The sequence below is a fragment of the Lelliottia jeotgali genome (assembly GCF_016771845.1).
Classification (GTDB): Bacteria; Pseudomonadota; Gammaproteobacteria; order Enterobacterales; family Enterobacteriaceae; genus Enterobacter; species Enterobacter jeotgali.
The window spans coordinates 1-113,912 of the sequence record NZ_JAENMQ010000003.1 but is presented as its reverse complement, the minus strand read 5'-3'; the positions used below and the strand labels follow the sequence as shown (position 1 = coordinate 113,912).

Below are 113,912 nucleotides of genomic sequence, written 5' to 3'. Positions count from 1 at the left end.
TGCCGTGATTCGCTGGATGCCAGTCCTGGCTTGCGACCACCGCTTCGCCGCGCGCTTTACACCAGGCGATGAGCGTATTGGCGACATCCACGGTGCTATCGCCACCGGCGACGGCCAAAGCACCACCGGCGCAGAAATCATTTTGCAGATCGACCAGCAGCAGGGCTCGTTGCTTCATAGAAACTCCTTATTCGTCCGGCGTCAGCTCACCGCGCAGGTTTTGCATCATCGCGGCACGCATGGATTGCACGTCCAGATTCTGGCTGAGTAAGTAGTGAAGTTTAGTCAGCGTGGCTTCGACCGTCATATCATACCCGCTAATGACGCCCGCATGTGCCAGCGCGTTGCCGGTGGCGTAACCACCCATATTGACTTTGCCGGACATGCACTGGGTCAGGTTAATCACCAGGATGCCGCGATCGCTCGCTTCCTGTAGCTCTTTCAGGAACTCGCCGTTCTGCGGGGCATTGCCCACGCCATAAGAGCGCAGGATCAGTGCTTTCACCGGCTGGCGCAGGAAGTTACGCACCACGTCGGCAGAAATGCCCGGATAGATGGTCACCACGCCAATTGGCTGCGGGGTGATCGGATGAACAATCAGTTCGCCCGCCGTGTGCGGGGCAGGTGGTGTACCCAAACGGCGGATATGGATGCCTGCTTCCAGCAGCGGCTGCAAATTTGGCGACGCAAAGGCGTCGAAACCGTCGGCGTGGGCTTTGGTGGTGCGGTTCCCGCGATAGAGGCGATTATTGAAGAACAACGACACTTCGTTGATCGGATAATTGGCCGCCACGTACAGGGAGTTCAGCAGGTTAATCTGCCCGTCGGAACGCAGTTCGGCCAGCGGGATTTGCGACCCGGTAACGATCACCGGTTTGCCCAGATTCTCCAGCATGAACGACAGCGCCGAGGCGGTAAATGCCATCGTGTCGGTGCCGTGCAGGATCACAAAGCCGTCGTACTCGTCGTAATGGGCTTTGATATCTTCGGCGATATGCTGCCAGTCTTCCGGCGTCATATCTGACGAATCCATCAGCGGATCGTACTCGTGAATGGTGAAGTCCGGCATCTCCTGGCGATGAAACTCAGGCATCAGCGCCAGCTGGCGCTGCAGATGACCGGAAACCGGGATATAGCCATTTTCAGAGCGCTGCATACCGATAGTACCGCCGGTATACGCCACATAAATCGATTTCTTCTGCATGGTTTTCAATTCTTGTGCTTCAAAGAAAAATCCCCCCTTCGCGAGAAGAGGGGACGGGGTTTAGCGTACGTTAGCGCAGGTGAGGCAGAACGCGTAACGGTTTTGCGGATCGTTAAAGGCGGCGAGCTTATCGCTTTCGGCTTTCACTATGTTTGCCGCAGTTGCCACCGGCGCAGGCAGATACGCCTGAATGGCAGCAGGCAACATCGCGCGTACTGAGCCGGACATGCTGTTCATCACCATATCGACGAACGTCGGCTCATCCTGGTAATACGACACATGCCACTGTTTCAGTTTCGCCAGCTCAGCGGCTTTGGCGACGGCGTCGTCGAAGTCACCCAGGCTATCGACCAGACCGTTGCTCTTCGCGTCCTGACCGGTCCAGACATGGCCCTGCGCAATTTTATCGACCTGTTCCGGCGTGGATTTACGGGATTCCGCCACTAGGTTGATAAAGCGCTTGTAGCCGTTTTCGATGCTCAGCTGCATCATCTGCGACACTTCCGGCGGCAACGATTTGGTCACCGCCACGTCCGCCAGCGGCGATGTTGCCACGCCATCCGTGTGAACGCCCAGATAGTCGAGGCTGTTTTCGACGGTGTTAATCACGCCAAAGATGCCGATAGAACCGGTTAAGGTGCTTGGGTTAGCCACGATGTAGTTCGCTGGCGTAGAAATCCAGTAACCTCCGGATGCTGCCATCCCGCCCATCGACACCACCACCGGTTTGCCCGCCGCACGCGCCGCCGCCAGTTCGGCACGGATCACTTCCGACGCGCTGACGCTGCCGCCAGGGCTGTTCACTCGCAGGACAATGGCTTTCACTTTCGGGTCCAGACGCGCATCGCGGATCTGCGACGCAGTCGTATCTCCGCCCACGTTCCCCGGCGTCTCTTCCCCGTCCATGATCGCGCCGTTAGCGAAGACCACGGCCACGCTGTCGCCCGATTCATCCGGTTTTTTCGGCGTGTAATCATAAAGGCTAATGGCGCTGTAGTTCTTGTCTTCTTTGCTCCAGCCAAACTGTTTGGTCAGCGCTTTTTCGATCTCCGCGCTGGAGCCAAGCGTATCAACCAGTTTGTTATCCAGCGCGTATTTCGCCGTATCGCCGCCGACTTTGGTCAGGCCATCCAGCATCGCCTGTGCGCCAGGGAAGACCTGTTCAGGCGTGATTTGTCGGTTGGCCGCCACGGTAGCGAGATAGTTTTGCCACAGTTCGCCGATCCAGCGGCTGTCCGCTTCACGCGCGGCAGGGGACATATCATCACGAATAAACGGTTCAACGGCGGATTTATAGGTGCCGACGCGGAAGACGTGGGTGGTGACTTTCAGCTTATCCAGCAGCGATTTGTAGTACAGACCGTTGGTGGCAAAACCGTGCAGATCGACGGTGCCCTGTGGGGAGAGCCAAATTTTATTGGCAAAACTCGCCAGATAATATTGCCCCTGGCTGTAGCTATCCCCGACCGCAATCACCGGTTTGCCGCTGTCGCGGAATTCGCGCAGTGCTTTACCGATGTACTGCATCGAAGGCTGGTCGGCCCCGGCGAAGTTTTTTAGATCCAGCACGATCCCGGTAATGTTGCGATCGTCCTTCGCCTGACGAATGGCGTCGACGATATCAAACAGGGAGTTTTCCTGCATGCGATCGGACGTAGAGCCGAGCAGCTGACGGCCAATCACGCCCAGACGATTGCTGGTGGAAGGCTTATCGACAATCACACCAGTGATATCCAGCAGCAGCGCGCCGCGTCCGGAATGCTGGGCCTGATTGCTGCTACTGATATGCAACCAGATCCCTACGCAGACCAGGATCAGGAAGATGAAAAAGACATTCATCACCAGTTCGCGGACAAAATTGAGCAACCGCCACGTCCATTTAAAGAAACCGGCAAAAATTCGCCAAAGGGTTCGCATGTATTCTCCCAAACCAGATAATGACCGTTTCCGTCGCGACTGGACGGCAATGTGGGGTTATCGTAATGACCCAACCGCCACTTGTCAGCAGGAATCGCCCACTGCGCTGTAACAAATTCTGCTCTCGTGTTAATTTTGTGAATAAATTTCAAGACAGGAGTTAAACAATGGACGCACTCGAACTGCTTGTTAACCGTCGTAGCGCTTCACGTCTGGCGGAACCTGCGCCTGCGGGCGAACAGCTGGAAAACATTCTGCGCGCCGGTATGCGCGCGCCGGATCACGGTACTTTGACGCCGTGGCACTTCTTTATTATTGAGGGCGCTGGTCGCGACCGTTTCAGCACCTTGCTTGAGAATGGCGCGATGGCCGCCGAACAGGATGAAAAGGCGATTGATAAAGCGCGCAATGCGCCGTTTCGCGCGCCGATGATCATTGCGGTGGTGGCAAAATGCCAGCCTGAGCATAAAGTACCGGTCTGGGAGCAAGAAATGTCCGCAGGCTGCGCGGTGATGGCGATGCAAATGGCTGCCGTCGCCCAGGGCTTTAACGGCGTCTGGCGCACCGGCCCGCTGACCGACAGCCCGGTGGTGCGTGAAGGATTCTCCTGCGCAGAGCACGATAAAATCGTCGGCTTCCTCTATTTAGGCACGCCGCAGCTGAAAGCCTCGACCACAATCTCAACGCCAGACACCGCTCCGTTCGTCACCCGTTTCTGATAATCACGCTAAACTGTCTGGATTATGAGCAAGCGTCGCATAATTCAGACAGTCATACTTACCTCATCACGGAATGAGCGCTACCATAGCGCGATTGCAATGACAGGAGATGTCCATGAGCGAGCAAACCATTCGTTTAACGCAATACAGCCACGGAGCGGGTTGCGGTTGTAAAATTTCCCCTAAAGTGCTGGAAACCATCCTGCACAGCGAACAGGCGAAGTTTGTCGACCCGAACCTGCTTGTCGGCAACGAAACGCGTGACGATGCGGCAGTGTACGATTTAGGTAATGGCACCAGCATCATCAGCACCACTGACTTCTTTATGCCGATTGTCGATAACCCGTTTGATTTCGGGCGTATCGCGGCGACCAACGCCATCAGCGACATCTTCGCGATGGGCGGTAAACCGATTATGGCAATCGCCATTCTCGGCTGGCCAATCAACACTATTCCACCAGAAATTGCGCGCGAAGTGATCGAAGGCGGTCGCTTTGCCTGCCAGCAGGCGGGCATCGCGCTGGCGGGTGGACACTCCATCGACGCGCCAGAACCGATCTTCGGCCTCGCCGTCACCGGCGTGGTGCCGACCGAGCGCGTGAAGCGCAACAGTACCGCGCAGGAAGGCTGCAAACTTTTCCTCACCAAACCGCTGGGGATTGGTGTGCTCACGACTGCGGAGAAAAAATCCCTGCTTAAGCCAGAACATATCGGCCTCGCCACGGAAGTGATGTGCCAGATGAACCTGGCGGGCGCGGCATTTGCCAATATCGACGGCGTCAAAGCGATGACCGACGTCACCGGTTTTGGTCTGCTCGGTCACCTGAGCGAAGTCTGCCAGGGTGCCGGCGTTCAGGCGCAGGTCTGGTATCAGGACATTCCAAAACTACCTGGCGTGGAAGAGTACATTGCGCAGGGCGCGGTGCCGGGCGGTACGCAGCGTAACTTTGCCAGCTACGGTCATCTGATGGGCGACATGCCGACAGAGTGGCGCGATCTGCTGTGCGATCCGCAAACCTCCGGCGGTCTGCTGCTGGCCGTTACCCCTGACGCGGAAGCTGAAGTCAAAGCCACTGCCGCCGAATACGGCATCAACCTGAGCGCCATTGGCGAGCTGGTCAGCGCGCGCGGCGGTCGTCCGATGATTGAGATCCGTTAATTCGATGCGTTTGTTTATTGCGGAAAAGCCGAGCCTGGCCCGTGCGATTGCCGATGTGCTGCCCAAGCCGCATCGCAAGGGCGACGGCTTTATCGAATGCGGAAACGGACAGGTGGTCACCTGGTGTATCGGTCACCTGCTCGAACAGGCGCAGCCGGATGTCTACGACAGCCGTTACGCGCGCTGGAATCTCAACGATCTGCCGATCGTGCCGGAAAAGTGGAAACTGCAGCCGCGTCCCTCCGTCACCAAACAGCTTAACGTCATCAAACGTTTTCTCCACGATGCCGAAGAAGTGGTTCACGCGGGTGACCCGGACAGGGAAGGGCAACTTCTGGTGGACGAGGTGCTCGACTACCTCGAACTGGCGCCGGAAAAGCGTCAGCAGGTTCAGCGCTGCCTGATCAACGATCTCAACCCGCAGGCGGTGGAGCGTGCGATTACGCGTCTGCGCGCCAACAGCGAATTTATCCCGCTGTGCGTTTCGGCCCTCGCGCGAGCCCGCGCCGACTGGCTGTACGGCATTAACATGACACGTGCTTACACGATTCTGGGACGTAACGCCGGTTATCAGGGCGTGCTCTCCGTCGGGCGCGTCCAGACGCCAGTGCTTGGGCTGGTGGTACGCCGCGATGAAGAGATCGAAAACTTCGTGGCGAAAGATTTCTTCGAGGTGAAAGCGCATATCGTCACTCCGAAAGACGAACGTTTTACCGCCACCTGGCAGCCGAGCGATGCCTGCGAATCGTACCAGGATGAAGAGGGTAGACTGCTGCATCGTCCGCTGGCGGATCATGTGGTCAACCGTATCGGCGGCCAGCCGGCAATAGTCACCAGCTATAACGATAAACGGGAATCAGAACCCGCACCGCTGCCGTTTTCTCTCTCTGCGTTGCAGATTGAGGCCGGTAAACGCTTCGGCATGAGTGCGCAGAACGTGCTCGATATCTGTCAAAAACTGTACGAAACCCACAAGCTGATTACCTATCCGCGTTCAGACAGCCGTTACCTGCCGGAAGAGCATTTCGCCGGGCGCCACGCGGTGCTGAATGCGATTGGCGTTCACGCGCCGGACCTGCTCCCGCAGCCCGCCGTGAACCCGGACACCCGCAACCGCTGCTGGGATGACAAAAAAGTCGACGCGCACCATGCGATTATCCCGACGGCGCGCGCCAGCAACGTTAATCTCAGCGAGAACGAAGCGAAGATCTATAACCTGGTGGCGCGTCAGTATCTGATGCAATTCTGCCCGGATGCGGTATTCCGCAAATGTGTGATTGAGCTGGAGATCGCCAAAGGCAAATTCGTTGCTAAAGCGCGTTTCCTGGCGGAAGCGGGCTGGCGCACGCTGCTCGGGAATAAAGAGCGCGACGAAGAAAACGACGGCACGCCGCTGCCAGTGGTCGCAAAAGACGACGAACTGCTGTGTGAAAAGGGTGAAGTGATCGAGCGACAAACCCAGCCGCCGCGCCACTTTACCGACGCCACGTTGCTTTCGGCGATGACCGGAATTGCCCGTTTTGTGCAGGACAAAGATCTGAAAAAGATCCTCCGTGCGACCGACGGATTAGGCACCGAAGCGACGCGCGCGGGAATTATCGAGCTGCTGTTTAAGCGTGGTTTCCTGATTAAAAAAGGGCGCTATATCCATTCGACCGATCCGGGGCGGGCGTTGATTCACTCCCTGCCGGAACTGGCTGCGCGACCGGATATGACGGCGCACTGGGAGTCGATCCTGACGCAAATCAGCGAGAAGCAGTGCCGCTATCAGGACTTTATGCAGCCGCTGGTGGGGACGCTATTTGAGTTGATTAACCAGGCGCGCAATACGCCGGTGAAATCGTTCAGAGGGATGGTGGCACCGGGCGGCGGTGACGCCAGGAAAAAGTTTAAGAAGAAGAGTGCGGCCTAAAACGCCCGGTAGCGCTGGGCTTACCGGGCCTACAACACCATGAACGCAGGCCGGGTAAGGCGGAGCCGTCACCCGGCAATGGTTGTGCGGCCTGAAAAACGCCCGGTGGCGCTGCGCTTACCGGGCCTACAACACCACGCACGTAGGCCGGGTAAGGCGAAGCCGCCACCCGGCAACACACGATGGTGCGGCTTAAACCACCCCTTGCCCAATCATCGCATCGGCCACTTTCACGAATCCGGCGATATTCGCGCCGCGCACGTAGTTGGTTTGCTCCGCTTCACCACCGTACTCCACACACGAATGATGAATATCCAGCATGATGTGATGCAAACGCGCATCCACTTTCTCGGCTTTCCAGCCCAGACGCGCGGCGTTTTGCGCCATCTCCAGCCCTGACGTTGCCACGCCACCGGCGTTCGCTGCTTTACCCGGTGCGAACAACACACCTGCTTCGAGGAACAGATCTGTTGCTTCGATCGTGGTCGGCATATTCGCCCCTTCCGCCACCGCTTTCACGCCGTTTTTGATAAGCAAGCGGGCAGCGTCCACATCCAGTTCGTTCTGCGTTGCGCACGGCAGGGCGATATCCACCGGCACCGCCCACGGCTGCTTGCCTTCCAGATAGGTCAGGCCAAATTCGCGCGCGTAATCCGCTACGCGACCGTCGCGGCTGGCTTTGATTTCGCACAGGCGCGCCAGTTTTTCGGCTGTAAAGCCCGCTTCGTCCACCACCGTGCCGCTGGAGTCCGACGCCGTCACCACGCGTGCGCCAAATTGCATTGCTTTTTCGATAGCATATTGCGCCACGTTGCCGGAGCCCGACACCGCCACGCGCATTCCTTCGAAGCCCAGGCCGTGACGTTTTAACATCGCTTCGGTGAAGTACACCAGGCCGTAACCCGTCGCTTCCGGGCGGATCAGACTCCCGCCAAATGACAGCCCTTTCCCGGTAAACACGCAGGCGCTGTTGTTAGAAAGTTTTTTCATCATCCCGGCCATAAACCCGACTTCGCGTCCGCCCACGCCGATATCGCCCGCAGGCACATCGGTGTCCGGGCCGAGATGGCGATACAACTCCGTCATCAGCGCCTGGCAGAAACGCATCACTTCGCCTTCGCTTTTGCCTTTCGGGTCGAAATCGCTGCCGCCTTTACCGCCGCCCATTGGCAGGGTGGTCAGCGCGTTTTTAAAGGTCTGCTCAAAGCCGAGGAACTTCAGGATCGACAGGTTCACGGAAGGGTGGAAGCGCATTCCGCCTTTGAACGGACCAATCGCGGAACTGAACTGGACGCGCCACGCGCGGTTCACCTGCACCTGATTTTTGTCGTCCACCCACACCACGCGGAACTGAATCACACGTTCGGGTTCAACCAGGCGTTCAAGCAGGGACATCTGACGATAACGCGGGTTTTCTTCAAGGAAAGGCCAAAGGGTGGTCATGACTTCCCGAACGGCCTGGGCAAACTCGCTCTGATGCGGGTCGCGCTGTTGAACGTGGGTAAGAAACGATTCCAGAGAGCGTGTCTGATCCATAGATATAAGAACCTCTTATAAAAATTTTTCTAATTTTGTGTGTTGTGTGGGTGATTTGTGGTCGTTTTCGACTATACCACCCGTTCCGCTTTGCGAGGCAAGGGAAAATTGGTCATGAAAGTGAAATTAATCAGCGGCCCTGCGTCATAACTAAAAACGATGACGCGAGAAATTAAAGGTTCAACGCTGAAGAGCCGTTATAGTCATTATCAGGACACAACAGGAAGAGACGTCTATGAACCGTTACGTGATTACCGCGCTGTTTGCTCTTTTATCCGCAGGGGCTCAGGCCGACCGCATTCGCCCGGACGTCGAAGTTAACGTACCGCCTGAAGTCTTCAGCTCCAGTGGTCAGCGCGCGCAGCCCTGCAATCAGTGCTGCATCTATCAGGATCAGAACTATTCGGAAGGGGCAGTGGTGAAAGCCGACGGCGTGCTGCTTCAGTGTCAGCGCGATGAGAAAACCATCAGCACGAATCCGCTGGTCTGGCGGCGCGTAAAAGGATAAAGGCTTCCAGCAGCGGAATATCGGCGGGCGCGAGATCATACGCGAACGCCTCCTGCGGCGTACACCACACCAGATTGCTGTGATAGTGCGCGGTCGGCTCGCCGCTGAAGGTCGGGACGTACCAGGCGTGCAGATGAATCAGCCGCCCGGAGACTTCCCGCTGATGGCTGGCAACGTACTGCGTCGGCTGCGCTTCTATCCCTAACTCTTCGCGCAGCTCGCGGGACAGCGCCTCGGGCTGCGTTTCATCGGCTTCAACTTTACCGCCAGCGAACTCCCACATTCCAGGTTGATCCGCTTGTGCAGGGCGCTGGGCGAGAAGAATTTTGCCTTCTTTTTCAAGGATGGCGGCAACAACATCGAGAGTTTTCAGCATGGTCGTCAATAATTGCAGTTTAAAAACGACATATTATCGTCGACTTGCAAAGAGTCCAGCCATCAGGAGCGTTCGGTGAAAGAAACATCCGCCTGGGTCCAGCCCGTAAAATCCATCCCCGCTAGCCTAAAGCCCATTGCAGCAATGCAGAAAAAACACTTCGGTGTGGTGCTCAATCCCACCCGCTGGTGGGGAAGAATGCCGCGTCTTTTCTGGCTGGTGGCGCTGTTTGTCGGTTTTCTGGAACGCAAAAATGCACGACTGGAACCTAAGTTGCGTGCGCTGCTGATGACCCGCATTTCGCAGCTCTGTCACTGCGCGTTTTGTATTGACGCCAACAGCCTGCGTCTGGCCGAACGCTGCGGCGCGCTGGATAAGGTTCAGGCGGTGAGCGACTGGCGAGAGTCTGCGCTGTTCAGCCCGGAGGATCGTGCCGCGTTGGATTACGCCGAAGCAGTGACCGCCACGCCGCCGCAGGTCACAGATGCAATCAAAACCGAATTGAAGCGCTATTACAGCGATGAACACATCACCGAAATGACGGCCTTGATTGCGTTTCAGAATCTCTCGGCGCGTTTTAACGCCGCGCTGGAGATCCCATCCCAGGGCCTTTGCGACGCATCCAAAGGAAAACCGCATGTTTGATCGTCATCTTCATCCTCGCCTTAAACCTGCGCTCAACCGCTTGGTGGCGCTGATTGATAAGCCGTACATCAGCGCCGACGGCATGACGCTGGCAGGTTTTGCTATCGGCGTACTGGCCCTGCCTTTTCTGGCGTTGGGCTGGTATGTCGCCGCGCTGGTCGCCATTATACTGAATCGCTTATTCGACGGGCTGGACGGCGCTCTGGCCAGGCGTCGCGGATTATCGGACGCGGGCGGATTTCTCGATATCGCACTCGATTTTCTGTTTTATGCCCTGGTGCCGTTTGGTTTTGCACTCGCCGCACCGCTGGAAAACGCGCTGGCCGCCGCCTGGCTACTGTTTGCGTTTATCGGCACCGGCAGCAGTTTTCTGGCCTTTGCAGCGCTGGCTGCAAAGCACGATATTGATAACCCAGGCTATGCGCATAAGTCGTTTTATTACATCGGGGGATTAACGGAGGGGACGGAGACCATCGCGTTGTTCGTGCTGTGCTGCCTGTTTCCGGCGCACTTTACGCTATTCGCCTGGATCTTTGGCGCGTTGTGCTGGCTCACCACCACAACGCGCATCTGCAGCGGGTATCAGACCCTGAAAGCGATCAAACCTTAAAGGGTGCTTTCCGGCGTCAACGGACCGGTGGTGATCGGGTTACTTGGGTGGCTGCTCCATTCGTACCACCCGCCGTCATAGACCGAGACGTTTTTCCAGCCCATCGCACGCGCGTACATGAAGGTTTCTGACGCGCGCCAGCCGGTGCCGCAGTAGAAGGCGACGTGCTGATCGGGCAGAATATTCCATTCTTTCCACATCGCGGCGATATCATCGGCGCTGCGCATGGTGCCGTCCGGGTTGTGGAAATCTTCCATATGGGTGGCATCGCTGCCCGCATGGCCCCAGCGTGCGCCCGCAATTTCACCTTTTGGCTTGATGTAGCTGTAGCCGCTGGTTTCGCCGGTGAATTCCGGCCATGAACGAATGCTCACCAGCGACGCGTCTTTGCGATGCAGCATCCCGCGCGCCTGTTCCATATCCACCATCAGCTGCGGCTGGCCTGGAATCGGTGTGCCGAAATCATTGGCTGGTGTCACTTTCGCTGGCATTCCGCGCTCGACCGGCAGATCGGCGTCGGACCAGGTTTTCCAGCCGCCATCCAGAAGACGCACATCTTTCACTCCCGCGTAGAGCATAATCTGCGCCACACGCGCCGCGGCATACACGTCGCGACCATACAGAATCACGGTGGTGTCGTGGCGAATACCTTGTTTTGCCAGCAGCGCTTTCAGTTTGTCGTCAGAAACTTTATTCCACAGCGGCTCGCTTTCCACGTCGTTGGTATCGATATAGCCTGCGCCCGGGATGTGGTTCAGCAGATAGAATTTTGGTGCCCCCCAGGCAGCTTCGATAATTTTATAATCGCCTGCAGGAGCGGCAGCGACTTTTTTGCCCTGCATCAACTGATGCAGCCACTCGGGATACACCAGCTGTTCGAAATGCGGCAGGCGCTGCAGACGATCGGCATTTTGCAGCGCATCGCCCAGGGTGGAAACGTGCTGATACCCGGCTTTGGCGAGGCGTGCTTTCACCGCCTGGTTATCCGCATCGCTGCCGTACAGGCCGATGGCGGAAGCCGGCGCGAGATTATGTTGTTTGGCCCAGTCGGCGAGCTGCTCATCGCTCATGATTTTCAGCCAGTTGGCTGACAGGTTCAGGGCGGCGGGTTCATGCCCGGAGGTGCCGGACAGCGTTTGCGGCCAGCCGTTATAGAAGGCGCTGGCACGGGTGTCGATTACCGCGCCATGCTGCTGTTGCAGCTGGGCCAGCGTCACAGAAGAGGCCATATCAGCGGCGAAAGTGGAGAAACTGGCAAGACAAAGTGCCAGCGCGGTCAGTTGAGAAACACGTTTCATCGAAGAACCTGACGTGAAATAAAAGGTGCGTCATTTTCGTCTTCCCCTAAACAGAATTCCTTGCGTTAGCACAGGGTTTATTGCCACCCGGCGAGCTGAATTACCCGGCCATCCGCCGGAATATCGTCTTCATCGTGCGTCACCAGTACCACCGGGATATTGAGTGCGTGAACTTGTCCGAACACCCAGGTTCTGAATGTTTCCCGCAGTTTCTTATCCAGGCGACTAAAGGGTTCGTCCAGCAGCAGCGCCTGCGGTTGCGCCAGCAGGGCGCGGAGCAGACTGATGCGAGCGCGCTCACCGCCCGACAGCGTCGCCGGATCGCTGGCATAAAACCCCTCCATACCTGCACTTGCCAGAGCCTGTTCAACCTGCTCACGCCGCGCCGTTCGAACGTGCGCCGGGAGCGCCAGCATCAGATTTTGTCCGACGCTAAAGTGATCGAACAGCAGCGCGTCCTGGAACAAAATCCCAATCCCCCGTTTTTCGACCGGGCGCGCATCCAGACGCTCATCGTCGAGCCACAGCTCGCCCTGCGCGTGAAAATCGGTGGACAGTGCGCCGACCATCCACGCAAACAGACTCGATTTTCCGCTGCCCGAAGGCCCCATCAGGGTGAGGATTTCGCCGCGTTCAACGCTGAAATTCACCTCGCGCAGAAGCGGTCTAAGAGTAAGATTTTTGACGGTCAACATCAGCGTAGCCCTTGTCGATAGAGGCCTGCGAGGCGGGATAATCCTGCCGCGAGGGCAAATGCTGCCGCAGTCAGGGCCAGCAACCACAGCGCGCGTCCCGCAAGTATGGCGCTACTGCCACCGCTGCTAAGCGCCACGGCTTCCGTGGTGAGCGTGGCGAAACGCCCGGCCCCGAGCCACAGCGTCGGCATGTATTGCGCCATGCTCACCGAAAACCCGGTGGCAAAAGCGATCAGAATAGGGCGCACCAGCAGCGGACATTTGATGCGCCAGAATATTTTACCTCGATGCATTCCGAGGGTTTTGGCGATCAAAATAAGTCGAGGATCGAGCCTGCGCCAGGCGGGTTGTAACACCAGAAGCGTCCACGGCAGCACCCACAGCAGATGTCCCCACAGCACCGCAGAATAGCTCCCGTCAAAGCCAAGAGACAATGCCAGACTGTACTGCCCGGACACCAGCGGCAGGGCGGGCAATGCCAGCGGCAACCATAAGCAGAGTGTGCCGCGCGATGGCCCCCACTCCAGCCACAGCAGGACAGTGCCCAGCGCAATCAGTGCCGACATCAGGGCGAAAGAGAGGCTGACGTTGAACGGTACAACGTCAAAATCACTCTGTTTTGCCAGCAGGAGCAGCACCACGGCGCATATCAGCCCGCTGAGCGGCAGCAGCCAGCTAAAAGTGGTTCCAGTAACTGGAGGCCCGGCGACGTGGCGCTGACCGGAAACCGCAGGAACAGAAGGCCGCCAAAGTTTCCACAACCCGTAACTAGCGCCGGTAAAAAGAGCCAGCAGCAAAAGTAAAACCAGACACAGCAATGTCCCCTTGATGTGCTGATCCACATCGCCCTGGCTGAGCCACTGCCAGGCCAGCACCGCGAGCGTTGGCGGGTTGCCCGGTCCGAGAATTATCGCGACATCCACCACCGACAACGACCAGGCGATGACCGCCAGCATCACTGCACCCAGCGCCGGAGCAATTGTCGGCAACACCAGCCACAGCAGCCCCTGAAGGCGCGAATAGCCGAGGGTTTGCAGCACCACCATTTTCTGCGCCAGCGTCTTTTCCGGCAGCACGGCGTAGATCGCCCACAGCACAAAGGCGCTCTCTTTAACCGCAAGCGTCAGGCCGAGGCCGATTCCGTAGCGATCCAACAGAGGCGAACAGGCGCTGCAAAGCTGATAAAACGCGCCGCCTTCTGCGAAGAGCAGCAGCACGCTGGTGGCGAACGCGACGTGCGGGACGGCCAACAGCCACGGCAGACGGGCGTTCATCTGCTGCCAGCGCTTTCCGGGCCACAGCGCCGCCACAATGCAGAGGGCGATAAACAGCGAACCGACGGTGGCGATTGCCGTGGAGACCAGGGTGGCGAGCAGCGCCTGGGGCAGTTGCGGATCGCTAAACAGGGATTGCCATCCGGCGACGGATAACGCCGGTTCCAACAGCATCACGGTGGCGGGGAACAGCGGCGCGTAAATGGCGACTATCGCCAGCCACACCAGCCAGCCTAGCGGGTGCCGTAGCGACGCAACCATTCCTGCTCCAGGGCGTTCACCCAAGCCGCGTGCGGCTCAGGCTGCATGGTCGGTAAGCCCGCCGGAATAAACTGGCGCAGTGCGCTGGCCTGTTCAGCAGGCAATTTTTGCGGGTCCAGCACGCTCGGATCTCCCCAGATTTTTGGGTCAGCTTTGCGAATTTGCGCATCGGGTGAGAGCAGGAAATTGGCAACCACTTTGGCCCCCGCGCTGACGCTGCTGTTGGCCGGGATCGCCACGAAATGCACATTCCCAATCGTTCCGTCGGCAAAGCCGAAGCTGAAAGTGTCAGCAGGCAGTTCACCGCTGGCGACTTTTTGCTGTGCGTGCGCCGGATTAAAGGTCAGGGAGAGATTCAGATTGCCGCTGGCGAGCAGGGCGTCCATGCGCGCGGGTGACGGCGGGAAATCTTTGCCTTCGCGCCAGAGTTGCGGGTGAAGCTGATCCAGATAACGCCACAGCGGGGCGGTGACGGCGTTAAAGGTGTGCGGGTCGGGCGCAGTTTTCAGCGCATCCGGCGTTGTTGTCAGGTTCAGCAGGAGCTGTTCCACAAACGCAGTGCCGGTAAAATCAGGCGGGCGCGGATAAGTCACTTTGCCTGGATGTTGTTTTGCGTAGTCGAGCAGGGTAGCAGGATCGCGCAGTGACGCTGAGAGCGTAGATTTGCGGGCAATAAAGGTCAGCTGCGCCGCGCCCCACGGGGATTCTGCGCCGTCAGTGGCGATGGCAAAATCTTCGGTTACCGGTTTGGTGGTATCGACATACTGCCAGTTTGGCAGCATTTGCGCCCAGCCCGTTTGCAGCCGATTCGCCTCTTTTAACGTGCGGAAGTTCTCGCCATTGACCCACAGCAAATCGACTGAACCTTTGGTCGTGCGTCCGGCCTGAAATTCGGTCTGGATACGTTTCACCGCATCGGCGGCGTCAGCCAGATGCACAATTTTCAGGTTAATCGCGTAGTGAGTTTTCATCTCCTCGCTCACCCAGTCGAGATACCGATTCACCGCAGGGTCACCGCCCCAGGCGTTAAACCAGACCGTCTGACCTTTGGCTTGCTGTTGAATAGTCTGCCAGTCACTGGCGGCGAGGGCCGGGGTTGCCAGCAGCAGCCCGGTCAGAAACATGCAAGAACGCACACGGCGCATAATGCCTCCCTGTTAATGAGATGAAGGGGAAAAACGAGTGAAGAGCCAGCGGGTGACCAGCGGCAATAGCCCTAATAGTGTAAAGGCGATAAGCATTCCCGGCGACAGAATATCGCGCAGGGACGTCAACTCCCCCAGTTCGCGCCCGGCGTTGAGGAAAATCACCGTCGCAGGCAGCATCGCCAGCTGGCTAACCCACCAGTAGCGCGCTACGCCAATAGACGTTAATCCTGAAAGCAGATTAACCAAAAAGAACGGGAACACCGGCATCAGGCGCAGGGCAAACAGATAAAATGCGCCGTCGCGCGCCACGCCTTCGTTCACCGTCCGCATCGGTTTAACGAAGCGGCGTTGTACCCATTCGCGCAGCACATAGCGGCTGGCAAGCATCGCCAGCGTTGCTCCCAGCGTGGAAGCGAACGACACCAGTACCATCCCTTCCCAGAAGCTGAACAGCGCTCCGCCCAGCAGCGTCAACAGCGCCGCGCCGGGAATCGAAAAGGCAGACACCAGCACATACAGGGCGAAATAGAGGGCGGCACTTTGCACCGGGGCGCGATGGACGTAATCAACCAGCATCAGCCGGTGCGATCGGAGTGATTCGAGAGAGAGAAAGCCCGGTGGCAGGAGCGCGATAAGCAAAGCAAATGCGCCCAACAGGGCGCACAGGAAGAGGATTTTTTGCGTTTTCACCGGTAATTACAGTTTGAATTTCGCCCAAACCGGCGCGTGATCGGACGGCTTTTCCATGCTGCGAATGTCGTAATCGATTCCGGTTTCGATGCAGCGCTCAGCCAGCGGTTGGCTTGCCAGCAGCAGGTCGATGCGCAGACCACGGTTGTCGTCAAAACCTTTGGAACGGTAATCAAACCACGAGAAACGATCCTGTGTATCCGGGTTTGCGCTGCGGAAGGTATCCACCAGACCCCAACCCTTCAGTCTGTCCATCCACTCGCGCTCTTCCGGCAAGAAGGAGCATTTACCGGTGCGCAGCCAGCGTTTGCGGCTGTCTTCCCCGATGCCGATATCCAGATCCGTTGGGCTGATATTCACGTCGCCCATAATCAGCACCGGATTGTCTTTGTTCAACTCGGTGTTCAGATAATCTTGCAGATCCTGGTAGAACTTGGCTTTCGCCGGGAATTTGGTCGGATGGTCGCGGCTCTCCCCCTGCGGGAAATAACCGTTGATCACCGTAATATTGCCAATAGGTGAAGGGATTTCCGCCATGATAATGCGACGCTGTGAGTCGTCGTCATCGCCTGGGAAGCCGCGACGCACGGAGACCGGCGTCTCTTTCGTTAACAGCGCGACGCCGTAATGGCCTTTCTGCCCGTGATAAAAGACGTTGTAACCCAGCTTCGCAACATCTTCGAGGGGGAACATATCGTCGTGAACTTTTGTCTCCTGCAGGCCGATCACGTCTGGTTGATGTTGTTCGACAATCGCTTCCAGTTGGTGAGGGCGGGCGCGCAGGCCGTTGATATTAAAAGAGACAAATTTCATAGTCGCTGCCAATGCAAGGTGAATAGTGCATGGATGGTAGCAGAATTTGCGCCGCCTGTTATCGGGTTCGGCCAATAACTGCAACAGATCGTCCCATTGGTGCAATTTTTGCACCATTTCGACGCGCCTTGCCCTCAAACAGGGCGTAAACGGTCGATAAATTTCGCCAGCGATCACAATTCCAGAATTATATTTTGCCTGTGCATAATATTTCTCGTTTTCGTCCCGCCAACCGCCGCTTGTGGTAAAAATATTCACTTATTATGCACTAACAGTGAATAACTCCATGTCCTAACATGTTGATATTCTGTCACCTCATCCCGTTTATGCATTTTTATCGCTGGCTGGCACGAACTCTGCAATCTACATTCACAGTGCAAACACTCAATTATTTAACATTTAAACAACTTATTATTTACCGGATGAGGTCGCTATGTCTCTGTCAATTACGCGTGAAAATTTTGATGAATGGATGATGCCGGTTTACGCTCCGGCGGCTTTTATTCCGGTACGCGGGGAGGGCTCACGCCTGTGGGATCAAGCAGGCAAAGAGTATATCGACTTTGCGGGCGGGATTGCGGTGAACGCGCTGGGACACGCACACCCGGCGCTGCGCCAGGCGCTGAACGATCAGGCGGCGAAGTTCTGGCACACCGGAAACGGCTACACCAACGAGCCTGCGCTGCGGCTGGCGAAAAAGCTGATCGACGCCACCTTTGCCGAAAAAATCTTCTTCTGTAACTCTGGCGCGGAGGCCAACGAAGCGGCCCTGAAGCTGGCGCGTAAATATGCTCACGACCACTTCGGCGCGCAGAAAAGCGGAATTGTGGCCTTCAAAAATGCCTTCCACGGACGCACGCTGTTTACCGTCAGCGCCGGTGGACAACCGGCCTATTCGCAGGATTTCGCCCCGTTACCGCCGGATATTCGTCACGCGGTGTTTAACGATCTGCAATCCGCTAAAGAGCTGATTAACGACAATACCTGTGCGGTGATCGTCGAGCCGATGCAGGGCGAGGGCGGTGTGGTCCCGGCGGAGAAAGCCTTCCTGCAAGGTCTGCGCGAGCTGTGCGATCAGCACAACGCGCTGCTGATCTTTGATGAAGTCCAGACCGGCGTGGGTCGCACCGGCGAGCTGTATGCCTACATGCACTACGGCGTCACGCCTGACGTGCTGTCGACGGCGAAAGCGTTGGGCGGCGGCTTCCCGATAGGCGCAATGCTGACCACCAACAAATGCGCCAGCGTGATGGTCGTCGGCACCCACGGCACCACTTACGGCGGTAACCCGCTGGCCTCGGCGGTCGCCGGACAGGTGCTGGATATTATCAACACGCCAGAAGTGCTGAACGGCGTGAAGCAGCGTCACGACTGGTTTGTTGAGCGCCTGAATGCGATCAACAGCAAGGTCGGCATGTTCAAAGAAATTCGCGGTCTGGGGCTGTTAATTGGCTGCGAACTGACGGCTGAATTTGCCGGAAAAGCTAAACTTATTTCACAGGAAGCAGCAAAAGCGGGTGTGATGGTGCTCATCGCGGGCGCCAACGTGGTGCGATTTGCCCCCGCGTTGGTGGTCAGTGAAGAAGAAGTCACCACCGGATTAGACCGCTTTGCGCTGGCCTGTGAACAGGTGAAATCCGGGGTGTCATCATGATGGTCATCCGTCCCGTTGAGCGCGGCGATCTTGCCGGACTCATGCAGCTTGCCGGTAAGACGGGAGGCGGGCTGACCTCGCTTCCTGCCGACGAAAAAACGCTGTCGGCGCGTATTGAGCGCGCCATTAACACATGGCTTGGGACGGTGCCGAAAAGCGAACAGGGATACGTCTTTGTTCTGGAAGATACTGACACAGGAACCGTGGCCGGAATTTGCGCCATCGAAGTGGCGGTCGGCCTCAACGAACCCTGGTACAACTACCGGGTCGGCACGCTGGTTCACGCCTCGAAGGAGCTGAACATCTACAACGCGCTGCCGACGCTCTCTCTCAGCAACGATCACACCGGCAGCAGCGAGCTTTGCACACTGTTCCTCGATCCTGAATGGCGCAAAGAGGGCAACGGCTACTTGCTCTCTAAATCGCGCTTTATGTTTATGGCCGCCTTCCGCGATCGCTTTAACGAAAAAGTGGTGGCAGAGATGCGCGGCGTGATCGACGACAAAGGCTACTCCCCATTCTGGGAAAGCCTCGGCGAGCGCTTCTTCTCGATGGAGTTCAGCCGTGCGGACTATCTGTGCGGCACCGGGCAGAAGGCGTTTATCGCCGAGCTGATGCCGAAACATCCAATTTATACCGATTTCCTTAGCCCCGAAGCGCAGGCGGTGATTGGTGAAGTCCATCCGCAAACCGCCCCGGCGCGTGCGGTGCTGGAGAAAGAGGGTTTCCGCTACCGTAATTACGTCGATATTTTTGATGGCGGCCCGACGCTGGAGTGCGATATCGATCGCGTGCGTGCGATCCGCAAAAGCCGCCTGGTGACGGTCGCCGAAGGGCAGCCAGCGCCAGGTGAATGGCCGGCCTGTCTGGTGGCGAATGAACAATACGACCATTTTCGCGCCATGCTGATCCGCGCGAATCCAAAATGTGAACGTCTGGTGCTGACCGCAGCCCAGCTGGATGCCCTGAAATGTAGCGCAGGCGACACGGTTCGCCTGGTGCGACTCTGCCCCGAGGAGAAAACAGCATGAGTTTATGGATTAATGGCGACTGGGTGACGGGCGAAGGCGAACGCCGCGAGAAAACCAATCCGGTAGGTAAAGAAGCGCTGTGGGCCGGAACCGATGCCAGCGCCGCGCAGGTGGAACAGGCGTGTAAAGCGGCGCGTGCCGCATTCCCGGCGTGGGCGAAACAGCCGTTTAGTCTGCGTCAGGCGGTGGTTGAGAAATTTGCGACGTTGCTGGAAGCCAACAAAGTCGAGCTGACCAGCATTATCGCCCGCGAAACCGGTAAACCGCGCTGGGAAGCGGCGACCGAAATCACGGCGATGATCAACAAAATCGCCATTTCGGTGAAGGCCTACCACACCCGCACCGGCGAGCAACGCACGGATATGGCCGACGGCGCGGCGACCTTGCGTCACCGCCCGCATGGCGTGCTGGCGGTGTTTGGCCCATATAACTTCCCTGGCCATCTGCCGAACGGCCACATTGTGCCTGCGCTGCTGGCGGGCAATACCGTGATTTTCAAACCGAGCGAGCTGACGCCGTGGAGCGGCGAGGCGGTAGTCAAACTGTGGGAGCAGGCCGGTCTGCCGCCGGGCGTGCTGAACCTGGTGCAGGGTGGACGCGAAACCGGTCAGGCGCTGAGCGCATTGAGTGATATCGACGGACTGCTGTTTACCGGTAGCGCAGGCACGGGTTATCAGCTGCATCGCCAGCTGGCGGGGCAGCCGGAGAAAATTTTGGCGCTGGAGATGGGCGGCAACAACCCGCTGATTGTCGACAACGTGGACGATATCGACGCCGCCGTGCATCTGACCATCCAGTCGGCGTTTGTCACTGCCGGACAGCGCTGCACCTGCGCGCGCCGTCTGCTGGTCAAGCGCGGAGCACAGGGCGATGCGTTCCTGGCGCGGTTAGTGGAAGTGAGTGCGCGTCTGGTTCCCGACGCATGGGACGCCGATCCGCAGCCGTTTATCGGCGGACTGATTTCTGAACAGGCGGCGAGCAACGTGGTTAAGGCCTGGCATGAACACGTGGCGCGCGGCGGGAAAAGCCTGCTGGAGCCGAAGCTTGTCCAATCGGGGACGTCGCTGTTGGCGCCGGGGATTGTGGAGATGAGCGGGGCGAGCAATGTCCCGGATGAAGAGACCTTCGGGCCACTGCTCTGCGTCTGGCGTTACGACGATTTCGATCAAGCCATTGCGATGGCGAACAACACCCGCTACGGCCTGTCGAGCGGGCTGATCTCCCCGGACCGTGAGAAGTTCGACACGCTGCTGATTGAAGCGCGCGCCGGGATTGTCAACTGGAACAAACCGCTGACCGGTGCGGCAAGTACCGCGCCGTTCGGTGGCGTGGGCGCCTCGGGCAACCATCGTGCCAGCGCCTGGTATGCGGCGGATTACTGCGCGTGGCCGATGGCGAGCCTCGAAACGCCTGCTCTGACCCTGCCGGAAAGTCTCAATCCGGGGCTCGATTTTACGCAAGGGGATCGTCATGAAAGCGCATGAGGTCAACTTTGACGGGCTGGTGGGGCTGACTCACCACTATGCCGGGCTGTCGTTTGGCAATGAAGCCTCAACGAAGCACCGCTTCCAGATTTCCAATCCGAAACTGGCGGCGAAGCAGGGCCTGCAAAAGATGAAAGCCCTGGCGGATGCCGGTTTCCCGCAGGCGGTGATCCCGCCGCAGGAGCGCCCGAACGTTGAGGTTTTGCGCCAGCTCGGGTTTAGCGGTAGCGACGAACAGGTGGTAGAAAAAGCCGGAACGCAGGTGCCGCACCTGCTGTCGGCAGCCAGTTCTGCCTCGTCCATGTGGGTCGCTAATGCGGCCACCGTTGCCCCTTCGGCGGATACGCTGGATGGCAAAGTGCATCTCACCGTCGCGAACCTGAATAACAAATTCCATCGTGCGACTGAGGCGGTGACCACCGAGCGCGTGCTGCGTGCGATTTTCAACAACGCAGAACGGTTTAGCGTTCACGAGGCGCTTCCGCAGGTCGCGATGTTTGGCGATGAAGGGGCAGCGAACCATAACCGTCTGGGTGGCAACTATGGCGACCCGGCGACACAGCTGTTTGTCTACGGACGCGACGAGAGCGGGCACAATGCGCCCGTGCGTTACCCGGCGCGGCAGACGCTGGCGGCAAGCCAGGCGGTGGCGCGGCTTAATCAGGTTAATCCTGGGCAGGTGGTTTTTGCTCAGCAGAATCCAAATGTTATCGATCAGGGCGTGTTCCACAACGACGTGATCGCCGTGTCGAACCGCCAGGTGCTGTTCTGTCACGAACAGGCGTTTGCTCAGCAGGATAAATTGCTGGCGAATCTGGCCGAACGCGTGCCGGGATTTACGCCGATTCAGGTGCCAACGCACGCCGTCAGCGTGCAGGATGCGGTCGAAACCTACCTCTTTAATAGCCAGCTTTTGAGCCGTGACGACGGCAGCATGATGCTGGTGCTGCCGCAGGAGTCGCAAAATCATCAGGGCGTGTGGCGATACTTGAGCGAACTGGTGAAAGCAGATAACCCAATCAGCGAACTGAAGGTGTTCGATCTGCGGGAAAGTATGGCTAACGGCGGTGGACCGGCCTGTTTGCGTCTGCGCGTGGTGCTGACGCAAGCCGAAATGCAGGCGGTGAATTCGGCGGTAATGATGAATGACACGTTGTTTAACACGCTGAATAACTGGGTGGATCGTTATTATCGCGACCAGTTGACGCAGGCCGATTTGGTCGACCCGCAGCTTTTGCGCGAAGGTCGTGAAGCGCTGGACGCTCTGACGACGATCCTGCAACTGGGATCGGTTTATCCGTTCCAGCGCTAAGGAGAGGGTATGGAGAATTTACTGGCGCTGACCCTGGCGGACGAAACACCTGTTGAAACAGAGGGTGAAGGTGCGACGTTTCGCTGGCAATGGCGGGGACACGGGCTGCTCGAACTGACGCCTTTCGAGGAGAGCACGCGTTCTCTGGTGCTTTCGGCGGGCGTACATGGGAATGAAACCGCGCCGGTCGAGATTGCCGATTTGCTGCTTCGTGCGCTGTTTCGCGGGGATATTCCATTGCGCTGCCGCGTGCTGGTGGTACTTGGGAATCCTGTGGCACTGGCGAACAACAAGCGCTATCTGAACAGCGACATCAATCGGATGTTTGGTGGGCGTGCCGCGCAGTTTGCGCCGTGCGAAGAAACTGAACGTGTGCTCGTGCTGGAAAAGGCGGTCAGCGATTTCTATGCGGCAGCCGGAGAGGATCGCTGGCATCTGGATCTGCATACGGCAATTCGCGCCTCGTATCATGTTCGCTTTGGCGTTCTGCCGCAGCGCGAGCAGCCGTGGGATGAAAGCTTCCTGCACTGGTTGGGCGACGCGGGACTGGAGGCGCTGGTGTTCCATCAGTCACCGGGCGGAACCTTTACTCACTTTACCTGCGAACATTTCGGCGCGCTGGCCTGCACGCTGGAGCTAGGCAAAGCGTTACCGTTTGGTCACAACGATTTGACGCGTTTTGCGCCGACGCATCTGGCGCTGAGGGCGTTGCTTTCTGGCAACGAGCCTGAAGCACATACGGAACCCGTTGAGCGCTATCGGGTGGTGCAGCAGATCACCCGTCGCAGCGAGGCGTTCCGGTTGCATATGGCGGCGCACACTCTGAACTTCACGCCGTTCCGACATGGGATTTTGCTGGCTGAAGACGGAGAGGAGCGTTACGAGGTGCAGAAAACGACGGAGTATGTGTTATTCCCTAACCCGTCGGTAGCGTTCGGCTTACGGGCGGGATTGATGCTCGAAAAAATAACCTGAAGCGGAATTTCCCTCTCTGTTTCGCGGGAGGGAAATTATCTATTACGCCGGTCACATAAAATTTACAGATTATTCCTGGTTAACTGCTTTATTATTAATCTGCACTTCGCTATACTTCTTCATAATCTCTTTAAAATCATTATATTGAATATTTCCGTTTCAACTCTCCATGTTTTATCCTTAATTTCTCCACATTTGGCGATAAATTGTTTTTTACACTTTCATTGTTTTACTGTTGCTCTGACTAATTGACGATAAACCCCGTAAAGTTAATCTCGTCAACACGGCATAGCGCCGAAGAATAACTGAAAGAAAGGAAAACAATTATGCGTAAATTAACTGCACTGTTTGTTGCTTCTACCCTGGCTCTGGGCGCTACCGGCATGGCGTTCGCTGCGGACACCGCGACGACCACCGCTGCACCGACCGAAGGCAAGATGATGATGCATCACAAGGGCAAGCCGGGTATGCATCACGACATGATGTTTAAAGACCTGAATCTGACCGATGCCCAAAAACAGCAGGTTCGCGACATCATGAAAAGCCAGCGTGACCAGATGAAACGCCCACCGCTGGAAGAACGCCGCGCCATGCATGACCTGATTGCCAGCGACAGCTTCGATAAAGCAAAAGCTGAAGCGCAGATCGACAAAATGGCCGAGCAGCACAAAGCCGGAATGCTGGCCCGCATGGAGACTCAGAACAAGATCTACAACATTCTGACCCCGGAACAGAAAAAGCAATTTAATGCCAATTTTGAGAAGCGTCTGACAGAACGTCCGGCACCAGAAGGTAAAATGGCTCCGCCTGCTGAATAAACAGCACATCATATTAAGACCGCCGGACACCTGTTCACATAAGCGCAATTGCTGTGGACAGGTCCGGCGGTTTTTTCTTTCATACCCTCTTGTCACCCGCCGCCATCACGGTATGCTCCTGTAGTCGGTAATAAGAACTGTCTGAAGAGTCAGCGCGTTAGCGTTTTTTTTCTCTCTTCGCTAAGGCATCAAAGCAACGCTGCCGATAATACGTCTGTGATTACCCAACGATAACAATCAAGACAGCGACGCTATACGTATCGTCGCTCTGGCGCTGATTGCGTCTTTCAGGAGTGGTGATGGAGTTTTTTGATATCCGCAAGATGCCGGTAAATCTCTGGCGAAACGGCGCGGGCGAAACCCGCGAGATTTGTTGCTTTCCCACTGCGACCCGTGATTTTCACTGGCGTGCCAGTATTGCCTCTATCGCCAGCAACGGCGAATTCTCTCTCTTTCCAGGCGTCGATCGGGTCATTACCCTGATTGAAGGCGGCGAAGTGACCCTCGATGCGGGCCAGACCTTTTGCCATACCCTGAAGCGTCACCAGCCGTTCAGCTTTGCGGGCGATCATCCGGTGAAAGCGAAACTCACTGAAGGGCAGATGTCGATGGATTTTAATATCATGACGAAGCGGGATTACTGCCAGGCCAAAGTGCGGGTGGCCGATCGCACCTTTACGACTTTTGCCTCGCGCGGCGGCGTGGCGTTTGTTCTGAGCGGGGCATGGCAGTTAGGTGACAAACTCCTGACTGCCGACCAGGGCGCAAGCTGGCAGGACGGAACCCATACCCTGCGCTTACTGGAATCCGAAGGTACGTTGCTGTTCAGTGAAATTACGTGGCTGCCGGGGCATTAAGCTCAATAATTTCATACTCGCCACAGAGCAGCGGCTTACAGAGAATTTTGTAGCCGTCGTGATCAAATCCGGCGGGGGTTTTCAGCAGGGCCGTTGCATCTTTTAAGGTGTTGACGGCACCCAGCCACAGCCAGTTGTGAATGATGTGGTAATGCGTCATCGCCTGGCTACCTTCTTTCAGCGCAATTGCGCCTTCCCACGGCCAGCAGGTCACGCGCAGCGCAGCCAGCCCGGCTTGTAATCTCGCCTGATGATCTTCCACGCTCTCTTTGCCACAGCATGCGCCGGCACAGCGTTTTAACGCTGAGCGAAAACAGGCGCGTCCGCGCGTCATCGATTCCAGGCCTAATAATCCGTAGCACAGCTTCTCGGCGTCGGCGAGGGTTTGCAGAGCCTGTAGCGCCGCGCGGCGGTTAGCAAACAGCCCGTATAAATTTGGCGCGTGAGAAAAATCAATGTCGCGGGCATACACCACCTGCGGTTTGCCGTCAGTGATTTGCAGCGAACACAGCTGACGATTGCGGCGCAGACGTTTATTGAACAACGGTTGCTGTTCTTTAATGAGCCTGGCCTCCAGCAGTAACGCGCCCAGTTCACCTGCGGTTTGTATCCAGGTAATTCGTCGTGACTGGCGCAGCATGGCGGCTTCGTCAGGAGTGCGCAGGTGCGACAGGACCCGGCTGCGGAGATTGACGCTTTTGCCGATATAGAGCGGCATTGCATCGCTTTCGCCATGAAAAAAATAGACGCCAGGCTGCTTTGGCAGTGCTTCGAGCCAGGGGCGAAGATGTTCGGGATATTCGTAGATGGCCGCCGCTTCAAATTCAAGACGCGGGGCGGATTGACGCCTGCTCACAAAAGACTCCTGATACTGTTCAGGCATACAGTGTAGCAGAGAGGTGCCGGTTAAAAAAGAGACAAATTCCGGGTGGCGGCTTCGCCTTACCCGGCCTGGCTGACCGGTGCGGACTGGTGCCCTCACCCCAACCCTCTCCCACCGGGAGAGGGCGCAAACATTAAAAACGGCAACTTGCGTTGCCGTTTTACATTTACCTTGTAGGCCGGATAAGCGCAGCGCCATCCGGCAACAGGTACGGAAATTACCGTTTCCAGAAGTCGTCGAAAATTGTAATCGGCGTATGGCGCTTGTGCTCGGTTTTCAGATACCAGCTTTCAATGGTGCGAGCGATTTTCTCATCGAGCGTTTTACCTTCCAGATAATCGTCGATGTTTTCGTACGTCACACCCAGGGCAACTTCATCCGGAAGAGAAGGGCGATCGTCTTCGAGATCGGCGGTTGGGGCTTTCTTATATAAGTGTTCCGGGCAGCCAAGCGTGGCGAGCAGTTGCTTACCCTGGCGCTTGTTGAGGCGGAAAATCGGGTTGATGTCGGTGCCGCCGTCGCCGTATTTGGTGAAGAAACCGGTGACGGCCTCTGCCGCATGATCGGTGCCGACCACCACGCCTTTGGTCATTCCGGCGATGCTGTACTGGGCTTTCATGCGCTCGCGGGCTTTTTCATTACCGCGAACGAAATCGCTCAGCTCGATTCCGGCGTCACGCAACGCCTGCTCGCTGGCTAAGACTGCGCCTTTGATGTTCACAGTGAGAACACGATCCGGCTGGATAAACGCAATCGCATCCTGACAATCTTGCTCGTCGGCCTGCACACCATAAGGAAGGCGCACGGCGATAAACTGCAGCGCATCGTCACCGGTTTCCTGACGCAATTCTGAAATAGCCATCTGGCACAGTTTGCCGGTCAGCGTCGAGTCCTGGCCGCCGCTGATCCCCAGCACCAGAGACTTAAGGAACGAATTGGTTTTCAGATACGATTTCAAAAAATCGATGCTGCGGCGGATCTCATGATTGGCATCGACTGATGGCGTTACGCCAAGCGCCTGAATAATCTCTTGTTGCAGAGCCATTACGCCCTCCATTAGCAAAAACGAAGCAGAATGAGTATTCGTTAAAACTAACCCTTTGGGCGTAAAACGACAAGGATCACAGTTTCGAGTGCGGCAAATTGCGACGATTTAGCAGGTTATCGTTGTTTTATTAGAATTTTCCGAAAAACCTACCGCTTCGTCGTCAAAGTTGATGAATAGGAATTTTTGTTCCATGCTTAGATAACACGCTGATAAACAAGAGGACGGAATATGAACAAGAATGTAGCGGGAATTCTAAGTGCAGCGGCGGTATTGACTATGCTGGCAGGCTGTACAGCTTACGATCGTACATCCGATCAATTTACACAGCCGGTCGTAAAAGATGTGAAGAAAGGCATGAGCCGTGCGCAGGTTGCGCAGGTCGCGGGTAAACCTTCTTCTGAAGTCACGATGATCCACGCACGTGGTACTTGTCAGACCTATATTCTGGGTCAACGGGATGGTAAAGCGGAAACCTACTTTGTTGCACTGGATGATACCGGACACGTAATCAACTCCGGTTATCAGACCTGCGCTGAGTACGACACCGACCCGCAGGCCCCTAAAGCGTAATTACCTGCTTGCCTGAGCAATATCACAAACCGGCCAATGAGCCGGTTTTTTTGTGTCTGTAATAATCTTATTTCTTTGCGCGAATTATTTGCCTAAAATGTGAGGGCAGTCAAAACGACAGGTCAAGGAGAGACAATTGTGACTCCTTCGGAATTATCCCCTCCCTGTGCCATGCCGTATACTCCTATTCAATGACAAACAAGAGTAACACTCACTAGCGGGCTGAAGGGCGATGGTGAGGGTCATACAAGAGGGAAGTTGCTATGGAAAAGAAACATATCTATCTGTTCTGCTCTGCGGGCATGTCAACGTCGCTACTGGTTTCCAAAATGCGTGCGCAGGCCGAAAAGTATGAAGTTCCTGTCATCATCGAAGCGTTTCCTGAAACGCTGGCAGGCGAGAAAGGCCAGAACGCAGATGTCATTCTGCTGGGGCCGCAAATCGCGTACATGCTGCCTGAGATCCAACGTTTATTACCGAACAAACCTGTTGAAGTGATCGATTCTGCGCTGTACGGCAAAATTGATGGTTTGGGTGTGCTTAAAGCTGCAGTCGCATCAATTAAAAAAGCTGCCGCTAATTAAAATTTAAATTTTTCCCGTCAAAGAGTTATTTCACACACTTACGCCGCAATATTTTCATTGCGGCATTTAAGGGTAATTTCTATGAGTCAAGTTATTAGCTCTCTTGAAAAGGTCCTCCTTCCTTTTGCTGTTAAAATAGGAAAGCAGCCGCATATTAATGCGATCAAAAACGGCTTTATTAAATTAATGCCGTTGACTCTCGCAGGGGCGATGTTTGTTTTAATCAATAACGTCTTTTTAAGTTTCGGCGAAGGCTCGTTTTTCTATTCTATGGGCATTCGGTTAGACGCTTCCACCATTGAAACCCTGAATGGCTTTAAAGCCATCGGCGGCAACGTGTACAACGGTACGTTGGGCATTATGTCGCTGATGGCACCTTTTTTCATTGGTTCCGCGTTAGCTGAAGAACGAAAAGTTGACCCGATGGCCGCCGGTCTTTTAGCGGTGGCGGCCTTTATGACCGTGACCCCTTACAGCGTCGGTGAAGCCTATGCAGTCGGTGCCAACTGGCTCGGTGGTCAGAACATTATCTCCGGGATGGTGATTGGCCTGATCGTGGCAGAAATGTTTACCTTTGTGATTCGTCGCAACTGGGTCATTACTCTGCCGGACAGCGTGCCGTCCTCCGTTTCACGCTCTTTCTCCGCGTTGATTCCTGGCTTCCTGATTTTGTCTATCTTCGGCATTATCTCCTGGCTGCTGGCCAACCACGGCAGCAACTTCCACCAGATCATCATGGACTCAATCTCCACGCCGCTGGCATCAATGGGCAGCGTAGTGGGCTGGGCTTACGTTATCTTTAACTCCCTGCTGTGGTTCTTCGGCGTGCACGGTTCACTGGCGCTGACCGCGCTGGATAACGGCATCATGACCCCGTGGGCACTGGAAAACATCGCGCTCTACAACCAGTACGGTTCAGTTGAAGCAGCGATTGCCGCTGGTAAAGAGTTCCACTTCTGGGCGAAACCGATGCTGGATTCCTACATCCTGCTGGGCGGTTCCGGGGCTACGCTGGGTCTGATTATCGCTATCTTCATCGGTTCACGCCGCGCGGATCACCGTCAGGTAGCAAAACTGGCGCTGCCGTCAGGTATCTTCCAGATTAACGAACCGATTCTGTTTGGTCTGCCGATCATCATGAACCCGGTGATGTTTATCCCGTTCGTACTGGTTCAGCCGATTCTGGCCGCCATTACCCTGGCCGCTTACTCGATGGGGATTATCCCGCCGGTCACCAACCTGGCACCGTGGACAATGCCTACTGGTCTTGGCGCCTTCTTCAACAGTAACGGTAGCATCGCAGCACTCTGCGTAGCCCTGTTCAACCTGGGCGTCTCGACGCTGGTTTACCTGCCATTCGTGGCGGTATCGAATAAGGCGCAGGCGGTACTTGATGAGCAGGAAAGCGAAGAAGACATCGCGAATGCACTGAAGTTCTAAGATTGTCTGGCGCGGGGCAACCCGCGCCTGTAAAAGGAGACGTAAGATGTTTGATTTGGATAACATTGCAGCAGAAGAAGCGGTAGAGAACGATCTGGAAGAAGTGGTGATGGGACTTATCATCAATTCTGGACAGGCACGCAGCCTGGCATATGCTGCACTTAAGCAAGCCAAGCAGGGTGATTTTGCCGCTGCAAAACGTATGATGGATCAGTCACGCACCGCACTGAATGAAGCACATCTGGTACAAACTAAGCTTATCGAAAGCGACCAGGGTGAAGGTAAAATGAAGGTCAGTCTGGTGCTGGTTCATGCCCAGGACCATTTAATGACCTCGATGCTGGCGCGTGAGCTGGTTGCTGAGCTCATCGAGCTTCACGAGAAAATGCAGTAAGTCAGGCCCCAGGAGGTAATCACGATGGAAATTAAAACCGCATTTGAGCAGCAATTGTTTAACGGCAAGAATTTTCACGTGGTTATCTACAACAAAACTGAAAGCGTGAGTGGTCTGCACCAGCATGATTACTACGAGTTCACCATTGTGCTGACCGGGCGCTATTACCAGGAGATCAACGGCAAGCGCGTCCTGCTGGAGCGCGGTGACTTTGTGTTCCTGCCGATGGGTTCGTATCACCAGAGCTTTTATGAATTTGGTGCCACGCGCATTCTGAACGTCGGCGTGAGCAGACGTTTCTTCGAAAAACACTACTTACCGCTCGTGCCGTTCTGTTTTGTCGCCTCGCAGGTCTATCGCATTAAAAATGGGTTCATGACCTGGATCGAAACGGTTATCGCCTCACTTAACTTCCGTGACAGTGAGTTTGATGAGTTTATTGAAACGGTCACCTTTTATGTGATGAACCGCCTGCGCCATCATCGTGATGAGCAGCAGGTGATCGATGATATCCCGCAGTGGCTGCGGACCACCGTTGAGTTAATGCACGACAAACGTCAGTTTGGTGACAGTGCGCTGGAAAATATGATCGCCTTGTCGGGTAAATCGCAGGAATATCTTACCCGCGCCACCCAGCGCTATTATCAAAAAACGCCGGTGCAAATTATTAACGGTATTCGTATTAATTTTGCCAAAAAACAGCTGGAAATTACCAACTATTCGGTCACCGATATTGCCTACGAGTCGGGTTACAGTAGTCCGAGCTTGTTTATTAAAACCTTTAAAAAATTCACCTCATTCACGCCGAATAGCTATCGGAAGAATTTAACGGTAATGAATAACTAATTCACTCGTGGCGAATTTATTCGCCAGGAATATTGACTTAAAAGCTTGCCCAAAATAGCGGGAACGTCACGCTATACTTTACAGGCGGCTAACCTGATACGCGAAGGGAGATATTATGCAAAAGAAATTGAAAGTCGTAACAATTGGCGGCGGCAGCAGCTATACCCCGGAACTGCTCGAAGGTTTTCTGAAACGTTATCATGAATTACCGGTCAGCGAATTATGGCTGGTTGACGTAGAAGAAGGGCAGGAGAAGCTCGATATTATTTTCGACCTGTGCCAGCGCATGGTGCAGAAAGCCGGTGTTCCGTTAACTGTACATAAGACCCTGGATCGTCGTCTGGCGCTGAAAGACGCGGACTTCGTTACCACCCAGCTGCGTGTCGGCCAGCTGAAAGCGCGCGAACTCGATGAGCGCATTCCGCTGAGCCACGGCTATCTGGGCCAGGAAACCAACGGCGCAGGTGGCCTGTTTAAAGGCTTACGCACCATTCCGGTGATTTTCGATATCATCAAAGATGTGGAAGAGATCTGCCCGCAGGCGTGGGTGATTAACTTCACTAACCCGGCCGGGATGGTGACGGAAGCGGTCTATCGCCACACCGGTTTCAAACGCTTTATCGGCGTATGTAATATCCCGATTGGCATGAAAATGTTTATTCGCGATGTGCTGAAATTGACCGACAGCGACGATCTCTCTATCGATCTGTTCGGCCTGAACCACATGGTCTTCATCAAAGATGTGATTGTGAATGGCGAATCCCGTTTTGCTGAACTGCTGGACGGCGTGGCTTCTGGCCGTCTGACCGCCGGTTCGGTGAAAAACATCTTCGACCTGCCGTTCAGCGAAGGGCTGATTCGCTCGCTGAATCTGCTGCCATGTTCTTATCTGCTCTATTACTTCAAGCAGAAAGAGATGCTGGCCATCGAAATGGGCGAGTACTATAAAGGCGGTGCGCGTGCTCAGGTGGTGCAGAAGGTTGAGAAACAGCTCTTTGATTTGTATAAAGATCCTAATCTCAACGTCAAACCGAAAGAGCTGGAACAGCGCGGCGGGGCATACTATTCCGATGCCGCTTGTGAGGTCATTAATGCGATTTACAATGACAAACAGGCTGAGCATTATGTGAACGTGCCGCATCACGGCCATATCGACAATATCCCGGCAGACTGGGCGGTTGAGATGACCTGCATCCTGGGGCGCGACGGTGCGAAGCCACATTCCCGCATCACCCATTTCGATGACAAAGTAATGGGACTGATTCACACCATTAAAGGCTTCGAAATTGCAGCCAGCCACGCGGCGCTGAGCGGTGAGTTTAACGATGTGCTGCTGGCGCTGAACCTCAGCCCGCTGGTGCATTCTGACCGCGATGCGGAATCGCTGGCCCGCGAAATGATTCTTGCGCATGAGAAATGGTTGCCAAACTTTGCGGCAGCGACTGAGAAACTCAAACAACGCTAAGAGGAACAGAAATGGAAAATCTGTTGATCGTTAATGCCGATGATTTTGGCCTGTCAAAAGGGCAAAACTACGGTATTGCCGAAGCCTGTCGTCACGGCGTCGTGACATCCACCACTGCGCTGGTCAACGGCGAGGCGGTGGAACATGCGGCGGCGTTGAGTCGCGATCTGCCGAAGCTCGGCGTGGGGATGCACTTCGTGCTGACGCTTGGCATGCCGCTTTCCCCGATGCCTGGACTGACGCGTGACGGGCTGCTGGGGAAATGGATCTGGGAGATGGCAGAGCAGGGCACGCTGCCGCTCGACGAGATTGCGCGTGAACTTGACTGCCAGTTTAACCGTTTCGTCGACCTCTTTGGCCGTGAACCGACGCATCTCGACAGCCATCACCATGTGCATATGATCCCGGCGATTTTCCCACTGGTGGCAGAGTTTGCAGCACGTAAAGGTGTGGCGATGCGCGTTGACCGTCAGGTGCAAGCCTTGCACGCTCTTACTCTGAGTGATGCGCCGACCACTGACGGTTTCAGCAGCGATTTCTACGGGGACGAGATCAGCGAAGCGCTGCTGTTACAGGAGCTGGATGCTTCTGCTGCCCGCGGAGAACGTTCGCTGGAAATCATGGCTCACCCGGCGTTTGTTGATAATACGGTGCGTAAAAGCGCCTATTGCTGGCCGCGTCTGGCGGAGCTGGACGTGCTAACGTCGCCGTCGCTGAAGTATGCGATTGCGGAGCGTGGGTATCGATTAGGAACGTTTAGCGATCTGTAAGCATTGCCGGATGGCGCTAGTGCTTACCCGGCCTACGGGGTTCGTGCGGTTTGATGCCCTCACCCCAACCCTCTCCCACGGGAGAGGGAGAAAACATCAAAAACGGCAACCTTCGGGTTGCCGTTTTGCATTGACCTTGTAGGCCGGATAAGCGCAGCGCATTCGGCGGTTTTACGCCGGAATCTGAGCGATTTTACTGCTGCGCGACCACACCCGGTGTGCCGCCAGCAGCTCGAACAGCTGATCCATAAACGGCCCAGCGACTTTATCACCCTCCACAATCCCTTCTTCGCCTTTATCCGCCACTTTAAGCAGCGATTTAAACTGACGCGCATCGCCTGCCAGCGCAACAGGCTTCAGGTGCTTATAGGCTTCCAGCAGGTAATAAGCCGCATCGCCATTGTCGAGCAGACTCTGAATGTCCCCGCCTGGTACAATCACCACATCGACGGTAAGGGACGGAGACCCGGCAAAGGTGCCGACAATCGGCAGCGTGGAACCATCGTCCGCTTCCACTTCCCCCATACGCTTATAGAGCAACTGGGCATGCACGCCTTTGGCTTTTAGCGCTTTCAGGATCGCCAGCACATCTTTTGCGGAAGTTTTGTCGTTGAGCAGTACCGCCACTACGCGCCCTTTGATCGTTCCGCCCGGCACGGCATACAGGCTCAGTGATGCATCTTTTTTTAGCCCATTAACGTCTTTCGGCGGGGTGGTATTACGTTGCTCGTCGCTAAGCGTGATCCCAAGATTATCCGCCACGCCCTGGGCCAGTTGAATGTCGATATGCGCCAGCTGATCCACCACGCGTTCTCGAATATAGGTCCGCACCACTTTGCCTAATTCAAAGCTAAAACTGCCGATGATGTGTTCCTGCTCAATCGGGGTCTGGCTTTGCCAGAACAGGCGAGGGTGGGTGTAATGTTCACCGAACGATGGGCTGCGTTCACGAATTTTTGTCCCTTCAACACGCTCCTGATAGGACTCAAATCCGCCACCTTTTGGCCCCGGTGGGGTTTCGCGCGGCCAGTTATCGTTGATCGAGTTCGGTTCATAGTTGGCCGGATTGGTGTCGATATCCTGACGATGCATCCCGTCACGCTGGAAATTATGGTACGGGCAGGTTGGGCGATTGATCGGGATTTCGTGGAAGTTCGGCCCGCCGAGACGGCTGATCTGCGTATCGGTATACGAGAATAAACGCCCCTGCAGAAGCGGATCGTTGGTGAAGTCCAGCCCCGGAACGATGTGCCCCGGATGGAATGCCACCTGCTCGTTTTCGGCAAAGAAGTTGTCCGGATTGCGATTGAGCACCATTTTGCCGACCAGTTGTACCGGGACCAGTTCTTCCGGGATCAGTTTGGTCGGGTCGAGTAGATCGAAATCAAACTTAAACTCGTCTTCCTCAGGAATCAGCTGAAGCCCCAGTTCGTACTCCGGGAAATCGCCCGCTTCGATGGATTGCCACAGCTCGCGGCGATGAAAATCGGGATCGCGCCCGGTGAGTTTTTGCGCTTCGTCCCAGACCAGAGAGGCCTTCCCGGCTACCGGTTTCCAGTGAAAACGCACGAATGTCGCTTTCCCTTCGGCATTAATCAGACGGAAGGTGTGGATGCCGAAACCTTCCATCGTGCGGTAACTGCGTGGGATACCGCGATCGGACATCGCCCACATCACGTTATGCAGCGTTTCCGGCTGGAGCGAAACATAGTCCCAGAAGGTGTCATGCGCGCTTTGTCCCTGCGGAATAGCCCAGTGAGGCTCTGGCTTTACCGCATGGACAAAGTCAGGAAACTTGTGCGCATCCTGAATAAAGAACACCGGCGTGTTGTTGCCGACGAGATCAAAAATGCCTTCTTCGGTATAGAATTTGGTGGCGAAACCGCGAATATCACGCACGGTGTCGGCCGAACCCGCGCCGCCCTGAACCGTCGAAAAACGCACAAAGACCGGAGTGATTTTGTTCGGATCAGAAAGGAAGTCGGCTTTGGTGATATCGCTTAACGCTTTATACGGCTGGAAGTATCCATGCGCGGCAGAGCCACGGGCGTGTACTATGCGTTCCGGTATACGTTCGTGGTCAAAATGGGTGATTTTTTCGCGCAGGATGAAATCTTCCAGCAGCGTTGGACCACGGTTCCCCGCGCGCAGGGAGTTCTGGTCATCGGCGATTCGCACGCCCTGATTAGTGGTGAGCGAAGAGTCCGTCCCGTTTTTGCGAAATGGCTCTAACTTTTTGATTTTATCGTTCTTCGACATTGCACGCGTCTCCTGTTTTCATTGCTGAAATACGGTCGTTGTGGCGAAAGGCCCCATTAACTATAGAGCAATGCGCTTTACAGACAGGCAAACTGAGAGTTTTCGGGGCATGTGCTTGCGGGAATGTCGCACGCAAGGCGCGACGCGAAGGGGCGGAATCGGCTATGATTGGTTTTTCCTGTTTCCAGAATTTGCTTTAGTGAACCAGTCGCTTATGAAATCATTTCGTCAACAAAACCGTCGTGTCATTAGCTACGTGCCTCGCGTCGAACCTGCGCCGCCCGATCACGCCCTGAAGGTGGACGGCTTTCGTGATGTCTGGCAGCTACGAGGAAAATACGTGGCGTTTGTCCTGATGGGGGAACATTTCCGCCGCTCGCCGACGTTTACGGTTCCGGAAGCCGCGCAGCGCTGGGCGGCGCAAATCCGCCAGGAAGACGATATTCAGGAATAATGTTCTATAACAGGTGCAGCGACGGAGTGTTAGCTGAAGAAGTAAAACTCCGGTAAAACATGTCTGCGTCTGTCCGACTTTTCTATGTTCTCATTATTATCTTCCGCATTAATACATCATTTCTCCATTACAAAAATTAATAGATGCTTTGAGTGTTCAGGGACAGCATAACCTAATCATCCCGTTCATCAGTAATACACGTATTTTCGTGTTATTAATTAAGCTCACTGAATAAATAATTAAATGATGTTTTTTTATCTTGTGTGATTTTTGATACCGTTTCGCGTTACTTAGCGTGGTTACCTTGCTTTAGATTCAAGACGGCATCATCGAGGATTAAATTTAAAGCTCTATCACATAAGGAATTAGAAATGGCTTCATCATTAAAAATAATGGGTGCTCGTAGCCAAAACTCTACGAGTTATTTAGCGGCACGTCATCGTCTGGTGGCGCTTGATAGCCTGACGTTATTGCCAGTTGTCGCTGAATGGAATTACGAGGGGGAGACTGTTTCAGCCATCAATAGCGCCTTCACGGATATTCATCCAGAAAAAAAACTGTATGCCCGTGCCGCAGGCTATATGGGCCGGGTTCCGCTTAATCCTGCCAATATTGACGGGAATCTTTTCGCTGCAGTCGCGCGGAAAAATGACGGTACCGTAACCTCATGGGGCCTGGATAGTTGCGGCGGTGTACCTCCCGTCAGTACCCGCAATCATGACGTCATCAGTTTTGCCGGTTTTAATCAGGCATTGTGCGCACTCAATGATGAAGGTCAGGTGTTTGACTGGGGCTTCGAGACGGGCGAGGGTGGGCAACTTGCTATTCCCGATGATATCGCCGGGTTGCGCGATATCGTGAGCATTCGGGGGGCTAAAAACGCAATGGTAGCATTGCGTGCGACAGGTCAAGTTGTTGCCTGGGGAAGTGAAACTCCTGCGGCCATCGTGCCGGCGGAAATCGCTGCCCTGACAGACATTGTCGATATCGTGTCCAGTGATGACGCTTTTGTCGCACGCCGGGCTACAGGCCATATTGTTGCGTGGGGTTCAGGCGAATATGGCGGTAGCCTGTCAGCGGAAATTGCATTGCTCACCGATATCGTTGATGTGCAATCCACCTTTTCCGCCTTTGCCGCACGCCGTGAAAATGGCCAGGTTGTTGCGTGGGGAAACAGCGCACAAGGCGGCCAGGTGTCAGCGATGGTGGCGGAACTAAGCGATATCAAGGATATTACGGGCTCCGTTGACACCTTTGTTGCGCGTCGCGCGACGGGTCATGTCATCGCCTGGGGGGTTAATGCTGAACTGTCAGCGGAAATAGCGCTGCTAGACGACATAGTTGATGTGCAAATGACAGACGGCGCGGTGATTCTGCTGCGTGCTAATGGTCACGTTGTCGCATGGGGCGATGTTGCATCAGGGGCTGCGTTACCTACAGCATTAAGCGATGTTGTTGCACTTACGACCTCAACCAATTCTGTTGCGGCCTTAAAAAGTGATGGTCGTGTCGTCGGCTGGGGAAAATATTCCACGGAAGGTCTGCTACTGGAATTGCAGAATATCGCAGCGGTCTATGCCAATCGCGACAGTTTTTTTGCCATCAACGCAGATAGCGAACTAGTTGTTTGGGGCAACAAAGGTAGCGGCGGAAATATGGCCGACATCCCGACAGATTTGCAGGGGAATATTAGTTATTACGCACCCGTGAATAATCTAAAGGTGATGGGAGCGAGATCAAGCCACGTAACCATGAAGCGGCTGGTGGCTTTAGATAATGAAATATTGGTTCCTGTCGAAGCTAAGTGGCGTTATGCGGACGAAGATAGTGTATTCACCGGAAAGTATTTCACCGATACCCGATGGGCTAAGCGTTTAGAGGTCAGTATAAATAATTCAGACCCGATTGTTTTAAATGCTCTTAATGTGACATGTCAGCAGTTGGCTTACTCTGCAATAAATAACGATGGGAAAGCGGTAGGGTGGGGATATGATGACAGCGCTGGATTTAACCCTACAGATATCCGCAATCACCATGTACTTGAAATTGGCCCCAATTCTTATACCCCTTGTGCGCGCAACGCGGACGGGCAATTATTTGTTTGGTATGGAAAGTTTAAATGCATCATTCCCGCCGACATTGCGACATTAACCGATGTGGTTAAAATTATCGGCAGCGGAGAAACATTTGTAGCATTACGCGCCAACGGTTCAGTCGTGATGTGGGGCAATGCCGCCTATACTGTCCCACCAATTACTTTAACTCATGAAATTGCCGCGCTGACTGATATTGTTGAAATTTACGCATCAGCTACAGAAACGTACGCTGCCCTGCGTGCCACAGGGCAAGTTGTTGCATGGGGGAGCAAGGGCAGTAATAGTTCCTCGTTACCCGCTGATATCGCCGCAATGACCGATATTGTTTCTGTCAGCGAGGGTGGTACAGATTGTTTCGTGGCATTGAGAAGTAACCACTCCATCGTTCAATGGGGAAAAACAGATAATAATATGGCACTACCTGATGATATCGCTGTATTAACAGATATCGTCGAAGTACGTAGCTGGGGCTGGCTAGGAGGATGTAACGTCGCATTTCGTGCCACTGGCCATATTGTCGCCTGGGGAGACCCAAGGTATGGCGGCGTCTTACCAGAAAATATTGCGGCGTTCACTGATATTGTTGATGTACAGTCCAGTGGCACTCAACTGGCTGCGCTAAGGTCTGACGCTACCATTGTGCTCTGGGGGGATGCGGAAAACCCAAGACGATTGGTCGTTCCTGAAGGTCTATCCGACGTTGTTGCATTGGCTGGTACCGCTTACGCTTTTGCAGCTTTGAAAAGCGATGGAACAGTGGTCAGATGGGGCTCGGATTTGGTTAACGTCGCTGACATCACATTTATTGAGTCGAAGTTAAGCAATATCTGTGCTGTCTACGGGAATCCATATACTACGGGTTTTTGCATATTGAAGAATGACCATTCCGTTCTGGCATGGGGAGGTTTGCCGACATCACCGGTATCAGTCTGGGATGTCCCCGCCGAACTTCAGGGGAATATATCCTATGAAGCCTCTGATAAATAAATAGTGTTAACACCTCGGTAAGACCAAAAAAAAGGCCCTCAATTGAGGGCCTTTTATCGTTCGTAGTCGATTAACGATGCGCCAGTTCAGCGTTCTCCTCGCTATCGAGAATTTCTTTGTCAGTCTGCTTCAGCCACTGGCTGGTGAGCGTACCGGCGGTCATGGAACCGTTGACGTTCAACGCAGTACGACCCATGTCGATCAGCGGCTCAACGGAGATCAGTAGGGCAACCAGCGTGACCGGCAGGCCCATCGCAGGCAGTACGATCAGTGCCGCGAAGGTTGCGCCACCACCGACACCAGCAACACCGGCGGAGCTGACGGTGACGATACCGACCAGCGTTGCAATCCACACCGGATCAAGTGGGTTGATACCAACCGTTGGTGCCACCATCACTGCCAGCATCGCCGGGTACAGACCGGCACAGCCGTTCTGACCAATAGTCGCGCCAAAAGAGGCGGAGAAGCTGGCGATAGATTCCGGCACACCTAGACGACGGGTCTGCGCTTCCACGTTCAGTGGAATAGACGCAGCGCTGGAGCGGCTGGTGAAGGCGAAAGTCAGCACTGGCCAGACTTTGCGGAAGAATTTCAGCGGGCTCACGCCGTTCACACCCAGCAGGATGCCGTGCACTACAAACATGATGGCCAGACCGAGATATGAGGCAATCACGAAGCTGCCCAGTTTGATGATGTCCTGCAGGTTAGAACCAGCAACGACTTTGGTCATCAGTGCCAAAACGCCGTAGGGGGTCAGCTGCATCACCAGACGTACCAGCTTCATCACCCAGCTTTGCAGCGTGTCGATAGCGGTCAGTACGCGCTGGCCTTTTGGTGCATCGTCTTTCAGCAGTTTCAGCGCAGCCACACCCAGGAAGGCGGCAAAAATCACGACGCTAATAATCGACGTCGGGTTCGCGCCAGTCAGGTCAGCAAACGGGTTTTTCGGTACGAAGGACAGCAGCAGCTGAGGCACGCTCAGGTCAGCCACTTTACCGGCGTAGTTGGTTTGAATGGCGGCCAGACGTGCGGTTTCCGCGGTGCCCTGCACCAAACCTTCAGCGGTCAGACCAAACAGATTTGTGACCAGCACACCGACCAGCGCGGAAATCAGCGTGGTGAACAGCAGGGTGCCGATGGTCAGGAAGCTGATTTTGCCCAGTTGTGACGCGTTATGCAGACGGGCAACGGCGCTCAGAATGGAGGCGAAGACCAACGGCATGACGATCATTTGCAGCAGTTGCACGTAGCCGTTACCGACCACATTAAACCACTGGATAGAATCCTTCAGTACCGGGTTATCGGAGCCGTAAATTGCCTGCAACGCCAGACCAAATACCACACCCATTCCCAGACCGACGAGTACCTTCTTCGCCAGGCTCCACTGCTTATGACGCGTCTGCGCCAGCAGCAATAGCAAGACAACGAACACCACGATGTTCGCAATTAGTGGAAAATTCATCCCCGTTCTCCTGATCTCTATTCCGACCGGTATATTCCGATCCTGTTGGCGCAAGGTTAGCAGAAGTGTGATGTAGCGCTTATATCCAAATGGAATGGATTATGACAAATGATATTGTTTTGTAGGTTTATTGTTCAATCTGGTGATGAATAAAACGATTAAACTGAAATTGCAGCGTATTAATCATCTGCGATGACCAACGAACTGCACCATTTTCGGGCAGCGTTTGCGGCATCCAGACTGAATACGCAAACAGGGCCATGCACAATACACGCTCCAGTTGATTGCCTTTTTGCGGGGCCAGAATCGGAAAGCGAAAACGCCAGCGGCACGGCCACAGCAGAGGAACGCCGGCGGGTGTGAGCATATCGGCCAGAATATGGCTCAAGTAGCCGAGCACCATACCCTGAATAGCATCAGCGGGAACAATCCAGCTTTCGGGGATCTTTAAATAGAAGAAGGTCAGCAGAATAAACACCGCCAACAGACTGTGGGTAAAACCACGATGGCCGAACGCCCTGGCGATGGGTTTTGCTATCCATTTCAGACGCTGACCCAGGAAAGACTTCGGATGATCGATATCCGGCAGCAAACAGGTCAGAACCGCAGAAGGAACAATATGCCACCAGTCACCCTGCGCCAGAACAGGGGTTAGCTCAGCGTTTTTGGCAAACACTGCGCAGGCAATAGAAAATAGGAGATGGCCTTCCGCCGTCATGATGAAACCCATGAAACTGTCAATTCATACAGTATAGGGTTTTTGTACAGTAGGCGGAAGAGGTTACGGTGTAACTCTTTGTCACAAACTGGCGTTAGCGCGCCAGCCAGCCTCCATCAACGGCGAGCGTATATCCGTTGATATAGTCAGATGCGCTGGAGGACAGGAAAACCACCGGGCCTTGCAGATCTTCGGGTCGTCCCCAGCGTGCGGCGGGTATGCGTTCCAAAATCTCCTGACTACGCTTGGCATCGTCACGGAGTTCCTGCGTATTGTTCGTCGCCATATAGCCTGGCGCAATCGCGTTCACATTAATGCCGTGTTCAGCCCACTCGTTTGCCAGCAGGCGCGTGATGCCTAATACGCCACTTTTGGATGCGGTATAGGACGGCACGCGGATCCCGCCCTGGAAAGAGAGCATTGAGGCGATATTAATGATTTTGCCGCCTTCGCCCTGGGCAATAAATTGACGTGCGACGGCCTGAGAGAGAAAAAAGACTGACTTCAGATTCAGGTTCATGACGTCATCCCAGTTTTTTTCACTGAATGACAGGGCGTCCTCCCGACGGATTGTCCCGGCGTTGTTCACCAGAATATCGATATGCCCCATCTCCGATACCGCCTTAGCCACAACGGTTTCTATGGATTCCTGTTGGCTGAGATCGGCCTGAATCGCCGTAAAACGTCGGCCCAGGGCTTTCACTTTTGCTGAAGTTTCTTCGGGAATTTTGCGGTTAACGCCCACGATATCGCATCCTGCTTGCGCCAGTCCCAGCGTCATTCCCTGGCCTAAACCGGTATCGCAGCCGGTGACGATGGCCACTTTTCCCGCCAGATTAAAGGCATCCAGTATCATATTTACCTCAGATTGTAGGGTTATTATCGTTCTGAGAGTAAGAATAGGAGGCACTTCGCAGAAATACAAATAAAAATGAAATGATGTTTTAAAAATGGACCGAGAGTCATATTTTCGGGCAACTGAACGTTGCCCGAAGGGGAGTGATTAGCCGCGCAAATGGGCTACGGTGAGGTCGTTCAGCGTCACCAGTTTAGCGTCTGCAAGGGAAAAACGCGGATCGTGCTGGCCTTCTTCTGCCGGGACCACGATGGAACGCATCCGCGCTGCTTTGGAGGCGATCATACCGTTGACCGAATCTTCCAGCGCCACACAGGCCAGCGTATCAACGCCGAGTTTTGCTGCACAATCCATATAAACCTGCGGATGCGGCTTGCTGTACGGCAGCTTTTCCGCCGAAGCCAGTGCGTCGAAGCTGCTGCGCAAATCGAACATTTCCAGCACTTTTTCCAGCATGTGCAGCGGTGACGCGGATGCCAGACCGACTTTCAGCCCCTGCGCTTTACACAGGGCGATGGCTTCACGCGCGCCCGGCAGCAAGGGGCGATTTTCTTCGACCAGAGAAATCGCACGGCTAATAATGCGGTCGGTCACTTCCTGGCGGCTTGGGCCGTTCCACGGCTGGTGGGCATACCAGAGTTCAACAACCATATCGATGCGCAGTCCCAGCGTGTCCGGGAGTTCGCTACGGCGGCTGATATCCACTCCAATGCTGGCCATGACATCCAGTTCGGCACGATCCCACAGTGGTTCGGAATCGATCAACAATCCATCCATATCGAAAATGGCAGCAACAATCTGGCGCGGGGTCGACATAACGATATCTCCATTCACAGGTTTTCAAGACGAGAGCAGTCTAAAGTTACCCCGCAATTTAGCATAATTGGCCTTAAAGAACGGGCGAAATTCGTAAGCAGAAGGTAAACTTAGGCTCTTAAAGAGCGTCTTAATGAAGGGGAACTGATGACGTATCAACAAGCTGGACGCATAGCGGTACTAAAACGCATTGCCGGATGGGTGATTTTTATTCCGGCCGTGATTTCCACGCTGATCTCTGTGCTGAAATTCATGTATGAGCACAGTGAAAAACAGGCGGGTATCAATGCAGTTATGCTTGATTTTGCGCATGTCATGATCGAGATGATGCGCTTTAATACGCCGTTTCTTAATGTCTTCTGGTACAACTCACCGACGCCTGATTTTCATCAAAAGCTGAATCTTGTGTTCTGGATTATCTTTGCGCTGATATTCATCGCGCTGGCGTTACAGGCATCCGGCGCGCGGATGAGCCGTCAAACTCGATTCTTGCGTGAAGGGGTGGAAGACCAGCTGATTCTGGAACAAGCGAAAGGCGCAGATGGGCTCACTCGCGAGCAGATTGAATCGCGCATTGTGGTGCCACATCACACCATTTTCCTGCAGATTTTCCCGCTGTATGTCCTGCCGGTGATTATTATCGTTGGCGGCTATTTCTTCTTTTCATTGCTCGGTTTTCTGTAAAGCAAAACGGGTGGTTTTTGCCACCCGTTTCTACTGTTACGCCGCTAATACCCGCTCAAGCGCACGCTGCGCATTCACCAGATGGTTGCCTCCGAACAAAATCGCCCGGTTAAAGAGCGTATAGAGTTGGTAGATTGGCTGTCGTTCGAGAAATCCTGCGGGCAGTGGGGAAACTGACTGATAGCCATCGTAGATTTGCGGCGGCTGTTCCGGATGCAGCGGCAACATTGCCAGGTCACACTCGCGGTCGCCCCAGTAACAGGCCGGATCAAAAATGTAAGGCCCGTTCGGTCCTAATGCACAGTTTTCGGACCATAAATCGCCATGCAGGAGCGAAGGTTGCGGCTGATGCGAGGAAAGTCGCTGCTGGATATGTTCCACGATGGCGTCGATATTGCCAAATTCCAGCCCTTTTTCCGCAGCAAGCTCCAGCTGCCATCCGATGCGTTGTTCGGCAAAGAATGTAGACCAGCGGCGCTGCCAGGCGTTGGGTTGTGGCGTGGTGGAAAGATCGTTATCAAAATCAAGACCAAACTGCGGCTGATCGCTCCATTGATGCAGACGAGCAATTTGCTGGCCCAACAGAAACGCGTTGTGCGCGTCCAGCGGACGGGCAGGGAGATAATCCATCACCAGAAAGCTGTAGTCGCGATCGCTGCCAAGCGCCCAGACCTGAGGGACTGAGACGGTTTTGCTGCGCGACAATAATTCCAGCTGATCGGCCTCGGCAGTGAAGATAGGAAGCAATTCCCGCTCATCACATTTGACGAAAAAATCGCGTCCCGCGAAGCGTAGATGCCATGCGGCGTGGATCTCACCGCCCGGCAACTCGTTTCGCAGCTCAATTTCTCCGTCGCCCAGTTGCTCGCTTAAAAGATGACTGATAGCCTGCCACATGATGATTCTCCCATGTTGTCCGCCAGATCATAACGTTAGCGCATAACCGCTATTAATTAATACGAGCTAACGCACACCTGAGCCGTATGGATCGTTACAGGGCATTTATTGTTCTATCTTTTGCCACTCTTCCCAGGTGTTCACGGCGATGTCAGCGTCTTTGCCTGTTGCGCTCTCGACCAGCCCGCTGGCCAGTGCTTTCACTTCATCAGCATTGAGAGTGCTTATCAGACCGAAGGTATTGATACCTAGATCGTGAACGTTGCCCTCGTCATCGGTTAGCGTCAGCAAAAAGCCGCCGCGAGAAAAGTGGTTGGTTATCTCGTTGAGTTCAGTCAGCGAGTCTTCATGAATTTTGATGGTTACGACGTAGCGGGTGATGTCACCACTGCTCATATTTCACCTCTTTGTTATCGCGAAAGTTTTCTTAGCATAGTCGATAGCGCCAGTTTGGCGACTCAATGAGCACTTCCCCTCGCATTGAGGGGAAGCCTGCTGCGTTAGCTGCGGGTGAGATAATCCACAATTTTTTGCGTATCTTCGAGTGAACACAACCGCGTACCATGATTGATAGTAGCTGCGCTACCCGCTGCAACGCCATAGCGTGTCATTTCCAGCAGCGACGCGCCTTGTGCCAGTTTTAAGGTCATTGCGCCGACCATGCTGTCACCGGCACCCACGGTGCTTTGGCTTTTCATTGGCGGCGGGACGACCTGCACCGAACCGGTTTCATCGACCCCGAGCGCACCCTGTGGCCCCAGTGACACCACGACGCGACGCGCTTTGCCGTTACGCACCAGCTCCTGGGCGGCGGAACGAACGTCATCGGGCTGGGTTAACGGACGATTGACCAGCGCACTCAGCTCTTTTTGGTTCGGTTTGATCAGTTCCAGATTGCCGGATTCCAGCGCGGCGGTCAGCGCTTCGCCGGAACTGTCGACGATACAGCGCAGGCCTTTCTTCTTAGCTGCATCTATCAAATGGGTGAGTTTTTCGCATTTAACGCCCGGCGGAAGGCTGCCGCTGATGACCAGAATGGCACCGCTTTCGATTGCGAGTACTTTCTCTTCCAGCTGGCGAAACTCATTGTCTTCCAGCATGGCGCCTGGCATGACGAAACGGTACTGTTCGCCGCTCGATTCGACATGGACATGCAGGTTCTGTCGTGTCCAGTCTTTGGCTTCCACCGTATCGACGGCCACGTGTTCATTGGCCAGCAACGCCACCAGATGTTCACCGGTCGCACCGCCCGCCGGGAAAATAGCCGTGGCTGTCCCACCGAGATGAGTGATGGCTCGTGCGACGTTAATCCCGCCGCCGCCGGGCTCAAAGACAGGGGCGCTACAGCGGAGTTTACCTTCAGGATAAATTTGTGGGGTGAGGGTCGCGCTGTCGAGAGAAGGGGAGAGCGTCAGCGTATAAATCGGTACCATTATGACCTCCTTTTTATATGGACTCAGCTAAGCATGGCACAAATAACCGGAAGAGAAAGTAAATAACAGTATGATTTTAAATATAAATGTTTAGGCCGTTAGTGCCTTTTTATTATGAATTAAACAGCGATTTAAGATCGTTCTTATTCAAAAATTGAAATAAGAAATCATTGCTATGTTAAATGAGCCTTTTTATAATTTGTTACCTTTCTAAGGATGCCTTGTCATTGATCCTCAAGAAAGTTTCCGAGACCGTGATGGTCTCTTTTTTTGTTGTACGGACTCCTTTATAAATGAAGCTCTTGAAGACAGTACCTGCCGCAATGATGCTGGCGGGTGGCGTGTTTGCCTCGATGTACGCAGCCGCTGACGATACCGTTTTTACTGTCATGGATGACCCATCCACTGCGCAGAAACCGTTTGAAGGTAACCTTAACGCTGGCTATCTGGCGCAATCAGGTAACACCAAAAGCTCTTCCCTGACCGCAGACACCACCATGACCTGGTACGGCAATACCACCGCCTGGTCCCTGTGGGGTAACGCTAGCAACACCTCCTCTAACGACGAGCGCTCCTCTGAGAAGTATGCAGTGGGTGGCCGTAGCCGTTACAACATGACGGATTATGACTATCTTTTCGGCCAGGCAAGCTGGCTAACTGACCGCTACAACGGCTATCGCCAGCGTGACGTCTTCACAGCAGGTTATGGTCGCCAGTTCCTGAACGGTCCCGTCCACAGTTTCCGTTTCGAATTCGGTCCTGGTGTACGTTATGACGAGTACACCGATGGTGATACCAAAACGCAGCCGCTGGGTTATGCGTCCGGTACCTACGCCTGGCAATTTACCGATAATGCTAAATTTACTCAGGGCGTTTCCGTGTTTGGTGCAGACGACACGACACTGAACTCTGAAACTGCATTGAACGTGGCGATCAATGAACACTTTGGTCTGAAAGTCGCCTACAACGTGACCTGGAACTCGGAGCCACCGGCTTCTGCGCCAGAGCACACCGATCGCAGAACGACGATCTCTTTAGGTTATAAAATGTAATATCAGCGGGCCGATATATTATCGGCCCGCATTTTTATTTTAACAAACTGTGCTATTAAATATTGAACAGCGTTTTAAATTAATACCCCAGCTGTATTCTCCATAATTTCTTCATAATTACCTTTCGAGATTAATAATCAGTTTATTTGACACGATTTGATAAATAAATTGACTATGCAAAAGTGTGATCCAGATCTACACTAACAATACAGGCGATTAATTGCCTCAAGGTGTTCTGCATTAATTCAGATAGAGAAGAATCATTATGAATAAAATCAAAACCGCTGCAGCAGCAATGGTGCTTTCCGCACTTTCATTTGGTGTATTTGCTGCTGATTCAGTAACGCAACCTGCCAGTGACACCACCAGCCAGATCGGCATTACTCGTGCCTCTGATGTAGAAGCCGGCTCTAACATCGCACCAGGCTCTCAGTCTACAGGCCAGTCAATGAATGACGCTTTCGATGTGCACAAACTGGTTGCGGGTGAGTGGTCTTAATTAGCCAATAGCCACCCCAGTGAAAAAACCGGATAATGATGTACCGGTTTTTCGCATTATAGGTAGCGTAAACTTATTTCAGAATTGATATAGTTATGTCGTACGAACGGACAGTAAAGCGTTCATCCGAATGATTGATCCGCTAATACATTTCATCTTCAGCAAAATCTACTCACCCCAAATCATCGCCGCCCAGCGTAATAACAACATGGCACCACAGATAGCGATTAACACCACCACCATTTTCCAGTGTTTTTGAGCAAAGCGTTTTGATGGCATAAACCGTTCCTTCGTCAGTTGATAATCTGAGTCTATCAAAAACGATCAGACGGCGTCACCTCGGGTTCAGAACCAGTGAAATTTATCCGCAAGGATCATCACCAGTGCTGCTGCTGAAACAAGATTCAATATCACCACTGTTCTGCTGGAAACGTTCATATCATGCCCCCGGTTGTTAGGACCTTTTCAAGATTAGCTCAGCAAAATGGGAATGCGAGCGTTGAACCGCGAAACTCATACAAAAGTATGAGAGGCATCAAACTGGTCGCAGAGGGTGCATTCACCCTTTTTTTAGTGTTACCATCGCAAGGCAGATCGTAAATCAGGCTTTGTCTGATTCGATCCTGTAGCAGACTGCGAGCCAATTTGACGATTGTTGGTCAGATGGTGTTGCAATCTATTGTTAAAATACGATTATTTTCTTTGTATATGCTCTTATGTGTGGGGCATCACTGCAAATAAGGATATAAAATGCCTGTAATTACTCTTCCTGATGGCAGCCAACGCCATTACGACCGCGCCGTTAGCCCGATGGATGTTGCCCTGGACATTGGTCCTGGCCTTGCAAAAGCCACCATCGCTGGCCGTGTAAATGGTGAACTGGTTGATGCTTCCGATCTGATTGAAAACGACGCACAGCTGTCCATCATCACCGCGAAGAACGATGAAGGTCTTGAGATCATTCGTCACTCTTGTGCGCACCTGTTAGGCCATGCCATCAAACAGCTGTGGCCAAACACCAAAATGGCGATCGGCCCGGTTATCGACAACGGCTTCTACTATGACGTTGATCTTGACCATACCCTGACCCAGGAAGATATCGACGCGCTCGAAAAACGTATGCACGAACTCGCTGAGTCGAACTACGATGTCATCAAGAAAAAAGTCAGCTGGCACGAAGCGCGTGAGACCTTTGTGAAGCGTGGCGAGAACTATAAAGTTTCGATCCTTGATGAGAATATCGCGCATGATGACAAGCCTGGCTTGTATCATCACGAAGAATATGTCGACATGTGCCGTGGACCGCACGTGCCGAATATGCGTTTCTGTCATCACTTCAAACTGATGAAAACCGCAGGCGCCTACTGGCGTGGCGACAGCAACAACAAGATGTTGCAGCGTATTTATGGTACCGCATGGGCAGATAAAAAAGCCCTGAGCGCCTACCTGCAGCGTCTGGAAGAGGCCGCGAAACGCGACCACCGTAAAATCGGTAAACAGCTCGACCTGTATCATATGCAGGAAGAGGCGCCAGGTATGGTGTTCTGGCATAACGACGGCTGGACTATCTTCCGTGAACTGGAAACTTTCGTGCGCTCCAAGCTGAAAGAGTACCAGTATCAGGAAGTGAAAGGCCCGTTCATGATGGACCGTGTGCTGTGGGAAAAAACCGGCCACTGGGACAACTACAAAGATGCGATGTTCACCACCTCTTCTGAGAACCGTGAATACTGCATCAAGCCAATGAACTGCCCTGGCCACGTTCAGATCTTTAACCAGGGTCTGAAATCTTACCGTGACCTGCCGCTGCGTATGGCGGAGTTTGGTAGCTGCCATCGTAACGAGCCATCAGGCGCGCTGCATGGTCTGATGCGTGTTCGTGGCTTTACTCAGGATGATGCGCATATTTTCTGTACTGAAAATCAGGTGCGTGATGAAGTCAACGCCTGTATTCGTATGGTCTACGATATGTATAGCACCTTTGGCTTCGAGAAAATCGTCGTCAAACTCTCAACTCGTCCAGAAAAGCGTATCGGTAGCGACGAGACCTGGGATCGTGCTGAGGCGGATCTGGCTGTTGCGCTGGAAGAAAACAATATCCCGTTTGAGTATCAGGTGGGTGAAGGCGCATTCTACGGTCCGAAAATCGAATTTACACTGTATGACTGCCTCGATCGTGCTTGGCAGTGCGGAACAGTCCAGCTGGACTTCTCTCTGCCGCAGCGTTTAAGCGCCTCTTATGTGGGCGAAGACAACGAGCGTCAGGTGCCGGTTATGATTCACCGCGCAATTCTTGGGTCTATCGAACGCTTTATCGGCATTCTGACCGAAGAATTCGCTGGCTTCTTCCCAACCTGGCTTGCGCCGGTGCAGGTCGTGGTCATGAATATCACCGATTCTCAGGCCGATTACGTTAAAGAATTGACGCAGAAACTACAAAATGCGGGCATTCGCGTAAAAGCGGACTTGAGAAATGAGAAGATTGGCTTTAAAATCCGCGAGCACACTTTACGTCGGGTCCCGTATATGTTGGTCTGTGGTGATAAAGAGGTGGAAGCAGGCAAAGTTGCCGTTCGCACCCGCCGTGGTAAAGACCTGGGGAGCCTGGACGTAAGTGAAGTGATTGAGAAGCTGCGACAAGAGATTCGCAGCCGCAGTCTTCAACAACTGGAGGAATAAGGTATTAAAGGCGGAAAACGAGTTCAAACGGCGCGCCCGAATCGTATTAACAGCGAAATTCGCGCGCAAGAAGTTCGCTTAACAGGTCTGGAAGGCGAGCAGCTTGGTATTGTGAGTCTGAGAGAAGCTCTGGAAAAAGCTGAAGAATCCGGAGTAGACTTGGTCGAAATCAGCCCTAACGCCGAGCCGCCAGTTTGTCGTATCATGGATTACGGCAAATTCCTCTATGAAAAGAGCAAGTCTTCTAAGGAACAGAAGAAAAAGCAAAAAGTTATTCAGGTTAAGGAAATTAAATTCCGACCTGGCACCGACGATGGCGATTACCAGGTAAAACTCCGCAGCCTGGTACGCTTTCTGGAAGAGGGTGATAAAGCTAAGATCACGCTGCGTTTCCGCGGTCGTGAGATGGCTCACCAGCAGATCGGTATGGAAGTGCTTAATCGCGTCCGTGACGATCTGAGTGAACTGGCAGTGGTCGAATCCTTCCCATCGAAGATCGAAGGCCGCCAGATGATCATGGTGCTCGCTCCTAAGAAGAAACAGTAAGGCCTTCAAGTAGCAATTCCTGTGGAGCCTACGGGCTTCGCAGGTTTTGTTCGCCTATGTTTCGTTTATTAACAATGCGAAGTGGAAGTTATTAAAATGCCAAAAATTAAGACCGTACGCGGTGCTGCTAAGCGCTTCAAAAAAACCGGTAAAGGTGGTTTTAAGCACAAGCACGCTAACCTGCGTCACATTCTGACTAAGAAAGCTACCAAGCGTAAACGTCACCTGCGTCCTAAAGCCATGGTTTCCAAAGGCGATCTGGGCCTGGTAATCGCGTGCCTGCCGTACGCATAAGTCGTTTAACGTTTTTTAACCTTTTTTAACTTAGAATAGATACAGGAGAGCACATATGGCTCGCGTAAAACGTGGTGTAGTTGCCCGTGCACGTCACAAGAAAATTTTGAAACAAGCTAAAGGCTACTACGGTGCGCGTTCTCGCGTATACCGCGTTGCCTTCCAGGCTGTTATCAAAGCTGGTCAGTATGCTTACCGTGACCGTCGTCAACGTAAGCGTCAGTTCCGTCAACTGTGGATTGCGCGTATCAACGCAGCAGCACGTCAGAACGGTATTTCTTACAGCAAATTCATCAACGGCCTGAAAAAAGCCTCTGTTGAAATCGACCGTAAGATCCTGGCTGACATCGCAGTATTCGACAAATTAGCGTTCACCGCTCTGGTCGAAAAAGCGAAAGCAGCACTGGCGTAAGCCAGTTGAGAGAGGGGGCTTTGCTCCCTCTTTCATTTCCACCCTATCCGGGACGATTAAAACACAAGGTAACGCAAGCATGAATGCTGCTATTTTCCGCTTCTTCTTTTACTTTAGCACCTGAATTCAGGGGGCTTGCGCGTGAAAGATGAAACGAAAAACAGCGCCAGAAAGCCTCCTGATGGAGGCTTTTTTTGTTTCTACCGCTTATGAATATCGCCACATAACGAGGAAAACCATGTCACATCTCGCAGAGCTGGTTGCCAGTGCCACGGCAGCCATTAACCAGGCGTCAGATGTTGCCGCTTTAGACAATGTCCGCGTCGAATATCTGGGCAAGAAAGGGCATTTGACCCTGCAAATGACCACCCTGCGTGAATTGCCGCCAGAAGAACGCCCGGCAGCGGGTGCGGTGATTAACGAAGCCAAAGAGCAGGTTCAACAGGCACTGAATGCGCGTAAATACGATTTAGAAAGCGCCGCGCTGAATGCCCGCCTGGCCGAAGAGACCATCGACGTTTCTCTGCCTGGTCGTCGTATTGAAAACGGCGGTCTGCATCCGGTCACGCGCACCATCGACCGCATTGAAAGTTTCTTCGGTGAGCTCGGCTTTACCGTGGCGACTGGCCCGGAAATCGAAGATGACTATCATAACTTCGATGCCCTGAACATTCCTGGCCATCATCCGGCACGCGCTGACCACGACACTTTCTGGTTTGACGCGACGCGTCTGCTGCGTACCCAGACCTCTGGCGTGCAGATCCGCACCATGAAAGAACAAGAGCCGCCGATCCGCATTATCGCGCCGGGCCGTGTGTATCGTAACGACTACGACCAGACGCATACCCCGATGTTCCATCAGATGGAAGGCCTGATCGTTGATAAAAACATCAACTTCACCAACCTGAAAGGTACGCTGCACGACTTCCTGAACAACTTCTTTGAAGAAGATCTGCAGGTTCGTTTCCGTCCGTCCTACTTCCCGTTCACCGAACCGTCTGCGGAAGTGGACGTCATGGGCAAAAACGGTAAATGGCTCGAAGTGCTTGGCTGCGGCATGGTGCATCCAAACGTTCTGCGTAACGTCGGTATCGATCCAGAAGTCTATTCCGGCTTTGCCTTTGGTATGGGTATGGAGCGTCTGACTATGCTGCGTTATGGCGTGACCGATTTGCGCGCATTCTTCGAAAACGATCTGCGTTTCCTCAAACAGTTTAAATAAGGGCAGGACAGAACAATGAAATTCAGTGAACTGTGGTTACGCGAATGGGTGAATACCGCTCTCGATAGCGAAGCGCTCTCTAACCAAATTACTATGGCAGGCCTGGAAGTGGATGGCGTTGAGCCTGTTTCCGGTGCGTTTAATGGTGTGGTTGTTGGTGAAGTCGTCGAGTGCGGCCAGCACCCGAACGCAGACAAACTGCGTGTCACAAAAGTGAACGTTGGCGGCGAACGCCTGCTGGATATCGTCTGTGGTGCGCCTAACTGCCGCCAGGGTCTGAAAGTGGCCGTTGCCACGGTCGGCGCGGTATTGCCGGGCGATTTCAAAATTAAAGCGGCGAAACTGCGCGGCGAGCCGTCAGAAGGTATGCTGTGCTCGTTCTCTGAGCTGGGTATTTCCGATGACCATAACGGCATCATCGAACTGCCTGCTGATGCGCCAATCGGGACTGACATCCGCGAATACCTGAAGCTCGATGACAACACCATCGAAATCAGCGTCACACCAAACCGTGCCGATTGTTTAGGTATCATCGGTGTAGCGCGCGACGTAGCGGTGCTGAACCAGGTCGAACTTAACGCACCGGAGATCGTACCGGTTGCGGCAACTATCAGCGACACGCTGCCGATTCAGGTTGAAGCCGCTGATGCCTGCCCACGCTACCTTGGTCGTGTGGTGAAAGGCATCAACGTTAAAGCGCCAACCCCGCTGTGGTTGAAAGAAAAACTGCGTCGTTGCGGGATTCGTTCTATCGATGCGGTTGTCGACGTGACCAACTACGTGCTGCTCGAACTGGGTCAGCCGATGCACGCATTCGATAAAGATCGTATCGAAGGCGGGATCGTGGTGCGTATGGCGAAAGAGGGTGAAACCCTGGTTCTGCTCGACGGCAGCGAAGCTAAACTTAACGCCGATACGCTGGTTATTGCTGACCACTCTAAAGCGCTGGCAATGGGCGGCATATTCGGTGGTGAGCACTCCGGTGTTAACGACGATACACAAAATGTCCTGCTGGAATGTGCGTTCTTCAGCCCGCTGTCTATTACCGGTCGCGCGCGCCGTCACGGTCTGCACACCGATGCCTCTCATCGCTACGAGCGCGGCGTGGATCCTGCATTGCAGTACAAAGCCATGGAACGCGCAACTCGTCTGCTGATTGATATCTGCGGCGGTGAAGCAGGCCCGGTGATTGATGTCACCCATGAAGCGTCTCTTCCTAAGCGCGCGACCATTACTTTGCGTCGCAGTAAGCTGGACCGTCTGATCGGTCATCACATTGCCGATGCACAGGTGAGCGATATCCTGCGTCGTCTGGGCTGTGAAGTCACCGAGGGTCAGGACCAGTGGCAGGCCGTTGCGCCAAGCTGGCGTTTCGATATGGAAATCGAAGAAGATCTGGTGGAAGAAGTGGCCCGTGTTTACGGCTACGACAACATTCCTAATGAGCCTGTTCAGGCCGGTTTGGTGATGGGCTCCCACCGCGAAGCCAACCTGTCTCTGAAGCGTGTGAAAACCATGCTCAACGACAAAGGCTATCAGGAAGTGATCACCTACAGTTTCGTGGATCCGAAATTGCAGCAGTTGATCCACCCTGGTCAGGAAGCGTTGATTCTGCCAAGCCCAATTTCCAGCGAAATGTCCGCGATGCGACTTTCTCTGTGGACCGGTCTGCTCGGCACCATCGTATACAACCAGAACCGCCAGCAGAGCCGCGTACGTATTTTCGAAACCGGTCTGCGCTTTGTGCCTGATACCCAGGCAAATCTGGGTATCCGTCAGGATCTGATGCTGGCAGGTGCCATCTGTGGCAACCGCTATGAAGAACACTGGGATCTGACCAAAAACAGCGTGGATTACTATGATGTGAAAGGCGATCTGGAGTCAGTTCTCGAACTGACCGGTAAACTTTCTGAAATTGAATTCCGCGCAGAAGCGATTCCAGCCCTGCATCCGGGCCAAAGTGCAGCCATTTATTTACACGGTGAACGCGTTGGTTTCGTTGGTGTTGTTCATCCTGAGCTGGAACGCAAGCTGGATCTGAACGGCCGCACAATGGTGTTTGAACTGGAGTGGAACAAGGTCGCAGACCGCGTGGTTCCTCAGGCTCAGGACGTTTCTCGCTTCCCGGCGAACCGTCGCGATATCGCCGTTGTGGTAGCTGAAAACGTTCCCGCAGCAGATATTTTGGCCGAATGTAAGAAAGTTGGCGTAAATCAGGTAGTTGGCGTAAACTTATTTGACGTGTACCGCGGCAAGGGCGTAGCAGAAGGTTCTAAGAGCCTCGCTATTAGCCTTATCCTTCAGGATACCAGCCGTACACTCGAAGAAGAGGAGATTGCCGCTACCGTTGCCAGATGTGTAGAGGCATTAAAAGAGCGATTCCAGGCCTCATTGAGGGATTGAACCTATGGCGCTTACAAAAGCTGAAATGTCAGAATATCTGTTTGATAAGCTTGGGCTTAGCAAACGGGATGCCAAAGAGCTGGTAGAGCTGTTTTTCGAAGAGATCCGTCGTGCTCTGGAAAACGGTGAACAGGTAAAACTCTCCGGTTTTGGCAATTTTGATTTGCGAGACAAAAACCAACGTCCGGGCCGAAACCCGAAGACGGGGGAAGATATTCCCATTACAGCCCGCCGCGTGGTGACCTTCAGACCCGGTCAGAAGTTAAAAAGCCGTGTCGAAAACGCAACGCCCAAAGCAGAGTAATATGAACTAACCAAAAAGGCCGCATTCGCGGCCTTTTTTCTTTGCGCGAAGGCACACCCACCGTAAAATCAATAGCATCACTCATATGAAAACAGACCCCATGCTTGATTTTGCTCGTCAACAACACCGTTCCGACCTGCGCTGGATGCTGGTGCTTCTGGCATTGCTGGCCGCCGTTTTTACGGTGAGCCTCTGCGCCGGCGAGCAGTGGATCGGACCCGAAAGCTGGATGAGCGAGCAGGGCAAACTGTTTGTCTGGCAAATTCGTTTGCCGCGCACCGTGGCGGTTTTGCTGGTCGGCGCATCGCTGGCCCTGTGCGGCACTATCATGCAGGCGTTATTTGAGAACCCGCTGGCAGAGCCGGGGCTGCTCGGCGTCTCCAATGGCGCGGGCGTCGGCTTGATCGCGGCGTTGATGCTGGGTGGTGGAACGCTGTCTGGCTGGAGCATTAGCCTTAGTGCCATCGCCGGTGCACTGCTGATCACCGTCATTTTACTGCGTTTCGCCCGGCGGCACCTATCGACCAGCCGCCTGCTACTGGCAGGCGTTGCGCTGGGGATTATCTGTAGCGCGCTGATGACCTGGGCGGTCTACTTCTCAACATCCTTCGATTTACGCCAGCTGATGTACTGGATGATGGGCGGTTTTGGCGGCGTCGACTGGCGACAGGGCTGGCTAATGGCGCTGCTGATTCCAGTCATTCTGTGGGCTTCTTTGCAGTCCAAACCACTCAACATGCTGGCGCTGGGGGAGATATCTGCCCGCCAGCTGGGCCTGCCGATCGGCCTGTGGCGCAATGTGCTGGTGGTGGCTATCGGCTGGATGGTCGGTGTCAGCGTTGCTCTGGCAGGGGCTATAGGCTTTATCGGCCTGGTCATTCCGCATATGCTGCGTCTTGGCGGAATCACCAACCATCGTACGTTATTGCCCGCAGCCGCTATTACAGGTGCGGCAACGCTGCTGATTGCCGATATTATCGCTCGTCTGGCGATGAGTGCCGCTGAACTCCCGATCGGTGTTGTGACTGCCACGCTGGGCGCGCCGGTGTTTATCTGGCTACTATTAAAGGCCGGACGTTAGATCCGCCCATCCGTAAGACAAACTAAGGGGACGCTATGCAGTACGATATTCTGAATACCGAAGTGACGACCATTGATGGCAAGAACACGACGCTGGAAGGCTATCACGGCAAAGTTCTGCTGGTGGTCAACGTAGCCTCAAAATGTGGCCTGACGCCGCAGTACGAACAGCTGGAGAACATCCAGAAAGCCTGGGAAAAGGACGGCTTCGTGGTCCTCGGGTTCCCGTGCAACCAGTTCCTTGGGCAGGAGCCTGGTAGCGAAGAGGAGATCAAAACGTTTTGCAGCACCACTTACGGTGTAACGTTCCCGATGTTCAGTAAAATCGATGTGAACGGTGAAAACCGCCATCCGTTATATGAAAAACTGACCGCCGCTGCACCGACCGCCGTCGCGCCGGAAGGCAGTGGTTTCTACGAGCGTATGGCGAGTAAAGGGCGTGCGCCTTTGTATCCGGACGACATTCTATGGAACTTTGAAAAATTCCTGATTGGTCGCGACGGACAAGTCGTTCAGCGCTTCTCCCCGGATATGACGCCGGAAGATCCGATCGTCATGGAGTCCATTAAGCTGGCGCTGGCGAAGTAATGAATCGGCTGATGCAGCTCGCAGGCGTGGCGGAAAAGGGCAGGCTGGAACCGGTGAATGCTGACGTCCACGCAGGGGAGATTGTACACCTCGTGGGTCCGAACGGTGCCGGGAAAAGCACGTTGCTCGCCCGAATGGCTGGGCTGACGTCAGGCGAGGGCGAGATCGTTTTACAGGGGCATTCCCTTCATGAATGGTCGCCTGTATCGCTGGCACACCGTCGCAGCTATCTGGTGCAACAGCAAACGCCGCCTTTCGCCATGCCCGTCTGGCACTATCTGGCGCTGCATCAGCATGATAAAACGCAAACCGCGCTGCTTGATGAGGTGACGGCTGCACTAGGGCTGGAAGATAAACTCCAGCGCAATGCAAATCAGCTGTCGGGCGGTGAATGGCAGCGCGTGCGGCTCGCGGCGGTGATTCTGCAAATTCATCCAGCAGGAAACCCCCACGGTTGCCTGCTGTTATTGGATGAACCGATGAGCAGTCTGGACATCGCCCAGCAGGCGGCGCTGGATACGCTTTTAAGCCAGCTTTCCGGCAGGGGCATCGCGGTGGTGATGAGCAGTCATGACTTAAACCACACGCTGCGTCACGCGCATCGCGTATGGCTACTGGCGCGTGGCAAACTGCTCGCCAGCGGCCCGCGTGATAATGTCCTTACGCCGCCCAATCTTGCGAATGCTTACGGTATGCCTTTCCGGCAGCTGGATATTGAAGGCCACCGAATGCTGATTTCTACCGCTCAGGAATAACCCTTTCTTGCAAGGTAGTAAGGCAACAGGCTAAATTACACAAAGGACAAAAAAAGCAGAGGAATCGTCTGGAAATGCGCTTCTGGTTTCTACTCGTGGGCATATTATTACTTGCAGGATGCAGCAGCCATCGTGCGCCACCCCCTAATCCACGGTTATCGGATTCCATAACGGTGATCGCCAATCTCAACGAACAGTTGCAAAACTGGCGCGGGACGCCCTATCGCTATGGTGGCATGAGCCGCGGAGGCGTTGATTGCTCGGGCTTTGTGCTGATGACGATGCGCGATAAATTCGATCTACAGCTCCCGCGAGACACCCGCACACAGGCGAAGATTGGCACAGAAATAGATAAAGATGATTTATTGCCTGGCGACCTGGTATTCTTTAAAACCGGTTCGGGTGAAAGCGGTCTGCATGTTGGCATATATGATACCGACAACCAGTTTATCCATGCCTCGACCAGTCGCGGGGTGATGAGGTCTTCCTTAGATAACGTTTACTGGCGCAAAAACTTCTGGCAGGCCCGACGTATTTAGTCATCTTCATTTCTTTCTTGAGCGCGATTTAGGTTAAGTCGCGCTTATTTTGACGCTATGCGGTTTGCGATACATTAAGTAACATTTATTTATTCTGTAACTGTCTGTTTTCACTGATACTGGATATTATCAGATATCCAGGATAAGATTATTTTTAGATTGAGGGATAAATCTAAAAAAATAAAAGGACCGAATGAAATTAATCCTAATAAAATCAATAAAGTTGAATTGTTTTAGCCATTGCGCCAGGATGCAAGAAATCCTCTTTAACGCGGGGCCGGCGCTATGATTGTCACCCTGAATAATCCTTATCAGTCTGAACTGTTATTACTTCCAGCGCGTAATTTAGCGGGAGAGCTACAAGGGTTAGAAGTTTTAACTAACTTCGTTGGTGTGGGGGCTGACGTGCGCATTCCCACCGAGCTGGTGGCGCCGCATCTCACAGCAGAAGAAGAGTTAATCCTGTTTCAGGAAAAACTCGCTCTGATCGATTCCTGCAAACTTTTTTTTGTTCAGCACCAGCTTATTGCATGGATAAATATTACGCCTGTCATTGGTGAGTTTCTTTTAACTGACACAAATGCCGCGTCAATATTAGATCGTTACCCGTTTATTGAGTTCACTGTTAATGAGAATTATCCCGGTTTAAATAACGGTAAGGATGATCTCATGCTGGCGAGAATGGCGATCCATTTCCCAATGGTGCTGGCAGACTACGGTGCCGGCGCGGCGTCGAATAAAGCTGTTTTTGACGGTTTGTTTACCCGGATTGTGTTCGATAAAGGTTTTATCCAGCAGCGAGTCGTCGAGTTTTCTTTCGAGCCTTTTATGCGCGCAATTCTCGCGCAAATCTCACCATATTGCCTGTCGGTTATGGTGGCAGGCGTAGATGATGAAGACATTTTGCGCCGGATGCTGCCCTTCAGCTTTAGCGCCATGCAGGGCAACCTGTGGGCCGCTGTCACCGCCGAGCAAGTAACTACGCTGGTTCAGCGATAACCCTGGTATTCGCCCGTGTTTAAGCATGGGTAAACCCTCTACACTAAGGACAGGAGGACCTATGACCCTGTCTTTTACTGCTCACTGGCACGATGAACTGCCGGGCTTTTACACCGCACTCAACCCGACACCGCTGACCAATGCCCGTTTGATTTGGCATAACGCGAGTCTGGCAAACGATTTAGGCGTTCCCTCGTCACTCTTCCAGCCAGCCTCTGGCGCTGGGGTCTGGGGCGGCGAAACGCTGCTTCCCGGCATGAAGCCACTGGCGCAGGTCTACAGCGGCCACCAGTTTGGCGTCTGGGCCGGACAGCTCGGTGACGGGCGTGGCATTCTGCTCGGGGAACAACAGCTCGCGAATGGGCAAACCGTCGACTGGCACCTGAAAGGTGCCGGTTTAACGCCGTACTCCCGCATGGGTGACGGACGCGCGGTGCTGCGCTCAACAATCCGTGAAAGTCTGGCCTCAGAAGCGATGCACGCCCTGGGTATCCCCACGACGCGCGCGTTATCGATTGTGACCAGCGATACCCAGATTGCCCGCGAAACCTATGAGCCGGGCGCGATGCTGATGCGTATCGCCCAAAGCCACGTGCGTTTTGGTCACTTTGAGCACTTCTACTATCGTCGCGAACCGGAAAAAGTGCGCCAGCTGGCCGATTTTGTTATCCGCCACCACTGGCCGCAGTGGGCCGAAGATGCGGATAAATACGTCCTGTGGTTCCGTGATGTTGTGACACGCACCGCCTCGCTGATGGCCTGCTGGCAAACCGTCGGGTTCGCTCACGGGGTCATGAACACGGACAACATGTCCATTTTGGGGCTGACGATGGACTACGGTCCGTACGGTTTTCTCGATGACTATCAGCCGGACTTAATCTGTAATCATTCGGATCACCAGGGGCGTTACAGCTTTGAAAACCAGCCAGCGGTTGGGCTGTGGAATTTACAGCGTCTTGCTCAATCGCTCTCGCCGTTTATCGACGTTGACGCCCTGAACGATGCGCTGGATCTTTATCAGGACGTACTGCTGCAGGAATACGGCAAGCTGATGCGCCGCAAGCTCGGGCTGGTGACGCAAGAGAAAGGCGATAACGAGATTCTGAATGCGCTGTTTGCACTGATGGCCCGCGAAGGTAGCGACTACACCCGCACCTTCCGCATGCTGAGTCAGACGGAACAGCACAGTGCCGCCTCGCCACTGCGCGATGAGTTTATCGACAGAGCGGCATTTGACAGTTGGTTCGTCACTTACCGCGAGCGTTTGCAGAGGGAAACAGTTCAGGATGACGCTCGTCAGGCGCAAATGAAAGCTGTTAACCCGGCGATGGTTCTGCGCAACTGGCTGGCGCAACGCGCAATTGAACAGGCAGAGCAGGGGGATTATGCAGAATTGCATCGTCTGCATGAAGCCTTGAGCACACCGTTTGCCGATCGCAGCGATGATTATGCCAGCCGCCCACCAGACTGGGGCAAGCGGCTGGAAGTGAGTTGTTCAAGCTAAGGGGCGAGAAACACCTGCGGAGTGGCATGCGCCGGATGCTGGCCAACGTGCACCTGAGCGCCATACCAGCGGGCCAAATCGTCGGCCCGCAGCACGCTTTCCGGCGAACCCTGTGACACAATTTGTCCTTCGTGCAATAACACAATTCGGTCTGCCCACAGGGCGGCCAGATTGAGATCGTGAAGGACAACGCAAACGTGAAGATTTCCCTGCACGGTTAGGGATTTCATCAGCCGCAGCAAATGCTGCTGGTGGTAAAGATCCAGTGCCGACGTCGGTTCATCGAGAAACAGCCAGCCGCGCGGTGCGCCGTCACACCACAGCTGCGCCAGCGCGCGGGCAAGCTGAACGCGCTGTTGTTCACCGCCCGACAGAGCCGCATATTTTCGTCCCGCCAGCGGCAGACAGCCGGTCAGCTGCATCACCTGATGGATGACAGACGCTTCCGGCTGCTGAGTCCAGGGCGCGCGTCCCATACCGATCACCGCTTCAATCGGCCAGTCGAATCCCAGCTGAGTTTGCTGGCGCATGACCGCGCGATGACGGGACAGTGTCTGCGTGCTCCAGGCGTCCAGCGCTTTTCCACCCAGCATAATGTGCCCGGAGCCAGGTTTGAGAAAACCGGTCAGCAGGCGCAGTAACGTTGATTTCCCCGCGCCGTTAGGCCCGATCAGCGCCACAAGTTCGCCCTGTTCCAGCGAGAGCGAGACATCGTGGATCACGGTCTTTTCTGCTGTGCCGTAGGTCAGTCTTTGTGCGTTAAAGTGTTCAGACATGCTGTCCTCCGCGACGGAAAATGAGCCACAGGAACCACGGCGCACCAAGCAGACTGGTCAGCAAGCCAACCGGCATTTCCGCCGGGGACACCACCGTTCGGGCGATAGTGTCGGCAATCAGCAGTAAAAAGGCACCCGACAGAACCGAGCCAGGGATCACCGCGCGGTGGTCCGAACCCAGCCACATGCGCATCAGGTGCGGAACCACCAGACCGATAAAGCCAATCACGCCGCTCACGGCAACCGCCGAGGCGACCAGCAGCGCGCTGCAAAGCAGTAAAATACGCTGCACGATGCGAACATCGACGCCCAGGTAGTGCGCTTCTTCATCGCCGAGTTGCAGCAGATTCAGTGCGCTCGCCAGCCGCCAGATAATGAGCACCGTCGGAATCATTAGCGAGGTCGCGGCCAGCAGCGTCGACCACTGAGCCGCTCCCAGACTGCCCATACCCCACAGCGACAGCTGACGCAGCTGGGCATCATTACTCACCCACGACAGCACGCCCACCGCCGCACCGCAAAGTGCGTTAATGGCAATGCCGACCAACAGTAGTCGCGACAGAGAGCTGTCACGCTGTTGGCTGAGCAGGAAAATCACCAGCGTCGCCGCCAGTGCGCCAATAAACGCTGCCAGCATCGGGGCATAAAGCATCAGCAGGGCAGGCAGGGTAATAGGCAATACCACCCACAGCGCCACGGCGCAGGCGGCACCGCTACTGATCCCCAGCAGTCCAGGATCGGCAAGCGGATTACGAAACAGGCCCTGCATCACACAGCCCGCCAGCGCCAGCGACCCACCAATCACCAGCGCCAGCAGCACGCGCGGCAGGCGAATGGTAAACCAGATCTGGCGCAGCGCGTCGTCGGAGTCATTCCACAGCAGATTGACCGGAAGGCGCAACGCGCCAACACCGGTCGCCAGTAGCGTCATTAGCACCAGCGTGAAAGCCAGCGTCCACAGAGAGAACGTGATCCGCCGGGGCATCAGGGCAGTTGCTCCGCTTTGTCGCGCAATTGCTGAATCGCCTGCGGCGTGCGCACGCTAAAACCGAGCAGCGCCATATCGTCAATCTGCAATACCTGCTTATTCTTACCCGCAGGCGTTTGCGCCAGACCTGGCAGCTTCCACAGATTCTCTTCCCCGCCCATCGCTTTTACGCCGTCCTGCGAAATCACCACCAGATCGGGCTGGCTGGCAATCACGCCTTCCTGCGAAAGCGCCTGATATCGGGAAAAACCCTGCATCGCGTTTTGCAAACCGGCGGCGCTGATCGCCGCATCCGCTCCGGTTTGCTGCCCGGCCGCCATAGCGCTCATTCCGCCGTGGTTGAGGATGAACAGTACCCGTTTATTAAGCGGAGTTGAGGGCAGTGCCGCCAGCGCCTCACGCACGCTTTTGCGCAACGCTTCGCCTTGCTCAACGCGATGAGTCGCCTCGGCGATAACGCGGATCTTCTCGTCAATGACGCTCAGATCGTTGCTACCCGGCACGCTCAGTACTTTAACTTTGCTCTGCTCGACCTGTTTGAGTACCAGCGACGACTGCGCCTGTACGCTCGCCAGCACCAGCGTCGGGCGCATCGCCAGAATGCCCTCGGCATTGAGCTGACGCAAATAGCCGACATCTGGCAGGGCAGTCGCCTGCTTTGGCCACAGGCTGGTGCTGTCGCGGGCGATGAGAGAAGACTCCGCGCCCAGGGCATAGACAATCTCCGTCACATCGCCGCCGAGAGAAACGATCTTCTCCTGGGTCGCTGCGAAGGCCGTCAGCGGCAGCGCGACAATCAGGGCAAGCAGTTTTCTCATGCGGCCAGCCCTTTTGGCGTCAGGGCGTCGATCTGCGCGCGCCACTGAGTCTGTTCCGGCTGGCCTTCGGTGCGCTGGCCGTACAGCTGCGCGATCTGTGTGCCGTCCGCGGCAAACAGCTCAAGGCTGGTCACATGGCCGTCGGCGGTCGGTTTACGCGTCACCCAGGTCTCAGCGATAGTCTCTTCCAGCAAATGCAGGGTAAAGGTCGGGTTGAAAATGTTCAGCCAGCCTTTCATTGGCACCAGTTTTTTCACCGCACCGGTGAAGATCTGCACGCAGCCTCGGTTGCCGACGAAGACCATGATCTCGTTGCCATCCTGACGTGCGGTTTCCAGCAGCTGCGCCAAGGCGCTGTTGTCCACTTTGCAGGCCAGATCGTCACCCACCAGGCGGAACGCCTGTTGACGGCTCAAATTGTGGCGTTTCAGCAGGCTGAAGAACTGATGCACGTCGGTCATCGCACGCCATTCGCTATCCACGGTTTTACCGTCAACGTCAGAGGAGTGAACCACGGCTTCGGCGGCTTTCAGCTCCAGCGGCGGATTATCGGCAAAGATAAAGCGTGTCAGGACATCACCCCACGCGGAGACGTCGGTATTGTCGGTGGTGTAAACTTTCAGCAGCGCATCACCCTGATGGTCAAAGAATTGAATGCTCTGACGCTCACCACGCGCGGTGGCTTCGCTGATGTGGAACACGCTGGCCCACTGGTTCAGGAACAGGCGCAAATCCAGCGCGCCGGGGTTCAATACCAGCCCGGCGTGGCCGTTCAGGTGTTGGTTAGTAAAGGCACCGACCTGCTCATGCACCGCGTATTCGTTGCGACAGATGCACTTGGTTTCGCCGACCGCTTCCAGAGCGGTGAGGATCTCACGGATTTCCCCGTGCAGACGCCAGGCGTCATGGCCCACGCGTGCGGAGGTCAGTCCGGCTTCGCTGATGTTCATCATGGCGGCGATGTCACGCGCGTATTTGCCAGGGTTTTGTTCTTTTAGCTCATTCCAGCGTGTGTAGTGATTCATTGTCTCTTCCTTCCAGATAAGCGCCCCGGCGAGCCGGGGCAAGGTGATTACCACTGATAACTGACGAAAATCTTGCCGTTGCGTCCATCCTGCGGGATGCCCTGCGGGGACCAGTACTCTTTGTCAAAGGCGTTGCCAAGCACCAGGGTGGTAGTGACGCCTTTCAGCTGTTCCTGGCCCTGATAACTGACGTAGAAATCATTCACTGCGTAGCCCGGCTGCTTGCTGTAGCTGCTGCTGATGTGGGTCGAACGATCGACGAAGGTGCCAATCCAGCCCACGGAGAAGCCGCTTTGCGCCACCGGGACGTTCAGTTTGCTGGTCACGGTGTCCGGGTTGATGCTGGAGATGTACTCGCCGGTGTCGGTATCTTTGCCACGCGTGCGGTTGTAGGCCATATCCAGGCTGAACAGGTCAGCGGAGTATTTCGCCATCACGTCCCAGCCCCAAATTTTGGCATTCGGTACGTTATAGGACATGGTCGTCGCGGCGGCAAAGTCGACGGTGGTGGAAATGTAATCTTTCGCTTTGGTGTCGAAGTAGCTGGCTTTGAACTCCAGCTCGTCGTTGGCAAGCATCAAATCGTCAAAGCGCAGACCAAAGCCGTACTCCTGCGTTTCGTTGGTTTCCGGACGCAGATTCGGGTTTGGCACCCAGTAGTTAGTGTAGAAATTGCCGATGGAAAAGTGTTTGGAATCGTTATACATCTCGCCCATCGTTGGCGCACGGAACGCCTGCGCATAGGAACCGAACAGCATCAGCCAGTCGGCTGGCGTCACGGTCAGGCCCGCGCGGGAGGACCATTTGTCCGCATCCACATCTTCGTATCCGTCGCTGCTGCCACGGTAGTTGTCATAGCGCGTGCCGCCCAAAAGGGTGACCGGCAGGTCGCGCAGGGTGATTTCGTCCTGCAGCCAGCCGGAGCTGAAATCGATTTTGGCGTCCGGGAAGCCGGTGGTGGAGCCGCCCGGATTTTGCTCCTGACGATAATATTCACCGCCGTAGGTCAGCAGATGAGAGGCAAAGGAGTCGGTGAACAGGCGCGTGCGGTTCTCCACTTTCCCGCCTTTGGTGGTCTGCTTGCGGAACTCGGCGGTGCGGTCGACGTTCTGGGCGTTAATACGCGCTTCGGACCAGTACAGCTTAGTACTGGCGTTCAGCCAGTCATTACCTTCCGGCGCAATGTTGTAAGAGAGTTGTGCATCGCGCTGGATGGTGGAACGATCTGTCATCGGGTTGCTGCTGTCGGTCGCATCAATGGTTTGCGGGTTTTTCGGTTCCTGTGCGGCGTTGTTGTAATAGCGCAGGGAACCGCCCAGGGTCTGAGCGCTGTCGATTTTCCAGCTGCCTTTCGCCAGCATGTTGTTGATGGATTCGTCGTTAGGCGCGGTGGTGCCGTCGCTCTGGCGCAAATCCCCGCGATCGCGGCTGGACCAGGCCACGACGCCGTCCAGCGTATCGGTGCGACCAAACGCGCTCGCGCCCATGCCAATGCTGTGATCGCCGGTCGCGCCAGTGCCGAACACGCGGAAGCCGCTGTTCTTACCGGCATCCAGCAGATCTTTCGCATCCACCGTGTCATAAGAAATCACACCGCCCATTGCGCCGCTGCCGTACAGCAGGGCTGACGGGCCGCGTACCACTTCGATACGTTTGATCAGCGCGGGGTCGAGGAAGGTACTGTTCAGGTGGCCGGTATCGGTGCCCTGGCGCACGCCATCCACCAGAATCAGTACGCCACGGCGGTCATACCCGCGCAGATTGACGTCCTGGCCGTTAGTGCGACCGGTACCGTCTAGCGTAATGCCCGGCACGTTGCGCAGCAGATCGGCGGCGGAGCTGGCGGTTTGTTTTTCAGGGGCGGTGGCGTCGATCACGCTCACCATCATCGGCGCTTCAAAGGCGCTGCGGGCGTTGCCCGTGGCGGTGACGGTGATGTCTTCTGAGGCCGCAGTGGCCCCTATCGCCGCGCCCGGCAGGGCACTGACAACAGCCAGCGCCAGCAGTGATGGGCGCAAAGACGCGAAATGCAGGTATGGCATAGCAACTCTCCATTTGGAAATCGAAAGCGCTGGCTGCCTGGGGATCACCTGGGTGGCTGGCGAATTTTATCGGTATTGTTTATTTAGTGAGAATCAGTTTTCCGGCATGGGTCTGGCGCAGCAGGTAGTGCTGGCCGTCATGCTCAATAATGACCCGGCCCTCATCGCCGAGCAGCGTTTTGCTGTCAATGCGACGTTCAGTGGGAGCAGGTTTTGGCTGTGTGCGGTCTTGTTCGAGCGTTGCCGTGCTGTTATTGATGCGTGACATAGTGTTTAAAAATAACAATCAATGTAACAATGATAATCATTATCAACAAAGTGAAATTTTACGGCAAGCGTTTTTGTGAAAAATTTGTGACGAGATCAATTTCCGTGAATTTTCAGAAGGTTTTGTAGGTCGGGTAAGCGAAGCGCCACCCGACGCAGGCGGCAGGATTTTGTAGGCTGGAGGCTCAGGGAACAGGGTTTTGTAGGTCGGGTAAGCGTAGCGCCACCCGACACACAGGGGCAGGGGATTAGAACCGGGTCCCCACCGCCGCCGCCAGTTTTTCCAGCAGCAACTCACTATCTTCCCAGCTCAGACACGGATCGGTAATTGACTGACCATACGTAATCGGCTGTCCGGCGACCACTTTCTGCGTGCCTTCTTTCAGGAAGCTCTCCGCCATGATTCCGGCGACTGCCGTTGAACCACTGCGGATCTGCTGGCAAATCTCATCGCACACGTCCAGCTGACGGCGGTGCTGTTTCTGGCAGTTACCGTGGCTGAAATCGACCACCAGATGTTCCGGCAGATCAAACTCGTGCAGCGTATCGCACGCCGACGCAATATCTTCTGCGTGGTAGTTCGGCTTTTTACCGCCGCGCATAATGATATGCCCGTAAGGGTTGCCGCTGGTCTGGTAGATGGTCATCTGGCCGTTTTTATCCGGCGAGAGGAACATATGGCTGGCGCGCGAGGCGCGAATTGCATCCACCGCAATGTGCGTATTTCCGTCGGTACCATTCTTAAAGCCAACTGGACACGAGAGCGCAGAGGCCATCTCGCGGTGGATCTGGCTTTCAGTTGTACGTGCACCGATTGCCCCCCAACTGATGAGATCGGCGATAAACTGCCCGGTCACCATATCGAGAAACTCGGTGGCGGTCGGCACGCCCAGCTCGTTAACCTGCAGGAGCAGTTTGCGCGCCAGCTCAATACCGTGGTTCACACGGTAGCTGCCGTTGAGGTCAGGATCGGAGATAAGTCCTTTCCAGCCCACCACGGTACGCGGCTTTTCAAAATAGGTGCGCATCACGATTTCAAGGCGATCCTGATGTTTATCACGCAGCACTTTCAGGCGCTGCGCGTAATCCATTGCGGCATCGAGATCGTGAATAGAGCAGGGGCCAATAATCACCAGTAAACGGCGATCTTCACCGTTAAGGATTTTTTCAATGCGTCGACGTGACGCTGTCACGTGTTCCGCAACGCTTGCAGAGACCGGGTGGCGCAGCGCCAGTTCGGCGGGGGTCACCAGACTTTCGATACGCGCAGTGCGAAGTTCGTCAGTTTTGTTCATGGAAGTTCTCAGAATTTTTTGCTTCATCGGCAGACTACCGGGAAGTGATGGGCATCACCTTAAACCAATCCCTGCTGATTTCAAGTTCGGGGCAAACCCGCCCCGAGAGTGGACGCAATGATAACTGAAAATAAACTATCGTACTAGCATATTAGTACATGCGGCGATTCAGTCCCATGATGTCGAGGATTTTTGTGGCGATCTCTTCGACCGAATAGTTGGTGCTATTCAGCCACGGAATCTGATTCTTGCGATACAGGGCTTCCACTTCTGATACTTCCATACGGCACTGGCGCATCGAGGCATAGCGGCTGTTTTCGCGACGCTCCTCGCGAATGGCGGCCAGACGCTCTGGATTAATCGTCAACCCAAACAGCTTATGTTGCAGTGGTTTCAGAGCGGCAGGCAGCACAAGGTTATCCATATCATCAGCAATAAACGGATAGTTTGCCGCGCGGATACCAAACTGGAGAGCAAGATAGAGACTGGTCGGCGTTTTACCGCAACGCGACACGCCGAGCAAAATCACCTGTGCCTGGTCGAGATTGCGCATCGAAATACCGTCGTCATGGGCGAGGGTGTAATCGATGGCGGCGATGCGTGCGTCGTACTTCACCAGATTGCCGGGGTTCAGACCGTGGGTGCGATGGGCGATGGGCGTCGGGTCGAGCTTAAGTTCGCCCTGTAACGGGGCCACCAGGGCCTGCACGATATCCTGACAAAAACCTTCACTCTGCAAAATAATGGTACGAATTTCGGGGATAACGATGGAATAGAAGACTAACGGACGCACACCGGTTTGCTGGAAAATTGCATCAATTTGCTCTTTCACCGCCTTTGCCCGGCTCTCGTTTTCAACAAACGGCAGCGTGATGCTATTAATCGCAACGGGGAATTGCGACATCACCGCATGCCCCAGCACCTCGGCGGTGATCGCCGTACCATCAGAAATATAAAAAACATGGCGATCCACAGCATTATCCATTTTATCCACCCTGAATAGCGTACGTAATTGCCTGAAAGCATAAATTAAAAAAGTAAAATACACAGCAAAGAACTTGTCTGAATTATAAATGAAATGGTGTTTTTGATTTTACTGAAAAGTGGATTTCATTTTTAAAATAGACGCTTAGTTTTAAGGGTTTTTGTACGAATCTATAGGAATCATCGGGTTAGCGCCTGATGGGAAAGTGTCCGAAAAACAGAAAAATAAAAGTGCTTACACGATTCACCGTTTTTTTGCGGGGAATAAATATGCCAGTATAAATACGAAGTCAGGCGTTACTTACTCCGTTTAAATATCACAAAAGGATTGTTTCGATGTCCAACAATGGCTCGTCACCGCTGGTGCTTTGGTATAACCAACTCGGCATGAATGATGTAGACAGAGTTGGAGGCAAAAATGCCTCCCTGGGTGAAATGATTACAAATCTGTCGGGTATGGGCGTTTCCGTACCGAACGGGTTTGCCACAACTGCCGACGCGTTTAACTATTTTTTAGACCAGAGCGGTGTTAACCAGCGCATTTACGACCTGCTGGATCAAACGGATATTGATGATATTGCCGCGCTGAACAAAGCCGGTGCACAAATCCGCCAGTGGATCATCGACACACCTTTCCAGCCGGAGCTGGAAAAAGCCATTCACGATGCTTATAACCAACTCTCTGCCGACGACGCGCAAGCCTCGTTCGCCGTGCGTTCCTCTGCCACCGCAGAAGACATGCCGGACGCCTCTTTTGCCGGACAGCAGGAAACCTTCCTGAACGTTCAGGGCTATGACGCGGTGCTGGTGGCGGTGAAGCATGTGTTTGCCTCCCTGTTTAACGACCGCGCGATCTCCTATCGCGTGCATCAGGGCTATGACCACCGTGGCGTGGCGCTCTCTGCGGGCGTGCAGCGTATGGTGCGCTCGGACATCGGCTCATCCGGCGTGATGTTCTCCATTGACACTGAATCCGGTTTCGACCAGGTGGTGTTTATCACTTCCGCCTGGGGTCTGGGCGAAATGGTGGTGCAAGGCGCGGTCAATCCAGATGAATTCTACGTACACAAACCGACGCTGGCGGCTAACCGTCCGTCGATCGTGCGCCGCACAATGGGTTCCAAAAAAATCCGTATGATCTACGCCCCAAGCCAGGAACATGGCAAACAGGTGAAAATCGAAGACGTGCCGCAGGAGCAGCGCGATCGCTTCTCGCTGACCGATGCGGAAGTTCAGGAACTGGCGAAACAGGCCGTTCAGATTGAGAAACATTACGCTCGTCCGATGGATATCGAATGGGCGAAAGACGGCCACACTGGCAAATTGTTTATCGTGCAGGCTCGTCCTGAAACCGTGCGTTCGCGCGGCCAGGTGATGGAGCGTTACACCCTACATGCGCAGGGCAAAATCGTTGCTGAAGGGCGTGCGATTGGTCATCGTATCGGTGCCGGTCCGGTGAAAGTGATCCACGACATCAGCGAGATGGACCGTATTCAGCCTGGCGACGTGCTGGTGACGGACATGACCGACCCGGACTGGGAACCGATCATGAAGAAAGCCGCGGCCATCGTCACTAACCGTGGTGGACGTACCTGTCACGCGGCGATCATCGCTCGTGAACTGGGCATTCCGGCGGTTGTTGGCTGCGGCGACGCCACCGAGCGCATGAAAGACGGCGAGAAAGTCACCGTCTCCTGTGCCGAGGGCGATACCGGCTACGTTTACGCGGATATCCTCGACTTCAGCGTGAAAAGCTCCAGCGTCGACACCATGCCGGACCTGCCGCTGAAGATCATGATGAACGTCGGTAACCCGGATCGCGCGTTTGATTTCGCCTGTCTGCCGAACGAAGGCGTCGGCCTGGCACGTCTGGAATTTATCATTAACCGTATGATCGGCGTGCACCCGCGCGCGCTGCTGGAGTTTGACGACCAGACTCCACAATTGCAGAACGAAATCCGCGAAATGATGAAAGGCTACGACTCGCCGAAAGAGTTCTATGTTGGCCGTCTGACGGAAGGGATCGCCACTCTGGGCGCGGCATTCTATCCGAAACGTGTGATTGTGCGTCTGTCGGACTTTAAGTCCAACGAATACGCCAACCTGGTGGGCGGCGAGCGCTACGAGCCGGAAGAAGAGAACCCGATGCTCGGCTTCCGTGGGGCTGGTCGCTACGTGGCCGACAGCTTCCGCGACTGCTTCGCCCTCGAATGTGACGCGGTAAAACGCGTGCGCAACGAGATGGGGCTGACCAACGTCGAAATCATGATTCCGTTCGTACGTACCGTCGATCAGGCCAAAGCGGTGATCGATGAGCTGGCGCGCCAGGGTCTGAAGCGTGGCGAGAACGGGCTGAAGATCATCATGATGTGCGAAATCCCGTCCAACGCCTTACTGGCTGAGCAGTTCCTGGAACATTTTGATGGCTTCTCTATCGGCTCTAACGATATGACGCAGCTGACGCTCGGTCTGGACCGTGATTCCGGCGTGGTATCTGAGCTGTTCGATGAACGTAACGAAGCGGTGAAAGCGCTGCTGTCGATGTCCATCCGCGCCGCTAAGAAACAGGGCAAATACGTCGGGATTTGTGGGCAAGGCCCATCCGATCACGAGGACTTTGCCGCCTGGCTGATGGAAGAGGGGATCGACAGCCTATCCCTGAACCCGGATACCGTGGTGCAAACCTGGTTGAGCCTGGCAGAACTGAATAAGTAACATTGACCTTGCCGTCTCTTTTATTCTGTAAAAGGGACGGCAACACACTATTCCCCCAGTATGCTCCCCGTCACACTTACCGCAATTAACCAAATATCGTAATCAGTCTGTTAATTTCTACAATTGTTAGCCCGCGAAGCGCTGCTAATAATTGAGCCTTACTGCGCATTACCCTACATCTTGCGCACTGGTTGAAATACGTTTTAACCTGATAAAAGGCTATTAAAAATGACGATCTCCTCTGTATTACGTACCAAAGATAAAATAGGTTACGGACTCGGCGATATGGCAAGCGCCCTGGTCTGGCAGACTGCCACCTTATTTCTGGCTTATTTCTATACGGATGTATTTGGTTTACCTGCGGCGATTATGGGCACCATGTTTCTGGTGGTGCGTGTGGTGGATGCTTTTGTCGATCCGTGCATTGGCGCGCTGGTGGATCGCACCCAGACGCGGCACGGGCGTTTTCGACCCTGGCTGCTGTGGTTCGCTATTCCGTTTGGCGTGAGTTGTTTGATCACCTTTTACGTGCCGGATGTCGGCCCAACGGCAAAAATTGCTTACGCCTGTGTCACTTACACATTGCTGAGCCTGATCTATTCGGCAATTAACGTGCCGTACTGCGCGATGCCCGGTGCGCTGACGATGGATCCGCGTGAACGTCACTCCCTGCAATCATGGCGCTTTGGCTTGTCCTTTATCGGCGGACTGATCGTGACGGTTATTGCTCTGCCGCTGGTATCACACTTAGGCGACGGCAACGTCCAGAAGGGCTATTTCTATGCTATGAGTCTGATGGGCCTGTTAGGCATCATCTTATTCTTCATCTGCTTCTTTATGACCCGTGAGCGTTATTCTCCGCGAAATGACACCTCCGGCTCGATGCTCACGGATTTAAAACTGTTAGCCGGTAACAGCCAATGGCGTATTGTTTTTGTGTTTAATATTTTGCTGCTCACGGCAGTGGTGACGCGCGGCTCCGCCACCCTATATTACGTCAATTATGTGCTGTTACGCCCTGATTTAGTGTTTGCGTTTATTGTCTCCGGAATGGTCGCCTCCTTAAGCGGTGCCTTATTATCTGAAAGATTATTGGGTAAATTTGACCGCGTCCGCGCCTACCAATGGACGATTATTTCCTTTGTGATTTTTGGTGCGCTGATTTTCTTCCTGCCGCCGACGCAAATCTGGCTGATCTTCGGTCTGAATATCATCTTCAGCTTTATTCAAAACCTCACCACCCCGCTGCAATGGACCATGTTCTCGGACGTGGTGGATTACGAAGAACACCGTAGCGGCCGACGTCTGGACGGGCTGGTGTTTTCCACCGCGCTGTTCGCCATCAAATTCGGCCTTGCCCTCGGCGGTGCCGTGGTCGGCTGGGTGCTGGGAATGATGAACTACGTGCCTGGGCAGGAAATGCAAAGTCCGCAGGTGCTCACCACCATTAATGCCCTGTTCACCCTGATCCCCTGCGTGCTGTTTATCGGCATGGTGGTGCTGCTCTCTGTTTACAAACTGAACAGCCGCCGGGTGGATTCCATCGCAAGAGAGCTTGCCAGCAAGCGCGAAGCGCGTACCGATGCGGGGCAAACCCCGGCCTTTCATTCCGCTACACAGGAGTAAAACATGACTGCCATCTACAAGGACGCGGGCTATCCCGTGCAGGAACGTGTCGCTGACTTACTGGCGCGTATGACCCCGGAAGAGAAATTCGCGCAGATGCACGCTTACTGGCTGATTCTCGATGAGAACGGGAACCATCGTGAACGCAGCGACCTCAGTGACGAATTTGCGGGCGTGAGTGAACAGGCCGCGTTAAGCGAACGGCTAAAACTCGGGGTTGGGCAAATCACCCGCCCGTTAGGGACGCATATTGTCGATGCCCACACCGGCGTGCGTGCGGCTAACAGGCTGCAACGGATGATGATTGAGGAAACCCGCCTCGGTATCCCGGCGCTATTCCACGAAGAGTGCCTGGTCGGCTTGCTGTGCAAAGACGCGACGCTGTTCCCGTCATCCCTGAACTACGGTTCGACCTGGGACCCGGAGCTGGTCAAGCGCGCGGCGCAGCAGATTGGTCATGAGGCGCGTTCGGTGGGCTGTCAGCAGGGGCTGGCTCCGGTGCTGGATGTCTCCCGCGATGTGCGCTGGGGGCGTACCGAAGAGACGTTCGGCGAAGATCCGTGGCTGGTGGGCGTGATGGCGACGGCTTATGTCGAAGGACTGCAGGGCGAAAAACGCGATCTGCTCGCGACCCTCAAACACTACGTCGGCCACTCGTTTAGCGAAGGGGCGCGCAACCATGCCCCGGTCCATCTCGGTTTCTGCGAGCTGAATGACACCTTCCTGCTGCCATTTGAGATGGCGGTAAAACGGGCCAACGCCGGATCGGTGATGCCGGCCTATCATGATATCGACAATCAACCTGGCCACAGTGACAGCTTTTTGCTGACCACCGTTCTTCGCGAACAGTGGGGCTTCGACGGGATTGTGGTGGCCGACTACGGCGGCGTCAGCCTGCTGCATCAGCATCACGGCATTTCCCACGACGCCGCCGAATCCGCTGCACTGGCCTTCAACGCCGGGCTGGACGTGGAGCTGCCGAAAGATGACTGCGCCCGCCATCTCGCGGAGGCGGTCGAACGCGGGCTGATTACGTTGGAGAAGGTCGATGAAATCGTCTCCCGCGTGCTCAGCGAAAAATTCCGCTTAGGCTTGTTTGAGCATCCCTATACGCAAGAAGAGAATATCGATCTGCAGAATGCGCAAACCCGTCAGGTGGCGCGCGAGGTCGCGACCCGCTCGCTGACGCTGCTGGAAAACAACGGCGTGCTGCCGATATCCGGTAAACCGCGCGTGGCGGTCGTCGGGCCGACCGCTGACGATCCGCTGGCGCTGCTGAGCGGCTACAGCTTCCCGGTGCATCTGATCATCAGCGATATGGTCGAAGAGACCTCGCAGGTGACGACGCCGCTTGCCGCCCTGAAAAATTATCTCGGGGATGATCAGGTGCGCTACGCCAAAGGCTGTCACATCATTGAGCACCGAATGGCGGGTGCGCCGGTCTTCCCCGGCGACAGCGGCGGCAAGCCGATGCAGCAATCGCCAGTGTCGTTTGATACCAGCCTGATCCCGCAGGCGGTGAGCGCCGCTCAGGAGAGCGACATCGTGGTCGCCTGCGTCGGCGATCTGGCTGGATTATTCCAGAGCGGCACTGTCGGCGAAGGCTCTGATACGGACAGTCTCAACTTGCCTGGCGTGCAACAGCAACTGCTGGAAGCGCTGGTGGCGACTGGCAAACCGGTGGTGGTAGTCATGACTGGCGGGCGTCCATACAACCTGCAAGGTCTGGAAGATAAAATTGCGGCTCTGTTGCTGGCCTGGGCTCCAGGGCAGGAGGGCGGTTGGGCGATTGCTGATGTACTGACCGGACGTGCCGAACCGCAGGGACGCCTGGTGGTGAGTGTTCCGAAAAGCGCCGGAGCGATGCCGTACTACTACAACCACAAGCTGAAAAGCGGCGGCACGCCGTTCGCCTTCCACTTTGGTTCGCGTTATCCCTTCGGTTTTGGCCTCGGCTGGACACAATTCTCCTGCGAATCTGTGCGTCTTGCGCAAACCACTGTTCCAGTGGATGGCGAAGTGACCCTGAGCGTGGAAGTCAAAAACAGCGGTGAGCGCAGCGGTAGCGAAGTAGTGCAGGTGTATGTGCGCGACAAAGTGGCTTCGATGGTGCGCCCGTTGCAGGAACTCAAAGCGTTTCAGCGCGTGACGCTGTCGCCTGGCGAAACAGCGACGCTCACCTTCAGTCTACCGGTGGATATGTTTAACTTCACCCGGCGCGACGGCAAAAGAGTGGTCGAACCTGGCGAGTTTGAGCTGCAGGTCGGTTTGTCATCGGCGGATATTCGCGGCGCGGTGACGGTGAATGTTTTCGGAGAGACGCATATATTGCCGAATGACTGGCGGATGCTGAGTTTGTGTGAGGTCAAACACGCGTAATCCGGATAAAAAAAAGCCCTTCGTGGGAGAAGGGCAAAGACTACACACAGCAATTCGTTGTTTCACTCAGGGGATTTCCATGCTTATAAATCAATGTGTTGATTCATAACCGTGAAGTAATAGTAGGTCATGCGACGTTTTTGCGTCGATCAGATTCGTCTCAATAGTTTAAGAACTATGAAGATTTTGCGAGGTGAATGGCGTGAAGATGCGGGGTGGGGCTGAGAAAAGTCCTAATACAGATTAGCTCGCCTTAAGTATCAGGCGGGTTTCCCCGCCTGAGGATTAATTACTGCTTATTCTTATCTTCAAGCTCATGCAGAACCACATCCGGGTCGGTTGCAGGCGCTGGGATTTCGTGAACCCACGCGGAGAACAGACGCCAGGTCACTGCCAGCAGTACAGGGCCGATAAACAGTCCGATCATGCCAAAGGCAATTAACCCGCCGATGACGCCGGAGAGGATAAGAATCAGCGGCAAATCTGCACCCATGCGAATCAGCATCGGACGGATAACGTTATCCATCGTACCGACCACGCAGCTCCAGACTAGAAGCACCGTACCCCAGGTGGTATCGCCGCTCCAGTAAAGCCAGATAATGCAGGGAATGAGCACTAATAACGGCCCAAGTTGCACCAGGCAGGTGAGGATCATGATGACCGTGAAAATGGTCGCGTACGGCACACCGGTGATCGCAAGCCCTATTCCGCCGAGAACCGCCTGCACCAGCGCTGTGACTACCACGCCCAGCGCCACGGCGCGCACAGCTTGCGCCGCCAGCAGCACAGCAGCATCACCGCGAGTCCCCGCGAGGCGCGTCGCAAAATGACGCACGCCATGCGCAACTTGTTCACCGCGCCAGTAAAGCAGGGCGCTGAAGAGCAGCATCAGGGTACAGTGCATCATAAAGTGGCCGATATTGGCCGCCTGGGCGATAAACCAAGTGGTTGTTGTGCCAACGTACGGACGCACTTTCGCCATGATCGCGCTGCCGCCCATCTCCAGCAAGCTATGCCAGCCGCTGTAAAGCTTGGCGCCGACCAGTGGAATGCTGTTGAGCCACGCCAGATCCGGCACGGTCATCTCACCGCTTGTTATCCCGCGGATCACCGGCCCGCTGGTATCGACCAGGCTGTTAACCAGCAGCGCAATCGGAATAATGAAGACTAAAAAAAGCAGCAACGTCATCACCAGCACGGCGAGCGTACGGCGACCGAACAACAATTTCTGCAAGCGCAACAGCAGCGGCCAGGTGGCGACGACCACCGTACCTGCCCACGCAAATCCAAGGATGAACGGACGAACTATCCATAGACACGCAATGATCATGATGGCTAAAAACAGCACCGACAGCAGTATTTGCGCAACGTCCCTGGGCTGACGAGAAGTGACCATAAATGAAATTTACCTTAAATGAAGACCAGACAGTCTGGCCAAAACTGAAAACCGCATCCCTTAATCATTAGTGATTTCAGCGGTTTTTGACAGGCGAATTCTGCCCGTAATTCTGCTGGGCGTATAAGAAAAAAATGTGATACAACAATTCAAAGGCAAGTACAACGCAAACGATAAACAACTCTAATTAGGGTCTTCCGTAATGATCCCATTGATTTCTCAGGCACCCGGCGTCGTTCAGCTGGTGCTGACTTATTTGCAAGCACTGGAGCAACAGGGTTTTACAGGTGATACCGCCACCAATTATGCCGACAGGCTGACGATGGCGACCGACAACAGTATCTATCAGTTACTTCCCGATGCCGTCGTATTTCCTCGCTCGACCGCCGATGTGGCGCTGCTTTCTCGTATTGCCGCCCAGGAGCGTTTCGCCTCGCTGGTCTTTACGCCGCGCGGTGGCGGCACTGGCACCAATGGTCAGGCTCTGAATCAGGGCATCATCATTGATATGTCTCGTTACATGAACCGCATCATTGAGATCAACCCGGAAGAGGGCTGGGTGCGCGTCGAAGCGGGGGTGATTAAAGATCAGCTCAACCAGTTCCTGAAACCCTATGGTTACTTCTTTGCCCCGGAATTATCCACCAGCAACAGGGCGACACTTGGCGGGATGATTAACACCGATGCCTCCGGGCAGGGGTCGCTGGTGTACGGTAAAACCTCCGATCACGTGCTGGGCGTGCGCGCGGTTCTTTTGGGGGGCGACATTCTCGATACTCAGGCGATGCCGGTGCAACTGGCCGAAACCCTCGGGCAGGACAACACGGCGGTCGGGCGCATCTATCGCAGCGTGCTCGACAGCTGTCGCGATAATCGCCAGCTGATTCTGGATAAATTCCCGAAACTGAACCGTTTCCTGACCGGCTACGATCTGCGCCACGTCTTTAATGACGATCTCAGCGAGTTCGACCTGACCCGCATTCTGACCGGCTCCGAAGGGACGCTGGCCTTTATCACCGAAGCACGTCTGGATATCACCCGTCTGCCAAAAGTGCGCCGTCTGGTCAACGTCAAATACAACTCCTTCGATGCTGCCCTGCGCAATGCGCCCTTTATGGTCGATGCGCGCGCGCTGTCGGTGGAAACTGTCGACTCGAAAGTGCTCAACCTGGCGCGGGAAGATATCGTCTGGCATTCGGTGAGCGAACTGATCACCGACGTGCCGGATAAAGAGATGCTGGGCCTGAACATTGTCGAATTTGCAGGCGATGATGAGGAACTTATCGATTCACAAGTTCAGACACTCTGTGCTCGCCTGGACGAACTGATCGCTCAGGGTGAAGGCGGTGTGATTGGCTGGCAGCTGTGTAACGATCTCTCGGGTATTGAACGAATTTACGCGATGCGTAAAAAAGCGGTCGGCCTGCTGGGGAATGCCAAAGGCGCGGCCAAACCGATTCCGTTCGCGGAAGATACCTGCGTGCCGCCGGAACATCTGGCGGATTATATTGTGGAGTTTCGCGCGCTCCTCGACAGCCACGGCCTGAGCTACGGCATGTTTGGCCATGTGGATGCGGGCGTGTTGCACGTGCGCCCGGCGCTGGACATGTGCGACCCACAGCAGGAGATCCTGATGAAACAGATCTCCGACGACGTGGTGGCGTTGACGGCAAAATACGGCGGCCTGCTGTGGGGCGAGCACGGAAAAGGCTTCCGCGCGGAGTACAGCCCGGCGTTCTTCGGCGAGCAGCTTTACGGCGAACTGCGCAAAATCAAAGCCGCGTTTGACCCGAAGAACCGTCTCAACCCCGGCAAAATCTGCCCGCCTGCAGGCGTGGACGATCCGATGATGCAGGTTGATGCGGTAAAACGCGGCACCTATGACCGTCAGATCCCGATTGCGGTACGATCATCATGGCGTGGAGCGATGGAGTGTAACGGCAACGGCCTGTGCTTTAACTTCGACGTGAAAAGCCCGATGTGCCCGTCGATGAAAATCACCAGCAACCGTATTCACTCACCAAAAGGGCGGGCGACACTGGTGCGCGAATGGCTGCGTCTGCTGGCCGATCGCGGTGTCGATCCGTTGAAGTTAGAAAACGATCTGCCGGAAAAACGTGCAAGTTTGCGCACGCTGATCGAGCGTTCCAGGAACAGTTGGCATGCGAGTAAGGGCGAGTACGATTTCTCCCATGAAGTGAAAGAGGCGATGTCCGGCTGTCTGGCTTGTAAAGCCTGCTCGACACAATGTCCGATTAAAATCGACGTGCCGGAGTTCCGCTCGCGCTTCTTGCAGCTGTATCACTCCCGCTATCTGCGCCCGATGCGCGATCATCTGGTGGCGACGGTCGAAAGCTATGCCCCGCTGATGGCGCGCGCGCCGAAGACCTTTAACTTCTTTATTAACCAGCCGCTGGTGCGCAAACTTTCCGAAAAACATATCGGGATGGTCGATCTGCCGCTGCTTTCAGCGCCTTCTCTACAACGCCAGCTGGTTGGACACCGTTCGGCCAATATGACGCTGGAACAGCTGGAAGCCCTGAGCGATGAGCAAAAAGCGAAAACCGTGCTGGTGGTGCAGGACCCGTTTACCAGCTATTACGATGCGCAGGTAGTGGCCGATTTTGTTCGTCTGGTGGAGCGCGTCGGCTATCAGCCGGTGGTGCTGCCGTTCTCGCCTAACGGCAAGGCGCAGCACATCAAAGGCTTCCTTAATCGTTTTGCCAAAACGGCGCAGAAAACGTCAGATTTTCTGAACCGCATCGCGCAGTTGGGTATGCCGATGGTCGGCGTCGATCCGGCGCTGGTGCTCTGCTATCGCGATGAGTACAAACAGACGCTGGGCGACAAACGCGGTGATTTCAGCGTTATGCTGGTTCACGAATGGCTGCCCGCTGCGCTGCAATCTACTGTCGCGAAAGAGGTCAGCGGCGAAGCATGGTATTTGTTCGGCCACTGTACGGAAGTCACGGCGTTGCCGGGCGCTCCTGCGCAGTGGGCGTCTATTTTCGCGCGCTTTGGTGCGAAGCTGGAAAACGTCAGCGTCGGTTGCTGTGGTATGGCCGGAACCTACGGCCACGAAGTGAAAAACCATGCTAACTCGCTGGGGATCTATGAATTATCATGGCATCAGGCGATGCAGCGCCTGCCGCGTAATCGCTGTCTGGCGACGGGGTATTCCTGTCGCAGCCAGGTGAAACGCGTGGAAGGCAGCGGCGTTCGCCATCCATTGCAGGCTTTACTGGAGATTATGGGATGATCTGGAAACGTACCGTCACGCTTGAGGCGTTGAATGCGATGGGCCAGGGCAATATGGTCGGCCTGCTGGATATTCAGTTTACACGCATTGGCGAAAACGACCTGGAAGCCACCATGCCAGTGGACAGCCGCACGCATCAGCCGTTTGGTCTGCTGCACGGCGGCGCGTCAGTGGTGCTGGCCGAAACCCTAGGATCGGTGGCGGGTTATCTCTGTACCGAAGGCGAGCACAAAGTGGTGGGACTGGAGGTCAACGCCAACCACATTCGCTCCGTGCGCAGTGGGCGCGTGCGCGGTGTGTGTCGCGCACTCCACGCGGGAGGTCGTCATCAGGTATGGCAAATCGACATTTTCGACGAACAGGAAAGGCTGTGCTGCTCGTCGCGTCTGACGACGGCGGTGGTTTAAATTTCGGTAAACATCCGTGATGAATTGTCTTTGGTCAAAAATTGGTCAGGCGGAAGTGCTATACTGGTCAGGTTTTGTACATAGAGAGGATGTTATGGATACCGAAATGAACCCCACCCAACTGGCAGTAGAGTTTTTACGTCGCGATAAGAGCAACCTGTCTCCGGCGCAGTACCTGAAAAAGCTGAAACAGCTTGAACTGGAGTTTGCCGATCTGCTCGCGCTCTCTTCAAATGAACTGAAAGAAGAGATCTACTTTGCCTGGCGGTTAGGCGTTCACGTCCATTAATCACCCGCTTGTTGAAAAGGCCGCTAATGCGGCCTTTTTTGTTTTTGTCCTTTGTGAGTTCAAGGTCTTATAACCACAAATGGATAATGGTTTATCTAAAATAAAGACCCTATAATCTCCATCCCTTTTCGAGTCTTAAGTTTAAGCTGGAGGATAAATGGAGCTTAGCCGGAGGCAGTTCTTTAAGATCTGCGCGGGCGGTATGGCAGGAACCACTGTTGCATCTCTCGGATTTTTATCATCATTTTCTGCGCACGCAGAAGCCCGTCAATACAAACTCTTAAAAGCAAAAGAGACGCGTAATAACTGTACATACTGCTCAGTCGGTTGCGGCATGCTGATGTACAGCCTCGGCGACACCGCCAAAAACGTCACAGAAAGTATCTATCACGTCGAAGGCGACCCGGATCATCCGGTCAGTCGCGGTTCCTTGTGTCCAAAAGGGGCCGGCGTACTGGATTATATTCACAGCGACAACCGACTGTTGTATCCCGAATACCGCGCGCCTGGCTCTGATAAGTGGCAGCGAATCTCCTGGGATGAGGCGATCGAGCGCATCGCCCGGCTGATGAAAGCGGACCGCGACGCCAACTTTATCGAGAAAAACGCCCAGGGACTGACGGTCAACCGCTGGACCACCACCGGCATGCTCTGCTCTTCGGCGGCCAGCAACGAAACCGGGATTCTCGACGGCAAATTTGCCCGCGCGCTGGGGATGGTCGCCATCGACTGCCAGGCGCGACTTTGCCACGGCCCGACCGTCGCCGCGTTGGCCCCAACGTTCGGTCGTGGGGCGATGACCAACAACTGGGTGGATATCAAAAACGCCAACGTGGTACTGATCATGGGTGGCAACGCCGCCGAAGCGCACCCGGTCGGCTTCAAATGGGTGATCGAAGCGCAGACCAAAAACGACGCTACGATAGTCGTTGTGGATCCGCGCTTTAACCGCAGCGCCGCGGTGGCGGATCTGTATGCCCCGATCCGCGCCGGGTCTGACACCGCCTTTTTGCTCGGTGCCATCCGCTATCTGATCGAACATGACGCCATTCAGCACGAATACGTACGCGCCTACACCAACGCCAGCCTGATTATTCGCGATGACTACACCTTTGATGACGGTCTGTTCAGCGGGTACGACGCCGAAAAACGTCAGTACGACAAATCGAGCTGGTTCTATCAACTGGACGAGCAAGGCCACGCCCTGCGCGACGAGACGCTGAGCCATCCGCGCTGCGTCTGGAACTTACTCAAAGCGCACGTCGATCGCTACACGCCAGAGATGGTCAATCGTCTTTGCGGCACCTCGATCGATGACTTCAACCGCATCTGCGAGATCCTCGCCAGCACCAGCGTGCCGAATCGCACGGCGACCATTTTGTACGCTCTCGGCTGGACGCACCACTCGGCAGGCGCGCAGATCATCCGTGCCGCCGGAATGCTGCAACTCCTGCTCGGCAATATCGGCATGGCGGGCGGCGGGGTGAATGCCCTGCGCGGGCACTCCAATATTCAGGGCTATACCGATCTCGGTTTGCTCTCCACCAATCTGCCGGGATACATGCCGCTGCCGTCGGAAAAACAGCCGGATTATCAAACCTATATTTCGCAAATTACGCCGCCAGCGCTTGGTCTGAATGAGGTCAACTACTGGCAAAATACGCCGAAATTCTTTATCAGCATGATGAAAAGTTTCTGGGGCGATCGCGCCACGGCGGAAAACAACTGGGGCTACGACTGGCTGCCGAAGTGGGATCGTCTGTACGACGTGATGACCCAGGCGAAGCTGATGCTCGACGGCAAAATTAACGGTTACATCGTGCAGGGCTTCAACCCGCTGGCGGCGTTCCCGGATAAGAACAAATCCGCGCGAGCGCTGGCGAAACTCAAGTACATGGTGGTGATCGACCCGCTGGTGACCGAATCCTCGACCTTCTGGCAGCACCACGGCGAGATGAACGACGTCGATCCGAAAGAGATTCAGACCGAAGTGTTCCGCCTGCCATCGTCCTGTTTTGCAGAAGAGGACGGCTCGATCGCCAACTCCGGCCGCTGGCTGCAGTGGCACTGGGCGGCGGCGGAGCCACCGGGTGAGGCGATGCACGACGGCAAAATTCTTGGGCGTCTGTTTACGCGCCTGCGTGAGCTGTATCAGCAGGAGGGCGGGGCAAATCCTGAGCCGGTGCTGAACATGTCGTGGAATTACAAAAATCCGCGCGACCCGCACCCGGAGGAGATCGCCCGGGAAGCCAACGGTATGGCGCTCGCCGATCTGTATGACGACAAAGGTCAGCTGATCGCCAAAAAAGGGCAGCAGCTCAGCAGCTTTGCGCAGCTGCGTGACGACGGCACGACCAGCAGCTTCTGCTGGGTGTACTGCGGGAGCTGGACCGAGCAGGGCAATCAGATGGCGAACCGCGACAACAGCGATCCCTATGGTCTGGGCTGCACGCCGGGCTGGGCGTGGTCGTGGCCCGCGAACCGCCGCATTCTCTATAACCGCGCGTCGGCGGATGTCGCCGGTAAACCCTGGGACCCGCAACGTGCGTTGCTGCACTGGGACGGAAAAAAGTGGGCTGGCATGGACGTGGCGGATTACAACGCCTCCGCACCGGGCACAAACGTCGGGCCGTTTATCATGAACCCGGAAGGGGTGGCGCGCCTGTTCTCCATCGACAAGATGAACGACGGCCCGTTCCCGGAACATTACGAACCGCTTGAATCGCCGATTGGCACCAATCCGCTGCATCCGAATGTGATCTCCAGCCCGGTGGCGCGCGTGTTCAAGGAAGACGTTGCCAATATGGGCCACGCGGCCGACTTCCCGTATGTCGCCACCACTTACTCGATCACCGAACTGTTCCGCCACTGGACCAAACATGCGCGGCTCAACGCCATTGCCCAGCCCGATCAGTTTATCGAGATGGGCGAAGCGCTGGCACAGCAGAAGGGTATCGTCGCCGGAGACGTGGTGAAAGTGACCTCGAAACGGGGGTATATCAAAGCCAAAGCGGTGGTCACCAAACGCCTGCAAACGCTGACCATTGATGGGCGTCAGATCGACACCATTGGCATTCCGTGTCACTGGGGCTTTGAAGGGGCCACGCGCAAAGGCTTCCTGGCCAATACGCTGACGCCGTCCGTCGGTGACGCCAACTCGCAAACGCCTGAATACAAAGCGTTTTTAGTCAACATCGAGAAGGCGTAAGGGAGGCCGCGTATGTCTATGCAATCACAAGATATTATCAAACGTTCGGCCACCAACGTCATGACCCCGCCGCCGCAGGCGCGGGATTTCAAAGCCGAAGTCGCGAAGCTTATCGACGTTTCGACCTGCATCGGCTGCAAAGGCTGTCAGGTGGCGTGCTCGGAGTGGAACGATATTCGCGACGAGGTCGGCGTGTGCGAGGGCGTATATGACAACCCGATGGATTTGAGTGCCAAATCCTGGACGGTGATGCGCTTTAGCGAAACCACGCAGAACAACAAACTGGAGTGGCTGATCCGCAAGGACGGCTGCATGCATTGCGCGGAGCCGGGCTGTCTGAAAGCTTGCCCGTCCGCCGGGGCGATCGTTCAGTACGCCAACGGGATTGTCGATTTTCAGTCTGAGCACTGCATCGGCTGCGGATACTGCATCGCCGGGTGTCCGTTCAACATTCCGCGTCTCAATCCTGACGACAACCGTGTCTACAAATGTACGCTGTGCGTGGATCGCGTCAGCGTCGGTCAGGAGCCGGCCTGCGTCAAAACCTGTCCGACCGGTGCAATTCATTTCGGCACTAAAAAAGAGATGCTGGAGCTGGGCGAATCGCGTGTGATGCAGCTGAAAAAACGCGGCTACGCGCACGCGGGCGTTTATAACCCGCAGGGTGTGGGCGGGACGCATGTCATGTACGTGCTGCATCACGCCGATCAGCCGGAGCTGTATCACAATCTGCCGACGGATCCGAAGATCAGTCTGCCGGTGGATCTGTGGAAGGGGATCCTCAAGCCGCTCTCTGCCGCCGGGTTTATCGCCACCTTCGCGGGGCTGATTTACCACTACATTGGCGTGGGGCCAAACAAGGAGACGGACGACGACGAAGAGGAGAATCCGCATGAGTAAGAGCAAAATGATCCTGCGCACAAAGTTTATCGACCGCGCCTGTCACTGGACGGTGGTGATCTGCTTCTTCCTGGTGTCGTTATCCGGTATTGCGCTCTTTTTCCCGACGCTCCAGTGGCTGACGGAAACCTTCGGCACCCCGCAGATGGGGCGCATCTTGCATCCGTTTTTTGGCGTGCTGATCTTTTTCGCGCTGATGTTTATGTTTGTTCGCTTTGTGCATCACAACATTCCGGATAAGCAGGATCTGCCGTGGATCAAGGGCATTGTCGAAGTGCTGAAAGGCAACGAGCATAAGGTGGCGGATGTCGGGAAGTATAATGCCGGGCAGAAAATGATGTTCTGGAGCATTATGAGCCTGATTTTCGTCCTGTTGGCGACGGGGGTGATCATCTGGCGTCCTTACTTTACCCACTACTTCCCGATTTGGCTGGTGCGCTGGAGTCTGTTAATCCACGCCACGGCGGCGATTGTGCTGATCCACGCCATTCTGATCCATATCTATATGGCGTTTTGGGTGAAGGGATCGATTACCGGCATGATTGAAGGGAAGGTGAGCCGCCGCTGGGCGAAGAAACACCATCCGCGCTGGTATCGTGAGGTTGAGGCAAAAGAGGAAGAGTAAAATGGGGTTGCCGGGTGGCGGCTGCGCCTTACCCGGCCTACATTCGAGGTTCTTGTTGCCGGGTGGCGGCGATGCCTTACCCGGCCTACAGTTGAGGTTCTTGTTGCCGGGTGGCGGCTGCGCCTTACCCGGCCTACGTTTGAGGTTCTTGTTGCCGGGTGGCGGCTGCGCCTTACCCGGCCTACGTTTGAGGTTCTTGTTGCCGGGTGGCGGCTGCGCCTTACCCGGCCTACATTCGAGGTTCTTGTTGCCGGGTGGCGGCGATGCCTTACCCGGCCTACGTTTGAGGTTCTTGTTGCCGGGTGGCGGCTGCGCCTTACCCGGCCTACATTTGAGGTTCTTGTTGCCGGGTGGTGGCGATGCCTTACCCGGCCTACGTTTGAGGTTCTTGTTGCCGGGTGGCGGCGATGCCTTACCCGGCCTACATTCGAGGTTCTTGTTGCCGGGTGGCGGCGATGCCTTACCCGGCCTACGGTTGAGGTTCTTGTTACCGGGTGGCGGCTGCGCCTTACCCGGCCTACGTTTGAGGTTCTTGTTGCCGGGTGGCGGCGATGCTTTACCCGGCCTACATTCGAGGTTCTTGTTGCCGGGTGGCGGCGATGCCTTACCCGGCCTACGGTTGAGGTTCTTGTTGCCGGGTGGCGGCTGCGCCTTACCCGGCCTACAGTTGAGGTTCTTGTTGCCGGGTGGCGGCTGCGCCTTACCCGGCCTACATTTGAGGTTCTTGTTGCCGGTTGGTGGCGATGCCTTACCCGTCCAACGGTTGAGGTTTTTGTAGGCCGGGTAAGCGAAGCGCCACCCGGCAATACAGGCTAAACGTTCACCGCATCAATCAACCGGGTTTTCATCGACTGATACGCCGAGGCGGCATAATCTTCCGCCCAGCGCTGATCGTCGATCGCCTCCAGCTGCACCGCGCAGTATTTCGTTTCCGGCGTTTTTGACGTCGGGTCGAGATTATCCTGCGTCAGTTCGTTGCAAGCTCCGATCCACCACTGATAAGTCATATACACGGCACCTGCGTTAATACGTTCGCTGATGTTCGCTCGGGTGATCACTTTCCCGCGACGCGAACGCACCCAGACCAGCTGCCCGTCAGAAACACCAAGCGCATCCGCATCAACCGGATTCATCTGCACGCGCCCCGGTTCATCGGCCAGGCTTTGCAACGCGGCACAGTTGCCTGTCATTGAACGACACGAATAGTGGCCGACTTCACGCACCGTACACAGCACCAGCGGATAGTCCGCGTCCGGCACTTCCGCCGGCGCGCGCCATTCGGCGGCAAACAGCTGGCCTTTGCCATTTGGCGTATCGAACTGATTGTCTTTGTACAGGTACGGCGTGCCGGGGTGATCCAACGTTGGGCACGGCCATTGAATGTGGCCCATTTCGCCCATTTTTTCGTAGGTCACGCCGAAGAACAGCGGGCACAGATCGCGCATTTCGTCCCAGATTTGCTGGTTGGAATCGTAATGCATCGGATAGCCCATTGCGCTGGCGAGCAGGCTGATGATCTCCCAGTCACGCTTGACGTTCCCACTGGCCTCGATCGCTTTGCCGAAGCGCTGGAAGCCGCGGTCCGCGCAGGTGAAGACGCCGCCGTGCTCGCCCCATGAAGTGGCTGGCAACAATACATCCGCCACTTCAGCCGTTTTGGTCATGAAGATGTCCTGGACGACCACGAAATCGAGCGCTTCAAAGCCACGGCGCACCAGGCCGAGATCGGCTTCGGTCTGGAGCGGATCTTCACCCATGATGTAATAGGCTTTGATTTTGCCTTCCAGCGCCAGATGCGGCACTTCAGTGATGCGCGTCCCGACCTGGTCATCCATGTCGTTAACGTTAATTCCCCATGCATCGGCGAACTTCGCGCGCACGGCGGCGTCGGTCACATCCTGATAGCCGGGGAACATATTTGGCAACACGCCCATATCGCACGCACCCTGGACGTTGTTTTGTCCGCGAACCGGGCCGACACCCACTGCAGGGCGGCCAAGATTGCCGGTCAGTAACGCCAGACTGGAAAGGCCTTTCACCACATCCACAGCCTGACCGAACTGAGTCACGCCCATGCCCCACATCACCGTCGCGGACGGTGCGGCGGCAAAGGTGCGCATCGCCTGGCGCACATCCCGCGCCGAAACACCGGTCAGATGCTCGACCTTTTCAGGTGCATAATCGTTAACCGTCTGACGATAGGCATCGAGGCCATCCGCGAAGCGCGCGACGTAGTTTTTGTCGTACAGCTCCTCTTCCAGCAGGACGTAGCCAAAGGCATTGACCAGCGCCATATTGCTGCCGTTATTGAGCTGTAAATGCTGATCGGCGATGCGCGCGGTTTCGATACGGCGCGGATCGCAGACGATGATCTTCGCGCCGTTCTGGCGGGCTTTAAGCACCCGGCGCGCCACGATAGGGTGCGAATCCGCACAGTTATAACCAAACACCAACAGGCATTTTGAGTTCTCAATATCGTTAATCGAGTTACTCATCGCCCCGTTGCCCAATGTTTCCTGTAAACCTGCCACCGATGGCCCGTGGCAGACGCGGGCGCAGCAGTCCACGTTATTGGTGTTAAGGACACCGCGCGCAAATTTCTGCATCACGTAGTTGGTTTCGTTGCCGGTTCCGCGTGAGGAGCCAGTGGTCATAATGGATCGCGGGCCATGCTGTTCTTTGATCGCTTTCAGTTTGCTGGCGGTGTAGCGGATGGCTTCTTCCCAGGTGACAGGGGTGAATTTGTCGCCTTTGTGGTAGCGGATCATCGGCTGGGTGAGGCGAGGGGTGAGTAGACGGGTATCGTTAAGAAAGTCCCAGCCGTAAAAACCTTTCAGGCACAGGGTACCCTGGTTAGTGACGCCATCAGCGGCTTCGGCACGGATGATACGATTGTTCTCGACCACGAGATTTAATTTACAGCCTGCGCCACAGTAGGGGCAGACGCTTGCGATTTTTTTCATCAATAACAGACCTGTTAAGAGTGAATGAGCGTCATCTGACATCCTGCCTAAAGCAGGTTCTGTGCCAGAATTTCATTCTATTGATTTAACAGGTTTTATTGATTTTTGAGCCGCACGCTCGACATGACATTCGACAGAAGTGTCGACAAAATGAGAAGGCCAGTGAGAAACCGCTACGGTGGCGATAATCTCGTCTGGCCTGTCTGGCGGGAAATTGTGTTTTTAGATATCGTCCATGGTATAGCCAACCACAATTTCCAGAGTCTTACGGATCACATCGGCGGTCACCACATCTTCGGTGGTTTCGAGCGCGGTGATCAGCCATAAAATAATGGCTTTATTGGTCAGATGTCCTTCTGACGCCATAATGCTGCTAACTGCGGTAGCAAAAAGGGCCGACTCTTCAGCCAGTCGGTCACCAGAATTACGGAAATACTCAGACAGAGGGTTGTCGTAAAAACCAGCATACAAAGCGGGTTGAACCTGAATATTTTGTCTCATTTATTCTCACCGTAAGGGGTTATTGATCGGTTGCTGTTAATGGATATTGTTTCTGCCGCCGGGCTTACCATCACCAAATAGCGGGAAAACGTTATCCTTCTGCTCACTTTTCATACCGTTCAGATCCCTCTGAGGACGCGCTTTTTTTCGCTGCGCAAACGGCGTATTGCTGGCGTTGATTTCCAGAATCACCGCCGCAAGCGCTTCACAACGGCGCGGATCGCTCTCCCGCGCTGCCATGTCCTGCAATCTCTTCACAAGAGATTGTTTACTGACAGGACCGTGCTCTTTTAAAAGAGACAAAACGGCCTCGCCAATGAGTTCATCTGTTAGTTGCTCTGTTTCACTTCTGTTCATAACTGCATCTCTGATCGCCGCAGGTTGACGTCCCGCACTGCGGCATTAAGTCAGAACCCTTGCTTGGGGTCTGCTGAAGATTGCCAGGTCTTACTGAAGCCTGAAACGTTCCTTCGTCAGAATTGACTTTAAAACCAGGTGATCTGTTAAATGGGTTTGCTATTGGGTCTTAGCGATCAAATAGCAAACCAATCAATGTGTGGTAATGGGTCTCTTCTTCCGGCCCTGATGCCGTATCGAGGCGGCTAAGAAGCTTGGTGCACAGGGTCTTACGATTCAGATTGCGGCCATCACTCAGGATCTCCACCACAATTTGTCCGAGCGTTTCCTGCTGTGTCGGCAGCGCGGCTTTCTCAAAATACTGGACAATGGCGTTGCCACTGTCGGGAATGTAGCTGTTCTGACGCATGTATCACTCCTGTAAAATTAAGTAGTCAGCTAAGTTACAATTTAAGTTATACGTTTTTTTAAAAGCTGTACATTTTTGGTGTACAGTTTTTAACGTTAATTTTGATCAAAAAGTGCTATTCATTTATTATCAGATAGTTACAAGAAAAATCATCTCTTAACAGTACAGAATATATTGTACAAGATGTTTCACTCTGAAAATGTGTCCTACACGGGAGGTGGAACAGCAGATTGCAGCTAAACTGACTGGGGTGTGAAATGTTTGTTAATTAATGTGGTATAACAACGACCTGGGCACTTCGTGTGTCAACGGCAACGCCCCTTTAAACTCCCGGAAAAACTATGCTCACGACAATAATTTACCGCAGTCATCTGTGCGAAAACGTTCCGGTAAAAGCGCTGGAAGAGATGGTCGCGGCGGCCAATATTAAAAATGGGGAATCCGATGTCACCGGGATTTTACTGTTTAACGGCACCCATTTCTTTCAACTTCTGGAAGGCCCTGAAGAGAGCGTTTTCCGGATCTATACCAACATTTGTCATGACAAACGCCATTACAACCTGGTGGAACTGCTGTGCGATTACGCTCCGTCTCGGCGCTTTGGCAAAGCAGGCATGGAGCTGTTTGATTTAAGAACCTATGAGCGGGAAGAAGTGCTCCAGCACGTTCTTGATAAAGGGACGACAAAGTATCAATTGACCTACAACGATCGCGCGCTGCAATTCTTCCGAACCTTTGTCGAAGCCACGGAAAAAGAGAATTACTACGAAATACCTGACGGCAGCAGCTGGGATTTTATTGCTGACGACGACGCAAATCCGGCGCGTTCCATTGAGGTGGATGAAACGGCGGATTGCGGCTTTGCATTTCAGCCTATTGTTGACCCGTTCGCCCAGCAGGTGGTCTCCTTCGAGGCGCTGATCCGTACAGCAGACGGCGGCTCTCCGCAAACGTACTTTAACGCGTTTTCCGGCAACGATATTTACGCAGCGGATCTCCAGAGTAAGAAGATGGCGTTTGCGATGGCGGGAAAATTGGGCCTGAAAGAACAGGCGTTATCCGTTAACTTATTGCCGATGACGCTGGTGAATGTGCCCGGCGCGGTGGGTTTCTTGTTAAATGAGATTGAAGCCAACGGCCTGGTACCTGAGCAGATCGTGGTCGAGTTTACCGAGAGCGAAGTTATCTCGCGCTTTGATGAATTTAAAGACGCGGTCCGGCAGCTAAAAAGCGCCGGTATCAGCGTGGCTATCGATCACTTTGGCGCGGGATTCGCCGGGCTTTTGCTGCTGGCACAATTTCAGCCCGACAGAATCAAAATAAATCGCGATCTGGTGGCGGACGTTCACCGCAGCGGGCCTCGTCAGGCGATTATTCAGGCGATCATCAAATGCTGTTCTTCACTCGAAATTTTGGTGTGCGCGGTGGGTGTCGAAAAAGCCGAAGAGTGGATGTGGCTTGAGTCGGCAGGGATTTCTCAGTTCCAGGGACATCTGTTTGCCAGCCCGTGCTTCGCCGGAATACCGTCGATTGCGTGGCCAGAGAAAAAAGCGGGAATGTAAGCAACGCTAAAGTCGAAACAGCTGTACAAAAAAACCAGCGTCAGGGAATCTTGTACAAAATGGGCTTGAACCCTGATGATTTGTTAGTTATACAATGAATTTGTACAATCTGCTAAAATTGAACAGGTTTGGTATGGACGTTTTGCGTTTAAGCATGAGGGAGTTAATGGCCTTATACAGTATCGGCGAAGTCGCCGAACGATGCGGAATCAACCCCGTCACACTCCGCGCCTGGCAGCGTCGCTACGGTTTATTAAAACCGCAGCGCAGTGAAGGGGGCCATCGTCAGTTTGACGAAGAGGATATCCAGCGCATCGAAGAGATCAAGCGTCTGATGAAAACCGGCATTTCCGTCGGCAAAGTCAAGGCACTGCTTGAGGTTGGCCCTCGTACGGTGGACAGCAACTGGATAGCATTCCAGGAAGAGATGATGACGGTCCTGCGTTACGCCAGCCCTGCGAAACTGCGCGCTAAAATTTCTGAATTCCGCCGCGACCACGCCATTGACGCCATCATCGACCACATTTTCATTCCTGTTCGTCAGCGTTTAAGCCTGGATCACAATACCGCCCGCCATATGTCCAGCCTGTTGGACGGCGTGCTGATTGATTTCATCGCCATGCTTCTGGCCGACGCGCGCAAAAAGCCGGGCAAAGAAGCATTGCTGATCGGCTGGGATACGGATGATCGCACACGTTTGTGGCTCGAAGCAGGGCGTTTGTCGCAGCAGGGATGGCATATTGATGTGATGGCGGAGCCGATTGACTCGCCAAAACCGGAGCTGTTCCCCGGTCAAAAACTCTTTGTCTGGACCGGCCTTGCGCCGTCAAGACGTCAGCAGGAACAGTTAGACCACTGGCGAGAACAAGGTTTCTCCGTCTCTTTCATCGAAGGCTAACCGTCCCGCTGATGCAGAGAAGGCCCTTTCGGGCCTGACTTAATTGACTTATTTTCGGCCTACCAGTAAACCAATAATCAATCCAATCGCACCCGCTGCCATCAGCCCGGTCAACGGGTTATCGCGGACTCTGTCCGAAACTTCTGACGCAACATCGGATGCCTGCGCTGCGTATTTACGTGCCGCACCTTTCAACTGATGCTTCGGCGAATCGACCACATCGCCAAACTGGTATTGCGCTTCACCCGCAACTTCATCAGCTTTATTCAGGGCTTTTTTCGCCAGGCGATCGGCTTCGTTTTGAAGGTCTTGTGATGACATGGTTATCTCCTTTTGGTGTCCCCATAAAGTCTAGTCGCTGTACGCCTGAGCGCTGACGATTCGGTGTTTTCCTGGAAATTTCCAACCGATTAAATAAATAGGTATTCCCGATGCATATTTTCCCCTTGCGCAAAAAATGCGAAATATGCTGGATAAATGCTTTAGACATCAATTAATTAAACAATTTTGACATAGCCTAATGGCCTGCGTAGTAGGGTCTATGCTTAATAAAAGTAGCCAAAAAGGGCGATTTAGGTGAAAGCCCCTGCTATCAGGGGGTTGAAGTGATAATCGTTATCACTAACATGGTGTAATGCCCCTGGTGGCTTAATAGATGAGGTGGACCTATGGAATTGCATTCAGAAACCTTTAATCCCGCTGATTTCGCCTGGCGTGGTTTGACGCTGACGCCAACGGCAGCGGCGCATATTCACGAGCTGATAGCGAAAAAACCGGACATTGTGGGTTTGCGTTTAGGTGTTAAACAGACTGGCTGTGCCGGATTCGGCTATGTACTGGATACGGTCAGCGTGCCCGAAAAAGACGATCTGGTCTTCGAAACCGACGGCGCTAAGCTGTTCGTTGCGCTGCAGGCGATGCCGTTTATCGATGGCACTGAAGTCGATTACGTGCGCGAAGGCTTAAACCAGTTATTCAAATTCAATAACCCAAAAGCGCAGAATGAATGCGGCTGCGGCGAAAGCTTTGGGGTATAGGCGGTACTATGTCTCGTAATACTGAAGCAACTGACGATGTGAATACCTGGAGTGGCGGGCACCTCAACTATAAAGAGGGCTTCTTCACCCAGCTGCAAACGGACGAACTGGCGAAGGGCATCAACGAAGATGTGGTACGCGCGATTTCGGCCAAACGTAACGAGCCGGAGTGGATGCTCGAGTTCCGCCTGAGCGCGTTTCGCGCGTGGCTGGAGATGGAAGAACCGCACTGGCTGAAAGCCCATTACGATAAGCTTAACTATCAGGATTACAGCTACTACTCCGCGCCATCCTGCGGCAGCTGTGACGATACTTGCGCCTCCCAACCTGGCGCGGTGCAGCAAACTGGGGCTAACACCTTCCTGAGCAAAGAGGTCGAAGAGGCCTTTGAGCAGCTCGGCGTGCCGGTGCGAGAAGGGCGTGAAGTGGCTGTGGACGCCATTTTTGACTCCGTTTCTGTCGCGACGACTTATCGTGGCAAGCTGGCCGAACAGGGGATCATTTTCTGCTCCTTTGGCGAAGCCATTCACGATCACCCGGAACTGGTGAAGAAATACATCGGTACCGTGGTCCCAAGCAACGACAACTTCTTTGCGGCGCTGAACGCGGCGGTCGCCTCCGACGGGACCTTCATCTACGTGCCCAAAGGCGTGCGTTGTCCGATGGAGCTCTCGACCTATTTCCGTATCAACGCTGAGAAAACCGGTCAGTTCGAGCGCACCATTCTGGTCGCGGACGAAGGTAGCTACGTGAGCTATATCGAGGGCTGTTCTGCGCCTGTGCGCGACAGCTATCAGCTGCACGCGGCGGTGGTGGAAGTGATCATCCACAAAGACGCCGAAGTGAAATACTCGACGGTGCAGAACTGGTTCCCCGGCGATGGCAACACCGGCGGTATTCTGAACTTCGTCACCAAGCGCGCGCTGTGTGAAGGCGAAAACAGCAAGATGTCCTGGACTCAGTCCGAAACCGGTTCAGCGATCACCTGGAAATACCCAAGCTGTATTCTGCGCGGCGATAACTCGATCGGGGAGTTCTACTCCGTGGCGTTGACCAGCGGCTATCAGCAGGCCGATACCGGCACCAAGATGATCCACATCGGCAAGAACACCAAATCGACCATCATTTCGAAAGGGATCTCCGCCGGACACAGCCAGAACAGCTATCGCGGGCTGGTGAAGATCATGCCGACGGCGACTAACGCGCGTAACTTTACCCAGTGTGATTCGATGCTGATCGGCACTGACTGCGGGGCGCACACCTTCCCGTACGTCGAATGTCGCAATAACAGCGCCCAGCTGGAACATGAGGCCACCACGTCGCGCATCGGCGAAGACCAGCTGTTCTACTGTCTGCAACGCGGTATCAGCGAAGAAGATGCGATTTCGATGATTGTGAACGGCTTCTGCAAGGACGTGTTCTCTGAACTGCCGCTGGAATTTGCCGTAGAAGCCCAAAAATTATTAGCGATCAGCCTTGAGCACAGCGTCGGTTAAGGAAAAAACATGTTAAGCATTAAAGATTTACAGGTCAGTGTTGAAGATAAAGCGATCCTGCGCGGGCTGAACATTGACGTCCGCCCAGGGGAAGTGCACGCCATTATGGGGCCGAACGGCTCGGGGAAAAGTACGCTTTCTGCAACGCTGGCCGGGCGTGAAGATTATGAAGTGGTCGGCGGTTCCGTCGAGTTTAAAGGCAAAGATTTACTCGAACTGTCGCCGGAAGACCGCGCGGGTGAAGGCATCTTTATGGCCTTCCAGTATCCTGTCGAGATCCCTGGCGTCAGTAATCAGTTCTTCCTGCAAACTTCGCTGAATGCGGTGCGCAAATACCGTGGCGAGGAAGAACTTGATCGCTTTGACTTCCAGGATCTGATGGAAGAGAAGATCAAACTGCTGAAAATGCCGGAAGATTTGCTGACCCGTTCCGTGAACGTCGGTTTCTCCGGCGGCGAGAAAAAGCGTAACGATATCCTGCAAATGGCGGTGCTGGAGCCTGAACTGTGCATTCTGGATGAAACAGACTCTGGTCTGGACATCGATGCGCTGAAAATTGTAGCTGACGGCGTGAACTCCCTGCGCGACGGCAAGCGCTCGTTCATTATCGTCACCCACTATCAGCGTATTCTGGACTACATCAAACCGGATTACGTCCACGTCCTGTATCAGGGCCGCATCGTGAAATCCGGTGATTTTACTCTGGTCAAACAACTGGAGGAGCAGGGCTATGGCTGGCTTACCGAACAGCAGTAACGCGCTGCAGCAGTGGCATCGCCTGTTTGAAACCCAGGGCGAAATGCGATCCGAACAGGCGCAACAGCACTTGCAACAGATGCTGCGTCTCGGCCTGCCGACGCGCAAGCATGAGAACTGGAAATACACGCCGCTGGACGGCCTGCTCAACAGTCAGTTTGTTACCCGTCTGGCGGAGGTCGCTCCGGCGCAGCGTGATGCCCTGGCGCTGAATGTGGACGCCGTGCGGCTGGTGTTTGTCGACGGACGCTATCAGCCTGAACTGAGCGACAGTACTGAGACGAGCGGCTTTGAGGTCGAGATTAACGATCAGCGCCAGGCGCTGCCCGCGCCGGTGCAGCCAGAAGTGTTCCTGCATCTGACAGAAAGTCTCGCGGCGAGCGTCACCCATATCCGCGTGAAGCGTAATCAGCGCCCGGCAAAACCGCTGCTGCTGTTGCACATCACCCAGGGGCTGGACGGCGAAGAGGTCAACACGGCGCATTATCGACACCATTTTGAGCTGGCAGAAGGCGCGGAAGCGACGATCATCGAGCACTACGTTAGCCTCAATGACACCAAACACTTTACTGGCGCGCGCCTGACCATGAACGTGGCGGCCAACGCCCAACTGCATCACATCAAGCTGGCGTTTGAAAACCCGGTCAGCCATCACTTTGCCCATAACGACATTTTGATGGGGCCGGATGCGGCGGCGTACAGCCACAGTTTCCTGCTCGGCGGGGCGGTGCTGCGTCACAATACCAGCACCCAGTTGAACGGTGAAAACACCACGCTTCGCATCAACAGCCTGGCGATGCCGGTTAAGTCAGAAGTGTGCGATACCCGAACCTGGCTTGAGCACAACAAGGGCTACTGCAACAGCCGTCAGATGCACAAAGTTATCGCCAACGACAAAGGTCGCGCGGTATTTAACGGCCTGATTAACGTGGCGCAACATGCCATCAAAACTGACGGGCAGATGACCAACAACAATCTGCTGCTCGGGCGTCTGGCGGAAGTGGACACCAAGCCGCAGCTTGAAATTTATGCCGATGACGTCAAGTGTAGCCACGGGGCGACGGTAGGACGGATCGACGATGAACAGATGTTCTATCTGCGCTCGCGCGGGATCGACAAACACGCGGCGCAGAAAATGATCATCTACGCGTTTGCCGCAGAACTGACGGAAGCGCTACGCGATGAAACCCTGAAACAGCAGGTGCTGGCGCGCATTGGCCAGCGTTTGCCAGGAGGCGAAGCATGAGTTTTCCCGTAGAGAAAGTGCGGGCGGATTTCCCCGTCCTGACCCGTGAAGTGAACGGTCTGCCGCTTGCCTATCTCGACAGCGCAGCCAGCGCGCAGAAGCCGAACCAGGTGATCGACGCCGAGGCGGAATTCTATCGCCACGGCTACGCAGCGGTGCATCGCGGCATTCACACCCTGAGCGCCGAAGCGACGCAGCGCATGGAAAACGTGCGCACGCAAATTGCCGCGTTCCTTAACGCCCGCTCGCCGGAAGAGTTGGTGTTTGTGCGGGGTACCACCGAAGGCATTAACCTGGTGGCGAACAGCTGGGGCAGCGCGCAGGTCCACGCGGGTGACAACATCATCATTACGCAGATGGAACACCACGCCAATATCGTGCCGTGGCAGATGCTTTGTGAGCGCGTGGGCGCCCAACTGCGGGTGATTCCGTTGAATCAGGACGGTACCTTGCAGCTGGAGGCGCTGGATTCCCTGCTCGACGATCGCACGCGACTGGTGGCCATCACCCAGATTTCCAACGTGCTTGGCACCGAAAACCCGGTAGCGGAGATCATCGCCAAGGCCCATCAATCTGGCGCGAAAGTGCTGGTGGACGGCGCGCAGGCGATCATGCACCACACCATCGACGTGCAGGCTCTGGATTGCGATTTTTATGTATTCTCCGGTCACAAACTGTATGGCCCGACCGGGATTGGCGTGCTGTATGTAAAAGAGGATATTCTGCAGGCGATGCCGCCGTGGGAAGGGGGCGGATCGATGATCGCCACCGTTAGCCTGACGCAAGGCACCACCTACGCGAAAGCACCGTGGCGCTTTGAAGCAGGCACGCCGAATACGGGCGGGATCATCGGTCTTGGCGCAGCTATTCAGTACGTGTCAGCCATTGGGCTGGACGCGATTGCGGAATATGAAGAGACGCTGATGCACTATGCGCTGGCAGAACTCGCCAGCGTGCCGGATCTGGCGCTTTACGGCCCGGATTCGCGTAAAGGGGTAATTGCCTTTAATCTGGGTAAACACCACGCCTACGACGTCGGCAGTTTTCTTGATAATTACGGCGTGGCCGTGCGCACCGGACATCACTGCGCAATGCCGCTGATGGCGTTTTACCAGGTCCCGGCGATGTGCCGCGCGTCGCTGGTGATGTATAACACAACGGAAGAGATCGACAGACTGGTGACGGGGCTGAAACGCATCCACCACCTGCTGGGTTAAAAGAGAGGCAAGACATGGCCGCGTTGCCGGACAGAGATAAGCTGTTGCGTAACTTTAGTCGTTGCGCCAACTGGGAAGAGAAATACCTGTACATTATTGAGCTGGGCCAGCGTTTGCCTGCCCTCAGCGAAGAGGATCACAGCCCGGAGAATACGATTCAGGGCTGTCAAAGCCAGGTGTGGATCGTGATGAATCAGACCGATGGCGGTGTGATAGAACTGCAGGGCGACAGCGATGCGGCCATTGTTAAAGGGCTGGTTGCCGTTGTTTTCATCCTCTATCACCAGATGTCCGCTCAGGACATTGTGGCTTTTAACGTGCGTCCGTGGTTTGAAAAAATGGCCCTGACTCAGCACTTAACGCCTTCCCGTTCTCAGGGGCTGGAAGCGATGATCCGCGCAATCCGCAACAAAGCGTCCAACATTAGCTAAACTAAAAAGACTGCATTCATTCTGTTTCGCGAGGTGGCTCCCACCTCGCTGGTTTTTCGGCTTTCTGGCGTTCTGCCAGTGAATAAGGAATCTCAGTATGAAGCGCGCGTCGATAATTACACTTTTACTGCTTAGCACTTTTGGTGGTCTTAATTCTGCCAGCGCGATGGATTATCCGTTGCCGCCAGCGGGCAGCCGCCTTATTGGTCAAAATCAAACCTACGCCATCCAGGAAGGGGACAAAAATTTACAGGCGATTGCCCGACGATTTAATACGGCGGCGCAGCTGATCCTCGAAACCAATAATACCATTGCCCCTATCTATCCCGCGCCGGGCACGGTGATTACCATTCCGTCGCAAATGCTGCTCCCGGATACGCCGCGCGAAGGCATTGTGGTGAATCTGGCCGAGCTGCGACTCTATTATTTCCCGCCGGGCGAAAATATCGTGCAGGTCTATCCGCTCGGGATTGGTCAACTGGGGCTGGAAACGCCGGTGAGCACCACGCGTGTGAGTCAGAAAATCCCAAATCCAACCTGGACACCTACACCGGGCATCAGAGCGCGTTCTCTTGCGCAGGGTATAAAATTGCCGCCGGTAGTCCCGGCAGGCCCTAACAACCCGCTGGGGCGCTTCGCGCTGCGTCTGGGGATAGGTAACGGCGAGTATCTGATTCATGGGACCAGTGCGCCGGACAGCGTCGGTCTGCGCGTGAGTTCGGGCTGTATGCGCATGAATGCACCAGATATTAAAGCGCTGTTCGAGCAGGCTCGCGTGGGGACACGCGTGCAGATCATCAATGAGCCGGTGAAATTCTCGGTTGAACCTGATGGCAGAAGCTATGTGGAAGTGCATCGCCCGCTGGCGCAGGTCGAAGGCGAGAATCCGCAAACCACGCCAATCGTTCACAATGCCGATTTTACGTCATTTGCCACGCGTGAAGGCACTGACAAAGTGCTGATTGATAAAGCGCTGTCGCGTCGTGCAGGCATCCCGGTTGCGGTCACAGCGGGAAACGGACCTTCCGCATCAGCCAATAATCCGGTGTTGTCGGTGCAGAACAGTCGCGCCTCAGCGGCGGTGGCGGAAAGTGAGAATGCGAAAGAGGTGGTGACGCAGTAGGGCGATGGATGAGAGACAAAAAAAATGGCGCACAATGTGCGCCATTTTATTAACAGGTACTATTACTTACGGTATTTAGTAGCCTGGTTGTCCAGACGCTGGTTAGCGCGTGCTGCGTCGTCTTTAGCAGCCTGAACGTCAGAACGGATTGCGTTCACGTCGTTGCTCAGCTGGTCAACTTTAGCGTTCAGAGTCTGAACGTCAGAAGACAGTTGGTCGATTTTAGCATTGCTAGAACAACCAGCCAGCATAGTAGAAGCCAGGATTACCGCGCCCAGTACCAGTTTAGTACGATTCATTATTAATACCCTCTAGATTGAGTTAATCTCCATGTAGCGTTACAAGTATTACACAAAGTTTTTTATGTTGAGAATATTTTTTTGATGGGAATACCCCTATTTTTGATCGTTCGCTCAAAGAAACAACGAATCTGCCTCTTTTGCCTAAAAAGCTATGTTAAAAAAGACATTTTTCATCGGATTCGTCTTAGATAATTCACTCTTAAATAGAAAAACTCGATTTGCATTTTGAATAAAACTGGCTAATGCCATAAATAAAAAAAGCGCCCAGAGGGCGCTTTTTACGAAATTAATTCGTTTGAGAATGATTACAGCACGTGAACAGATGCAGTATTGGTCGTTCCGCTTGGTACCAGAGCACCAGAAACCATCACCACAACGTCACCTTTACGCGCCAGACCGCGATCAACCAGCTGCAGAGCGACTTCTTTACCCAGACGGTAGAAATCGTCAGTAGAGGCGATCTCTTTTACCAGGTGTGGGATCACGCCTTTGCTCAGAACCAGCTGACGTGCAGTGGTTTCGTTGGTGGTCAGCGCCAGAATGGTCGCGTTAGGGAAGTATTTACGTACGGCTTTAGCGGATTTACCGCCCTGGGTTGCAACCACGATCAGCGGCGCGTCCAGTTTCTCAGCAGTTTCAACGGCACCACGGCAAACGGCTTCGGTGATACGCAGTTTACGGCTGTCGTTGCTGTTATCCAGACGGCTGGTCATCACGCGGTCAGTACGTTCGCAGATAGTCGCCATGATGGTCACAGCTTCCAGCGGGTATTTACCTTTCGCGGATTCGCCAGACAGCATCACGGCATCAGTACCGTCGAGGATGGCGTTCGCCACGTCGCCAGCTTCAGCGCGGGTAGGGCGTGGGTTTTTGATCATGGAGTCGAGCATCTGCGTGGCAGTGATAACCACTTTACGTGCACGCACACATTTCTCGATCATCATCTTCTGAGCGAAGATCACTTCTTCAACCGGGATTTCAACGCCCAGATCGCCACGAGCAACCATGATGCCGTCAGACGCTTCGAGGATTTCGTCGAAGTTGTTCAGGCCTTCCTGGTTTTCGATTTTGGAGATGATCTGGATCTTCTCGCCGCCGTGCGCTTTCAGGTGCTCACGAATTTCAGTCACGTCAGAACGTTTACGGATAAAGGACGCCGCAACGAAATCAACGCCTTGTTCGCAGCCGAAGATCAGGTCTTGTTTGTCTTTTTCAGCCAGAGCTGGCAGCGCGATGGAAACGCCTGGCAGGTTAACGCCTTTGTTTTCGCCCAGGTCGCCGTTGTTCAGCACTTTACAAACAACGTTTTTGCCTTCGATGGCAGTCACTTCCATACCGATCAGGCCATCATCCACCAGAACGGTGTTGCCAACGGACAGGTCGGTGGTGAAGCCTTCGTAAGTCACAGCAACGATGTCGCTGTTACCGACAACAGTTTTGTCGGTGGTGAAGGTGAAGGTCTGACCCGCTTTCAGGGAAACGTCGTTTCCGCCTTCCAGTTTGATGGTGCGGATTTCAGGGCCTTTGGTATCAAGCAGGATGGCTGCTTTTTTACCGGTCTTGCTCATCACGTTGCGCAAGTTCTGAATACGCTGACCGTGTTCAGCATAGTCGCCGTGGGAGAAGTTCAGACGCATTACGTTCATGCCGGCGTCCAGCATTTTGCTCAGCATCTCTTCAGATTCGGTTTTCGGGCCGATGGTGCAAACAATTTTCGTCTTTTTCATGACAGTCTTAGTCTTTAAGTTGGGAAGGATATGGGAATCTCGCTCCGGGGGCGCACTGCCGCAGAGTCAAACCTGTGTAGCGAAATTTTGTATGACACGCACTAAGGATAGGTGACATCAAATGAGCGTGCAGAAGAAAGTGTGCCTGAGTGTTGGCCCAATGAAGGAGAGTTGCAGTTGTACGTTGTTTTTTGTATTCCAAGCGCTGAAACCATTCACCCAGGGATTAGGCGCGCATTATACGCTGATTTTCAGATAAAAGGAAAATGGAAACGGTGTTTCAAAAACATTCTGTGCAGTTTCACAAAGATTGTTATCAAGGCGTTAAGGCGAAATGGCATCTTGTTGCGGCAGACGCACGGCCTGCCGCAAATTGCTTAGTTTTTCAGCGCTTGCTCAAGGTCGGCAATTAAATCGTTCGCATCTTCAATCCCAACGGACAAACGAATCAGCTGCGGAACAATGCCATTGGCTAAGCGCTGCTCAAGCGGAATAGACGCGTGGGTCATGCTGTACGGCTGGCTGACCAGGCTTTCAACCCCGCCCAGGCTCTCTGCAAGAGTAAACAGTTTCAGCTTACGAATCATTGCGGTGGCCTGTTGCGCATCGCCTTTTACCACCACAGAAATCATCCCGCCCGGCAACGCCATCTGTTCACGTGCCAGCTGATAATGTGGATGCGATTCCAGCCACGGGAACCACACTTTTTCAACCTGTGGGTGCTGCTCCAGCCATTGCGCAATCGCCAGCGCATTGGCGCTGTGTTTTTCGACTCGCAGGGCGAGGGTGCGAATCCCGCGTAGCGTCAGGAAGCTGCTGAACGGATCGAGCACACCGCCGACGGCATTTTGCAGATAACCCAGCTGGTCAGCCAGTTCGCTGTTCTCGCCGACCACCGCCAGGCCCGCCACCACATCAGAATGGCCGTTGAGATATTTGGTCGCAGAATGCACGACGATATCAAAGCCAAACTCCAGCGGGCGATGAATCACCGGCGAGGCAAAGGTATTATCCGCCACGCTGATGATGTTGTGGCGGCGCGCAATCTCCGCAATTCCGGCGAGATCCGCTAGTTTCAGCAGCGGATTGGTCGGCGTCTCTACCCAAATCATTTTAGTGTCGGGGCGAATCGCCGCTTCCAGCGCCGCTAAATCTCCCGGTTTTACCCAGCTCACCTGCAGGCCGGTGCTGCGTTTGCGCACATTTTCGATCAGGCGATATGTGCCGCCATACACATCGTCAATGGCGACGATATGGCTGTCTTTGTCCAGCAGTTCCAGCACGGTGGAAATCGCCGCCAGACCGGATGCAAAAGCATATCCGCGCGTGCCGCTTTCCAGTTCAGCAATCGCCGTTTCCAGGGCGTGGCGCGTTGGGTTGCCGCTGCGCGAGTATTCGTAGCCCGTATGTTCGCCAGGTGCCGGTTGCGCAAACGTCGAGGTCGCGTAAATCGGCGGCATCACCGCCCCGTGCTGATCGTTAAACTCGCCGCTGTGGACGCTAAGGGTTGCCAGGTTTTTCATCATTATTGTTCCTTATTGTTGAAGACGGTTGCGCCAGACGGTGAGGACATCGCTGCGTGTAATCAGGCCGAGGAAGCGATTGCTGTCATTAATGACGGCTACCAGACCACGGTCAAAAATAGGTTTCAGCGCGCTCTCTGAGGCGTGTTTGTCGAGCACTTCGACGTTGCGGGTCATGGCTTGCGTGACGGGTAGGGCGAAGCGCTCACCGTCGCCTGCGATATGGCTGACCAGATCCCACTCGTCGACAATCCCGACCACCTGACCGTTGTCCAGCACCGGCAGCTGCGAAATGTCGTACAGCCGCATACGCGCGAGAACGGTGGCGAGGGTGTCATCCGGGGCGGCGGTCACGGTCGCGCCTTCGTCATGACGCAGGGCGATATAGTCAGAGAGATCGCCGGTTTGCGGGCGGGAGATCAGCCCCTGCTGGCGCATCCAGTCGTCGTTGAACATTTTCGACAGATATTTGTTTCCGCTGTCGCAGGCAAAGGTGACCACGCGTTTAGGTGTGGTTTGCGCCTGGCAGTAACGTAACGCCGCCGCCAGCAGCGTGCCGCTTGAAGAACCCGCCAGAATACCTTCAGTTTTCAGCAGATCGCGGGCGGTGGTGAAGGCTTCGCGGTCGGTCACACGATACGCCTGATGAACCCCTTCGATACGTGCCAGCGGCGGAATGAAATCCTCGCCGATGCCTTCGACCAGCCACGAGCCCGCATCCTGATGACGACCCGATTCCACCTGATCCGCCAGCACCGATCCTGCCGGGTCTGCTAATACAAACTCAGTTTGCGGGGAATGCTGCGCAAACCACGCCTGCAGCCCGCCAAGCGTGCCGCCGGAACCGACGCCGACGACAATCGCGTCGATTTTGCCGTCCAGCTGTTCAAACAGCTCCGGTGCGGTGGAGGTGCTGTGCGCCAGCGGATTGGCCTCGTTATTAAACTGATCAATATAGAAACTGCCCGGAATTTCCTGCGCCAGACGCTGCGCATAATCCTGGTAATAGGCCGGATGGCCCTTGTTGACGTCTGAGCGGGTCAGCACCACCTGAGCGCCCAGCGCGCGCAGATGGAAAATCTTCTCGCGGCTCATTTTGTCCGGCACCACCAGCACCAGCGTGTAACCTTTTTGCGCCGCAATCAGCGCCAGCCCCAGCCCGGTATTGCCTGCCGTGGCTTCAATGATGGTCCCGCCCGGCGCGAGCAGCCCTTTGCGCTCCGCTTCGTTAATCATCGACAGCGCCACGCGGTCCTTAATGGAACCGCCCGGATTCTGGTTTTCAAGTTTCAAAAACAGCGAGCACAGGCCGGTATCGAGCTTGTGCAACTGGATAATTGGCGTGCGGCCAATCAGTTCGGTGACGGAATGATAAATCGCCATGGTCTTTTCCTTAACAGGGACATGGCTGGATGATAGGACCATGAAAATTTCTCAAGAAAGAACGTTTCACTGCCTTTTAGAACGGAAAGTAATATAAATGCCTTTTCTGGAAGTAAGGGTGGAAAGCCGTAAAGTGCTCCAGATGTGAGGACGGCTATATAAGGACAAAATGCGGTAAAAATGACCATTTTTGCGCCTGAGGCGCTGCCGCATATCCATTTCACAGCTAATCATTGCTGAAAATAAGCTAATCGTCCTGCGCCCAGTCGACACGCTTCATATTCCTCTGCGTTATAAGACATTCGATTTTGTTCATTTAAAACAGGATAACCTCTGATTACTATCGTTTGGACATCCATACTGCTAAACCGCTATACGCGTAACGGATAAGAAAAATAATGATAGTTCTGAGGAATATTTCGAAGATTTTTGACAACGGAAAAGTGGCGTTAACCGCCGTGGATGACGTTAATTTGACGGTTGAGCAGGGGCAGATTTACGGGATTATCGGCTACAGCGGTGCCGGAAAAAGTACGCTGATTCGTTTGCTGAATGGGCTGGAAAAGCCGACATCGGGCAGCGTGACCATCAGCGGCCAGAATATCTCTGCAGCCAAAGGCGAAGAACTGCGTCAGGCGCGCCTGAAAATCAGCATGGTGTTCCAGCACTTCAACCTGCTGTGGTCGCGCACGGTGACAGAAAACATCGCCTTCTCGATGCAAATCGCGGGCGTACCGAAAGCGAAAATTAAAGCACGCGTTGCCGAACTGGTTGAGCTGGTCGGGCTGACGGGCCGCGAGAACGCCTATCCGTCGCAGCTCAGCGGCGGGCAGAAACAGCGCGTGGGCATCGCCCGTGCGCTGGCGAATAATCCGGATGTGCTGCTGTGCGATGAAGCCACGTCTGCGCTCGACCCGCAAACGACCGATCAGATCCTCGATTTGCTGCTCGACATTAACCGTCGTTTCAAACTCACCATCGTGCTGATCACTCACGAGATGCACGTGGTGCGCAAAATCTGTGACCGCGTGGCGGTGATGGAAAACGGCAAAGTGGTGGAGGAGGGCGATGTTCTTAGCGTCTTCACCCATCCACAAAAACCGATCACTCAGCAGTTTGTGCGTCAGGTCAGCCAGTACGCCGAGGAAGAAGCGTTTAACCCGGAACTGGCGAACGAACTGGAAGGCACTGTTATCCGCCTGACCTTTACCGGACACAGCACGCATAAGCCGATTGTCGGGGAACTGACCCTGCGCTACGGCGTGGCGTTTAACATTCTGCACGGCAAAATGACGCAAACCGCGCACGGCGTATTCGGCCAGCTCTGGCTGCACGTGGTGGCATCTGAAGAGCAACTGAACAATATCCTCGCCGACCTGAAGCACAGCGATATTGAAGGCGAGGTGATTAAACATGCTTGAGAATCTTTTTCCGCATCTGAAAGTAGAGCAACTGTGGGCGGCGACGCTGGAAACGCTGTACATGACCGCGATTTCTGGTGTTGCGACCTTTGTTCTGGGGATTGTGCTGGGCCTGGCGCTGTTCTTAACCGCGCGCGGCGGGCTGTTCCACAACCGCACCGTCTACAGCGTGATTTCGATTGTGGTGAACGTTTTCCGGTCCATTCCGTTCATCATCCTGATTGTGTTGCTGATTCCGTTCACTAAAACCATCGTCGGCACCATTCTTGGCGCTAACGCTGCGCTCCCGGCGCTGATTGTCGGCGCCGCACCGTTTTATGCGCGTCTGGTGGAAATCGCCTTGCGCGAAGTGGACAAAGGCGTCATCGAGGCGACGCGTTCGATGGGCGCACGTTTGAGCACCTTAATTTTTCGGGTATTACTGCCGGAATCATCACCTGCCCTGGTATCAGGCATCACGGTCACGTTGATTGCACTGGTCAGCTACAGCGCTATGGCGGGGGTGATTGGGGCAGGCGGTTTGGGAAATCTGGCTTATCTGGAAGGATTCCAGCGCAACCACGGTGATGTCACGCTGGTGGCAACGGTGACCATTTTGATCATCGTTTTCATCATCCAGTTCTGCGGCGATGTCATTACTTCACTGTTAGATAAACGATAAAACTCATAACACACAGGAACCACATCATGAAAAAGACACTGACACTGATTGCCGCCGCAACCCTGAGCGCCCTGAGCTTTGCCTCCTGGGCGGATACGTTGACCGTTGGCGCATCCAACACCCCGCACGCTGAAATTCTGGAGCAGGCGAAACCGATTCTGGCGAAACAGGGTATCGATCTGGAGATCAAACCTTTCCAGGACTACATCCTGCCAAACACTGCGCTGGCGGGACGTGACATCGACGCGAACTACTTCCAGCACATCCCTTACCTGAACAGCGTGCTGAAAGACCATGCAGGCGACAAAGATTACGATTTCGTCAGTGCCGGTGCTATTCACATTGAGCCGATTGGTATCTACTCCAAAAAATACAAATCGCTGAAAGACCTGCCAGAAGGCGGCAAAATCATCATGCGTGATGCGGTGTCTGAAGAGGGGCGTATTCTCTCTATCTTCGAGAAAGAGGGGGTGATTAAGCTCAAACCTGGCATCGACAAAGTGACCGCGCGCATCAGCGATATCGTCGAAAACCCGAAAAAACTGCAGTTCACCCCGAACGTCGAAGCCTCTCTGCTGCCGCAGATGTATAACAACGACGAAGGCGCTGCGGTGGTGATCAACGCCAACTACGCCATCGATGCCGGTCTCGACCCGGTTCACGACCCGATTGCGGTAGAAAGCGGTGAGAACAACCCGTACGCGAACATCATCACCGTGCATCGCGGCGACGAGAAGAAGAAAGATATCGTCGCGCTGGTGGACGTGCTGCACTCCAAAGAGATTCAGGACTGGATCCGCACCAAATACAAAGGCGCTGTGATTCCAGTCAATAACTAAGCACGACCGATTCCCTCTCCTTTTGGAAGAGGGCTAGGGTGAGGGGAAATCGCGGTTTCTCCTCACCCTTTTTTGTATCCATTCTGTTAATCATTTAAGCTGCTCCTTTACAGCAATGGAGTGATAGCAATGGGCAATGTGACTAAAGACGACGCGCTGTATCAGGAAATGTGCCGGGTAGTCGGGAAAGTCGTTCTTGAGATGCGGGATTTAGGGCAAGAGCCGAAGCATATTGTCATTGCGGGGGTGCTGCGCACCGCGCTGGCGAACCAGCGCGTGAAACGCAGTGAATTGACGACAGAAGCAATGGAAACGGTGGTTAAAGCGCTGGCTGGTTAATGCGCCAGCGTTTAGCTGCCTGCTCAAGCCCACAGCAGAGCAGGTAATAGACCACGCCGGTAAAGATAAAAATGGCCGCCGGGTAAATCTGCACCCGGTTGTTCACCTGTCCGGCGACGGTCGTCAGCTCCGGCACGTTGACAATAAAGGCCAGCGACGTATCTTTCAGCAGGCTGATAAAAATCCCCAGCAGAGACGGCAGAATATTGCGTAACACCTGCGGCAGCAGGATCAGCCACAGCGTCTGCTGCGTGCCAAATCCTTGCGTTAATGCCGCCTCGTATTGTCCGTTGGGTAAGGCCCGAAGCCCGGCCAGCACCGAGTGCATCACCGCCGCCGCGGTAAACCACGCCAGCGCCAGCGTCACGGTCAACGCGCCGGGCAGGTCACCGCCAGTCAGCAGCGGCAGCAAATACCACATCCAGAAAATCACGAAGATCAGCGGGATACCGCGAATCAGCTCCGCCCACAGGAACAGCGTTTTGCGCACCATGCCCGGAAAACGCCAGGCCAGCGCGGCGAGGGCAATCCCACCCGGCAAAGCCAGCACCGCAGCTCCCAGCGCCATCAGCAGCGTCAGCAACACGCCGCCAGGTTCGCCCGCAGACATCCGGCCCCACAGCAGATAATCCAGGTTTTCGGTAATCACGTTCAGTCCGGCGATCATGCGCGTTCACTCCCTGTGTTGATGGCCGTTTGACGCGGACGGCGTTTCACGGTCGACGGTCCAAGTCTCACCAGCAGCAGCCCGAGCACCACGCCGGTCAGCAGATACAGCACAGTGCCGACCGTAAAGGCCTCCAGCGCGTGGGCGTTGTAGCTCTCGATTTGCCGCACCTGATAGGTCAGCTCAGCAAAGCCAATGCCGCTTGCAAGTGACGAGAGTTTCATTAAGTTCAGATACTGGCCTACCACCGGTTGCCAGGCATTCGCCAGCCCCTGCGGCAGCAGGATGTAGCGGAACAGTCGCCACGGCGAAAACCCCTGCGCCAGCGCCGCCTGCCGCTGTCCAGTCGAAACGGCCTGTAAACCTGAGGCGATCTCCTCGATCAAAAACGCCGACGTGAACACCCCCAGCCCCCAGGCGGAACAGAGAAACTCCGGCGTAAACCACCAGACGTCACCCGGCAGAATCGACCAACTGTGATCGGCGTTGATATAGTCACGAAACACGCGTGGTAGACCGTTCCAGGCGGCGAAATACCAGAACAGCAGCTGGACCAGTAACGGCGTATTGCGAAACAGCGACACCCAGACCGCCACGATTGCGTTACCCGTTTTTCCGCCTGCCAGACGCAGGAGCAAAAACAGAACGGCAAACGCGCTGGCGATAATCATGCCTGCGAGCGTCACCCACAGCGTGGTGAGAAAACCGGAAAAAATCCACTGTAAGGGCTGTCCGGAAAGCACCCCTTGCCAGTCGAGGGCGGGCATCACAGCTGCTCCTGATGCAGCGGGTTAAGCACCTTTTGCAGGAACTGTCGGGCGCGTGGATGTTCCGGATGGCGGAAGAACTGTTCCGGCGGGGCGGTTTCCAGAATCTGCCCGCCGTCGATAAACACCACCCGGTCGGCAATTTCACGGGCAAACTGCATCTCGTGCGTCACCACGATCATCGTGATACCGCTGTGGGCTAGGGCTTTCATCACCTGCAACACTTCGCCAATCATCTCCGGATCGAGAGCTGATGTCGGCTCATCAAACAGGATAATTTGCGGCGACGACGCCAGCGCACGGGCAATCGCCACGCGCTGCTGTTGCCCACCGGAAAGTTCTGCCGGGTAATGCTCCGCTTTCTCCACCATCCCGACTTTATCCAGCAGCGTTAGCGCACGCTCCTGGGCCTGCGGTGGCTTCCAGCCGTGAACATGTTCCAGCGCAAGGCTGATGTTTTGGCTGGCGGTCAGATGGGCGTAAAGATTAAATTGCTGAAATACAAATCCTACCCGGCTGCGCAACTGGCGCAGGGCCGTGCCGGTTAGTTTGCCGGTGGGTTTGTTGTCGATCAGGATCTCGCCGCCGTTCAGCGACTCAAGCTGGTTAATCAGACGAATCAACGTGGACTTACCGGAACCGGACGGGCCGAGGATCGCCACCACTTCACCGGGATTGATGCTGAGATTGATCCCTTTTAAAACCGAGTGATCGCCGTAGCGTTTAACCACCTCGCGGAACTCAACGCTTGCCTGGTCCAGATGTGAAAAATCCGCGGCACGGGCCGCGGAGCGTGAAAATAAACCTGAGAGCATATTACTGGGCTTCTATTTTAAAGGCGCGAGGCTGAGGTGACTGGGTTTGTGGGCCGAACCAGACGTCATAAATTTTGGCCGCGTCGCCGGTTTTCTCCAGATTGACCAGCTCGTCGTTAACCACTTTCAGCAGCGCGGTTTCGCCTTTCTTCACCCCCACGCCGATCTCTTCTTTACTGAGCAAGTCCGGCAGGATTTTGAAATCGGCTTTATCCGGAGCCTGTGCCAGCAGGCCAGCCAGAATGGTGCTGTCCTGGGTAATCGCCTGCACGTTGCCGTTACGCAGGGCGGTTAACGCCAGTGGAATATCGTCGTAGGAGAGCACGCGAGACTGCGGGAAACGCTGATGCAGTGCTTGTTCGCCAGTGGTGCCTTTCACCGCGCCAATGCGCGCTTTGCTGTAATCATCCAGTTTATCCGCTGATTTTGCCGGAACCAGGAACTGCTGACCGGTGACAAAATACGGCGTGGAGAAGTCAATCACCTGCGCTCGTTCCGGAGTGATGGTGATATCAGCGACGATCAGATCGGCTTTGCCCGACTGCAACAGCGGAATGCGGTTGGCCGGATTGGTGGCGACCAACTCCAGCTTTACGCCAAGTTTTTTAGCCAGCGCTTTGGCGAAATCAACGTCATACCCAACGATATCGTGGGTTTTGGCATCGATAGAACCAAACGGCGGGTTGGCATCAAAAGTGGCGACCTTCACCACGCCAGCGGCTTTGATATCCGCCAGTTGGTCGGCCTGAGCCTGAGTCGATAAAAAGCCGCCTGCGGTCAGTAAACCCAATGCCAACGCCAGTCTGTGATAATGCTTTTTGTGTGTAGTCATAGTTCCCTCAAAGTTCCCGTTGTTTTTGTTTTGTTCGAATACGCTCCCATAAGCGTTATGTATCGCCAAATAAGAAAATGTTCTTTGCTATATAGGAAAAGTTATTAGTGAACAGGGTGTTACGGGTAAGTGACGGGAAACGACGCATTTGCGGATTCTGACAATGGTCAGCTGATATTGGTATTTCCGTTACACCGAGTTTGGGTTTTAACTGAGTTCAGACGCAATCGAGAGGAGTCGGACCATGCAAAACTGGGTGAATACGTTACGGCGGTTTTTTGTAGCCAAATCAGAGAGTGCGGAGAACAGCGCGCAACGTGTTATTGAATCGGTGCTGCCGATTGCCAGTCTGTATGGCGTCGATGTGGCCAACATCGACCCGGAGTGGTTCCATGACAAAACACCACGCTGAGTTACGGCGTACGCGCCTGACCTACTGGAACGAACTGTGCAGCCGATACCTCAGCGTATCGGCTTTTTTTTGTTCTTAATCCGCCAACCTGCTAAGGTCAAAGGCAAAAATCACCTCGCCTGAAGACCGAATGACTAGCCAAAAATTAATCCGACGCGCTCTGATAGTCTGGATAATTGTCTGCCTGCTGAGCAGCGTGCTTCTGTATGCCGAACAGATTCGCCGCCAGTTCTGGGAACGCGATCGCGAGTTTACCGCGCTTTTTTCCAGCATCAGCGCGGTGTTGACCCAAAATGAATCTGTTTTGCCGCTACTGAACGGCGATGAAGATCTGATGGCGCTGCGTAAAAAATTCCCGCAGATCCTTGCCCTGGAAAAAACACACGACCGCGCGCTGGATGCCGCGCGCGTTGAGCCACTCGACGACGAACAATACTGGCTCTACAACCCGTGGCGGCAGATCCGGGTGCTTGTCGATCTGCGTCCGCTGCTCACAACGGCGCATGAATTTTCCCCTCTGCACATCAATCTGTCGGCAACGATTCCTGAACCTTCGACGGCATTCTGGCACTGGCAGCGCGATTTTCCCCAGCATACGCAGCCCTTCACGCTGACGGCGGATGCCGAGCCACGCTGGCTGAACATCCGCTGGATACTTTTCCCGCTGCTGTTCCTCGGCTGGGCGGGCATTGTCGCTGTGGGGGCGGGCGTGGTCTGGCAGCGATTGCAGCGACAAAACGCCGAACGTCGCGCCTGGTATTATCAGCACGCGCGCCTCAACACGCTGGGGGAAATCACCGCCGGGATTGTGCACGAGATCAATCAGCCGCTGACGGCGACGCAAACCTGGATTCAGGGCGCGCAGCGGCAGTTAGTGCAGGAAAATACGCAGGCGGCTAGTCATGCACTCGGCGCAGCGCTTACCCAAACTCAGCGCATCGGTGAACTGCTGACGCGCTTTCGTGAACATGTGGTTCAGGAAAAAGTCACGTTGAGCGAGATAGATTTGGCCGAGTGTTGGCAGCACGTGGGCAATTTGCTGGAGCATGAGCGCAGAAATGAGCATATTACCGTCAGCCACCATTTCCCGCCGCAGGCCGCGAGCGTGCAGGCGGACCGGCTGTGGCTGGAGCAGGTATTGCATAACTTGCTCAGCAATGCCATTCAGGCGCAGCAAGAAAACGCGCGCGGCTGGGTGCACATCTCCAGCCAGCGTAAAAACGGGGTGACGGAAATTATCATGACCGACGGCGGGCCGGGGTTCAGCCCCGAGGCGTTGCAGAACGCGTTTATGCCGTTCTACAGCGGCAGAGAAAAGGGAATTGGCCTCGGAATGACGCTTACGGAATCATTGATGATGCGCATGAATGGCAGTATTACGCTCGGCAACGCGCCGCAGGGCGGAGCACAGATCATATTACAACTGGAACCGGGTAAAGGAGCCGCGCATGAGTAACGTGGTGTATTTGATCGATGACGACGCCGCCATCCGCGAGTCGATGGCGTTTCTGCTGTCGGGTATGAGCTGGGAGGTGCAAACCTTCGCCAGCATCGAGGCGTTTACGGCGGAACATGACGCGGAAAAAGCGCTGACCGGCTGTCTGCTGCTGGACATGCGCATGCCGGGAAAAGGCGGTCTCACCTGGCTGGAAGAGGGCGCGTGGCCGTGGCCGTTGCTGCCGGTGATTATCATGACCGGACACGGCAGCGTCGATGCCTGCCGTCGCGCGTTTCACACCGGCGTGTTTGAATTTTTCACCAAGCCGCTGGACGCCGATAAACTCATCGAGACTCTCGCCCGCGCATTCGAAGAGAGCCAGCGCCGCACGGCCAACTGGCAGGAACTTAAGCGGGTGAAAGCGCTGTTTGAACAGCTGACTGCACGCGAGCACGAAGTGCTTTCAGAGCTGATGGAAGGGCGCAGCAATAAAGAGGTGGCGGCGCGGCTTAATTTGTCTCCCCGAACCGTCGAAGCGCACCGCGCGGCGCTGTTTGCCAAACTCGGCGTGAGCAGCCTGGTGCAGGCGATCCGCGAATACGATAAATTGCAATCCGTATAACTACCAGGTGGGCTGCGTAATCAACCGAATACCGCTCAGTCGCACATCCCGATAGCATCGCGTTGTCTCCCACATTCGAGGAATTGCGATGAAAAAGTTCATGACGGTCGCCGCGCTGCTGGCAGGAATGGTTTCGGTGTCAGCTCAGGCAGAAACCCTGACCCAAAAAAATATCTCTCTGACCCAGGCGAATGCCCTGGCGAGTGCGGCGATTCAGGCCTGTAGCGCCAAAAATTATCAGGTGAGCGTGACGGTGGTGGATCGCGCGGGCGTGGTGAAAGCGGTTCAGCGCACCGATAACGCCGGTCCGCACACGGTGAAGGCCAGTGAAATGAAAGCGTTCACGGCGCTCAGCACCAAAAATGCTTCCGGTAAAGTGATGGAATCCGCGCAGAGCAACGCGGGCGCGCAGAATATGCGTGACGTGCCGGGGTTCTTGTTGCTGGCGGGTGGTTTGCCGGTGAAAGAGGGCGATGAAGTGATTGGTGCGATCGGTATTGGCGGTGCGCCGGGCGGTCAGCTGGATGAGGCGTGTGCACAGCAGGCGCTGGATGGCTTGAAGAAGTAGTTTTGTGTGGTCTGGTGCCCTCACCCCGGCCCTCTCCCATTGTGCGGTCCGGGGACATCATGAACACTTGTTCGGGGACATGGTAGACACTTACAACTAAGGCATACGAACCCGTTTTTGGAGTCGCTTATGCCCTGGGATGCGAGAGATACCATGTCATTACGTAC

The 113,912-nt window shown here is 54.8% G+C and carries 110 protein-coding genes, 1 other RNA gene, 1 pseudogene and 1 other annotated feature (1 of these 113 running past the window's edge); of the genes and pseudogenes, 65 read left to right on the top strand and 47 right to left on the bottom strand.

Annotated features, from left to right (window positions below):
- The 3 genes in view from pncA to sppA are tightly spaced (at most 60 nt apart) and all read right to left on the bottom strand, a layout consistent with a single transcriptional unit that may run on beyond the window.
- Positions 1–178: the beginning of a bifunctional nicotinamidase/pyrazinamidase gene (gene pncA, locus JBO43_RS09330; RefSeq protein ID WP_103948568.1), read on the bottom strand. 464 nt of this gene lie to the left of the window's left edge; only the first 178 of its 642 coding nucleotides appear in the window; it begins with the start codon at positions 176–178; the stop codon falls past the left edge of the window.
- A gap of 9 nt (positions 179–187) precedes the next feature.
- Positions 188–1,204, bottom strand: a complete 1,017-nt coding sequence (gene ansA / locus JBO43_RS09325) for an asparaginase (protein WP_095281673.1) — start codon at positions 1,202–1,204, stop codon at positions 188–190.
- 60 nt (positions 1,205–1,264) lie between these two features.
- Positions 1,265–3,121, bottom strand: a complete 1,857-nt coding sequence (gene sppA / locus JBO43_RS09320; protein WP_202674170.1) for a signal peptide peptidase SppA — start codon at positions 3,119–3,121, stop codon at positions 1,265–1,267.
- A gap of 167 nt (positions 3,122–3,288) precedes the next feature.
- Between sppA and JBO43_RS09315 the strand changes: the two genes are divergently transcribed.
- From JBO43_RS09315 to JBO43_RS09305, 3 genes are all read left to right on the top strand, one after another.
- Positions 3,289–3,840, top strand: coding sequence for an NAD(P)H nitroreductase (locus tag JBO43_RS09315; RefSeq protein WP_095281675.1), 552 nt, complete (start codon positions 3,289–3,291; stop codon positions 3,838–3,840).
- 115 nt (positions 3,841–3,955) lie between these two features.
- The gene (gene selD / locus JBO43_RS09310) at positions 3,956–4,999 is read left to right on the top strand and encodes a selenide, water dikinase SelD (protein ID WP_202674169.1); all 1,044 of its coding nucleotides are present in this window, start codon (positions 3,956–3,958) and stop codon (positions 4,997–4,999) included.
- 4 nt (positions 5,000–5,003) lie between these two features.
- A complete protein-coding gene (locus JBO43_RS09305) occupies positions 5,004–6,911 on the top strand; it encodes a DNA topoisomerase III (RefSeq protein ID WP_103948566.1) in 1,908 nt (635 codons plus the stop codon).
- 192 nt (positions 6,912–7,103) lie between these two features.
- On the opposite strand, the gene gdhA is transcribed toward JBO43_RS09305, so the two are convergent.
- Complete coding sequence (gdhA, locus tag JBO43_RS09300) at positions 7,104–8,447, bottom strand: NADP-specific glutamate dehydrogenase (protein ID WP_202674168.1); 1,344 nt, start codon at positions 8,445–8,447, stop codon at positions 7,104–7,106.
- Between the two features lie 235 nt (positions 8,448–8,682).
- On the opposite strand from gdhA, the gene JBO43_RS09295 reads away from it, so the two are divergent.
- Positions 8,683–8,955, top strand: coding sequence for a YnjH family protein (locus JBO43_RS09295; protein ID WP_095281680.1), 273 nt, complete (start codon positions 8,683–8,685; stop codon positions 8,953–8,955).
- On the opposite strand, the gene JBO43_RS09290 is transcribed toward JBO43_RS09295, so the two are convergent.
- Positions 8,915–9,331 carry a pyrimidine (deoxy)nucleoside triphosphate diphosphatase gene (locus JBO43_RS09290; protein WP_269154270.1) on the bottom strand — a complete coding sequence of 139 codons (417 nt, stop codon included), beginning with the start codon at positions 9,329–9,331 and terminating at the stop codon, positions 8,915–8,917. The genes JBO43_RS09295 and JBO43_RS09290 overlap by 41 nt on opposite strands.
- Before the next feature lie 75 nt (positions 9,332–9,406).
- Between JBO43_RS09290 and JBO43_RS09285 the strand changes: the two genes are divergently transcribed.
- Together JBO43_RS09285 and JBO43_RS09280 are read left to right on the top strand one after the other, a co-directional pair.
- Entirely contained in the window at positions 9,407–9,976 is a 570-nt protein-coding gene (locus JBO43_RS09285; RefSeq protein ID WP_095281682.1) for a carboxymuconolactone decarboxylase family protein, read from the top strand.
- The gene (locus JBO43_RS09280; RefSeq protein WP_202674167.1) at positions 9,969–10,586 is read left to right on the top strand and encodes a CDP-alcohol phosphatidyltransferase family protein; all 618 of its coding nucleotides are present in this window, start codon (positions 9,969–9,971) and stop codon (positions 10,584–10,586) included. The genes JBO43_RS09285 and JBO43_RS09280 overlap by 8 nt, the downstream gene beginning before the upstream one ends.
- On the opposite strand, the gene JBO43_RS09275 is transcribed toward JBO43_RS09280, so the two are convergent.
- The 6 genes from JBO43_RS09275 to xthA all read right to left on the bottom strand — a co-directional run bounded on the left by JBO43_RS09275 (position 10,583) and on the right by xthA (position 16,765).
- Entirely contained in the window at positions 10,583–11,884 is a 1,302-nt protein-coding gene (locus tag JBO43_RS09275; RefSeq protein WP_202674166.1) for a sulfurtransferase, read from the bottom strand. The genes JBO43_RS09280 and JBO43_RS09275 overlap by 4 nt on opposite strands.
- A gap of 77 nt (positions 11,885–11,961) precedes the next feature.
- Complete coding sequence (locus JBO43_RS09270) at positions 11,962–12,579, bottom strand: ABC transporter ATP-binding protein (RefSeq protein WP_103947568.1); 618 nt, start codon at positions 12,577–12,579, stop codon at positions 11,962–11,964.
- Entirely contained in the window at positions 12,579–14,114 is a 1,536-nt protein-coding gene (locus JBO43_RS09265) for an ABC transporter permease family protein (protein WP_202674165.1), read from the bottom strand. The genes JBO43_RS09270 and JBO43_RS09265 overlap by 1 nt, the downstream gene beginning before the upstream one ends.
- Positions 14,087–15,250 carry an ABC transporter substrate-binding protein gene (locus JBO43_RS09260; RefSeq protein WP_331251893.1) on the bottom strand — a complete coding sequence of 388 codons (1,164 nt, stop codon included), beginning with the start codon at positions 15,248–15,250 and terminating at the stop codon, positions 14,087–14,089. Before JBO43_RS09260 ends, JBO43_RS09265 begins: the two co-directional genes overlap by 28 nt.
- 21 nt (positions 15,251–15,271) lie before the next feature.
- Positions 15,272–15,952: a TVP38/TMEM64 family protein gene (locus JBO43_RS09255; protein WP_202674163.1), complete on the bottom strand. Its 681-nt coding sequence runs from the start codon at positions 15,950–15,952 to the stop codon at positions 15,272–15,274.
- A gap of 6 nt (positions 15,953–15,958) precedes the next feature.
- A complete protein-coding gene (xthA, locus tag JBO43_RS09250; RefSeq protein ID WP_095284245.1) occupies positions 15,959–16,765 on the bottom strand; it encodes an exodeoxyribonuclease III in 807 nt (268 codons plus the stop codon).
- Between the two features lie 433 nt (positions 16,766–17,198).
- Here xthA and astC point away from each other — a divergent pair, with 433 nt between their 5' ends.
- The 7 genes from astC (at position 17,199) to ves (ending at position 24,896) form a co-directional block, all read left to right on the top strand.
- On the top strand, positions 17,199–18,419 hold the full coding sequence (gene astC, locus JBO43_RS09245; protein ID WP_095281689.1) for a succinylornithine/acetylornithine transaminase: 1,221 nt from the start codon (positions 17,199–17,201) through the stop codon (positions 18,417–18,419).
- A complete protein-coding gene (gene astA, locus JBO43_RS09240; protein WP_202674162.1) occupies positions 18,416–19,450 on the top strand; it encodes an arginine N-succinyltransferase in 1,035 nt (344 codons plus the stop codon). Before astC ends, astA begins: the two co-directional genes overlap by 4 nt.
- Positions 19,447–20,934 (top strand): succinylglutamate-semialdehyde dehydrogenase, encoded by a 1,488-nt coding sequence (astD, locus tag JBO43_RS09235; protein ID WP_202674161.1) that lies wholly within the window; start codon positions 19,447–19,449, stop codon positions 20,932–20,934. Before astA ends, astD begins: the two co-directional genes overlap by 4 nt.
- Positions 20,921–22,246 carry an N-succinylarginine dihydrolase gene (astB, locus tag JBO43_RS09230; RefSeq protein WP_202674160.1) on the top strand — a complete coding sequence of 442 codons (1,326 nt, stop codon included), beginning with the start codon at positions 20,921–20,923 and terminating at the stop codon, positions 22,244–22,246. Before astD ends, astB begins: the two co-directional genes overlap by 14 nt.
- 9 nt (positions 22,247–22,255) lie before the next feature.
- Entirely contained in the window at positions 22,256–23,221 is a 966-nt protein-coding gene (astE, locus tag JBO43_RS09225) for a succinylglutamate desuccinylase (RefSeq protein ID WP_202674159.1), read from the top strand.
- Positions 23,222–23,547: 326 nt separating this feature from the next.
- Positions 23,548–24,039, top strand: a complete 492-nt coding sequence (gene spy / locus JBO43_RS09220) for an ATP-independent periplasmic protein-refolding chaperone Spy (RefSeq protein ID WP_202674158.1) — start codon at positions 23,548–23,550, stop codon at positions 24,037–24,039.
- 299 nt (positions 24,040–24,338) lie between these two features.
- Positions 24,339–24,896, top strand: coding sequence for an environmental stress-induced protein Ves (gene ves, locus JBO43_RS09215; RefSeq protein ID WP_103948552.1), 558 nt, complete (start codon positions 24,339–24,341; stop codon positions 24,894–24,896).
- On the opposite strand, the gene cho is transcribed toward ves, so the two are convergent.
- Both cho and nadE read right to left on the bottom strand, forming a co-directional pair.
- Positions 24,874–25,779, bottom strand: coding sequence for an excinuclease Cho (cho, locus tag JBO43_RS09210; RefSeq protein WP_237730002.1), 906 nt, complete (start codon positions 25,777–25,779; stop codon positions 24,874–24,876). The two genes, ves and cho, sit on opposite strands and share 23 nt — an antisense overlap.
- A 217-nt stretch (positions 25,780–25,996) precedes the next feature.
- On the bottom strand, positions 25,997–26,824 hold the full coding sequence (gene nadE, locus JBO43_RS09205) for an NAD(+) synthase (RefSeq protein ID WP_095281698.1): 828 nt from the start codon (positions 26,822–26,824) through the stop codon (positions 25,997–25,999).
- A gap of 231 nt (positions 26,825–27,055) precedes the next feature.
- On the opposite strand from nadE, the gene osmE reads away from it, so the two are divergent.
- The 7 genes from osmE to chbG all read left to right on the top strand — a co-directional run bounded on the left by osmE (position 27,056) and on the right by chbG (position 32,896).
- Positions 27,056–27,397, top strand: a complete 342-nt coding sequence (osmE, locus tag JBO43_RS09200) for an osmotically-inducible lipoprotein OsmE (protein WP_095281699.1) — start codon at positions 27,056–27,058, stop codon at positions 27,395–27,397.
- A 263-nt stretch (positions 27,398–27,660) separates the two neighbouring features.
- Positions 27,661–27,981: a PTS N,N'-diacetylchitobiose transporter subunit IIB gene (gene chbB / locus JBO43_RS09195; protein ID WP_095281700.1), complete on the top strand. Its 321-nt coding sequence runs from the start codon at positions 27,661–27,663 to the stop codon at positions 27,979–27,981.
- An 81-nt stretch (positions 27,982–28,062) separates the two neighbouring features.
- Positions 28,063–29,421, top strand: a complete 1,359-nt coding sequence (gene chbC, locus JBO43_RS09190) for a PTS N,N'-diacetylchitobiose transporter subunit IIC (protein WP_095281701.1) — start codon at positions 28,063–28,065, stop codon at positions 29,419–29,421.
- Positions 29,422–29,467: 46 nt separating this feature from the next.
- Positions 29,468–29,815: a PTS N,N'-diacetylchitobiose transporter subunit IIA gene (gene chbA, locus JBO43_RS09185; RefSeq protein ID WP_095281702.1), complete on the top strand. Its 348-nt coding sequence runs from the start codon at positions 29,468–29,470 to the stop codon at positions 29,813–29,815.
- A gap of 24 nt (positions 29,816–29,839) precedes the next feature.
- Positions 29,840–30,661, top strand: coding sequence for a transcriptional regulator ChbR (gene chbR, locus JBO43_RS09180; RefSeq protein WP_095281703.1), 822 nt, complete (start codon positions 29,840–29,842; stop codon positions 30,659–30,661).
- Positions 30,662–30,776: 115 nt separating this feature from the next.
- Complete coding sequence (locus tag JBO43_RS09175) at positions 30,777–32,126, top strand: 6-phospho-beta-glucosidase (protein WP_103947557.1); 1,350 nt, start codon at positions 30,777–30,779, stop codon at positions 32,124–32,126.
- Between the two features lie 11 nt (positions 32,127–32,137).
- Positions 32,138–32,896, top strand: a complete 759-nt coding sequence (gene chbG, locus JBO43_RS09170; protein ID WP_095281705.1) for a chitin disaccharide deacetylase — start codon at positions 32,138–32,140, stop codon at positions 32,894–32,896.
- A 171-nt stretch (positions 32,897–33,067) separates the two neighbouring features.
- Here chbG and katE read toward each other — a convergent pair.
- Positions 33,068–35,146 (bottom strand): annotated as a pseudogene (gene katE / locus JBO43_RS09165) (catalase HPII); the annotation flags it as partial.
- Positions 35,147–35,225: 79 nt separating this feature from the next.
- Between katE and cedA the strand changes: the two are divergent.
- Together cedA and JBO43_RS09155 are read left to right on the top strand one after the other, a co-directional pair.
- A complete protein-coding gene (gene cedA / locus JBO43_RS09160; RefSeq protein ID WP_331251892.1) occupies positions 35,226–35,609 on the top strand; it encodes a cell division activator CedA in 384 nt (127 codons plus the stop codon).
- 371 nt (positions 35,610–35,980) lie between these two features.
- On the top strand, positions 35,981–38,692 hold the full coding sequence (locus JBO43_RS09155; protein WP_202674155.1) for an RCC1 domain-containing protein: 2,712 nt from the start codon (positions 35,981–35,983) through the stop codon (positions 38,690–38,692).
- 70 nt (positions 38,693–38,762) lie between these two features.
- Here JBO43_RS09155 and JBO43_RS09150 read toward each other — a convergent pair whose 3' ends face one another.
- The 4 genes from JBO43_RS09150 to hxpB form a co-directional block, all read right to left on the bottom strand.
- Complete coding sequence (locus JBO43_RS09150) at positions 38,763–40,154, bottom strand: L-cystine transporter (protein ID WP_095281709.1); 1,392 nt, start codon at positions 40,152–40,154, stop codon at positions 38,763–38,765.
- Positions 40,155–40,281: 127 nt separating this feature from the next.
- On the bottom strand, positions 40,282–40,872 hold the full coding sequence (locus JBO43_RS09145) for a metal-dependent hydrolase (protein WP_095284247.1): 591 nt from the start codon (positions 40,870–40,872) through the stop codon (positions 40,282–40,284).
- 94 nt (positions 40,873–40,966) lie between these two features.
- Complete coding sequence (gene kduD / locus JBO43_RS09140; RefSeq protein WP_202674154.1) at positions 40,967–41,728, bottom strand: 2-dehydro-3-deoxy-D-gluconate 5-dehydrogenase KduD; 762 nt, start codon at positions 41,726–41,728, stop codon at positions 40,967–40,969.
- Between the two features lie 147 nt (positions 41,729–41,875).
- Positions 41,876–42,544 carry a hexitol phosphatase HxpB gene (gene hxpB, locus JBO43_RS09135; protein ID WP_202674153.1) on the bottom strand — a complete coding sequence of 223 codons (669 nt, stop codon included), beginning with the start codon at positions 42,542–42,544 and terminating at the stop codon, positions 41,876–41,878.
- A gap of 147 nt (positions 42,545–42,691) precedes the next feature.
- On the opposite strand from hxpB, the gene JBO43_RS09130 reads away from it, so the two are divergent.
- Positions 42,692–43,228 carry a YniB family protein gene (locus JBO43_RS09130; RefSeq protein WP_095281712.1) on the top strand — a complete coding sequence of 179 codons (537 nt, stop codon included), beginning with the start codon at positions 42,692–42,694 and terminating at the stop codon, positions 43,226–43,228.
- A 36-nt stretch (positions 43,229–43,264) separates the two neighbouring features.
- On the opposite strand, the gene JBO43_RS09125 is transcribed toward JBO43_RS09130, so the two are convergent.
- The 3 genes from JBO43_RS09125 to pfkB form a co-directional block, all read right to left on the bottom strand.
- Positions 43,265–44,125 carry a fructosamine kinase family protein gene (locus JBO43_RS09125; RefSeq protein ID WP_202674152.1) on the bottom strand — a complete coding sequence of 287 codons (861 nt, stop codon included), beginning with the start codon at positions 44,123–44,125 and terminating at the stop codon, positions 43,265–43,267.
- A 105-nt stretch (positions 44,126–44,230) separates the two neighbouring features.
- Positions 44,231–44,521, bottom strand: coding sequence for a type V toxin-antitoxin system endoribonuclease antitoxin GhoS (gene ghoS, locus JBO43_RS09120; RefSeq protein ID WP_095281714.1), 291 nt, complete (start codon positions 44,519–44,521; stop codon positions 44,231–44,233).
- Between the two features lie 104 nt (positions 44,522–44,625).
- Positions 44,626–45,558 (bottom strand): 6-phosphofructokinase II, encoded by a 933-nt coding sequence (gene pfkB / locus JBO43_RS09115; protein WP_202674151.1) that lies wholly within the window; start codon positions 45,556–45,558, stop codon positions 44,626–44,628.
- Positions 45,559–45,851: 293 nt separating this feature from the next.
- Between pfkB and JBO43_RS09110 the strand changes: the two genes are divergently transcribed.
- Positions 45,852–46,610, top strand: coding sequence for a DUF481 domain-containing protein (locus JBO43_RS09110; RefSeq protein ID WP_095281716.1), 759 nt, complete (start codon positions 45,852–45,854; stop codon positions 46,608–46,610).
- Between the two features lie 265 nt (positions 46,611–46,875).
- The gene (locus JBO43_RS09105; RefSeq protein WP_095281717.1) at positions 46,876–47,109 is read left to right on the top strand and encodes a YdgH/BhsA/McbA family protein; all 234 of its coding nucleotides are present in this window, start codon (positions 46,876–46,878) and stop codon (positions 47,107–47,109) included.
- 168 nt (positions 47,110–47,277) lie between these two features.
- On the opposite strand, the gene yniD is transcribed toward JBO43_RS09105, so the two are convergent.
- Positions 47,278–47,388 (bottom strand): small membrane protein YniD, encoded by a 111-nt coding sequence (gene yniD / locus JBO43_RS09100; protein ID WP_095281718.1) that lies wholly within the window; start codon positions 47,386–47,388, stop codon positions 47,278–47,280.
- Between the two features lie 66 nt (positions 47,389–47,454).
- A complete protein-coding gene (gene yncL, locus JBO43_RS09095) occupies positions 47,455–47,547 on the bottom strand; it encodes a stress response membrane protein YncL (RefSeq protein WP_095281719.1) in 93 nt (30 codons plus the stop codon).
- A 312-nt stretch (positions 47,548–47,859) separates the two neighbouring features.
- Between yncL and thrS the strand changes: the two genes are divergently transcribed.
- From thrS to selO, 14 genes are all read left to right on the top strand, one after another.
- Positions 47,860–49,788, top strand: a complete 1,929-nt coding sequence (gene thrS, locus JBO43_RS09090; protein ID WP_095281720.1) for a threonine--tRNA ligase — start codon at positions 47,860–47,862, stop codon at positions 49,786–49,788.
- 3 nt (positions 49,789–49,791) lie between these two features.
- Entirely contained in the window at positions 49,792–50,334 is a 543-nt protein-coding gene (gene infC, locus JBO43_RS09085) for a translation initiation factor IF-3 (protein WP_071818735.1), read from the top strand.
- A gap of 96 nt (positions 50,335–50,430) precedes the next feature.
- Complete coding sequence (rpmI, locus tag JBO43_RS09080) at positions 50,431–50,628, top strand: 50S ribosomal protein L35 (RefSeq protein WP_001124225.1); 198 nt, start codon at positions 50,431–50,433, stop codon at positions 50,626–50,628.
- 55 nt (positions 50,629–50,683) lie between these two features.
- On the top strand, positions 50,684–51,040 hold the full coding sequence (gene rplT, locus JBO43_RS09075; protein ID WP_012017122.1) for a 50S ribosomal protein L20: 357 nt from the start codon (positions 50,684–50,686) through the stop codon (positions 51,038–51,040).
- A gap of 74 nt (positions 51,041–51,114) precedes the next feature.
- Positions 51,115–51,238: a sequence feature (Phe leader region), on the top strand.
- The gene (gene pheM / locus JBO43_RS09070; RefSeq protein ID WP_001386830.1) at positions 51,120–51,164 is read left to right on the top strand and encodes a pheST operon leader peptide PheM; all 45 of its coding nucleotides are present in this window, start codon (positions 51,120–51,122) and stop codon (positions 51,162–51,164) included. Its footprint overlaps the feature before it by 45 nt.
- Positions 51,239–51,278: 40 nt before the next feature.
- On the top strand, positions 51,279–52,262 hold the full coding sequence (pheS, locus tag JBO43_RS09065) for a phenylalanine--tRNA ligase subunit alpha (protein ID WP_095281722.1): 984 nt from the start codon (positions 51,279–51,281) through the stop codon (positions 52,260–52,262).
- 15 nt (positions 52,263–52,277) lie between these two features.
- A complete protein-coding gene (pheT, locus tag JBO43_RS09060; protein ID WP_202674150.1) occupies positions 52,278–54,665 on the top strand; it encodes a phenylalanine--tRNA ligase subunit beta in 2,388 nt (795 codons plus the stop codon).
- A 4-nt stretch (positions 54,666–54,669) separates the two neighbouring features.
- Positions 54,670–54,969, top strand: a complete 300-nt coding sequence (ihfA, locus tag JBO43_RS09055; protein WP_003857805.1) for an integration host factor subunit alpha — start codon at positions 54,670–54,672, stop codon at positions 54,967–54,969.
- A 100-nt stretch (positions 54,970–55,069) separates the two neighbouring features.
- Positions 55,070–56,050, top strand: coding sequence for a vitamin B12 ABC transporter permease BtuC (gene btuC / locus JBO43_RS09050; protein ID WP_202674286.1), 981 nt, complete (start codon positions 55,070–55,072; stop codon positions 56,048–56,050).
- 35 nt (positions 56,051–56,085) lie between these two features.
- Positions 56,086–56,637, top strand: coding sequence for a glutathione peroxidase (locus tag JBO43_RS09045; protein WP_095281725.1), 552 nt, complete (start codon positions 56,086–56,088; stop codon positions 56,635–56,637).
- Positions 56,637–57,392 (top strand): vitamin B12 ABC transporter ATP-binding protein BtuD, encoded by a 756-nt coding sequence (btuD, locus tag JBO43_RS09040; RefSeq protein ID WP_202674149.1) that lies wholly within the window; start codon positions 56,637–56,639, stop codon positions 57,390–57,392. Before JBO43_RS09045 ends, btuD begins: the two co-directional genes overlap by 1 nt.
- A gap of 74 nt (positions 57,393–57,466) precedes the next feature.
- Positions 57,467–57,931, top strand: a complete 465-nt coding sequence (locus tag JBO43_RS09035) for a C40 family peptidase (protein WP_095281727.1) — start codon at positions 57,467–57,469, stop codon at positions 57,929–57,931.
- Positions 57,932–58,216: 285 nt separating this feature from the next.
- Entirely contained in the window at positions 58,217–58,930 is a 714-nt protein-coding gene (locus JBO43_RS09030) for an EAL domain-containing protein (protein WP_202674148.1), read from the top strand.
- A 61-nt stretch (positions 58,931–58,991) separates the two neighbouring features.
- Complete coding sequence (gene selO, locus JBO43_RS09025; RefSeq protein ID WP_202674147.1) at positions 58,992–60,434, top strand: protein adenylyltransferase SelO; 1,443 nt, start codon at positions 58,992–58,994, stop codon at positions 60,432–60,434.
- Here selO and JBO43_RS09020 read toward each other — a convergent pair.
- The 8 genes from JBO43_RS09020 to ppsR all read right to left on the bottom strand — a co-directional run bounded on the left by JBO43_RS09020 (position 60,431) and on the right by ppsR (position 68,630).
- A complete protein-coding gene (locus JBO43_RS09020; protein ID WP_202674146.1) occupies positions 60,431–61,210 on the bottom strand; it encodes a heme ABC transporter ATP-binding protein in 780 nt (259 codons plus the stop codon). The genes selO and JBO43_RS09020 overlap by 4 nt on opposite strands.
- Positions 61,203–62,195 carry a FecCD family ABC transporter permease gene (locus JBO43_RS09015; RefSeq protein WP_202674145.1) on the bottom strand — a complete coding sequence of 331 codons (993 nt, stop codon included), beginning with the start codon at positions 62,193–62,195 and terminating at the stop codon, positions 61,203–61,205. The genes JBO43_RS09020 and JBO43_RS09015 overlap by 8 nt, the downstream gene beginning before the upstream one ends.
- Positions 62,195–63,016, bottom strand: coding sequence for a heme/hemin ABC transporter substrate-binding protein (locus tag JBO43_RS09010; protein ID WP_202674144.1), 822 nt, complete (start codon positions 63,014–63,016; stop codon positions 62,195–62,197). Before JBO43_RS09010 ends, JBO43_RS09015 begins: the two co-directional genes overlap by 1 nt.
- Positions 63,013–64,041 carry a hemin-degrading factor gene (gene chuS / locus JBO43_RS09005; RefSeq protein ID WP_202674143.1) on the bottom strand — a complete coding sequence of 343 codons (1,029 nt, stop codon included), beginning with the start codon at positions 64,039–64,041 and terminating at the stop codon, positions 63,013–63,015. Before chuS ends, JBO43_RS09010 begins: the two co-directional genes overlap by 4 nt.
- A gap of 47 nt (positions 64,042–64,088) precedes the next feature.
- On the bottom strand, positions 64,089–66,083 hold the full coding sequence (locus tag JBO43_RS09000; RefSeq protein ID WP_202674142.1) for a TonB-dependent receptor, heme/hemoglobin family: 1,995 nt from the start codon (positions 66,081–66,083) through the stop codon (positions 64,089–64,091).
- Between the two features lie 79 nt (positions 66,084–66,162).
- A complete protein-coding gene (hemP, locus tag JBO43_RS08995) occupies positions 66,163–66,351 on the bottom strand; it encodes a hemin uptake protein HemP (protein WP_095281735.1) in 189 nt (62 codons plus the stop codon).
- Between the two features lie 247 nt (positions 66,352–66,598).
- On the bottom strand, positions 66,599–67,645 hold the full coding sequence (gene aroH, locus JBO43_RS08990) for a 3-deoxy-7-phosphoheptulonate synthase AroH (protein ID WP_103946477.1): 1,047 nt from the start codon (positions 67,643–67,645) through the stop codon (positions 66,599–66,601).
- Positions 67,646–67,796: 151 nt separating this feature from the next.
- The gene (ppsR, locus tag JBO43_RS08985; protein WP_095281737.1) at positions 67,797–68,630 is read right to left on the bottom strand and encodes a posphoenolpyruvate synthetase regulatory kinase/phosphorylase PpsR; all 834 of its coding nucleotides are present in this window, start codon (positions 68,628–68,630) and stop codon (positions 67,797–67,799) included.
- A 335-nt stretch (positions 68,631–68,965) separates the two neighbouring features.
- Here ppsR and ppsA point away from each other — a divergent pair, with 335 nt between their 5' ends.
- The 3 genes from ppsA to JBO43_RS08970 all read left to right on the top strand — a co-directional run bounded on the left by ppsA (position 68,966) and on the right by JBO43_RS08970 (position 75,349).
- A complete protein-coding gene (gene ppsA / locus JBO43_RS08980) occupies positions 68,966–71,344 on the top strand; it encodes a phosphoenolpyruvate synthase (protein ID WP_103946451.1) in 2,379 nt (792 codons plus the stop codon).
- 228 nt (positions 71,345–71,572) lie between these two features.
- Positions 71,573–72,970: an MFS transporter gene (locus JBO43_RS08975; protein WP_103946450.1), complete on the top strand. Its 1,398-nt coding sequence runs from the start codon at positions 71,573–71,575 to the stop codon at positions 72,968–72,970.
- 3 nt (positions 72,971–72,973) lie between these two features.
- Positions 72,974–75,349 (top strand): glycoside hydrolase family 3 N-terminal domain-containing protein, encoded by a 2,376-nt coding sequence (locus JBO43_RS08970; RefSeq protein WP_202674141.1) that lies wholly within the window; start codon positions 72,974–72,976, stop codon positions 75,347–75,349.
- Positions 75,350–75,354: 5 nt separating this feature from the next.
- On the opposite strand, the gene rprA is transcribed toward JBO43_RS08970, so the two are convergent.
- Both rprA and ydiK read right to left on the bottom strand, forming a co-directional pair.
- Positions 75,355–75,462: antisense sRNA RprA (gene rprA / locus JBO43_RS08965), an RNA gene on the bottom strand.
- A gap of 176 nt (positions 75,463–75,638) precedes the next feature.
- Positions 75,639–76,745 (bottom strand): AI-2E family transporter YdiK, encoded by a 1,107-nt coding sequence (ydiK, locus tag JBO43_RS08960; protein WP_202674140.1) that lies wholly within the window; start codon positions 76,743–76,745, stop codon positions 75,639–75,641.
- Positions 76,746–76,947: 202 nt separating this feature from the next.
- Between ydiK and ydiJ the strand changes: the two genes are divergently transcribed.
- From ydiJ to fdnI, 6 genes are all read left to right on the top strand, one after another.
- A complete protein-coding gene (gene ydiJ, locus JBO43_RS08955) occupies positions 76,948–80,004 on the top strand; it encodes a D-2-hydroxyglutarate dehydrogenase YdiJ (RefSeq protein WP_202674139.1) in 3,057 nt (1,018 codons plus the stop codon).
- Positions 80,001–80,411, top strand: a complete 411-nt coding sequence (gene menI / locus JBO43_RS08950) for a 1,4-dihydroxy-2-naphthoyl-CoA hydrolase (RefSeq protein ID WP_095281743.1) — start codon at positions 80,001–80,003, stop codon at positions 80,409–80,411. Before ydiJ ends, menI begins: the two co-directional genes overlap by 4 nt.
- A gap of 94 nt (positions 80,412–80,505) precedes the next feature.
- On the top strand, positions 80,506–80,700 hold the full coding sequence (locus tag JBO43_RS08945) for a YdiH family protein (RefSeq protein WP_095281744.1): 195 nt from the start codon (positions 80,506–80,508) through the stop codon (positions 80,698–80,700).
- Positions 80,701–80,857: 157 nt separating this feature from the next.
- The gene (gene fdnG / locus JBO43_RS08940) at positions 80,858–83,908 is read left to right on the top strand and encodes a formate dehydrogenase-N subunit alpha (protein ID WP_202674138.1); all 3,051 of its coding nucleotides are present in this window, start codon (positions 80,858–80,860) and stop codon (positions 83,906–83,908) included.
- Positions 83,909–83,920: 12 nt separating this feature from the next.
- Complete coding sequence (gene fdxH / locus JBO43_RS08935; protein WP_103948486.1) at positions 83,921–84,808, top strand: formate dehydrogenase subunit beta; 888 nt, start codon at positions 83,921–83,923, stop codon at positions 84,806–84,808.
- Positions 84,801–85,433: a formate dehydrogenase-N subunit gamma gene (fdnI, locus tag JBO43_RS08930; protein ID WP_095281747.1), complete on the top strand. Its 633-nt coding sequence runs from the start codon at positions 84,801–84,803 to the stop codon at positions 85,431–85,433. The genes fdxH and fdnI overlap by 8 nt, the downstream gene beginning before the upstream one ends.
- An 812-nt stretch (positions 85,434–86,245) precedes the next feature.
- Here fdnI and fdhF read toward each other — a convergent pair.
- The 4 genes from fdhF to ycgZ all read right to left on the bottom strand — a co-directional run bounded on the left by fdhF (position 86,246) and on the right by ycgZ (position 89,663).
- Positions 86,246–88,396 carry a formate dehydrogenase subunit alpha gene (gene fdhF / locus JBO43_RS08925; RefSeq protein ID WP_095281748.1) on the bottom strand — a complete coding sequence of 717 codons (2,151 nt, stop codon included), beginning with the start codon at positions 88,394–88,396 and terminating at the stop codon, positions 86,246–86,248.
- A 222-nt stretch (positions 88,397–88,618) separates the two neighbouring features.
- On the bottom strand, positions 88,619–88,897 hold the full coding sequence (locus tag JBO43_RS08920) for a biofilm development regulator YmgB/AriR family protein (protein WP_165790603.1): 279 nt from the start codon (positions 88,895–88,897) through the stop codon (positions 88,619–88,621).
- A 36-nt stretch (positions 88,898–88,933) separates the two neighbouring features.
- Entirely contained in the window at positions 88,934–89,254 is a 321-nt protein-coding gene (locus JBO43_RS08915) for a hypothetical protein (RefSeq protein WP_103946443.1), read from the bottom strand.
- Between the two features lie 169 nt (positions 89,255–89,423).
- On the bottom strand, positions 89,424–89,663 hold the full coding sequence (ycgZ, locus tag JBO43_RS08910) for a regulatory protein YcgZ (RefSeq protein WP_095281750.1): 240 nt from the start codon (positions 89,661–89,663) through the stop codon (positions 89,424–89,426).
- 341 nt (positions 89,664–90,004) lie between these two features.
- Between ycgZ and JBO43_RS08905 the strand changes: the two genes are divergently transcribed.
- Together JBO43_RS08905 and JBO43_RS08900 are read left to right on the top strand one after the other, a co-directional pair.
- Positions 90,005–91,225 (top strand): diguanylate phosphodiesterase, encoded by a 1,221-nt coding sequence (locus JBO43_RS08905; RefSeq protein WP_202674137.1) that lies wholly within the window; start codon positions 90,005–90,007, stop codon positions 91,223–91,225.
- A 166-nt stretch (positions 91,226–91,391) separates the two neighbouring features.
- Positions 91,392–92,123: a MerR family transcriptional regulator gene (locus JBO43_RS08900; RefSeq protein ID WP_095281752.1), complete on the top strand. Its 732-nt coding sequence runs from the start codon at positions 91,392–91,394 to the stop codon at positions 92,121–92,123.
- 48 nt (positions 92,124–92,171) lie between these two features.
- Here JBO43_RS08900 and JBO43_RS08895 read toward each other — a convergent pair whose 3' ends face one another.
- Positions 92,172–92,444, bottom strand: coding sequence for an ElaB/YgaM/YqjD family protein (locus tag JBO43_RS08895; RefSeq protein WP_095281753.1), 273 nt, complete (start codon positions 92,442–92,444; stop codon positions 92,172–92,174).
- 347 nt (positions 92,445–92,791) lie between these two features.
- Between JBO43_RS08895 and sufA the strand changes: the two genes are divergently transcribed.
- The 7 genes from sufA to ldtE all read left to right on the top strand — a co-directional run bounded on the left by sufA (position 92,792) and on the right by ldtE (position 99,429).
- Positions 92,792–93,160, top strand: coding sequence for a Fe-S cluster assembly scaffold SufA (gene sufA / locus JBO43_RS08890; RefSeq protein ID WP_095281754.1), 369 nt, complete (start codon positions 92,792–92,794; stop codon positions 93,158–93,160).
- Between the two features lie 8 nt (positions 93,161–93,168).
- A complete protein-coding gene (gene sufB / locus JBO43_RS08885; RefSeq protein ID WP_202674136.1) occupies positions 93,169–94,656 on the top strand; it encodes a Fe-S cluster assembly protein SufB in 1,488 nt (495 codons plus the stop codon).
- A 9-nt stretch (positions 94,657–94,665) separates the two neighbouring features.
- Entirely contained in the window at positions 94,666–95,412 is a 747-nt protein-coding gene (gene sufC, locus JBO43_RS08880) for a Fe-S cluster assembly ATPase SufC (protein ID WP_095281756.1), read from the top strand.
- Positions 95,387–96,658, top strand: a complete 1,272-nt coding sequence (sufD, locus tag JBO43_RS08875) for a Fe-S cluster assembly protein SufD (protein WP_202674135.1) — start codon at positions 95,387–95,389, stop codon at positions 96,656–96,658. Before sufC ends, sufD begins: the two co-directional genes overlap by 26 nt.
- Complete coding sequence (sufS, locus tag JBO43_RS08870) at positions 96,655–97,875, top strand: cysteine desulfurase SufS (protein WP_202674134.1); 1,221 nt, start codon at positions 96,655–96,657, stop codon at positions 97,873–97,875. The genes sufD and sufS overlap by 4 nt, the downstream gene beginning before the upstream one ends.
- 14 nt (positions 97,876–97,889) lie before the next feature.
- On the top strand, positions 97,890–98,306 hold the full coding sequence (gene sufE, locus JBO43_RS08865; protein WP_202674133.1) for a cysteine desulfuration protein SufE: 417 nt from the start codon (positions 97,890–97,892) through the stop codon (positions 98,304–98,306).
- A gap of 97 nt (positions 98,307–98,403) precedes the next feature.
- Positions 98,404–99,429, top strand: a complete 1,026-nt coding sequence (gene ldtE / locus JBO43_RS08860) for a L,D-transpeptidase LdtE (RefSeq protein WP_095281760.1) — start codon at positions 98,404–98,406, stop codon at positions 99,427–99,429.
- 62 nt (positions 99,430–99,491) lie between these two features.
- Here ldtE and JBO43_RS08855 read toward each other — a convergent pair whose 3' ends face one another.
- The 5 genes from JBO43_RS08855 to JBO43_RS08840 form a co-directional block, all read right to left on the bottom strand.
- Positions 99,492–99,728: a major outer membrane lipoprotein gene (locus tag JBO43_RS08855; RefSeq protein WP_095281761.1), complete on the bottom strand. Its 237-nt coding sequence runs from the start codon at positions 99,726–99,728 to the stop codon at positions 99,492–99,494.
- A 308-nt stretch (positions 99,729–100,036) separates the two neighbouring features.
- A complete protein-coding gene (pykF, locus tag JBO43_RS08850) occupies positions 100,037–101,458 on the bottom strand; it encodes a pyruvate kinase PykF (RefSeq protein ID WP_095281762.1) in 1,422 nt (473 codons plus the stop codon).
- A 7-nt stretch (positions 101,459–101,465) separates the two neighbouring features.
- A complete protein-coding gene (gene ynhH / locus JBO43_RS23280) occupies positions 101,466–101,660 on the bottom strand; it encodes a protein YnhH (protein WP_420866233.1) in 195 nt (64 codons plus the stop codon).
- Between the two features lie 175 nt (positions 101,661–101,835).
- A complete protein-coding gene (locus tag JBO43_RS08845) occupies positions 101,836–102,981 on the bottom strand; it encodes a trans-sulfuration enzyme family protein (protein ID WP_202674285.1) in 1,146 nt (381 codons plus the stop codon).
- Between the two features lie 12 nt (positions 102,982–102,993).
- Entirely contained in the window at positions 102,994–104,364 is a 1,371-nt protein-coding gene (locus tag JBO43_RS08840; protein WP_103948483.1) for a pyridoxal-phosphate dependent enzyme, read from the bottom strand.
- 398 nt (positions 104,365–104,762) lie between these two features.
- Here JBO43_RS08840 and JBO43_RS08835 point away from each other — a divergent pair, with 398 nt between their 5' ends.
- The 4 genes from JBO43_RS08835 (at position 104,763) to fumD (ending at position 107,624) form a co-directional block, all read left to right on the top strand.
- The gene (locus JBO43_RS08835; protein ID WP_103948482.1) at positions 104,763–105,785 is read left to right on the top strand and encodes a methionine ABC transporter ATP-binding protein; all 1,023 of its coding nucleotides are present in this window, start codon (positions 104,763–104,765) and stop codon (positions 105,783–105,785) included.
- Entirely contained in the window at positions 105,778–106,446 is a 669-nt protein-coding gene (locus JBO43_RS08830) for a methionine ABC transporter permease (protein WP_095281765.1), read from the top strand. Before JBO43_RS08835 ends, JBO43_RS08830 begins: the two co-directional genes overlap by 8 nt.
- 26 nt (positions 106,447–106,472) lie before the next feature.
- The gene (locus tag JBO43_RS08825; RefSeq protein ID WP_006174916.1) at positions 106,473–107,285 is read left to right on the top strand and encodes a MetQ/NlpA family ABC transporter substrate-binding protein; all 813 of its coding nucleotides are present in this window, start codon (positions 106,473–106,475) and stop codon (positions 107,283–107,285) included.
- Positions 107,286–107,414: 129 nt separating this feature from the next.
- Positions 107,415–107,624 (top strand): fumarate hydratase FumD, encoded by a 210-nt coding sequence (gene fumD, locus JBO43_RS08820; protein WP_045401410.1) that lies wholly within the window; start codon positions 107,415–107,417, stop codon positions 107,622–107,624.
- On the opposite strand, the gene JBO43_RS08815 is transcribed toward fumD, so the two are convergent.
- Genes JBO43_RS08815 through JBO43_RS08800 form a run of 4 tightly spaced genes read right to left on the bottom strand, consistent with a single transcriptional unit; the run spans position 107,605 to position 110,705 of the window.
- Positions 107,605–108,291 (bottom strand): amino acid ABC transporter permease, encoded by a 687-nt coding sequence (locus JBO43_RS08815; RefSeq protein WP_174348945.1) that lies wholly within the window; start codon positions 108,289–108,291, stop codon positions 107,605–107,607. The two genes, fumD and JBO43_RS08815, sit on opposite strands and share 20 nt — an antisense overlap.
- Positions 108,288–109,058, bottom strand: coding sequence for an amino acid ABC transporter permease (locus JBO43_RS08810; RefSeq protein WP_202674284.1), 771 nt, complete (start codon positions 109,056–109,058; stop codon positions 108,288–108,290). Before JBO43_RS08810 ends, JBO43_RS08815 begins: the two co-directional genes overlap by 4 nt.
- Positions 109,058–109,873 carry an amino acid ABC transporter ATP-binding protein gene (locus JBO43_RS08805; RefSeq protein ID WP_202674132.1) on the bottom strand — a complete coding sequence of 272 codons (816 nt, stop codon included), beginning with the start codon at positions 109,871–109,873 and terminating at the stop codon, positions 109,058–109,060. Before JBO43_RS08805 ends, JBO43_RS08810 begins: the two co-directional genes overlap by 1 nt.
- A 1-nt stretch (position 109,874) precedes the next feature.
- On the bottom strand, positions 109,875–110,705 hold the full coding sequence (locus tag JBO43_RS08800) for an ABC transporter substrate-binding protein (protein ID WP_103946433.1): 831 nt from the start codon (positions 110,703–110,705) through the stop codon (positions 109,875–109,877).
- Between the two features lie 244 nt (positions 110,706–110,949).
- Between JBO43_RS08800 and JBO43_RS08795 the strand changes: the two genes are divergently transcribed.
- The 4 genes from JBO43_RS08795 (at position 110,950) to JBO43_RS08780 (ending at position 113,745) form a co-directional block, all read left to right on the top strand.
- Positions 110,950–111,117, top strand: a complete 168-nt coding sequence (locus JBO43_RS08795; RefSeq protein ID WP_165790602.1) for a hypothetical protein — start codon at positions 110,950–110,952, stop codon at positions 111,115–111,117.
- Between the two features lie 130 nt (positions 111,118–111,247).
- A complete protein-coding gene (locus tag JBO43_RS08790) occupies positions 111,248–112,573 on the top strand; it encodes a sensor histidine kinase (protein WP_202674131.1) in 1,326 nt (441 codons plus the stop codon).
- Positions 112,566–113,177, top strand: a complete 612-nt coding sequence (locus JBO43_RS08785; RefSeq protein ID WP_103948476.1) for a response regulator transcription factor — start codon at positions 112,566–112,568, stop codon at positions 113,175–113,177. The genes JBO43_RS08790 and JBO43_RS08785 overlap by 8 nt, the downstream gene beginning before the upstream one ends.
- 88 nt (positions 113,178–113,265) lie before the next feature.
- A complete protein-coding gene (locus tag JBO43_RS08780) occupies positions 113,266–113,745 on the top strand; it encodes a GlcG/HbpS family heme-binding protein (protein WP_103948475.1) in 480 nt (159 codons plus the stop codon).
- Positions 113,746–113,912 lie beyond the last annotated feature (167 nt).

Coding starts and splice junctions, on each gene's coding strand:
- fdxH (WP_103948486.1), top strand. CDS start 83,921: ATGTCTATGCAATCACAAGATATTATCAAACGTTCGGCCACCAACGTC.
- JBO43_RS08795 (WP_165790602.1), top strand. CDS start 110,950: ATGCAAAACTGGGTGAATACGTTACGGCGGTTTTTTGTAGCCAAATCA.
- selD (WP_202674169.1), top strand. CDS start 3,956: ATGAGCGAGCAAACCATTCGTTTAACGCAATACAGCCACGGAGCGGGT.
- JBO43_RS08900 (WP_095281752.1), top strand. CDS start 91,392: ATGGCCTTATACAGTATCGGCGAAGTCGCCGAACGATGCGGAATCAAC.
- yniD (WP_095281718.1), bottom strand. CDS start 47,388: ATGCCATCAAAACGCTTTGCTCAAAAACACTGGAAAATGGTGGTGGTG.
- hxpB (WP_202674153.1), bottom strand. CDS start 42,544: ATGTCGACCCCGCGCCAGATTGTTGCTGCCATTTTCGATATGGATGGA.
- sppA (WP_202674170.1), bottom strand. CDS start 3,121: ATGCGAACCCTTTGGCGAATTTTTGCCGGTTTCTTTAAATGGACGTGG.
- JBO43_RS08805 (WP_202674132.1), bottom strand. CDS start 109,873: ATGCTCTCAGGTTTATTTTCACGCTCCGCGGCCCGTGCCGCGGATTTT.
- sufE (WP_202674133.1), top strand. CDS start 97,890: ATGGCCGCGTTGCCGGACAGAGATAAGCTGTTGCGTAACTTTAGTCGT.
- JBO43_RS09130 (WP_095281712.1), top strand. CDS start 42,692: ATGACGTATCAACAAGCTGGACGCATAGCGGTACTAAAACGCATTGCC.
- JBO43_RS09305 (WP_103948566.1), top strand. CDS start 5,004: ATGCGTTTGTTTATTGCGGAAAAGCCGAGCCTGGCCCGTGCGATTGCC.
- JBO43_RS08825 (WP_006174916.1), top strand. CDS start 106,473: ATGAAAAAGACACTGACACTGATTGCCGCCGCAACCCTGAGCGCCCTG.
- JBO43_RS08970 (WP_202674141.1), top strand. CDS start 72,974: ATGACTGCCATCTACAAGGACGCGGGCTATCCCGTGCAGGAACGTGTC.
- pfkB (WP_202674151.1), bottom strand. CDS start 45,558: ATGGTACCGATTTATACGCTGACGCTCTCCCCTTCTCTCGACAGCGCG.
- JBO43_RS09175 (WP_103947557.1), top strand. CDS start 30,777: ATGCAAAAGAAATTGAAAGTCGTAACAATTGGCGGCGGCAGCAGCTAT.
- chbB (WP_095281700.1), top strand. CDS start 27,661: ATGGAAAAGAAACATATCTATCTGTTCTGCTCTGCGGGCATGTCAACG.
- rplT (WP_012017122.1), top strand. CDS start 50,684: ATGGCTCGCGTAAAACGTGGTGTAGTTGCCCGTGCACGTCACAAGAAA.
- fdnI (WP_095281747.1), top strand. CDS start 84,801: ATGAGTAAGAGCAAAATGATCCTGCGCACAAAGTTTATCGACCGCGCC.
- JBO43_RS09290 (WP_269154270.1), bottom strand. CDS start 9,331: ATGCTGAAAACTCTCGATGTTGTTGCCGCCATCCTTGAAAAAGAAGGC.
- astA (WP_202674162.1), top strand. CDS start 18,416: ATGATGGTCATCCGTCCCGTTGAGCGCGGCGATCTTGCCGGACTCATG.
- cho (WP_237730002.1), bottom strand. CDS start 25,779: ATGCCTGAACAGTATCAGGAGTCTTTTGTGAGCAGGCGTCAATCCGCC.
- btuC (WP_202674286.1), top strand. CDS start 55,070: ATGCTTGATTTTGCTCGTCAACAACACCGTTCCGACCTGCGCTGGATG.
- chbA (WP_095281702.1), top strand. CDS start 29,468: ATGTTTGATTTGGATAACATTGCAGCAGAAGAAGCGGTAGAGAACGAT.
- menI (WP_095281743.1), top strand. CDS start 80,001: ATGATCTGGAAACGTACCGTCACGCTTGAGGCGTTGAATGCGATGGGC.
- JBO43_RS08815 (WP_174348945.1), bottom strand. CDS start 108,291: ATGATCGCCGGACTGAACGTGATTACCGAAAACCTGGATTATCTGCTG.
- aroH (WP_103946477.1), bottom strand. CDS start 67,645: ATGAACAAAACTGACGAACTTCGCACTGCGCGTATCGAAAGTCTGGTG.
- JBO43_RS09150 (WP_095281709.1), bottom strand. CDS start 40,154: ATGAATTTTCCACTAATTGCGAACATCGTGGTGTTCGTTGTCTTGCTA.
- astE (WP_202674159.1), top strand. CDS start 22,256: ATGGAGAATTTACTGGCGCTGACCCTGGCGGACGAAACACCTGTTGAA.
- btuD (WP_202674149.1), top strand. CDS start 56,637: ATGAATCGGCTGATGCAGCTCGCAGGCGTGGCGGAAAAGGGCAGGCTG.
- fdnG (WP_202674138.1), top strand. CDS start 80,858: ATGGAGCTTAGCCGGAGGCAGTTCTTTAAGATCTGCGCGGGCGGTATG.
- JBO43_RS08810 (WP_202674284.1), bottom strand. CDS start 109,058: ATGCCCGCCCTCGACTGGCAAGGGGTGCTTTCCGGACAGCCCTTACAG.
- chbR (WP_095281703.1), top strand. CDS start 29,840: ATGGAAATTAAAACCGCATTTGAGCAGCAATTGTTTAACGGCAAGAAT.
- yncL (WP_095281719.1), bottom strand. CDS start 47,547: ATGAACGTTTCCAGCAGAACAGTGGTGATATTGAATCTTGTTTCAGCA.
- sufA (WP_095281754.1), top strand. CDS start 92,792: ATGGAATTGCATTCAGAAACCTTTAATCCCGCTGATTTCGCCTGGCGT.
- ydiK (WP_202674140.1), bottom strand. CDS start 76,745: ATGGTCACTTCTCGTCAGCCCAGGGACGTTGCGCAAATACTGCTGTCG.
- chuS (WP_202674143.1), bottom strand. CDS start 64,041: ATGAATCACTACACACGCTGGAATGAGCTAAAAGAACAAAACCCTGGC.
- pykF (WP_095281762.1), bottom strand. CDS start 101,458: ATGAAAAAGACGAAAATTGTTTGCACCATCGGCCCGAAAACCGAATCT.
- JBO43_RS08780 (WP_103948475.1), top strand. CDS start 113,266: ATGAAAAAGTTCATGACGGTCGCCGCGCTGCTGGCAGGAATGGTTTCG.
- JBO43_RS08790 (WP_202674131.1), top strand. CDS start 111,248: ATGACTAGCCAAAAATTAATCCGACGCGCTCTGATAGTCTGGATAATT.
- JBO43_RS08855 (WP_095281761.1), bottom strand. CDS start 99,728: ATGAATCGTACTAAACTGGTACTGGGCGCGGTAATCCTGGCTTCTACT.
- JBO43_RS08975 (WP_103946450.1), top strand. CDS start 71,573: ATGACGATCTCCTCTGTATTACGTACCAAAGATAAAATAGGTTACGGA.
- nadE (WP_095281698.1), bottom strand. CDS start 26,824: ATGGCTCTGCAACAAGAGATTATTCAGGCGCTTGGCGTAACGCCATCA.
- JBO43_RS09020 (WP_202674146.1), bottom strand. CDS start 61,210: ATGTCTGAACACTTTAACGCACAAAGACTGACCTACGGCACAGCAGAA.
- JBO43_RS08785 (WP_103948476.1), top strand. CDS start 112,566: ATGAGTAACGTGGTGTATTTGATCGATGACGACGCCGCCATCCGCGAG.
- JBO43_RS08945 (WP_095281744.1), top strand. CDS start 80,506: ATGGATACCGAAATGAACCCCACCCAACTGGCAGTAGAGTTTTTACGT.
- JBO43_RS08915 (WP_103946443.1), bottom strand. CDS start 89,254: ATGAACAGAAGTGAAACAGAGCAACTAACAGATGAACTCATTGGCGAG.
- JBO43_RS08895 (WP_095281753.1), bottom strand. CDS start 92,444: ATGTCATCACAAGACCTTCAAAACGAAGCCGATCGCCTGGCGAAAAAA.
- JBO43_RS09125 (WP_202674152.1), bottom strand. CDS start 44,125: ATGTGGCAGGCTATCAGTCATCTTTTAAGCGAGCAACTGGGCGACGGA.
- sufC (WP_095281756.1), top strand. CDS start 94,666: ATGTTAAGCATTAAAGATTTACAGGTCAGTGTTGAAGATAAAGCGATC.
- ydiJ (WP_202674139.1), top strand. CDS start 76,948: ATGATCCCATTGATTTCTCAGGCACCCGGCGTCGTTCAGCTGGTGCTG.
- ppsA (WP_103946451.1), top strand. CDS start 68,966: ATGTCCAACAATGGCTCGTCACCGCTGGTGCTTTGGTATAACCAACTC.
- JBO43_RS08835 (WP_103948482.1), top strand. CDS start 104,763: ATGATAGTTCTGAGGAATATTTCGAAGATTTTTGACAACGGAAAAGTG.
- selO (WP_202674147.1), top strand. CDS start 58,992: ATGACCCTGTCTTTTACTGCTCACTGGCACGATGAACTGCCGGGCTTT.
- JBO43_RS09105 (WP_095281717.1), top strand. CDS start 46,876: ATGAATAAAATCAAAACCGCTGCAGCAGCAATGGTGCTTTCCGCACTT.
- astC (WP_095281689.1), top strand. CDS start 17,199: ATGTCTCTGTCAATTACGCGTGAAAATTTTGATGAATGGATGATGCCG.
- ghoS (WP_095281714.1), bottom strand. CDS start 44,521: ATGAGCAGTGGTGACATCACCCGCTACGTCGTAACCATCAAAATTCAT.
- sufS (WP_202674134.1), top strand. CDS start 96,655: ATGAGTTTTCCCGTAGAGAAAGTGCGGGCGGATTTCCCCGTCCTGACC.
- JBO43_RS09035 (WP_095281727.1), top strand. CDS start 57,467: ATGCGCTTCTGGTTTCTACTCGTGGGCATATTATTACTTGCAGGATGC.
- ycgZ (WP_095281750.1), bottom strand. CDS start 89,663: ATGCGTCAGAACAGCTACATTCCCGACAGTGGCAACGCCATTGTCCAG.
- JBO43_RS09110 (WP_095281716.1), top strand. CDS start 45,852: ATGAAGCTCTTGAAGACAGTACCTGCCGCAATGATGCTGGCGGGTGGC.
- ihfA (WP_003857805.1), top strand. CDS start 54,670: ATGGCGCTTACAAAAGCTGAAATGTCAGAATATCTGTTTGATAAGCTT.
- thrS (WP_095281720.1), top strand. CDS start 47,860: ATGCCTGTAATTACTCTTCCTGATGGCAGCCAACGCCATTACGACCGC.
- JBO43_RS09265 (WP_202674165.1), bottom strand. CDS start 14,114: ATGGTTGCGTCGCTACGGCACCCGCTAGGCTGGCTGGTGTGGCTGGCG.
- JBO43_RS08800 (WP_103946433.1), bottom strand. CDS start 110,705: ATGACTACACACAAAAAGCATTATCACAGACTGGCGTTGGCATTGGGT.
- JBO43_RS09145 (WP_095284247.1), bottom strand. CDS start 40,872: ATGACGGCGGAAGGCCATCTCCTATTTTCTATTGCCTGCGCAGTGTTT.
- JBO43_RS09015 (WP_202674145.1), bottom strand. CDS start 62,195: ATGCCCCGGCGGATCACGTTCTCTCTGTGGACGCTGGCTTTCACGCTG.
- JBO43_RS08840 (WP_103948483.1), bottom strand. CDS start 104,364: ATGGCGATTTATCATTCCGTCACCGAACTGATTGGCCGCACGCCAATT.
- chbG (WP_095281705.1), top strand. CDS start 32,138: ATGGAAAATCTGTTGATCGTTAATGCCGATGATTTTGGCCTGTCAAAA.
- gdhA (WP_202674168.1), bottom strand. CDS start 8,447: ATGGATCAGACACGCTCTCTGGAATCGTTTCTTACCCACGTTCAACAG.
- JBO43_RS09030 (WP_202674148.1), top strand. CDS start 58,217: ATGATTGTCACCCTGAATAATCCTTATCAGTCTGAACTGTTATTACTT.
- JBO43_RS09275 (WP_202674166.1), bottom strand. CDS start 11,884: ATGAAACGTGTTTCTCAACTGACCGCGCTGGCACTTTGTCTTGCCAGT.
- ldtE (WP_095281760.1), top strand. CDS start 98,404: ATGAAGCGCGCGTCGATAATTACACTTTTACTGCTTAGCACTTTTGGT.
- pheS (WP_095281722.1), top strand. CDS start 51,279: ATGTCACATCTCGCAGAGCTGGTTGCCAGTGCCACGGCAGCCATTAAC.
- JBO43_RS08845 (WP_202674285.1), bottom strand. CDS start 102,981: ATGAAAAACCTGGCAACCCTTAGCGTCCACAGCGGCGAGTTTAACGAT.
- ppsR (WP_095281737.1), bottom strand. CDS start 68,630: ATGGATAATGCTGTGGATCGCCATGTTTTTTATATTTCTGATGGTACG.
- hemP (WP_095281735.1), bottom strand. CDS start 66,351: ATGTCACGCATCAATAACAGCACGGCAACGCTCGAACAAGACCGCACA.
- astB (WP_202674160.1), top strand. CDS start 20,921: ATGAAAGCGCATGAGGTCAACTTTGACGGGCTGGTGGGGCTGACTCAC.
- JBO43_RS08920 (WP_165790603.1), bottom strand. CDS start 88,897: ATGAGACAAAATATTCAGGTTCAACCCGCTTTGTATGCTGGTTTTTAC.
- JBO43_RS09155 (WP_202674155.1), top strand. CDS start 35,981: ATGGCTTCATCATTAAAAATAATGGGTGCTCGTAGCCAAAACTCTACG.
- JBO43_RS08905 (WP_202674137.1), top strand. CDS start 90,005: ATGCTCACGACAATAATTTACCGCAGTCATCTGTGCGAAAACGTTCCG.
- osmE (WP_095281699.1), top strand. CDS start 27,056: ATGAACAAGAATGTAGCGGGAATTCTAAGTGCAGCGGCGGTATTGACT.
- fumD (WP_045401410.1), top strand. CDS start 107,415: ATGGGCAATGTGACTAAAGACGACGCGCTGTATCAGGAAATGTGCCGG.
- JBO43_RS09295 (WP_095281680.1), top strand. CDS start 8,683: ATGAACCGTTACGTGATTACCGCGCTGTTTGCTCTTTTATCCGCAGGG.
- ansA (WP_095281673.1), bottom strand. CDS start 1,204: ATGCAGAAGAAATCGATTTATGTGGCGTATACCGGCGGTACTATCGGT.
- fdhF (WP_095281748.1), bottom strand. CDS start 88,396: ATGAAAAAAATCGCAAGCGTCTGCCCCTACTGTGGCGCAGGCTGTAAA.
- rpmI (WP_001124225.1), top strand. CDS start 50,431: ATGCCAAAAATTAAGACCGTACGCGGTGCTGCTAAGCGCTTCAAAAAA.
- ves (WP_103948552.1), top strand. CDS start 24,339: ATGGAGTTTTTTGATATCCGCAAGATGCCGGTAAATCTCTGGCGAAAC.
- sufB (WP_202674136.1), top strand. CDS start 93,169: ATGTCTCGTAATACTGAAGCAACTGACGATGTGAATACCTGGAGTGGC.
- sufD (WP_202674135.1), top strand. CDS start 95,387: ATGGCTGGCTTACCGAACAGCAGTAACGCGCTGCAGCAGTGGCATCGC.
- spy (WP_202674158.1), top strand. CDS start 23,548: ATGCGTAAATTAACTGCACTGTTTGTTGCTTCTACCCTGGCTCTGGGC.
- JBO43_RS09280 (WP_202674167.1), top strand. CDS start 9,969: ATGTTTGATCGTCATCTTCATCCTCGCCTTAAACCTGCGCTCAACCGC.
- JBO43_RS09270 (WP_103947568.1), bottom strand. CDS start 12,579: ATGTTGACCGTCAAAAATCTTACTCTTAGACCGCTTCTGCGCGAGGTG.
- JBO43_RS09045 (WP_095281725.1), top strand. CDS start 56,086: ATGCAGTACGATATTCTGAATACCGAAGTGACGACCATTGATGGCAAG.
- kduD (WP_202674154.1), bottom strand. CDS start 41,728: ATGATACTGGATGCCTTTAATCTGGCGGGAAAAGTGGCCATCGTCACC.
- JBO43_RS09000 (WP_202674142.1), bottom strand. CDS start 66,083: ATGCCATACCTGCATTTCGCGTCTTTGCGCCCATCACTGCTGGCGCTG.
- xthA (WP_095284245.1), bottom strand. CDS start 16,765: ATGAAATTTGTCTCTTTTAATATCAACGGCCTGCGCGCCCGCCCTCAC.
- JBO43_RS09010 (WP_202674144.1), bottom strand. CDS start 63,016: ATGAGAAAACTGCTTGCCCTGATTGTCGCGCTGCCGCTGACGGCCTTC.
- JBO43_RS08830 (WP_095281765.1), top strand. CDS start 105,778: ATGCTTGAGAATCTTTTTCCGCATCTGAAAGTAGAGCAACTGTGGGCG.
- pheT (WP_202674150.1), top strand. CDS start 52,278: ATGAAATTCAGTGAACTGTGGTTACGCGAATGGGTGAATACCGCTCTC.
- astD (WP_202674161.1), top strand. CDS start 19,447: ATGAGTTTATGGATTAATGGCGACTGGGTGACGGGCGAAGGCGAACGC.
- cedA (WP_331251892.1), top strand. CDS start 35,226: ATGCGCTTTACAGACAGGCAAACTGAGAGTTTTCGGGGCATGTGCTTG.
- JBO43_RS09315 (WP_095281675.1), top strand. CDS start 3,289: ATGGACGCACTCGAACTGCTTGTTAACCGTCGTAGCGCTTCACGTCTG.
- chbC (WP_095281701.1), top strand. CDS start 28,063: ATGAGTCAAGTTATTAGCTCTCTTGAAAAGGTCCTCCTTCCTTTTGCT.